At 69.4% G+C, this 90,636-nt stretch carries 99 protein-coding genes and 1 pseudogene (1 of these 100 only partly in view); 38 read left to right on the forward strand and 62 right to left on the reverse strand.

Annotation, left to right across the window (positions count from 1 at the left end):
- On the reverse strand, positions 1-936 hold the 5' portion of the coding sequence (locus H8N03_RS14025) for a DUF4142 domain-containing protein (RefSeq protein ID WP_187076802.1). 249 nt of this gene lie to the left of the window's left edge; only the first 936 of its 1,185 coding nucleotides appear in the window; it begins with the start codon at positions 934-936; its stop codon lies off the left edge, out of view.
- 50 nt (positions 937-986) lie between these two features.
- On the opposite strand from H8N03_RS14025, the gene H8N03_RS14030 reads away from it, so the two are divergent.
- Complete coding sequence (locus H8N03_RS14030) at positions 987-1,454, forward strand: hypothetical protein (RefSeq protein ID WP_187076803.1); 468 nt, start codon at positions 987-989, stop codon at positions 1,452-1,454.
- A gap of 2 nt (positions 1,455-1,456) precedes the next feature.
- Here the strand turns inward: H8N03_RS14030 and H8N03_RS14035 are convergent, their stop codons facing one another.
- The 5 genes from H8N03_RS14035 to H8N03_RS14055 form a co-directional block, all read right to left on the reverse strand.
- Positions 1,457-2,026, reverse strand: coding sequence for a hypothetical protein (locus H8N03_RS14035; RefSeq protein ID WP_187076804.1), 570 nt, complete (start codon positions 2,024-2,026; stop codon positions 1,457-1,459).
- Between the two features lie 230 nt (positions 2,027-2,256).
- Positions 2,257-2,724: a MarR family winged helix-turn-helix transcriptional regulator gene (locus tag H8N03_RS14040; RefSeq protein ID WP_354005126.1), complete on the reverse strand. Its 468-nt coding sequence runs from the start codon at positions 2,722-2,724 to the stop codon at positions 2,257-2,259.
- 168 nt (positions 2,725-2,892) lie between these two features.
- Positions 2,893-3,228 carry a hypothetical protein gene (locus H8N03_RS14045; RefSeq protein ID WP_187076806.1) on the reverse strand — a complete coding sequence of 112 codons (336 nt, stop codon included), beginning with the start codon at positions 3,226-3,228 and terminating at the stop codon, positions 2,893-2,895.
- Positions 3,229-3,389: 161 nt separating this feature from the next.
- Positions 3,390-5,372, reverse strand: coding sequence for an aconitase family protein (locus H8N03_RS14050; RefSeq protein WP_187076807.1), 1,983 nt, complete (start codon positions 5,370-5,372; stop codon positions 3,390-3,392).
- The gene (locus H8N03_RS14055) at positions 5,369-6,271 is read right to left on the reverse strand and encodes a LysR family transcriptional regulator (protein ID WP_187076808.1); all 903 of its coding nucleotides are present in this window, start codon (positions 6,269-6,271) and stop codon (positions 5,369-5,371) included. Before H8N03_RS14055 ends, H8N03_RS14050 begins: the two co-directional genes overlap by 4 nt.
- A 73-nt stretch (positions 6,272-6,344) precedes the next feature.
- Between H8N03_RS14055 and H8N03_RS14060 the strand changes: the two genes are divergently transcribed.
- The 3 genes from H8N03_RS14060 to H8N03_RS14070 are packed head-to-tail and all read left to right on the forward strand — an operon-like array spanning position 6,345 to position 9,490.
- Complete coding sequence (locus H8N03_RS14060; RefSeq protein WP_187076809.1) at positions 6,345-7,304, forward strand: hydroxymethylglutaryl-CoA lyase; 960 nt, start codon at positions 6,345-6,347, stop codon at positions 7,302-7,304.
- Complete coding sequence (locus H8N03_RS14065) at positions 7,297-8,490, forward strand: CaiB/BaiF CoA transferase family protein (protein WP_187076810.1); 1,194 nt, start codon at positions 7,297-7,299, stop codon at positions 8,488-8,490. Before H8N03_RS14060 ends, H8N03_RS14065 begins: the two co-directional genes overlap by 8 nt.
- A gap of 25 nt (positions 8,491-8,515) precedes the next feature.
- The gene (locus tag H8N03_RS14070) at positions 8,516-9,490 is read left to right on the forward strand and encodes a Bug family tripartite tricarboxylate transporter substrate binding protein (RefSeq protein WP_187076811.1); all 975 of its coding nucleotides are present in this window, start codon (positions 8,516-8,518) and stop codon (positions 9,488-9,490) included.
- A 146-nt stretch (positions 9,491-9,636) separates the two neighbouring features.
- Here the strand turns inward: H8N03_RS14070 and H8N03_RS14075 are convergent, their stop codons facing one another.
- The 9 genes from H8N03_RS14075 to rocF form a co-directional block, all read right to left on the reverse strand.
- Positions 9,637-10,038: an OsmC family protein gene (locus tag H8N03_RS14075; protein WP_187076812.1), complete on the reverse strand. Its 402-nt coding sequence runs from the start codon at positions 10,036-10,038 to the stop codon at positions 9,637-9,639.
- Between the two features lie 10 nt (positions 10,039-10,048).
- Positions 10,049-10,339, reverse strand: a complete 291-nt coding sequence (locus H8N03_RS14080) for a hypothetical protein (protein ID WP_187076813.1) — start codon at positions 10,337-10,339, stop codon at positions 10,049-10,051.
- 41 nt (positions 10,340-10,380) lie between these two features.
- Positions 10,381-10,713, reverse strand: coding sequence for a hypothetical protein (locus H8N03_RS14085; RefSeq protein WP_187076814.1), 333 nt, complete (start codon positions 10,711-10,713; stop codon positions 10,381-10,383).
- Positions 10,713-11,219: a hypothetical protein gene (locus tag H8N03_RS14090; protein ID WP_187076815.1), complete on the reverse strand. Its 507-nt coding sequence runs from the start codon at positions 11,217-11,219 to the stop codon at positions 10,713-10,715. Before H8N03_RS14090 ends, H8N03_RS14085 begins: the two co-directional genes overlap by 1 nt.
- A 79-nt stretch (positions 11,220-11,298) precedes the next feature.
- Positions 11,299-11,625 (reverse strand): addiction module antidote protein, encoded by a 327-nt coding sequence (locus H8N03_RS14095; protein ID WP_187076816.1) that lies wholly within the window; start codon positions 11,623-11,625, stop codon positions 11,299-11,301.
- Between the two features lie 2 nt (positions 11,626-11,627).
- Entirely contained in the window at positions 11,628-11,921 is a 294-nt protein-coding gene (locus H8N03_RS14100; RefSeq protein WP_187076817.1) for a type II toxin-antitoxin system RelE/ParE family toxin, read from the reverse strand.
- Positions 11,922-12,152: 231 nt separating this feature from the next.
- Positions 12,153-12,950, reverse strand: coding sequence for a hypothetical protein (locus tag H8N03_RS14105; protein ID WP_222622982.1), 798 nt, complete (start codon positions 12,948-12,950; stop codon positions 12,153-12,155).
- A gap of 406 nt (positions 12,951-13,356) precedes the next feature.
- Entirely contained in the window at positions 13,357-16,509 is a 3,153-nt protein-coding gene (locus tag H8N03_RS14110) for a PAS domain-containing protein (protein WP_187076818.1), read from the reverse strand.
- A 50-nt stretch (positions 16,510-16,559) separates the two neighbouring features.
- Complete coding sequence (gene rocF / locus H8N03_RS14115) at positions 16,560-17,468, reverse strand: arginase (protein ID WP_187076819.1); 909 nt, start codon at positions 17,466-17,468, stop codon at positions 16,560-16,562.
- A 127-nt stretch (positions 17,469-17,595) separates the two neighbouring features.
- On the opposite strand from rocF, the gene H8N03_RS14120 reads away from it, so the two are divergent.
- The 4 genes from H8N03_RS14120 to H8N03_RS14135 are packed head-to-tail and all read left to right on the forward strand — an operon-like array spanning position 17,596 to position 21,340.
- A complete protein-coding gene (locus tag H8N03_RS14120; protein ID WP_187076820.1) occupies positions 17,596-18,774 on the forward strand; it encodes a zinc-dependent alcohol dehydrogenase in 1,179 nt (392 codons plus the stop codon).
- Between the two features lie 11 nt (positions 18,775-18,785).
- Positions 18,786-19,322 (forward strand): hypothetical protein, encoded by a 537-nt coding sequence (locus H8N03_RS14125; protein WP_255428207.1) that lies wholly within the window; start codon positions 18,786-18,788, stop codon positions 19,320-19,322.
- A gap of 24 nt (positions 19,323-19,346) precedes the next feature.
- Entirely contained in the window at positions 19,347-20,150 is an 804-nt protein-coding gene (locus H8N03_RS14130) for a ferritin-like domain-containing protein (protein WP_187076821.1), read from the forward strand.
- An 11-nt stretch (positions 20,151-20,161) separates the two neighbouring features.
- Positions 20,162-21,340, forward strand: coding sequence for a hypothetical protein (locus tag H8N03_RS14135; protein WP_187076822.1), 1,179 nt, complete (start codon positions 20,162-20,164; stop codon positions 21,338-21,340).
- Positions 21,341-21,346: 6 nt separating this feature from the next.
- Here H8N03_RS14135 and H8N03_RS14140 read toward each other — a convergent pair whose 3' ends face one another.
- A complete protein-coding gene (locus H8N03_RS14140; protein ID WP_187076823.1) occupies positions 21,347-22,345 on the reverse strand; it encodes an asparaginase in 999 nt (332 codons plus the stop codon).
- 73 nt (positions 22,346-22,418) lie between these two features.
- On the opposite strand from H8N03_RS14140, the pseudogene H8N03_RS14145 reads away from it, so the two are divergent.
- Both H8N03_RS14145 and cls read left to right on the forward strand, forming a co-directional pair.
- Positions 22,419-24,242: pseudogene (locus tag H8N03_RS14145) on the forward strand (carboxyl transferase domain-containing protein); the annotation flags it as partial.
- Positions 24,243-24,306: 64 nt separating this feature from the next.
- Positions 24,307-25,566 (forward strand): cardiolipin synthase, encoded by a 1,260-nt coding sequence (gene cls, locus H8N03_RS14150; RefSeq protein ID WP_187076825.1) that lies wholly within the window; start codon positions 24,307-24,309, stop codon positions 25,564-25,566.
- Positions 25,567-25,680: 114 nt separating this feature from the next.
- Here the strand turns inward: cls and H8N03_RS14155 are convergent, their stop codons facing one another.
- From H8N03_RS14155 to H8N03_RS14180, 6 genes are all read right to left on the reverse strand, one after another.
- Complete coding sequence (locus H8N03_RS14155; RefSeq protein WP_187076826.1) at positions 25,681-26,436, reverse strand: tetratricopeptide repeat protein; 756 nt, start codon at positions 26,434-26,436, stop codon at positions 25,681-25,683.
- Between the two features lie 15 nt (positions 26,437-26,451).
- Positions 26,452-26,835 carry a hypothetical protein gene (locus tag H8N03_RS14160; protein WP_187076827.1) on the reverse strand — a complete coding sequence of 128 codons (384 nt, stop codon included), beginning with the start codon at positions 26,833-26,835 and terminating at the stop codon, positions 26,452-26,454.
- Positions 26,836-26,839: 4 nt separating this feature from the next.
- Positions 26,840-27,217 (reverse strand): hypothetical protein, encoded by a 378-nt coding sequence (locus H8N03_RS14165; RefSeq protein WP_187076828.1) that lies wholly within the window; start codon positions 27,215-27,217, stop codon positions 26,840-26,842.
- A 22-nt stretch (positions 27,218-27,239) separates the two neighbouring features.
- Entirely contained in the window at positions 27,240-27,656 is a 417-nt protein-coding gene (locus H8N03_RS14170; RefSeq protein ID WP_187076829.1) for a DUF1877 family protein, read from the reverse strand.
- A 160-nt stretch (positions 27,657-27,816) separates the two neighbouring features.
- Positions 27,817-28,107 (reverse strand): hypothetical protein, encoded by a 291-nt coding sequence (locus tag H8N03_RS14175; protein WP_187076830.1) that lies wholly within the window; start codon positions 28,105-28,107, stop codon positions 27,817-27,819.
- A complete protein-coding gene (locus H8N03_RS14180) occupies positions 28,104-29,069 on the reverse strand; it encodes an AEC family transporter (RefSeq protein ID WP_187076831.1) in 966 nt (321 codons plus the stop codon). The genes H8N03_RS14175 and H8N03_RS14180 overlap by 4 nt, the downstream gene beginning before the upstream one ends.
- Positions 29,070-29,194: 125 nt before the next feature.
- Here H8N03_RS14180 and H8N03_RS14185 point away from each other — a divergent pair, with 125 nt between their 5' ends.
- The 4 genes from H8N03_RS14185 (at position 29,195) to H8N03_RS14200 (ending at position 33,720) form a co-directional block, all read left to right on the forward strand.
- Positions 29,195-31,258 carry an ATP-dependent helicase gene (locus H8N03_RS14185; RefSeq protein WP_187076832.1) on the forward strand — a complete coding sequence of 688 codons (2,064 nt, stop codon included), beginning with the start codon at positions 29,195-29,197 and terminating at the stop codon, positions 31,256-31,258.
- Entirely contained in the window at positions 31,255-31,653 is a 399-nt protein-coding gene (locus tag H8N03_RS14190) for a hypothetical protein (protein ID WP_187076833.1), read from the forward strand. The genes H8N03_RS14185 and H8N03_RS14190 overlap by 4 nt, the downstream gene beginning before the upstream one ends.
- 131 nt (positions 31,654-31,784) lie before the next feature.
- Complete coding sequence (locus H8N03_RS14195) at positions 31,785-32,903, forward strand: phospholipase A (protein WP_187076834.1); 1,119 nt, start codon at positions 31,785-31,787, stop codon at positions 32,901-32,903.
- A gap of 22 nt (positions 32,904-32,925) precedes the next feature.
- Positions 32,926-33,720, forward strand: coding sequence for a class I SAM-dependent methyltransferase (locus tag H8N03_RS14200; protein WP_187076835.1), 795 nt, complete (start codon positions 32,926-32,928; stop codon positions 33,718-33,720).
- Here the strand turns inward: H8N03_RS14200 and lnt are convergent.
- The 19 genes from lnt to H8N03_RS14295 form a co-directional block, all read right to left on the reverse strand.
- Positions 33,713-36,094: an apolipoprotein N-acyltransferase gene (gene lnt / locus H8N03_RS14205; protein WP_354005127.1), complete on the reverse strand. Its 2,382-nt coding sequence runs from the start codon at positions 36,092-36,094 to the stop codon at positions 33,713-33,715. The two genes, H8N03_RS14200 and lnt, sit on opposite strands and share 8 nt — an antisense overlap.
- Positions 36,095-36,156: 62 nt before the next feature.
- The gene (locus H8N03_RS14210) at positions 36,157-36,870 is read right to left on the reverse strand and encodes a hypothetical protein (protein ID WP_187076836.1); all 714 of its coding nucleotides are present in this window, start codon (positions 36,868-36,870) and stop codon (positions 36,157-36,159) included.
- Positions 36,871-36,891: 21 nt separating this feature from the next.
- Positions 36,892-38,007: an SGNH/GDSL hydrolase family protein gene (locus tag H8N03_RS14215; protein WP_255428208.1), complete on the reverse strand. Its 1,116-nt coding sequence runs from the start codon at positions 38,005-38,007 to the stop codon at positions 36,892-36,894.
- 96 nt (positions 38,008-38,103) lie between these two features.
- Complete coding sequence (locus H8N03_RS14220) at positions 38,104-39,042, reverse strand: bestrophin family protein (RefSeq protein ID WP_187076837.1); 939 nt, start codon at positions 39,040-39,042, stop codon at positions 38,104-38,106.
- Positions 39,043-39,160: 118 nt separating this feature from the next.
- On the reverse strand, positions 39,161-39,829 hold the full coding sequence (locus tag H8N03_RS14225; RefSeq protein WP_187076838.1) for a tetratricopeptide repeat protein: 669 nt from the start codon (positions 39,827-39,829) through the stop codon (positions 39,161-39,163).
- Positions 39,826-40,188 carry a cytochrome c-type biogenesis protein gene (locus H8N03_RS14230; protein ID WP_187076839.1) on the reverse strand — a complete coding sequence of 121 codons (363 nt, stop codon included), beginning with the start codon at positions 40,186-40,188 and terminating at the stop codon, positions 39,826-39,828. Before H8N03_RS14230 ends, H8N03_RS14225 begins: the two co-directional genes overlap by 4 nt.
- Entirely contained in the window at positions 40,185-40,703 is a 519-nt protein-coding gene (locus H8N03_RS14235; protein WP_187076840.1) for a DsbE family thiol:disulfide interchange protein, read from the reverse strand. The genes H8N03_RS14230 and H8N03_RS14235 overlap by 4 nt, the downstream gene beginning before the upstream one ends.
- Positions 40,700-42,691 carry a heme lyase CcmF/NrfE family subunit gene (locus H8N03_RS14240; protein ID WP_187076841.1) on the reverse strand — a complete coding sequence of 664 codons (1,992 nt, stop codon included), beginning with the start codon at positions 42,689-42,691 and terminating at the stop codon, positions 40,700-40,702. The genes H8N03_RS14235 and H8N03_RS14240 overlap by 4 nt, the downstream gene beginning before the upstream one ends.
- Entirely contained in the window at positions 42,688-43,131 is a 444-nt protein-coding gene (gene ccmE, locus H8N03_RS14245) for a cytochrome c maturation protein CcmE (protein ID WP_187076842.1), read from the reverse strand. The genes H8N03_RS14240 and ccmE overlap by 4 nt, the downstream gene beginning before the upstream one ends.
- Positions 43,128-43,277: a heme exporter protein CcmD gene (gene ccmD / locus H8N03_RS14250; protein WP_187076843.1), complete on the reverse strand. Its 150-nt coding sequence runs from the start codon at positions 43,275-43,277 to the stop codon at positions 43,128-43,130. The genes ccmE and ccmD overlap by 4 nt, the downstream gene beginning before the upstream one ends.
- Positions 43,274-44,068: a heme ABC transporter permease CcmC gene (gene ccmC / locus H8N03_RS14255; protein ID WP_187076844.1), complete on the reverse strand. Its 795-nt coding sequence runs from the start codon at positions 44,066-44,068 to the stop codon at positions 43,274-43,276. Before ccmC ends, ccmD begins: the two co-directional genes overlap by 4 nt.
- Complete coding sequence (locus H8N03_RS14260; protein WP_187076845.1) at positions 44,065-44,805, reverse strand: heme exporter protein CcmB; 741 nt, start codon at positions 44,803-44,805, stop codon at positions 44,065-44,067. The genes ccmC and H8N03_RS14260 overlap by 4 nt, the downstream gene beginning before the upstream one ends.
- Positions 44,760-45,380 (reverse strand): heme ABC exporter ATP-binding protein CcmA, encoded by a 621-nt coding sequence (gene ccmA / locus H8N03_RS14265; protein ID WP_187076846.1) that lies wholly within the window; start codon positions 45,378-45,380, stop codon positions 44,760-44,762. Before ccmA ends, H8N03_RS14260 begins: the two co-directional genes overlap by 46 nt.
- Positions 45,377-45,970: a NapC/NirT family cytochrome c gene (locus H8N03_RS14270; protein WP_187076847.1), complete on the reverse strand. Its 594-nt coding sequence runs from the start codon at positions 45,968-45,970 to the stop codon at positions 45,377-45,379. Before H8N03_RS14270 ends, ccmA begins: the two co-directional genes overlap by 4 nt.
- A 3-nt stretch (positions 45,971-45,973) precedes the next feature.
- Positions 45,974-46,567, reverse strand: a complete 594-nt coding sequence (locus H8N03_RS14275; RefSeq protein WP_435531668.1) for a nitrate reductase cytochrome c-type subunit — start codon at positions 46,565-46,567, stop codon at positions 45,974-45,976.
- Positions 46,564-49,062, reverse strand: coding sequence for a periplasmic nitrate reductase subunit alpha (gene napA / locus H8N03_RS14280; RefSeq protein ID WP_187076848.1), 2,499 nt, complete (start codon positions 49,060-49,062; stop codon positions 46,564-46,566). Before napA ends, H8N03_RS14275 begins: the two co-directional genes overlap by 4 nt.
- Complete coding sequence (locus H8N03_RS14285) at positions 49,059-49,334, reverse strand: chaperone NapD (protein ID WP_187076849.1); 276 nt, start codon at positions 49,332-49,334, stop codon at positions 49,059-49,061. Before H8N03_RS14285 ends, napA begins: the two co-directional genes overlap by 4 nt.
- Entirely contained in the window at positions 49,331-49,495 is a 165-nt protein-coding gene (gene napE, locus H8N03_RS14290; RefSeq protein WP_187076850.1) for a periplasmic nitrate reductase, NapE protein, read from the reverse strand. Before napE ends, H8N03_RS14285 begins: the two co-directional genes overlap by 4 nt.
- Before the next feature lie 159 nt (positions 49,496-49,654).
- Positions 49,655-50,446: an exodeoxyribonuclease III gene (locus H8N03_RS14295; protein ID WP_255428209.1), complete on the reverse strand. Its 792-nt coding sequence runs from the start codon at positions 50,444-50,446 to the stop codon at positions 49,655-49,657.
- A gap of 10 nt (positions 50,447-50,456) precedes the next feature.
- On the opposite strand from H8N03_RS14295, the gene pyrE reads away from it, so the two are divergent.
- Positions 50,457-51,137 (forward strand): orotate phosphoribosyltransferase, encoded by a 681-nt coding sequence (gene pyrE, locus H8N03_RS14300; protein ID WP_187076852.1) that lies wholly within the window; start codon positions 50,457-50,459, stop codon positions 51,135-51,137.
- Between the two features lie 15 nt (positions 51,138-51,152).
- Positions 51,153-51,800 carry a DUF4124 domain-containing protein gene (locus tag H8N03_RS14305; RefSeq protein ID WP_187076853.1) on the forward strand — a complete coding sequence of 216 codons (648 nt, stop codon included), beginning with the start codon at positions 51,153-51,155 and terminating at the stop codon, positions 51,798-51,800.
- 118 nt (positions 51,801-51,918) lie between these two features.
- Here H8N03_RS14305 and gatB read toward each other — a convergent pair whose 3' ends face one another.
- The 3 genes from gatB to gatC are packed head-to-tail and all read right to left on the reverse strand — an operon-like array spanning position 51,919 to position 55,132.
- The gene (gene gatB, locus H8N03_RS14310) at positions 51,919-53,367 is read right to left on the reverse strand and encodes an Asp-tRNA(Asn)/Glu-tRNA(Gln) amidotransferase subunit GatB (protein WP_187076854.1); all 1,449 of its coding nucleotides are present in this window, start codon (positions 53,365-53,367) and stop codon (positions 51,919-51,921) included.
- Positions 53,368-53,369: 2 nt separating this feature from the next.
- Entirely contained in the window at positions 53,370-54,836 is a 1,467-nt protein-coding gene (gene gatA, locus H8N03_RS14315) for an Asp-tRNA(Asn)/Glu-tRNA(Gln) amidotransferase subunit GatA (RefSeq protein ID WP_187076855.1), read from the reverse strand.
- Positions 54,833-55,132, reverse strand: coding sequence for an Asp-tRNA(Asn)/Glu-tRNA(Gln) amidotransferase subunit GatC (gene gatC, locus H8N03_RS14320; protein WP_187076856.1), 300 nt, complete (start codon positions 55,130-55,132; stop codon positions 54,833-54,835). The genes gatA and gatC overlap by 4 nt, the downstream gene beginning before the upstream one ends.
- Before the next feature lie 173 nt (positions 55,133-55,305).
- On the opposite strand from gatC, the gene H8N03_RS14325 reads away from it, so the two are divergent.
- The 5 genes from H8N03_RS14325 to mrdA (H8N03_RS14345) all read left to right on the forward strand — a co-directional run bounded on the left by H8N03_RS14325 (position 55,306) and on the right by mrdA (H8N03_RS14345) (position 62,318).
- The gene (locus H8N03_RS14325; protein ID WP_187076857.1) at positions 55,306-56,349 is read left to right on the forward strand and encodes a rod shape-determining protein; all 1,044 of its coding nucleotides are present in this window, start codon (positions 55,306-55,308) and stop codon (positions 56,347-56,349) included.
- Positions 56,350-56,393: 44 nt separating this feature from the next.
- Positions 56,394-57,320, forward strand: a complete 927-nt coding sequence (gene mreC / locus H8N03_RS14330) for a rod shape-determining protein MreC (RefSeq protein WP_187076858.1) — start codon at positions 56,394-56,396, stop codon at positions 57,318-57,320.
- Positions 57,321-57,333: 13 nt separating this feature from the next.
- Positions 57,334-57,852 carry a rod shape-determining protein MreD gene (mreD, locus tag H8N03_RS14335; RefSeq protein WP_187076859.1) on the forward strand — a complete coding sequence of 173 codons (519 nt, stop codon included), beginning with the start codon at positions 57,334-57,336 and terminating at the stop codon, positions 57,850-57,852.
- A 93-nt stretch (positions 57,853-57,945) separates the two neighbouring features.
- The gene (gene mrdA / locus H8N03_RS14340; RefSeq protein WP_187076860.1) at positions 57,946-60,075 is read left to right on the forward strand and encodes a penicillin-binding protein 2; all 2,130 of its coding nucleotides are present in this window, start codon (positions 57,946-57,948) and stop codon (positions 60,073-60,075) included.
- Between the two features lie 62 nt (positions 60,076-60,137).
- Positions 60,138-62,318 (forward strand): penicillin-binding protein 2, encoded by a 2,181-nt coding sequence (gene mrdA, locus H8N03_RS14345; RefSeq protein ID WP_187076861.1) that lies wholly within the window; start codon positions 60,138-60,140, stop codon positions 62,316-62,318.
- Between the two features lie 104 nt (positions 62,319-62,422).
- On the opposite strand, the gene H8N03_RS14350 is transcribed toward mrdA (H8N03_RS14345), so the two are convergent.
- The 3 genes from H8N03_RS14350 to H8N03_RS14360 are packed head-to-tail and all read right to left on the reverse strand — an operon-like array spanning position 62,423 to position 64,694.
- A complete protein-coding gene (locus H8N03_RS14350) occupies positions 62,423-63,457 on the reverse strand; it encodes a YheT family hydrolase (protein WP_187076862.1) in 1,035 nt (344 codons plus the stop codon).
- A gap of 7 nt (positions 63,458-63,464) precedes the next feature.
- Positions 63,465-63,917 (reverse strand): YybH family protein, encoded by a 453-nt coding sequence (locus H8N03_RS14355; protein WP_187076863.1) that lies wholly within the window; start codon positions 63,915-63,917, stop codon positions 63,465-63,467.
- A 36-nt stretch (positions 63,918-63,953) separates the two neighbouring features.
- Positions 63,954-64,694 (reverse strand): Rossmann-fold NAD(P)-binding domain-containing protein, encoded by a 741-nt coding sequence (locus H8N03_RS14360; protein ID WP_187076864.1) that lies wholly within the window; start codon positions 64,692-64,694, stop codon positions 63,954-63,956.
- A 50-nt stretch (positions 64,695-64,744) separates the two neighbouring features.
- Here H8N03_RS14360 and H8N03_RS14365 point away from each other — a divergent pair, with 50 nt between their 5' ends.
- From H8N03_RS14365 to H8N03_RS14395, 7 genes are all read left to right on the forward strand, one after another.
- Positions 64,745-65,374 carry a LemA family protein gene (locus tag H8N03_RS14365; RefSeq protein ID WP_187076865.1) on the forward strand — a complete coding sequence of 210 codons (630 nt, stop codon included), beginning with the start codon at positions 64,745-64,747 and terminating at the stop codon, positions 65,372-65,374.
- A 4-nt stretch (positions 65,375-65,378) separates the two neighbouring features.
- Positions 65,379-66,278, forward strand: coding sequence for a TPM domain-containing protein (locus H8N03_RS14370; RefSeq protein WP_187076866.1), 900 nt, complete (start codon positions 65,379-65,381; stop codon positions 66,276-66,278).
- The gene (locus H8N03_RS14375; RefSeq protein ID WP_187076867.1) at positions 66,278-66,784 is read left to right on the forward strand and encodes a TPM domain-containing protein; all 507 of its coding nucleotides are present in this window, start codon (positions 66,278-66,280) and stop codon (positions 66,782-66,784) included. The genes H8N03_RS14370 and H8N03_RS14375 overlap by 1 nt, the downstream gene beginning before the upstream one ends.
- A gap of 270 nt (positions 66,785-67,054) precedes the next feature.
- A complete protein-coding gene (locus tag H8N03_RS14380) occupies positions 67,055-67,225 on the forward strand; it encodes a hypothetical protein (RefSeq protein WP_187076868.1) in 171 nt (56 codons plus the stop codon).
- A complete protein-coding gene (locus H8N03_RS14385; protein ID WP_187076869.1) occupies positions 67,225-68,247 on the forward strand; it encodes a TerC family protein in 1,023 nt (340 codons plus the stop codon). Before H8N03_RS14380 ends, H8N03_RS14385 begins: the two co-directional genes overlap by 1 nt.
- A gap of 105 nt (positions 68,248-68,352) precedes the next feature.
- Complete coding sequence (locus H8N03_RS14390) at positions 68,353-69,114, forward strand: histidine phosphatase family protein (protein WP_187076870.1); 762 nt, start codon at positions 68,353-68,355, stop codon at positions 69,112-69,114.
- On the forward strand, positions 69,111-69,989 hold the full coding sequence (locus H8N03_RS14395; protein ID WP_187076871.1) for an NAD(P)H-hydrate dehydratase: 879 nt from the start codon (positions 69,111-69,113) through the stop codon (positions 69,987-69,989). The genes H8N03_RS14390 and H8N03_RS14395 overlap by 4 nt, the downstream gene beginning before the upstream one ends.
- A gap of 124 nt (positions 69,990-70,113) precedes the next feature.
- On the opposite strand, the gene gloA is transcribed toward H8N03_RS14395, so the two are convergent.
- The 11 genes from gloA to H8N03_RS14450 form a co-directional block, all read right to left on the reverse strand.
- Positions 70,114-70,650, reverse strand: a complete 537-nt coding sequence (gene gloA, locus H8N03_RS14400) for a lactoylglutathione lyase (RefSeq protein ID WP_187076872.1) — start codon at positions 70,648-70,650, stop codon at positions 70,114-70,116.
- Between the two features lie 9 nt (positions 70,651-70,659).
- On the reverse strand, positions 70,660-71,088 hold the full coding sequence (locus H8N03_RS14405; protein WP_187076873.1) for a F0F1 ATP synthase subunit epsilon: 429 nt from the start codon (positions 71,086-71,088) through the stop codon (positions 70,660-70,662).
- A gap of 97 nt (positions 71,089-71,185) precedes the next feature.
- A complete protein-coding gene (locus H8N03_RS14410) occupies positions 71,186-71,614 on the reverse strand; it encodes a F0F1 ATP synthase subunit epsilon (protein ID WP_187076874.1) in 429 nt (142 codons plus the stop codon).
- Positions 71,615-71,617: 3 nt separating this feature from the next.
- Complete coding sequence (atpD, locus tag H8N03_RS14415; RefSeq protein WP_187076875.1) at positions 71,618-73,030, reverse strand: F0F1 ATP synthase subunit beta; 1,413 nt, start codon at positions 73,028-73,030, stop codon at positions 71,618-71,620.
- Between the two features lie 21 nt (positions 73,031-73,051).
- A complete protein-coding gene (gene atpG / locus H8N03_RS14420; protein WP_187076876.1) occupies positions 73,052-73,933 on the reverse strand; it encodes a F0F1 ATP synthase subunit gamma in 882 nt (293 codons plus the stop codon).
- A gap of 23 nt (positions 73,934-73,956) precedes the next feature.
- Positions 73,957-75,510, reverse strand: coding sequence for a F0F1 ATP synthase subunit alpha (gene atpA / locus H8N03_RS14425; RefSeq protein ID WP_187076877.1), 1,554 nt, complete (start codon positions 75,508-75,510; stop codon positions 73,957-73,959).
- A gap of 33 nt (positions 75,511-75,543) precedes the next feature.
- Positions 75,544-76,074, reverse strand: coding sequence for a F0F1 ATP synthase subunit delta (locus H8N03_RS14430; RefSeq protein ID WP_187076878.1), 531 nt, complete (start codon positions 76,072-76,074; stop codon positions 75,544-75,546).
- Between the two features lie 9 nt (positions 76,075-76,083).
- Positions 76,084-76,554, reverse strand: coding sequence for a F0F1 ATP synthase subunit B (locus tag H8N03_RS14435; RefSeq protein ID WP_187076879.1), 471 nt, complete (start codon positions 76,552-76,554; stop codon positions 76,084-76,086).
- A 63-nt stretch (positions 76,555-76,617) separates the two neighbouring features.
- Positions 76,618-76,878 carry a F0F1 ATP synthase subunit C gene (gene atpE / locus H8N03_RS14440; protein ID WP_135263075.1) on the reverse strand — a complete coding sequence of 87 codons (261 nt, stop codon included), beginning with the start codon at positions 76,876-76,878 and terminating at the stop codon, positions 76,618-76,620.
- A 69-nt stretch (positions 76,879-76,947) separates the two neighbouring features.
- Entirely contained in the window at positions 76,948-77,820 is an 873-nt protein-coding gene (atpB, locus tag H8N03_RS14445) for a F0F1 ATP synthase subunit A (RefSeq protein WP_187076880.1), read from the reverse strand.
- Between the two features lie 7 nt (positions 77,821-77,827).
- Positions 77,828-78,310 carry an ATP synthase subunit I gene (locus tag H8N03_RS14450; protein WP_187076881.1) on the reverse strand — a complete coding sequence of 161 codons (483 nt, stop codon included), beginning with the start codon at positions 78,308-78,310 and terminating at the stop codon, positions 77,828-77,830.
- Positions 78,311-78,457: 147 nt separating this feature from the next.
- On the opposite strand from H8N03_RS14450, the gene H8N03_RS14455 reads away from it, so the two are divergent.
- The 7 genes from H8N03_RS14455 to H8N03_RS14485 all read left to right on the forward strand — a co-directional run bounded on the left by H8N03_RS14455 (position 78,458) and on the right by H8N03_RS14485 (position 83,984).
- On the forward strand, positions 78,458-78,904 hold the full coding sequence (locus H8N03_RS14455) for a DUF4149 domain-containing protein (RefSeq protein ID WP_187076882.1): 447 nt from the start codon (positions 78,458-78,460) through the stop codon (positions 78,902-78,904).
- 11 nt (positions 78,905-78,915) lie between these two features.
- A complete protein-coding gene (locus H8N03_RS14460; RefSeq protein ID WP_354005128.1) occupies positions 78,916-80,031 on the forward strand; it encodes an MBL fold metallo-hydrolase in 1,116 nt (371 codons plus the stop codon).
- A 2-nt stretch (positions 80,032-80,033) separates the two neighbouring features.
- Entirely contained in the window at positions 80,034-80,927 is an 894-nt protein-coding gene (locus tag H8N03_RS14465) for an aminotransferase class IV (RefSeq protein ID WP_187076884.1), read from the forward strand.
- Positions 80,928-81,233 (forward strand): YbeD family protein, encoded by a 306-nt coding sequence (locus H8N03_RS14470; protein WP_187076885.1) that lies wholly within the window; start codon positions 80,928-80,930, stop codon positions 81,231-81,233.
- A gap of 54 nt (positions 81,234-81,287) precedes the next feature.
- Positions 81,288-81,974: a lipoyl(octanoyl) transferase LipB gene (lipB, locus tag H8N03_RS14475; RefSeq protein ID WP_222623001.1), complete on the forward strand. Its 687-nt coding sequence runs from the start codon at positions 81,288-81,290 to the stop codon at positions 81,972-81,974.
- A 16-nt stretch (positions 81,975-81,990) separates the two neighbouring features.
- On the forward strand, positions 81,991-82,983 hold the full coding sequence (gene lipA / locus H8N03_RS14480) for a lipoyl synthase (RefSeq protein WP_187076887.1): 993 nt from the start codon (positions 81,991-81,993) through the stop codon (positions 82,981-82,983).
- A 179-nt stretch (positions 82,984-83,162) separates the two neighbouring features.
- Positions 83,163-83,984, forward strand: a complete 822-nt coding sequence (locus H8N03_RS14485; RefSeq protein ID WP_187076888.1) for a DMT family transporter — start codon at positions 83,163-83,165, stop codon at positions 83,982-83,984.
- Positions 83,985-84,153: 169 nt separating this feature from the next.
- On the opposite strand, the gene ptsP is transcribed toward H8N03_RS14485, so the two are convergent.
- From ptsP to H8N03_RS14505, 4 genes are read right to left on the reverse strand one after another with little or no spacing between them, the layout of a single operon-like run.
- A complete protein-coding gene (gene ptsP / locus H8N03_RS14490) occupies positions 84,154-85,920 on the reverse strand; it encodes a phosphoenolpyruvate--protein phosphotransferase (protein WP_187076889.1) in 1,767 nt (588 codons plus the stop codon).
- On the reverse strand, positions 85,917-86,186 hold the full coding sequence (locus tag H8N03_RS14495) for an HPr family phosphocarrier protein (protein WP_187076890.1): 270 nt from the start codon (positions 86,184-86,186) through the stop codon (positions 85,917-85,919). Before H8N03_RS14495 ends, ptsP begins: the two co-directional genes overlap by 4 nt.
- Positions 86,155-86,610, reverse strand: a complete 456-nt coding sequence (locus H8N03_RS14500; protein WP_187076891.1) for a PTS sugar transporter subunit IIA — start codon at positions 86,608-86,610, stop codon at positions 86,155-86,157. The genes H8N03_RS14495 and H8N03_RS14500 overlap by 32 nt, the downstream gene beginning before the upstream one ends.
- Positions 86,607-87,827, reverse strand: coding sequence for an MFS transporter (locus H8N03_RS14505; RefSeq protein ID WP_187076892.1), 1,221 nt, complete (start codon positions 87,825-87,827; stop codon positions 86,607-86,609). The genes H8N03_RS14500 and H8N03_RS14505 overlap by 4 nt, the downstream gene beginning before the upstream one ends.
- Positions 87,828-87,894: 67 nt before the next feature.
- Between H8N03_RS14505 and H8N03_RS14510 the strand changes: the two genes are divergently transcribed.
- The 3 genes from H8N03_RS14510 (at position 87,895) to H8N03_RS14520 (ending at position 90,444) form a co-directional block, all read left to right on the forward strand.
- A complete protein-coding gene (locus tag H8N03_RS14510; protein WP_187076893.1) occupies positions 87,895-89,130 on the forward strand; it encodes a CaiB/BaiF CoA transferase family protein in 1,236 nt (411 codons plus the stop codon).
- Complete coding sequence (locus H8N03_RS14515; protein ID WP_187076894.1) at positions 89,130-89,864, forward strand: alpha/beta fold hydrolase; 735 nt, start codon at positions 89,130-89,132, stop codon at positions 89,862-89,864. The genes H8N03_RS14510 and H8N03_RS14515 overlap by 1 nt, the downstream gene beginning before the upstream one ends.
- 70 nt (positions 89,865-89,934) lie before the next feature.
- Positions 89,935-90,444 (forward strand): TlpA family protein disulfide reductase, encoded by a 510-nt coding sequence (locus H8N03_RS14520; protein WP_187076895.1) that lies wholly within the window; start codon positions 89,935-89,937, stop codon positions 90,442-90,444.
- Positions 90,445-90,636: the final 192 nt, after the last annotated feature.

Consider the following 90,636-nt stretch of genomic DNA (forward strand, 5'->3'; position numbering starts at 1 on the left):
GTCGAAGTTGATCGAGAAGCGGCTGTCCGACACGAACTGCTGCACCGCGCGCGGGGTCATCAGCAGCAGCGCGATCTCGCCACTGGCGGCGCCCGCCTGCGGCCCCACGCTGATGCCGGAGAGCCGGTAGAACGCCGGGTTGCCGAAGCGTCCCTCGCTGCGCGTGACGAGCACGCCGCTGCCGCCCTGCACGCCGACGCCCAGCGCGGCGCGCGCGTAGTCCGGGAGGATGAACACGCCGTAGGCGCGCTTCAGCAGGTCGGCAGCGTCGGGATCGCCCTGCATCGCGTGCACCACCTGCACCGCCTCGCGGATCTCGGCCGCCGCGCCGTCAGGTGCGGCGGCGAGCGTGCGCGCGCGTACCTTCTCCATCGCGACGTTGGCGTGGTACAGCGCCTGCGCCTTGCGCAGGTGCTGCTGCAGCGCGGGCAGCCGGTCCTGCGCGAACCGCGCGAGCTCCTCGTCGCGATCGACGGGGATCGCTTCGCGGTGGGCGCGCGCCAGCGCTTCGCGGTGCGCCTCGACGCCCAGCCTCTGCAGGAAGACCTGGTCCAGCTTCTCGCCGGCCAGGCCGCGCAGGGTGGCGACGTCGTAGGCCTGCTGCTGCGTCGGTGTGTCGGGCAGGGCGACACCCTTGCGCTGCGCGATCTCCCCGAGCCGCTGCCGTGCCGCCGCGTGGTCCTCGATCAGCTCGCCCGCGTAGGCGCGGACGTGCGGGTCCACGGAGCGCTGGAGCACGACATGCGCCGCCTGCACCTCGGCGGCCGCGGCATGGGCCGCCGCCAGCATGAACTGGAGGTCGCCGCGCACGAGCGGCACGGCCGCCAGCGGCTGTGCCGCGGGGCGTTCCGCCTCCGCGGACGGCACGGCGGCCGCTGCCGGGCCGGCGAGCGCCGCGCACAGCGCGGCCGCCAGGAGCTTGCGTGGATCGTTCATCTGCTGCCTCTCTTTCTGGTAGATTTGTGCCAAATGCTTCGGGAGACGGAATGCATCGCAGGACCTTGCTCCTCGCGGGCGCCTGCGGCGCCTGCATCCCCGCACTCGGGCGGGCCGCGCCAGCCGGCACGCTCTCCCGGCCGCTGTTCCTGCACGGTCCCGTGACGATCATCATCTGGTCCGATCCGCAGCCGCACCTCGAGATGCTGCACCGCCCGGCGGCGCGCGCCGCGCTGCGCAACCTGGAGCGGCTCGCCGCGCGCGCCGGCGCGCCCGACGAAGCGGTGCGGTTGCTGGCGGCGGCCATCGTGCCGCCGTCGGCCGGCGGGGAGCGCTGGCGCGTCGAGCTGCCCACGCTCGCACAGCTGCAGGTCGCCGACGTGCCCCGGCCGAAGATCGGCGGGACGTTCGACGTGCTCGGCACCTGGACGAGCCCCGTCACCGGGACGCCCACCGTCACCGCACGCGTCCTGTTCTTCGAGGGCAGGGCCTACGTGCTGCCGCCCGCGACCTCCTGAGTTCATCGGCAGGCCCGCATGTCTTCGAGCTGCACGCAGTGCATGGGCGCGGCACCCATCGTCGCGGTGCGTGCGGGGAAGGCAGTCAGGTCATAGGCGTTCGCCATCGCGACCTGCGTGTCCAGCAGCGCGCGGTTGGCGTCACGGATCGCCTGGTTGCGCCGGGCGCCCGCGGGCTGCGCCGCCATCTCCTGGACCGCGCGCCGCAGGCTGTCCGCCGCGGACATGAGCTTCTTCACGGATGCGTCGTAGTCCGCGGTGCTGGACATGGTGCCCACCACCCGGTCCTGCGGAGGCAGGTGCACCATGGCTTCCTGCGTCCGCAGAAGCGCGGAGCGCGCCTGGTCGAGCGCCACGGTGCGCTCCGGCCCGGGCGGTTTCTGCGCGAGCGCCTGGATGGATTCGCGCAGCCTCTGCGCCGACTCCTGCAGGGCCCGCATCGATTGCGTGTAGACAGGCTGGGTGGCGATGACCGTGCCCGTGGGGGTGGCAGGCGTGTTCGTCGCCTGCGCATTCGCCGCGCCGGCGACGACGGCGAGCACCATGCAGCCGATGGCCGTTCTCTTCGACATGTCGATTCTCCTTGCTGGTAGCTGATGGACGGCGACCTGCGCCGGCCACCGGCTGGCAGCCGGCGCGGGCGCCTGCAAGGCAGCTTGGAGCCATGCCCGGAAAATGCATTTGCCGCAAACATGATGCCTGCTGCCGGAACGCGCCGACAGAGGTGCGCACGCGCACGCCACGCCGGCAACGGCGCGCGCCCGGGCTCGCGTACTTTCGACCGCGTGCAGGAAGCCTTGCTCTACTCGTCCGAGCCGATCAGGACGTTGGCCATCGCCGGATCCGCCTTCAGTTCCCGGATGAGTTTCTCGAGATCGCGGTCGAGGCGCTGCAGCGTTGCGTCGTCGAGCCGGCGCAGCGCGTCGGGGAGCAGGCCGGTGAGGGGAGCGGGCGCCTTGTTCAACGCCTTCAGCCCGCGGGCGGTGGCGCGCAGGTGCACGGCGCGGCGGTCGGTCTCGCCTTTCTCGGAGACGACGAGACCCGCGTCGAGCAAGGCGCGCACGAGGTTGCTCGCCGTCGACTGGTGGACGTCCATCTTGCGCGCAAGCTGGCCCACGCCGATGCCGGGATTGGAAGCCACCTGGCTGAGCGCCCAGACCTGCGCGCCGGAAACCCCGACGGTGGTCTCGATGGAACGGAAGTGGCTGCGCACGGCGTTGAACACGGTGCGGAAGCGCCGCAGCACCTGCGACGCGGGGTCTGCGCGCACCGCGCCTGCTTTCCTGGCTGTCGCCGAAGTCGCCATGCCTGCTGCACCCTTCCTGCAGGAATTGTGCGCGCGCACGGCGCGCGGCGGGGGCCGCGCGCTACGCGGCGCCGCGCGAAACGTGCCGCACGCGCCGCCCGCGTTGCATTTGTGCCAAATTCGACGGCGCCGTCAGCGCGCGGACTCGCCCGCGTCTTCCTTCACGGCGACCTTCTCGCCCACCTTCTCCACCTTCGCCTGTTCCTTCGCGGCCTTGATCGCCGGCGATTCGACGACGACCCCGCGGCGGCTGTCCTTGCAGTAGATGCCGAGATCCGAGACGGTCATGGTGCTGCCGGGACCGAACTTCTCCGGGATGGTGTCGCCGATCGGCAGGGCCATGTTCACGGGGCTGGTGGAGCCTTCCTGCAGCACCGTGCCGTCGGCCTTGTACACGGTGTAGCAGGTCGCGTGCGCGAGACCCGTGGCGAGAAATGCGGCCGCGGCCACCCATGCTTTCGCGTTCATGTCTTGTCCTCCTGGAGGACAGGAGCATCCCGGGCGGCGGGGGCAGCGTCAACGAATCGGTCGCGCCGCGGAGACAGCCGGGGCCCCGGGCGGACGAGATGTGCGAAAGGCCGGGACGGGCGGTCGCCGGAGGAAACGGATTGCAACCGCGCGATCGCGTTTCAGTGCCCGGCCGACCGCTCCCGCAGCTCCTGCCACGAACGCAGTTCGCCCGCGAGCGCGCTCGCCATGACCGTGGCCGGGCTGGCCAGCCACACCTGCCCCGGCCCGCTGCGGCCGGGGAAGTTGCGGTTGATCGCGCTCACCGTCACCTGCGACGCGTCCGTCGACGAGCCCGGCCCGCAGTTCGCGCAGGCGCCGCACGAGGGCTGCAGGATGCGTGCGCCCGCGGCAGCGAAGGTGCGGTCGTAGCCTTGCGCGGCGCAGTAGTCCCGCACGGCGGTCGTGCCGTATTGCAGGTACAGCTGCACGTGCTCCGGCACGCGCAGCCCGTGCTCCAGGCCCCAGGCCAGCACCGCGTGGTACTGGTCGAAGTCCTCGCGCTTGCCCGCGGTACAGGAGCCGCCGTAGGCGATGTCGACGCGCACGCGCTCGCCGAGCCCTGCGAGCGGCACCCCGTTGCCCGGATCGCCGGGGCGCGCGACCATCGGCGAGAGCGCGCCGCAGTCCACGCGGATCACGTCGGCGTAAGCAGCGCCCGGGTCGCTGCGCATCCAGTCCTCGATGCGGAAGTCGAGGCCGCGGCGCTCCTTCAGGAAGCGCACCGTTTCTTCGTCCGGCTCCACGATGCCCGTCAGGCCGCCGAGCTCCGCGGTCATGTTGGTGAGCGTCGCACGCTCGTCGGTCGCAAGTGCGCGCAGCACCGGGCCGGCGAATTCGAACACGCGGCCCACGCCGGCACCGGCGCGGATCGCCGGGAGTTGCAGGAGGTGCAGCGCGATGTCCTTGGCTGCGACGCCGGCGGGCAGCGTGCCTTCGAGTTCGATGCGCAGCACCTGCGGCAGGGTGAGCCGCACGGCGCCGGTGACGAAGGCGTTCGCCATGTCGGAGGTTCCCACGCCGAAGGCGACGCACCCCAGTGCACCGCTGTGCGGCGTGTGCGAATCGGTGCCGGCAACCAGCTGGCCCGGCAAGGCGTAGTGCTCCGCCATCATCGCGTGCGAGATGCCCGCGGCGCTGCCGCCGTCGTCATGCCGCGCTTCGGCTTCCGTCAGCGTGCGGTGCTCGCGCAGGCCGTACTCCCGCGCGAACGTGCGCTGCGCCTCGCACATCGCATGCACGTTCGGCAGCAGCGGCGAGCCGGCGTGCGCGGGACTCTCGTCGACATAGGAGGTGTGGTCCTCGAACACGACGATCGATGGCGGCTCGCGCAGGGCGAGCGGTTTTCCGAAGGCCGCATGCAGCATGTGCGCCGCCATGCCGGTGTAGTACTCGTGGATGAAGCGCCAGTCCGCGCGCACGAAGCAGCCTTCGCCGGCCCGCGGCACGTCGGGCGTCACCGGCGTGCGCAGCAAGTGGCGCTGCACGATCTTGCCGAAGAGGGTTTGCGGCGCACCGTTGTCCGCGGCAGCGGCGGGCTCGGCCGCACGCAGGTGCGCCTGGCCGAACGGCAGCAGGCCGCCCGCGCGCAGGATGGCAGCGGCGAGCGCATCGCGCCCCGCCACCAGCTCCTCGATGGGAATGGACTCGCCGCGCTGCAGGCGCTCCACGAGCCCGAAGTCCGTGGACGTGAACAGGCCGATGTTGTCCGCGTTCTGCCGGTAGATGCGCTCGAAGCTCTCCGCGATGACGAGGCGGATGCCCGCGAGCTTCTCCGCCGCGGGGCTGTGCTCGCGCGAGGAGCCTTTGCCGTAGCGGCGTCCGGCCACCGTGACCTGGAAGCCCGCGGCCTGCACGGCGCCCGCCGCGATGGGGCGCGTGCCGTCTTCCGCGGTGAAGCCCGTGTACGGGAAGCGCGCGAGGCTCGCGTCGTAGTGGGACATGATGCGCACCGGCGTGATCTCGTCGGTGGACACGTCGTCGCGCAGCGCGCCCGCTTCGTCGCGGGAGAGCGCGCGGCCGGCGAGCTGCGCACGCACGGCGTCCCCATCGCGGGCGAGGAACAGCAGCCGCGGCTGCGGCCCGAGGGAGAGGGTGTCGTTCATGGCGGTGCCTGGGAGGCGAGGTGGTCGACCAGCAACTGCGCGGCGGGGCTGAGCGCGGGTGGGTCGCGGTAGCAGACGATGAAGCGGCGCTCGGCCCAGGGCTCGGCCAGCGGGACCAGCCGCAGGCCCAGCGCCTCGGCGGGCCCTTGCGCCACTTCGCGCGGCACGAGGCTGATGGCGAGGCCGGCGTTCACCACGCGCAGCGCCGCTTCGAAGTTGGTGACGATGACGCGGTGGTTCACGGTGCGACCGAGCTGCGCCGCGTGCCGCTGCAGCATCAGCTGCACGGCGCTGTTGACGGGCAGGCTCACGTGCTCGTAGTCCAGCGTCTCGGCAAAGCGCAGCTTGCGCCGCGCGGCGAGCGGATGCCCCTGCGGCACGATCACGCACAAGGTGTCGCGGCGGTAGGGCCGGGCGTGCAGCCCGGAGTGATCGGTCGCGTCCCAGCAGACGCCGAGCGAGGCGAGGCCTTCGCGCACGCCGCGCACGATCTCCGGGCTGACGCGCTCCTCCATGTCGACGCGGATCGCGCGATGCGCGGGCCGGCGCAGGAAGGCCGCGACGTCGTCGGCCAGCGACTCCGTCATCGCCGACACCGACGCCAGGATGCGCACCTGCCCGCGGCCGCCGGCGACGTAGTTCTGCATGTCGCGCTCGATCCGCGCTGCGCTATCGAGCATGCCGCGCGCGTGTTCCAGCAGCGTCTGGCCCGCGGCGGTGGGCACGACCCCGTGCCGCTTGCGCACGAGCAAGGGCGTGCCGACCTGGTGCTCCAGCTGCGCCAGCCGCTTGCTGATGGCCGACCCGACGATGTTGGCCTTCTCTCCGGCGCGCGCGATGTTCCCCGCCTCGCAGACGGAGACGAACAGGCGCAGCGTGGTCAGGTCGAAGTCGCGCAAGGTGTTCCAGGCCGGAACGCAGGTGTTCCGAAAATGAGCAGAGCGCTCGTTTTGGAAATTCTAGACTCGCCCCATGCAACCGACACCTCCTTCCGCGACGGCCGCCCTGCCCCGCCGCGTGGTCGTGCGCGAGATGGGCCTGCGCGACGGCCTGCAGAGCGTCGCGACCCTCGTGCCCACCGCCGCCAAGATCGAATGGGTCCGCGCCGCCTACGACGCCGGCGAACGCGAGATCGAAGTGGGCTCCTTCGTGCCGCCGAAGCTGCTGCCGCAGCTGGCGGACACGGCCGAAGTGCTCGCCTTCGCGCAGACGCTGCCCGGCCTGCGCGCCACCGTGCTCGTGCCCAACCTGAAGGGCGCGCAGCGCGCGCTGGAGGCGAAGGCGGAGATGATGCTGCTGCCGCTGTCGGCCAGCCACGCGCACAGCCTCGCCAACCTGCGCAAGACGCCCGACGACGTGGTCGCGGAGATCGCGCGCATCCGCGCCGAGCGCGACGCGAGCGGCGCGAAGACGCGGATCGAGGTGGGCATCAGCACCGCCTTCGGCTGCACGATCCAGGGTGAGGTCGCTCCCGGGGAAGTGGTGCGCCTGGTGCAGGCCGTGCTGGACCTCGGCGTCGACGCGGTGAGCCTTGCCGACACGGTGGGCTATGCGGACCCGGCGATGGTCTCCCGCCTGTTCGAGCGCGTGCTGAAGGTCGCGGGCGACAAGCTCGCGGCCGGCCACTTCCACGACACGCGCGGCCTGGGCCTGGCGAACTGCTACGCGGCGCTGCAGCTGGGCATCGCGCGCCTGGACGCGTGCAGCGCCGGCATCGGCGGCTGCCCGCATGCGCCGGGCGCGAGCGGCAACGTGGCGACCGAAGACCTCACGTACATGCTGCACAGCATGAGCGTGGAGACCGGGCTCGACTTCGACAAGCTGCTCGCCCTGCGCGCGAAGATCGTGCAGTGGCTGGCCGGCGAACCCACGCATGGCACGATCTGGAAGACGGGCCTGCCGAAGACGATGAAGGTGGCAGCCCATGCCTGAGCGCAGCCTCCCCCTCCAGGGACTTCGCGTCGTCGAATTCACCCACATGGTGATGGGCCCCACCTGCGGCATGGTGCTCGCGGACCTCGGTGCCGAAGTGATCAAGGTCGAGCCCATCGACGGCGACCGCACGCGGCGGCTGCTGGGCGCGGGCGCCGGCTTCTTCCCCATGTTCAACCGCAACAAGAAGAGCATCGCGATCGACCTGCACAAGCCGGAAGGCGCGGCACTCGCGCGCAGGCTGTGCGCGAGCGCGGATGTCGTCGCGGAGAACTTCAAGCCCGGCACGATGGAGAAGTACGGGCTGGACCATGCGTCGCTCAGCGCCTCCAATCCGAAGCTGATCTACGCGACCTGCAAGGGCTTCCTGCCGGGCCCGTACGACCACCGCACCGCGCTCGACGAAGTGGTGCAGATGATGGGCGGCCTCGCGTACATGACGGGCCGGCCCGGCGACCCGCTGCGCGCCGGCACGAGCGTGAACGACATCATGGGCGGCCTGTTCGCGGCCGTCGGCGTGCTCGGCGCGCTGATCCAGCGCGGCATCACCGGCAAGGGCATGGAGGTGCAGTCGGCGCTCTACGAGAACAACGTGTTCCTCGTCGGCCAGCACATGCTGCAGTACGCCGTGACGGGCAAGCCGGCCGCGCCGCTGCCCGCGCGCGACAACCCCTGGGCCGTGTACGACGTCTTCAGCGTGAAGGACGGCGAGCAGATCTTCCTCGCGGCCGTGAGCGATGCCCAGTGGAACAAGTTCTGTGACGTGCTCGGCTTCGCCGACCTGAAGGCCGAGCCCGAGCTCGCCACCAACAACCAGCGCGTGCAGCAGCGCCCCCGCCTGCTCGCCACGCTGCGCGAGCGCCTCGAGCACCGCGGTGCCGCGGAACTGGCGACGCTGATGGAGCAGGCCGGGCTGCCTTTCGCACCGATCCGCCGGCCGGAGGACCTGTACGATGACGAGCACCTGCGCGCAACCGGCGGCCTCGCCGACGTGAAGCTGCCCGACGGCCCGCGCGCCGGCGACACGGTCAAGACCGCGCTGCTGCCCTTCACCCTCGCGGGCGAGCGGCTCGGCGTGCGGCTGGACCCGCCGCCGCTCGGTGCGCACAGCCGCGAGCTGCTACGCTCGCTGGGCCTGGGAGACACCGAGATCGACACCCTGAAGCAGCAGGCCGTGGTGGCCTGAGAACCATCCGACAAGGAGACAAGACATGCAAGACCACAACTCGAACTTCTCGCGCCGCAGCGTGCTGCTGGCCATCGCCGCGGCCGCGGCCGCAGGCAACGCCTTCGCGGAAAGCACCGTCAAGTTCATCCTGCCCAACGCCACCGGCTCGGGCGTGGACACGATCACCCGCTCCGCGGCACCGGCGCTCGGCAAGGCGCTGGGCGCCAGCGTGGTCGTCGACAACCAGCCGGGCGCAGGCGGCGTCGTGGGCCTGCAGGCGCTGGCCCGCTCGCCCGCGGACGGCAGCGTGCTGTCGGTGGTGTCGAACAACGTCGTGATCTTCCCGAGCGTGCTGAAGTCGCTGCCCTTCGACATGCCCGGCGACTTCACCCCGATCGCCGTCGTGGGCGCCACGCCGATGGTGCTGGTGGTGAACCCGAACAAGATGCCGGTGGCCAACGCGAAGGAGTTCTTCACCGCGCTGAAGGCCAAGCCGGGCGGCTACAACTTCGGCTCCGGCGGCAACGGCACCATCCTGCACCTCGCGAGCGAGATGGTGCTGGAAGCCGGCGGCGCGAACGCGAAACACATCCCGTACAAGGGCGTGGGACCGATGGTGACCGACCTCATGGGCGGCCAGATCGACTTCGCCACCGCGGCGCTGCCCAGCGTGCAGGGCCAGATCAAGAGCGGCGCGCTGCGTCCCATCGGCCTGCTGACCGCGCAGCGCACGCCGGCCGCGCCCGAGATCCCCACCTTCGCCGAGCAGGGCCTCTCGAACTTCTCCGCCGACGCCTGGTTCGCCGTGATCGGTCCCAAGGGCCTGAGCGCCGCCAACGTGAAGAAGGCGCACGACGCCGTCGTCGCCGCCTTCAATGACCCGGCGGTGAAGGAAGCGATGGCCAAGCAAGGCAACACCATCAACGTCAGCACGACGGAGCAGGCCAACGCGATGTTCCGCAGCGAGCTGCAGCGCTTCGCGACGCTGGTGAAGAAGGTGGGCCTGGAGCCGCAGTAGGAGCTTTGGAAGGGCGGCGGCTGCGCTGCCCGCCCTCAACGCCGCGCTTCGGGTGGCGCGGCGAAACCGGAATTCGTAGGGTGGCGCGGCGAAGCCGCGGAAGGTGAGCGCAAGCGAACCCCACCGCGCGGCGTCTGCGCCCGCGGCTACTCGTTCACCAGCCGCACCCCCACCCCCGCCCGCACCGTGTTGTGCACCTCCGCGACCGCATCCGTCTCCTTCAGGAGCTGCCGGATCTTCTCCTCGCCCGCCGACGACCGCACCCTCGCCCGATACGTGATCTCCGTCGCCGCGAGCCCGATCCCCGGAAACTCCGCCTGCGCCTCCACCTCGACTTCATCGATCGCGATGCCGAGGCGTTGCGCTTCGCGGAAGAGGTCGTTGCAGTAGCAGGTGGCCAGGGCGAGCATCAGGAACTCGCCGCCATTGACGCCGGACCCCGGTCCGGTTGACTTGCGCGCAATCGGGACGGACTGCGTCGTTTCCCCCGTACGCACGGCGGCTGCGTGACCTGCGAGGGAACTCCTGACGGTGGCGGCGATTTGCATGCGCGCTTCCTCACTCCGGCGTGTTCGGGTCGTCGTCGTCCCCACCCGCTTCGAGCGCCTGCCGCTCGATCTCCTCGTCGGACAGCTCGGGCGCGTTCTGCAGGTCGTTCCATCGCTCGAGGAATTCCTCGGTCGGATCCTGGCCCTCGACCAGGACTTGCTCTAGCGTCTGGGGTGGCGCTTCCGAGGGCGCCTCCGCGCTCACGTCGGGGCGGCTGGCCGAAACTTCGGCCGAAGGCTTCTTCCCACCCTCCAGGTAGGAAGCGAAGTCTCCGTCCTTCGGTGTGTCGGAACTCTGCATGGAGTGCTCCCTTGGGCGCCGTGCCCGTGCGGAGACGGAGCTTACTCCGCGTCGCTCGTCCTGTTCGCGTCCCGCGGGTGCCGCTCGCGCGTGAGGACCCAGACCGCCAGGGAGCACACGGCGAAGCAAGTGACGAACGCGAAGGCCATCGAGAGGGCCGTCGACCACCCGGACCTGGCGCCCAGGATCCACGGAAGGGCGATGACGCCGCCGACGAAAGCCGCCTTGCCTCCGACGCGTCCCGAATCGTCCAACGTCAGCACGTACACGAGCAGCGTGAGCGCTGCCGCGCCCGCGAGTGCGATGGCAAGGCGCACCCACAGCGGGATGGTGATCGACTTGCGCGTGGACGAACGCCTGGTCCGGGCTTCCATCAAGCTCGCGCGATACGAGTCTTGCACATGAGGTGCCTGGCGATCCTCACAGCCTGATGAACCGCCACGAGAACCGGCAAGAACAGGATGTAGGCTGCTGGATTGGTCACAGTACCGTAGCCAAGTTGGTGCCACTCCGCGATGAATCGGGCTGAAACGACGATTCCAGCGAACAAGCCCGCGACGATCAGCGTGGCGACGATGGGAAGCCTGGCCCACCACGACGGCGGCACCAGGAGGGCAGTCCACAGTGCCACGACGCCGATGAATGCAGCCGTCAGTTCGATCAGATTCTCCACAGGGGCCGGTTGGGTCGGGATGTGCCCCGTGTACTGCAGCTGATCGATAAGGCCCATGCCAAAGACGCCGAGCAATGACACCGGGAGAATCACCACAGCTTCTGCCAGCGGCACGACAAATCCTGGCTTGCCACGAACAAATGCAACGACCACCGCCACCACGCAAATGGCATCCACGCAAAGGATCACCAGGGTGTCCGTAGGCATCGGTGGCTCTGGCGAGGTCTAGCGTAAAGGTGAGCGGCGCCTTGCCGTGTCCGTGCCGACCGACCTGTTCGACCGCAAGCTACGCGGCCTCGGCATGAAATTTGACGCCGAGAGCCCGGGCGACCTTTAGCACCGTGGCGAAGCTCGGGTTGCCGTTCTCGCTCAGTGCCTTGTACAGACTCTCTCGGCTAAGGCCCGCGTCGCGCGCGACTTGGCTCATCCCCTTCGCGCGAGCAATGTCCCCCAGTGCGCGCGCGATACCCGCTGCGGCCTCGGGAGCTTCGTCGAGCCACGCATCGAGGTACGCCGCCATTTCTTCCGGCGTCCGCAGTTGTTCTGCGATGTCGTAGGGTACCGTCCTGGTACGCGGCGCCGCGGGTTCCGTTGCCTTGACTGCCTTGGCCATAGCTACTCCAGCAAACCTTTCGCAAGCGCCAGCGCGGTCTCGATGTCCTTCTGCTGGGACGACTTGTCGCCGCCAGCGAGAAGAACGATCAGCACGCCCTTGCGCTCGGTGTAATACACACGATACCCAGGTCCGAAGTCGATCTTCAGTTCACTCACGCCGCCAGACAGCACCCGGTACTGGCCGGGATTCCCGTGAACTAGCCGATCCACTCGCACCTGAATCCGCGCGCGGCCAGCCCGATCTCTTAGAGAGTTGATCCAGTCTCGGTAGACCTCGGTCATCTCCACGCGCATGCGCGAATTGTATCCTATGGGCTACAGATCGGTCAAGCCCGAGCACGGGACGGACGCGCGGTCTAACGTCGGAGTTGACCGGCACGCACCGGCAGGGCGCCGCAAGACGTATGCTCCCGCGCACGGCTTGCGGCGCCCTGCCGGTGCGTGTCCGCGTCGAACGACTTGTTAGACCTCAGCGATGAGCACGTTTTGGGGCTACCTCGCAGAAGCTGCGCTCGACGATTCAGTCTAATCATCTATCAACCTTGGATGTCCATCAACGACCGCGTAGCGCCTTCGGTTAATACGGAAGGGCTCGTCAATGAGGGCTTGAACACTAACGATCTGGCTGATATCGGAGATGTCTCCGATGTTGAGCTCTAAGGCGCCCGATTCATTGAGAAGGTGATCCTCGGCGCCGAGCGCGATCCTGAGCTCCCTCTGCCAAGAGTATCGTTCGTCCTTCATGTAAAGGCCCTTCGGCCCTGAGTAGTCGGCCAGGGAGCGGTACTGGACCAGCCCGAATCCATCATGAAAGAACTTTGATCCGAAGATGCCCTTGTTGCCCGCGATCGCCTTGGATATCCTCTCTCCGAAGACCGGGGCGTTAGAAATTAACAGAACGTGAGATCCGAAGTGCAGAAATCTCTCGTCAAAGTAAAGCCTGCCATCAACTTCCCCAGTTATCTTTCCATCCACACCATCCGAAAAGGCACCCATGCAGAAAAGCATGTAGTTCTTTGGGCGCGGGAACGTTGCAGTGATAACAGCCTTCGCACCGAGATCGATCTCCTTTTCGGACTCCCCAATTTTCATCGAGATCTTGGAGAAACCTCGCGCATTGGGACCTGCCCGAAGGACACCGTAGACAGTTTCCAACTCGTCCTTCCGAAGAGGCAGCAGCTCCTCGCCAGGCAGCTTGGAAAAGTAGTCCAAGCTATTCATGTACAAGAGCCCGCTACGCATCTGAGTTAGTCGTTCAAGGCTCGAGACTTTAAACATCAGCCAAAAATCTTTCCTTGGTGGATGGTCGTCAAAGAAGTCCATTGCCTTGATCTCCAGGGGCTTGGCCGGCGCAGCGAACGGGGGTGCGCGGAATCTGAGGTCTAACGTAATTTCGCCCGCACCTCGCCCCCTCTTATCCCGCACTTGCGCGATAAGACCTCAGCGAGTCCGCAAGCAAGTTCCTGATTCATTTCGCTTTTCCCCTCTTCTTGTGCCATAAGCTGGGGCGAAAACCAAGACTTCTTATGGCGCACCGCTCCACGGGGGCGCTTGCGCCGTAAGAATGCGGAGGCAAGGCGGGCACTACCGTTCGTCGAGAACGAGCCCTGGGTTGATTCGACTCGCGTTCGCCCCGGACGGACGAAGCTTCCCTGCTGCATGCCCTGACGCGTTCCAGCGACACGCCATCCAGCACTGATAGCACCAGCGCGGGACTTTCCTTCGCCCCCTACACCGCCATCGCCACGAACAAATCAAACGCCACCTGCAGCTCCTCCACCAGCCGCTGCAGTTCCTCCATCGGCGCCGATTCCGCGCGCTCCTCCAGCGCCGCCGCGATCCCCGCATAACGCTCCGCAGCAATCATCGACCCGCCACCCTTCGCCGAGTGGCCCAACCGGGACAGCTGCTTCCGATCCCCCGCCTCCAGCGCCACCCGGATCTTCGCCAGCAACGAGGGCGTGCTCGAGCGAAACGCCGTCAGCGCCACTTCCTTCAGCTCCTCGTCCCCACCAAACCGCGAGTGCATCGCACTCGCGTCGAACAGCGGCAAGTCCGCCAGCCGCGAAGGCTGCGCCCCGATCCACCGCGCCAGCATGGCCCGCAGCGTCTTCAGGTCCATCGGCTTGGTGAGGTAGTCGTTCATCCCCGCTTCGATGCAGCGCTCGCGATCCCCTTTGATCGCGTTGGCCGTCATCGCCACGATGGGCGCCGTGATCCCCGCTTCGCGCAGGCGCCGCGTGGCTTCGTAGCCATCCATCTCCGGCATCTGGCAGTCCATCAGGATCAGGTCGTAGGTCTCGCGCTGCGCCATCTCGCAGGCTTCCTTGCCGTCGTTGGCGATGCTCACGTCGCCATAACCCAGCTTGCGCAGCATTCCGAACGCGACGACCTGGTTGGTCGTGTTGTCCTCCGCCAGCAGGATGCGCGCCGACGGGGCCGCGGGACTGAGGTCGACCCAGATCGAGGCCGCCGCGGGCTCCTGCGCGGCGATCAAGGGAATCGTGACGGTGAAGCGCGAACCCTTGCCCGGCGTGCTCGTCACGTTCACGGTGCCGCCCATCAGGTCCACCAGCTGCCGCACGATCGACAGCCCCAGCCCCGTGCCGCCGAACTGGCGCGACGTGGAGCTGTCCGCCTGCATGAAGCGCGTGAAGAGCTGCGGCTGCACGTCCGGCGGGATGCCGATGCCCGTGTCCGCGATCGTGAACTCGACGACGTGGGCGGCCTCTTCCGCCGTCGCGCGCACGTCCAGGCCGATCCAGCCCGTCGACGTGAACTTCAGCGCGTTGCCCAGCAGGTTCACCAGCACCTGGCGCAGGCGCGTCGGGTCGGCCACCACGTGCTGTGGCAGGTTCGGATCGATGCGCACGCGGAACAGCAGGCTCTTCTCCGTCGCGCGCAGCCGGTACAGCGTCGCCAGGTCCTGCAGCAGCTCCTGCAGGTCGAAGGTCACGCGCTCGATCTCCATCTGGCCGGCCTCGATCTTGGAGACGTCCAGGATGTCGTTCACCAGCGCCAGCAGCGACTGCGCGCTGCGGTCGATCAGGTCCGCATGGCGGCGCACCTCCGGCGTGAGCTTCTCATCGAGCAGCAGCTTCGTCATGCCGATGATCCCGTTCAGCGGCGTGCGGATCTCGTGGCTCATGGTGGCCAGGAACTGGCTCTTGGCCTTGTTCGCCTGGTCCGCCGCGTCGCGCGCGATGCGCAGCTCCTCTTCGGCCGCGCGCGCCTGGGTGATGTCGCGGTTGGTGCCCACCATGCGCAGCGGCGAGCCTTCGCCGTCGCGTTCCGCCACCCGTCCTTCGCTGTGGATCCACAGCAGCGTGCCGTCGCGCCGCCGCACGCGGTGCTGCACCACGTAGCGCATCGAGGACCCGGCCAGCACGTCCTTCAGCGCCAGCTCGATCGCGGGCAGGTCCTCCGCCGGCACCAGCTCCAGCAACTGCTGCGCCGTGCAGAAGGTTTCCTGCGGCTTGCCGCCCAGCATCACCGACCACTGTTCGGAGAGGTAGATCTCCTCGGCCGCCACGTCCAGGTCCCACAAGGCGAGCGCGGAGCCTTCCAGGGCGCGGTGCAAACGCTCCTGGCTGCGCTCCAGGGCGGCGTGCGCGAGCTGCGTCTCCGTGACGTCCTGCAGCGCGCCGACCAGCGCGTACGGCTTGCCGTCGCGGCGCTCCACCTGTCCGACCGACCGCACCCACACGCGGCGGCCGCGCGCCGTCGTCATCGGCAGCTGCACGTCCCACGGCCGGCCGTTCTCGATGCAGGCCATGGCCGTATCGCGGATCAGCTTCTGCGCCTCGGCATCGAAGTACCGCGCCTGCTCGTCGCCGCGCGGCTGGTAGTCGGGCGGCAGTTCGTAGATGCGGCGCGTCTGGCTGGTCCAGAAGATCTCGCGCGTCACCAGGTTGTAGCGCCAGGCACCGACGCCCGCGATCTGCTCGGCGCGCGCCAGGAACTCGTTGCTCGCGCGCATCTGCTCCTGCGACCGCACCTGCTCGCTCACGTCCTCGATGGAGCCGACGTAGCCGCCGGGGGAACCGTCGGGCAGGCGCACGGCCTGCGAGCGGCCGCGCACGTGCACCACGCTCCCGTCGGGCCGGCGCACGCGGTAGGTGTGGTCGAACACGGTGCCGTCCGCGGCGGCCTGCTGCCACAGGGCGAGCATGGCGTCCTCATCGTCCTCGTGCAGCCACTGGACCCACTGGTCGCCCATGAGCTCGACGAGCGGGCGGCCGAAGATGCGCGCCGCCTCCGGGTTGCCGTAGATCACCTGCCCGCGCGCGTCGGTGTGGAAGATGCCGACCGGGCACGACTCCGACAGCTCGCGGAACATCTGTTCGCTGGAGCCCTGCAGCGACCGGTGCGCTGCCTGGCGCAGCAGCAGCGCCTGGACGACGGTGGCTGCGAGTTCCTGCAGTGCGGCACGCTCGCCCGCCGCGAGGCCGGCCCGCGGCTGGAAGTCGATGACCGCGAGCGCGCCGATCACGTGCCCTTCCGGCGTGGTGAGCGGTGCGCCGGCATAGAAGGCGATGCGGGGCGCGTCGCGCACGCAGCTCTTGTCGGCCACGCGCGCGTCCCGGCGCGTGTCGGGGATTTCCACGAACTCGCCGGACTCCACCACCAGCGGGCAGATCGCCTCTTCCATGGGCGTTTCCAGCGGCCCGGTCCACCCCGCGCGCGCCTTCGTCCACTGCCGGCGGTTGTCGATCAGGTTGATCATCGCCACCGGCGTGCCGCAGGCGGCCGCGGCCGCGCGCGCCAGCCCGTCCAGCAAGGCCTCGGACGGCGTGTCCAGCACGGCCAGGCTGCGCAGGGCGTCGACGCGGCGGCCTTCGCTCGCGCTCTCGGCGCCCGGACGGGAGGGGGTGGGGGTCACGGTGCGACTCTACCGTGTCCGGCGGCCCAGCGGTTCCCGGGCGATCCCTCCTAGCGCACCAGCGTGGAGGCGCCGAACAGGCTCTGGATGAATTCCACGGCGAGTTCCGCGGTGCGGTTGCGGACGTCCAGCGCCGGGTTGATCTCCACCACGTCCAGCGAGCCCAGCCGGCCCGTGTCCGCGATCATCTCCATGCACAGCTGCATCTCGCGGTAGGTGGGGCCGCCGCGCACGCCCGTGCCGACGCCGGGCGCCTCCATCGGGTCGAGGCAGTCCAGGTCGAAGCTCACGTGGATGTGCGTGTCCTCGTCCACGTCCTGCAGCACCTCGGTCATCGTGTTGCGCATGCCGTGCTCGTCGATGTGGCGCATGTCGAAGACCTGCAGGCCCATCTGCTTGATGGCCTGGCGCTCGTCCGCGTCGACGCTGCGGATGCCGATGAAGTCGAGGCTGCCCGCGTCGATGGCCGCGCGCTCGCCGCTCCAGCCGACGAGGTCGGCCGGTCCGTGGCCCAGGAGGCACGCGACCGGCATGCCGTGGATGTTGCCGCTGGGGCTGATCGTCTCGGTGTTGACGTCGGTATGCGCGTCGAGCCAGATCACGCGCAGGTTCTTGCGCTCCTGGCGGCACTGCCGCGCGACCGCGCTGATGGAGCCGATGGCCAGGCAGTGGTCCCCGCCCATGAGCAGCGGCACATGGTTCATCGCGAGCGCCGTCGACACGGCCTCGAACACGGCGCGGTTCCACGCGACCACCTCGGGCAGGTGGCGCACGCCTTGCGCCGGTTGCTGCCACGGATTGGGCGGGCCCGCGAGGTTGCCCCGATCGATGACGTCGAAGCCCTGCGCCTGCAGCGCGGCGGCGAGGCCGGCCACGCGCAGCGCATCCGGCCCCATGCCGGCGCCGCGCACGCTGGCGCCAACGTCGGTGGGCGCGCCGATGAGACTCACAGTGGCCATTGCTTTCCTCATTGTGTGGCACGCGGCAGCACGCGCGTCTGCATTGCTACAGGATGCATCAAAGATAACAAAGGCTGGGTTCGAATTCGCAGAATGGGTCGCCAGCACCTTCAGGGAGAACGATTCAATGCTGGCCATGCAATACCGCGGTCCCTACCGGGTTCGCGCCACCCACAAGCCCGAGCCCCGCATCGAGCACCCGAACGACGCCATCGTGCGCGTCACGCGCTCGTGCATCTGCGGCTCGGACCTGCACCTCTACCACGGCCTCGTGCCGGACACGCGCGTCGGGCACACCTTCGGCCACGAGTTCGTCGGCGTGGTCGAGGAGGTGGGCCCATCCGTGCAGAGCCTCAAGAAGGGCGACCACGTGCTGGTGCCCTTCAACATCTTCTGCGGCAGCTGCTTCTTCTGCCAGAAGGAGCTCTATTCCAACTGCCACAACGTGAACCCCGAGGCCACGGCCATCGGGGGCATCTACGGCTATTCGCACAGCACCGGTGGCTACGACGGCGGCCAGGCGGAGTTCGTCCGCGTGCCGATGGCGGACGTGGGTCCGCACAAGATCCCCGACGACCTGAGCATGGACGACGCCGTGCTGCTCACCGACGCCTGCCCCACCGGCTACCAGGCGGCGGAGATGGGCGAGGTGGCGGAAGGCGACACGGTGGTCGTGTTCGGCGCCGGTCCCGTCGGCCTGTTTGCCGCCAAGTCCGCCTGGCTCATGGGCGCCGGCCGCGTGATCGTGGTGGACCACCTCGAATACCGGCTCGAGTTCGCGCGCAAGTTTGCCCAGTGCGAGACCGTGAACCTCAAGGAGGTGGACGACATGGCCATCCACCTCAAGAAGATGACCGACTGGCTGGGCGCGGACGTGTGCATCGACGCGGTGGGCGCGGAGGCCGTGGGCAGCATGCTGCAGCAACTGACCGGCCGCTACATGAAGCTGCAGGCGGGCGCGGCGACGGTGCTGCACTGGGCGATCAATTCGGCGCGCAAGGGCGGCACGGTCTCGATCGTCGGCGTGTACGGGCCCACGGGCAACATGGTCCCGATCGGCAATGCGCTGAACAAGGGCCTCACGCTGCGCATGAACCAGGCGGCGGTGAAGCGCCACCTGCCGCGGCTGATCGAGCACATCCAGGCCGGCCGCCTCAAGCCAAGCGCGATCATCACCCACCGCTTCGAACTGGAGGACGTCGCGGACGCGTACCACATCTTCTCGAGCAAGCTGGACAACTGCATCAAGCCCGTGATGATCCCGCCGGCCGGCCGCCAGTACGAGCGGCAGATGGCGATGCACTGAACGGAGGCGACATGAGCAACCAACCGGATGACATGACGATCTACGTCGAGAAGACCTCGCCCGAGGAACAGCGCCGCAAGCCGCCCGCCGGCATCGAGGGCTGGGGCGCGGACCTCGACCCGCAGGCGCGGCCCGCCTACCCGAAGGAGCGCACGCCGCCGCGCTTCATCAACAAGCACTGGGACGACCTCGAGCACCAGAAGGCGACGGTGAAGGTGTTCCATTCGACCGAACGCCCCGGACTCACGCCCGTGTTCGGCACCGCCCAGCCGCCCAGCGGCGTCTCCGGAATGATCCGCGGCGCCGCTTTCCGCTGGAGCGAGAACGACCTGCGCCACTGGCTGATGCTGCTCTTCGCGGACCGCGTGAACGTGGTCGAGGGAATCATCGACGACCTGGTCCACGGCCACGTGCCGAACGTCTTCCGCGAGATGGGCGGCCCCGCCGAATGGCGCTACAACCGCGCGGGGTTCTACAAGAAGGCCGCGATCGCCGCCGGCGTGGTCGGCGTGCTGCTCTACATGAACGCGCGGCGCAAGCGCCGCTGATTTTTTCTGGCAAGGAAGTACCCCATGGAAGCAACCACGATCGGGATGAACCGCACCGGCACCGCGATGTCGCCGGTGGACGTGAAGGCGATGACGGACGCCGCGGACGCGCTGAGCCCGGCCATGCCCATCGACACGACGGCGATGGACGCGGAGCGCACGATGTACATCAACGAGTCGGAGACGGTGGGGTCGATCCCGCCGCCCGCGTCGATGAAGGGCGTGCTGAAGGCGGGCATGGCCAAGATGAAGGGCGGCGCGCCGAGCATCTTCATGGACAAGCTCGGCGAGCGCATCGCCTTCGAGCGCGCCGGCACGCGCCTGTACGAGGCGCTGATCACCAAGTACCAGGCGGTGGAGGGGCTGGGGCAGGAAGTGCTGCCGCCCGCGGACCAGCTGCCCCCGCTCGATTCCGGCACCGCGCCGGGGTCGGTCGCCGGCGAGACGCCGCTCGCCACGCTGCAGCGCATCCGCGCCGAGGAGCTGGAGCACTTCCACATGCTGGGGCAGGCCATGATGAAGATGGGCGGCGACCCCACGGCGCAGACGCCGTGCGCCGACGTCACCGCGACGGCCAGCATGGGCATCGTGCAGGTCCTCACCGACCCGCGCACGACGATCGCACAGTGCCTCAACGCGCTCCTCACCGCCGAACTCACCGACAACGCCGGCTGGGAGCTGCTGGTGCAACTCGCGGAAGACGCAGGCGAGACGGAGCTGGCGGGCCGCTTCCTCGGCGCGCTCGCCCAGGAGCAGGAGCACCTGGCCATCGTCAAGGGCTGGCTCACGCAGCTGGTGAAACAAGGTGCCGGCACGCCGGCGGTTTGAGAGGGGAACACATGGCCATCAATCTTCTGCAGGACAAGGGCACGCCCGTCGACCGCCAGCGCCTCAGCTGGAAGGACATGGTCGGCAAGCCGATCAGCAAGCTCGACGACGACGCGTGGACGCGCGTTCGCATCATCTGGATGAACGGCCAGGAGCTCGACTCGCTGCGCACCAAGCAGGTGGCGATCCGCTGCAACCGCGAGGCGCGCGAGCAGCTCGGCAAGCTGATGCGCGTGGAGCAGCACCAGGCCACGTCGATCAACTGGCTGATCGGCGCCGACCATTCGCCGCTGGAAACCACCATCGCCTACGAGCAGGTGGCGATCGAGATCACGGCCTCCGTCGCGCAGCTCGAGCCGGACGCCTACCTCGCGCAGGGCTACCGCTATGCGCTGCTGGAGGACTTCGATCACCTGTACCGCTACTCCGCGCTGCTGGACCGCCTGGAAGGCAAGGACGCGAACAACATCACGCAGGGCTACACGGACATCGTGCCGGGCCGGCCGACGCTGTTCCACCATCGCGCGCCGGAGCACGAACTGCTGCGCCCGTACGAACCCGGTGCGGCGCTCGCGACGAAGATGCATGCGCTGTCCCTCACCGGCGGCGAGTACCAGACGCACGACTACTACATGAACATCGGCCCGACCTTCGCGGACCCGCTGGCGCGCCAGCTGTACGCGGAGATCGCCTCGGTGGAGTCGCAGCACATCCAGCACTACGGCTCGATGCTGAACCCCGAGGAGTCCATCCTGGAGAAGCTGCTGATCTGCGAAGCCACCGAGATCTGGAACTACGCCGGCTGCGCGGCGCAGGAGACGAACCCGCGCATCAAGGCGATGTGGGAACGCTTCCTGGACTACGAGCTGGGCCACTTCCAGGTGGCGCTGCAGCTGTTCAAGGACATCGAGCGGCGCGACCCCGCCGAGGTGCTGGGCGACGGCAGCCTGCCGCCCTTCATCGAGTTCAAGAGCCAGCGCGAGTTCGTGCGCAAGGTCGTCGAGACCGAGGTGCAGCTGCGCAAGGACGGCACGGAATTCGTCGACGAGTCGCAGGAACCGGCGTCCTCGCGCGAATACCGCGAGCAGGTCAACGCGGGCGGCTCGCCGTCGGAGAGCGTGTCGGCGACCTACCAGTGGACGCCGGGCACGGAGCTGATGCGGATGGCGTCGCCGCAGGAAGTGCACTGAGGCGCTTCATGCGGGGAGCGCGAGGCGGAACACCGCCTTGCGTTCGCCGACCGGCGCCCCTTTCACGCTCGCGATCGTCTCGCAGCGCCACGGCCGCAAGGCCTGGCGCTGTTCTTCATCGAGCCACCCCAGCTGGTCCAGCGCCTCCACCGTCGCGGTGAACAGCGCCAGCTTGTTGCCGTCCGCGATCTTGAGCGCCAGCGCCTCGCCTCGGCTGCGGCTCGCAACCACCTGCACGCCGTCGGCGCCGACCTTGGTCACCCAGTCGCCGCGGCCGGCGCGCATGAAGTCCAGGTCGTTGCGTCCCGTGCCGGAGACGAGGTCGGGATGCGCTGTCATGGCATCGGCGAGTGCGGTGAAGCTCTCGCGCTCCCCGGCGGCGAGACGCGCGAAGCCCCGCGCCAGGTTGGCGAGCGGCATGGCGTAGTTCGGCGCCGAGCAGCCGTCGATCCCCATCGCGAGCCGGGCCTCGTCGAGTCCCACCGCCTCGGCGACATGCGCGCGGATGGCCCGCTGCAGCGGATGCGCCGGGTCGAGGTAGCTCTCCAGCGGCAGCCCGTGCTGCACGCAGTACGCGAGGAAGCCGCTGTGCTTGCCGCTGCAGTTGTGGTGGCGCTCGTCGTAGCTCCCCGGCGCCGGCGGCGGGTACGCGCCCAGCTCCGCGAAGACGGGAACGTGGCAGCCGCATTGCAGGCGCTGGTAGCCCACGCCCGCCTTCCCGAGGATCTGCTCCACCTGCTCCACGTGCATGGGCTCGCCGCTGTGGCTCGCGCAGAGCAGCGCGAGGTTGGCCGACGTGAGGCCGAAGTGCCGCACGCCGCCGCCTTCCACGAAAGGCAGCGCCTGCAGCGGCTTGAGCGTGGAGCGCGTGAACGTCATCCAGTGCGGGTCGCCCGCCTGCGCCAGCACGCGGCCTTGCGTGTCCGTGACGGCCAGCGCCCCGAAATGCACGCACTCGCGCGTGCCGCCGCGATACGTCTCCACCAGCGGAACCAGTTCATTCATGCCCGGATTCTGCTCCCTCTCCCCTCTGGGGAGAGGGTGGGGGTGAGGGGCACGCACGGCGGCACAATGCGCCATGACCGAACTCCGCTCCCCCCTGCAGGCCCAGGTCGTCCAGTGGCTCGTCTCCCCCGGCGACACGGTCCGCGCCGGCGACGTCGTCGTGATCCTGGAAGCGATGAAGATGGAGCACGAGGTGCGCAGCCCCGGTACGGGGCGAGTACGCGAGCGGCTGTTCGCGGAAGGGGAGACGGTGGACGAGCGGGAGGTGCTGCTGGTGCTGGAGGAGCTTGGGGAGGCCGCGAGCGCCCCCACCCCGGCTCTCCCCCGGAGGGGGAGGGAGGAAGGCAGGACACGCGAGGACCTCCAGCGCGTCCTCGACCGCCACGCCCTCACCCTCGATGAAGCCCGTCCGCAAGCGGTTGCGAGGCGCCACGCGCTCGGCCTGCGCACGGCCCGCGAGAACATCGCCGATCTCTGCGATGCCAACTCGTTCAACGAATACGGAGCGCTCGCCGTGGCCGCCCAGCGCAGCCGCCGCAGCGAAGACGATCTCGTGCGCAACACGCCGGCCGACGGCATGGTCACCGGCATCGCACGCATCAACGGCGACCTGTTCGCGCCCGAGCGCGCGCAGGCCGCCGTGCTCGCCTACGACGCCACGGTGCTCGCCGGCACGCAAGGCTTCCGCAACCACCAGAAGACCGACCGGCTTCTCGGCGTCGCGCTGAAGAACAAGCTGCCGGTCGTGCTCCTTGCCGAGGGCGGCGGCGGCCGGCCGGGCGACACCGACATGCCCATCGTCGCCGGCCTGCACGTGCCGACCTTCGCCAGCTTCGCGCGGCTCAACGGGCAGGTACCCGTCGTCGGCATCGTCGCGGGGCGCTGCTTCGCCGGCAATGCCGCCCTGCTCGGATGCTGCGACGTCATCATCGCGACGGCGGACAGCAACATCGGCATGGGCGGGCCCGCGATGGTCGAAGGCGGCGGCCTCGGCGCCTACCGCCCCGAAGACATCGGTCCCGCCCGCGTGCAGCACGGCAACGGCGTCATCGACGTCCTCGTGCAGGACGAAGCCGAAGCCGTTGCCACCGCGCGCAAGTACCTGTCCTTCTTCCAGGGCGCCATCGCCACGTTCGAGGCGCCCGAGCCGCAGGCCCTGCGTGAGGTCGTCCCCGAAAACCGGCTGCGCGTCTACGACAGCCGCACCGCGCTGCAGGGCATCGTCGACCGCGGCACGCTGCTGGAACTGCGCACCGGCTTCGGCGTGGGCATCCACACGGCCCTCGGCCGGATTGCCGGGCGCCCCGTCGGCCTCATTGCCAACAACCCGCTGCACCTCGGCGGCGCCATCGATGCGGATGCCGCCGACAAGGCGGCGCGCTTCCTGCAGTTGTGCAACGCCCACGGCCTGCCGGTCGTGAGCCTGGTCGATACCCCCGGCTTCATGGTGGGCCCCGCCATCGAGGAGCAGGCGCAGGTGCGCCACGTGAGCCGCATGTTCGTCGCCGCCGCGCACCTGCGGGTGCCGCTCTTCGCCGTCGTGCTGCGCAAGGGCTACGGCCTGGGCGCCATGGCAATGGCGGCCGGCGGCTTCCACGCGCCGGAGTTCACGGTGTCCTGGCCGAGCGGCGAGTTCGGCGGCATGGGCCTGGAAGGCGCGGTGCGCCTCGGCTACCGCAAGGAGCTGGAGGCGGTGCCGGAAGGCCCGCAGCGCGAAGCCCTGTTCCAGGACCTGGTACGGAAGCACTACGACGCGGGCCAGGCGACGAACATGGCGGCGACGCTCGAGATCGACGCGGTCATCGACCCGGCGCAGACCCGCGACTGGCTGCTGCGGGGCCTGGACGCCGCACGCATCGCGCCCGCGGCCGCGCAGCCATTCATCGACACCTGGTAACGCTCGCCCCCCGACTCGCGCGAGCGCCGCTAGCATCTCGGCTTTTGCACTGCCGAGGCAGCCTTTGTTCGTCGCCCTGGGAATCGCCCTCGCCCTGATCGCCGCACTGCTGTACGTGAACCTCAGTGCGGGGGAGCGTCGCGTCACCTGCGAGATCCCCCACCTCTACCCGGTCGACGACCCGCAGTTCTTCCGCGCCATGGGCATGCTGCTCGGTCCGGGCATCACCAGCGGCAACCGGGTGAAGGCGCTGCACAACGGCGACGAGATCTTCCCGGCGATGCTGGAAGCGATCCGCGGCGCGCGCCGCAACGTGCTGTTCGAGACGTTCATCTACTGGTCGGGCGAGATCGGCGATGCGTTCGCGCAGGCGCTTGCCGAGCGCGCGCGCGCCGGCGTCAAGGTCTACGTGCTGCTGGACTGGGTGGGCAGCCTCAAGGTGGACCAGGGCCTCGTGCAGACCATGCGCGAGGCGGGCGTGCAGGTGCATCGCTTCCATCCGCTGCGCTGGTACAACCTGGGCCGCATCAACAACCGCACGCACCGCAAGCTGCTGATCGTCGACGGCTGCATCGGCTTCACGGGCGGCGTCGGCATCGCGCCGCCCTGGACCGGCCACGCGCAGGACGAGGACCACTGGCGCGATTCGCACTACCGCGTCGAAGGTCCCGTCGTCGCGCAGATGCAGAGTGTCATGCTCGCCAACTGGAGCAAGACCACCGGCCGCATTCTGCACGGCGACGACTACTTCCCGCCCCTGCGCGAAATGGGCGACGAACGCGCGCAGATGTTCCACAGTTCGCCGAGCGGCGGCAGCGAAAGCATGCAGCTGATGTACCTGATCGCGATCACGGCGGCCGTGAAGACCATCGACATCGCGAGCGCCTATTTCGTGCCCGACGAGATGGCGCGCCTGGCGCTCGTCTCCGCGCTGAAGCGTGGCGTCCGCGTGCGGGTGATCACGCCCGGCAAGCACATCGACCAGCAGACGGTGCGCCATGCCTCGCGCGCGCTGTGGGGCGAGCTGCTGGAGGCGGGGCTGGAGATGTACGTCTACCAGCCCACGATGTACCACTGCAAGGCCGTGATCGTCGATGGCCTGCTCGCCTCGGTGGGATCGACGAACTTCGACCCGCGCTCCTTCCACCTCAACGACGAGGCCAACCTGAACGTCTACGACGCCGCATTCGCGCGGGAGCTGACGAAGGTGTTCGAGCAGGACTTGCAGCGGTGCAAGCGGTGCACCTTCGAGGAGTGGCAGCGCCGGCCGTTCATGGAACGGGCGCGCGAGCGCGCCGCGGCGCTGCTGGCGCCGGTGCTGTAATGCTGGGGTTCGCTATCGCGAAACCCAGCCTACATGCGGCCCCGTAGGCTGGGTTGAGCGAAGCTCACCGTAGGCTGGGTTGAGCGAAGCTCACCCCAGCAACACGCAGCCCCCCTAAACCTGCCGCGCCGCCGCCCTCGCCGCCTGCAACCGCCGCATGGCCGGCGCATTCAGCTCGCGCGCCAGGCCATTCCACCGCGACGCGATCCGGTCCGCCTCCGCCTGCAGCCTGGCGCTCGTCGCCCGCTCGCCCACCGCATACGCCCAGATGGCGTATTCCGCCTTCGCCTCGAACGTGCCGAAGCGTTCTTCCGCCGCGGCGAACGCCGCCCGCGCCTCCGCATGCTTGCCGACGCCGGCGAGCGCGCGCGCCGTGAGCAGCGCCACGGGTTCCGGGCGATGCTCCGGGTGTTCGGCACGCACCAGTTCCAGGAACTGCAGCGCGTCCGCGTGGCGCTCGCACTCGAGGAACGCGCGGGCCGCGCCGAAGCGGATCTCGGGATCCTTCGCGAACGGGCCGGCGAGGCATTGTCCGTAGGCTTGCGCGGCGGCGGGTGCGTCGCCCGCATCGAGCAGGGCGGCCGCGAGCCGCATCTGGTTCTGCGCGGTCGGCGTCTCCTCGAACGCCGCGCGTGCCGCGCGCACGTCCCGCTGCGGGTCCAGCACGCGCGCCGCCGCGGACACCACCTTGCGCGCACCGCGCTCCAGGCGCGAGGCCGGCAGGTACACGGCGAGCAGGTACACGACGCTGCCCAGGATGGGAAAGCCGAACAGGATCATCAGCCAGTACAACGGCTGTCCCGTGCGCACGACGTGCACCGCGCAGAAGAGCGCGAGCGCGAAATAGAGTCCGAAGCCGACGATGGGCATGGCCCTTCCCTCCCTTTATTGTGTTTCCGCCCACAGCGGCGAGGAGCGCGGGCCGGGATGCCGCGACTCGCGCAGGATGTTCCCGCCGATGAAGGCGAAGGGCAGCGCCGCCGAAGCACCCACCGCATAAGCCACCACGGCAAACAGGCACAGCGCCGCGCCCGCGCAGACCAGCATGCGGTCGCGCGTGGTCCATGCGGGGACGGAAAGGAACACGGCGAGCGCCAGCGTCGCGAACACCAGCGGAACGCCGACGTGCACGTTGCTCAGAGAGCGCAGTCCCAACAGGGGAATGGGGTGGCCCGCGAGGTGCGGCCACGCCGCCGCGGCCGCATAGGCCGCCACCGCCAGCCACGCCAGGGATGCATTGCCTCTCCAGGACGCGGGCCAGCGGCGCATGGCGTCAGCGGTTGCAGCCCAGGCGGGACCGCCGCGGCAGGAGCAGCACGAGCAGGATCACCAGCAGCGCCAGCGCGATCAGCGTCGGCACGCCGGGCACGCGCGCGAGCCCGCGGTCGTACCAGGCTTCGAAGATGCGGAACAACTGGAAGCAGGCCGCGGCGACGCCGAGCCACCACGCCCAGGCGTAGCGCTTCCAGAGGCCGAAGGTGACGGCGACGACCAGCGCCAGCGCGATCCAAATGGTCGGCTCGGCGAGGGCGCGGCCCAGCGCGCGGAAGCTGCCCGTGCGCTGGAAGTGGTAGACGATGCCGCTCGCGAGCAGCGCGCCGTAGGCGGCCGTGGTCAGGGAAGCGAGGCGGATCTGGGTATGTGCGGACATGGGGACTGCGGGGACGGGAATCTCATGCGACGCGGAACAGCACCGCGTCCTTGTTGGCGGCGGCGCGCTGGTAGAAGGCCTTCAGGCCCTGCACCGCCTGCACCACCTGGTCGGGGGTCGCTTCCATGAGCGCGCTCTCGCAGCGCTTGCGAACTTCGGCATCGGCCAGCGCCGCGAGCTTGGCCGCGGTAGCCTGCACCTGCTGCGAGCTGGAGTAGCCCACCATCGTGGGGATCTTGTCGGTCTGCTCGGCGCCGCAGCCTGCCTCGGCCTGCAGCACCTGGCTCAACTCGTACCAGACGGCGATCGCGTCTCCGTGCGTTTCGCGCGGCTTCTCGCCGGCGGCGGATTGCAGGAACGGCGCGTACGCCAGATCGCCTGCGAGCAACCGCGCAAGCTGGTCGTCGCTCAGCGCGTAGAAGCCACCTTCTGCGCTCATGCTTCCTCCTTGGCCTGAAGGCCCTCCCTGTTTGCGGCGACTCTAGGGGAGAGGAAGCGGGAAGTGAACCCCGTACACGCTGTGCGTGCGCTTGTTGTGGGGCTTACTCGACACCGCGCGCCGTTCGTCGCGCTCGCGCTGCCGCCTGCCCGCGCGTGTTTCAGCTTGTGTGCGCGCAGCGGCCCTGGCGTTCGAGCCAGTACACGAAATTGCCGACCACCACGATGCTGCCGGACACCACCGCGCTCGCGGCGGCGGTCACGCCCGCGGCGGCCAGCAGCACGGCGCAGCCTTCGTTGCTGCAACCGCTGATCCACGCGACCTGCACGGCCTGCAGTTCCATGCTGCGCTCCACGGTGCGGCATTCGGGGTGCGGGCGGTACACGGTCTGCGGCACCACGACGCATCCCGCGAGCGACAGCACCAGCGCCGCCAGGGCGGTGCGCTTCATGCGAGAAGCGCCACCACGCCGGAGAACGTGAGGAACGCCGCCGCCGTCGTGAGCAGGATGATGCGCGCGATGCGCCCCGTGTCCGCCCCGAAGCGCTCCGCGAGGAGCGAGACGTTGCTCGCACTGGGAAGCGCCGCCACCAGCACCAGGACGTGCAGCGTGAAGGGGTCCAGCGGCAGCCCCGCGGCCTGCATGCCCCTCCCCACGAGCCACACGAGCAGCGGGTGCACGAACAGCTTGATCAGTGCCACCGGCACGAAGTCGGCTGCCGGCATCGGCCCGTGCTCGTTCTGCGCCGCGAGGAACTGCGAACGGGCGAGCACCGCGCCGATCGTGAAGAGCGCCACGGGCGAGGCCGCGTCCGCAAGCAGGCCGATGGTGTTCATCACCGGCGCGACCGGCTTCCACTGCAGCGCGGACGACAGCCCTCCCAGCAGGATGGCCCAGGGCATGGGATTCAGCGCCACGCCCTTGAGCGCCTTCTTCGCCGCCTCCGACGCGCCGTGTTCGTCGGCGCTGTCCAGGCGCGACAGCGCGATGCACAGCGAGCTGGTGACCACCAGGTCGATCAGGATGGTGAGGATCGCCGGGCCGGCGGCGGCGGCCCCGAGCAGCGCCACGAGCAGCGGCACGCCCATGAAGCCGGTGTTGGGAAACGCCGCGACGAGCGCGCCGAAGGACGCATCGTTCCAGCGGATGCGCTCGTTCATGCTCCATTTCACGGTGACGGCCACCACGACCAGCGCGCACACCGTCCACGCCAGGATCGTGAGCGGGTCCAGCAGCTGCCCGATCGGCGTGCCGGCCCCGAAGCGGTACAACATCGCCGGGAGCGCGAAAAAAAGCACGAACGTGTTCAGCCCACCGATCGCCTCCAGCGGCAGCATGCGGCGCCGCGCGGCCAGGTAGCCCGCCAGCACCAGCGCGAAGAAGGGGAAGGTGATCGCCAGGATGCTTAACACGTGCGTATTGTCGTGGCAACCCAAGCCGCGCCGCGCGACCGGGTACCGCGCACGCAACACTCGCGGCGGGGGAGCGCCGCTTATCATCTGTCGCTGTTTCCCGTGCTGTCCCCGCTCTCCCCTCGATGTCCGGCCTGAACCTCGCCCAGCAAGAAGCCGTCAACTACCTGCATGGGCCCTGCCTGGTGCTCGCCGGCGCCGGCTCCGGCAAGACGCGCGTCATCACGCACAAGATCGCGCGGCTGATCCAGGCCGGCCTGGAAGGCAAGCGCATCGCCGCCATCACCTTCACCAACAAGGCCGCCGCCGAAATGCGCGAGCGCGCCAAGGCGCTGATCGGCCGCGAGGCCAAGGACCTGCTGATCTGCACCTTCCACGCGCTGGGCGTGCGCATGATGCGGCAGGACGGCCAGGTGCTGGGGCTGAAGCCGCAGTTCTCCATCCTCGATGCGGACGACGTCACCGGCATCCTCAAGGACGCCGGCGGCACCACCGACGCCGCGACCGCGCGTTCGTGGCAATGGACCATCAGCGCATGGAAGAACTCGGGCCTCAACGCCGCCCAGGCGCTGGCCCAGGCGAAGGACGACAACGAGCGCGTCATCGCCACCATCATGCAGCGCTACGAAGAGCGCCTCACCGCCTACCAGAGCGTCGACTTCGACGACCTGATCGGCATGCCGCTGAAGCTGCTGCGCGACTTCCCCGAAGTGCGCGAGAAGTGGCAGAAGCACCTGGGCCACGTGCTCGTGGACGAATACCAGGACACCAACGCCACGCAGTACGAGCTGCTGAAACTGATGGTGGGTGAGCGCGGCCGCTTCACCGCGGTGGGCGACGACGACCAGTCCATCTACGGCTGGCGCGGCGCCACGCTGGACAACCTGCGGAAGCTCCCGCAGGACTTTCCCACGTTGAAGGTGATCAAGCTGGAGCAGAACTACCGCTCCACCAGCGCGATCCTGCGGGCGGCGAACAACGTCATCCAGCCGAATCCGAAGCTGTTCCCCAAGACGCTGTTCTCGGAACTGGGTGAAGGCGAGCCCGTGCGCGTGGTCGACTGCGACAACGAGGAGCACGAGGCCGAACGCGCGGTGGCCCGCATCCAGTCGATCCGCGCCAACGGGCTGGGCAAGGAGTGGAAGGACTTCGCCATCCTGTACCGCGCCAACCACCAGGCGCGCGTGCTGGAGCAGGCGCTGCGCAAGGCGCAGATCCCGTACAAGGTCTCGGGCGGGCAGAGCTTCTTCGACCGCGCCGAGATCCGCGACCTGTGCGCCTGGCTGCGCCTGTGGGTGAACAACGACGACGATCCCGCTTTCCTGCGCGCGGTGACGACGCCCAAGCGCGGCATCGGCCACCAGACGCTGGGTTCGCTCGGCGTGTTCGCGAGCCAGTACAAGCTGTCGCTGTTCGAGGCGCTGTTCTCGTCCTCGCTGCCCAGCGTGCTGAACGCGCGCGCGCTCGGCAGCCTGCAGGAGTTCGGCCGCTTCGTGAACGACCTCGAATACCGGGCGCGCCACACGTCGGGCGCCGAAGACGCGAAGACCTTCCTCGCCGACTGGCTCAAGGACATCGGCTACGAGAAGCATCTCTACGACGGCGAGGAGAACGAGAAGGTCGCCGCCGCGCGCTGGACGAACGTGCTGGAGTTCTGTGACTGGATGGCCGGCCGCTGCGGCGGGCAGATCGACGACGCGGCGGGCGTGGCCACCGCCACCGAGCGCAAGACGCTGCTCGAAGTGGCGCAGACCATCGCGCTGCTCTCGACCATCAGCGAGCGCGAGAAGGACCAGAACGTGGTGACGCTGTCGACGCTGCATGCGTCGAAGGGCCTGGAGTGGCCGCACGTGGTGCTGGCCGGCGTGGTCGAAGGCATGCTGCCGTTCAAGCCCGACGAGGACGCTCCCGCCGATTCGCTGCTGCAACGCATCCAGGAAGAACGCCGCCTGATGTACGTGGGCATCACGCGCGCGCAGCGCTCGCTGGTGGTCAGCTGGAGCAAGAAGCGCAAGAAGGGCCGCGAGATGGTGGCCGCGCAGCCGAGCCGGTTCATCGCCGAGATGGCGCTGGACAAGGCGACGGTCAAGGAAGATCCGCGCGAGAAGCTCAAGGCGCTGCGCGCCGAGTTCGCGAAGAAGAGCGCCGAAGCGGCAGCCGCCGCGGCGGCGGCATCGAACGCGCCATGAAGCGCCGCGTCGCCGTCCTCGCGCTGGCCATCGCCGGCCCCGCGCTGGCGCAAGCGCCCTGCCCGCTGCTCGGCGAGATCACGCCCGAGATGCTGCTGGGCCTGTGGCAGGCGGAGCTGCCCGGCCAGTGGGACACCTCCACGCTGCAACTGGTGAAGCACCCCGAGTACGCGGGCAGCTTCCGCGGCACCCTGCAACGCGGCGACCGCAGCTGGCAGGTCGCGGGCGAATTCACCGACGGCGAGTTCCTGCTCGAGGAGTCCGCCGACGGCAGGCGCATCGCCGCCGCCTGGGCCGGCGAGATCGTCGAAGGCTCCTGCGGCCGCGAGATCCGCGGCACGTGGACGCGCGACGGCGAATCACAAGGTGGCCCGTTCGTCCTGCGCCGGATGTAAACCGGCGGTTGTGAATCACCGGATGTAAACGGGCGGTCATGAACCGCCCGATGTAGGGTGGCGCGGCGAAGCCGCGGTCGGTGAACGAATGTGAACCCCACCGATCGTGCTCAGCCTTTAGCATCCCCCCGATGCACCGCACCCTCACCTCCCTCGCGGCCTTCGCCCTCCCCCTGCTCGCCCACGCGCAAGCCGGCGACGCGTGGCAAGCCTGCACGGCGCTGGCCGACAAGGACCAGCGCCTCGCCTGCTTCGACGCCTGGGCGAAGCAGCAAGCCCCTGCCGCAGCAACTGCCGCTCCCGCGGCCACAACGCCGCCGCCTCCTCCAGAGGAACTCGCGCAACCTCCGCTGCCCGTCGTCCCCCGCCGCGGCTTCACCCTCACGTCCAGCGACGACTGCCACGACCCGCAATACAGCGAACTCACGCGCTTCTGGGAGCTGGCACCCGGCGCCGACTGCGGCACCTTCGGCATCCGCGGCTACCGGCCGATCTCCATCGCGGTGGCGACCGCCAACACCGTGAACCGGCAGCCGACGTCCGAGAACCCGAACAACAACGCCACCGCCGTCACCGACTACCGCACCACCGAGGCGCGGCTGCAGCTGTCCGTGCGCACGAAGGTCGCGCAAGGCCTGTTCTCCTACGGCGAACGCGGCATGGACTCGCTGTGGCTCGCGTACACGCAGCTCTCCTACTGGCAGGTGTTCACGCCCGCGCTGTCGCGCCCCTTCCGCAACACCGACCACGAGCCGGAGATCCTGTACGTCACGCCGATCCAGCGTGCGCAGCCCGGCGAATGGCGCCTGCGCCTCGGAGGCGTCGGCCTCGTGCACCAGTCCAACGGGCAGTCGCTGCCGCTCTCGCGCAGCTGGAACCGCGTGTACCTGATGGCGGGCGCCGAGCGCAACGACGTGCAGGTGCATGCGCGCCTGTGGAACCGCATCGACGAAGGCAACAACGACGACAACCCGCGCATCAGCGACTACGTCGGGCGCGGCGAGGTCGCCGTGCGCTGGAACGCGGACCGCCGCAACCTGTGGGCGCTCACCGGCCGCCACGGCCTCAAGAGCGGCTCGCACGGATCGCTGCGCCTCGAGTGGTTCCACACCCTCGCGGACCCGGGCTTCGGCCTGCCGGGCGGGCTGCGCCTGCACACGCAGCTGTTCAGCGGCTACGGCGACACGCTGATCGACTACAACAAGTCCCGCACCGTGTTCAGCATCGGTTTCAGTCTCGTGGAGTGGTAAACGCGTCCGCAGGAGGATTCGCATGACGCCATCCGACGCCGGCTTCTCCGGCCCGCAGTACTACGCGGAGTTCATCGCGCCCGTCACCTTCGGGCCGTTCGCGGCGGAACTGGTCCGGCGCGTGGCGCAGGTTCCGCGGGGCGCGGTGCTGGAGCTCGCCTGCGGCACGGGCGCCGTCACGCGGCCGCTGCGCCAGCACCTCGACGCGCCGGTGCAACTCGTCGCGACCGACCTGAGCGCCGCGATGCTCGATTACGCGCGCGCCCAGGCCGCGGACCTGGCGAACGTCACCTTCGAGCGCGCGGACATGCTGGCGCTGCCCTTCGCCGGCGGAAGCTTCGCCGCGGCCGTGTGCGGCTTCGGCGTGATGTTCCCGCCCGACCGCCAGGCGGCACTGGCGGAGGCACGACGCGTCCTCGCGCGTGGCGCGCCCTTCCATTTCAGCGTCTGGGATGCGATCGAGCACAACCCGCATGCGCTCGCCGTGGCGGAGGTGATCGAAGGGCTCTTCCCCGGCGACGCCGAACTGCGCTTCCGCACGCCTTACGAAATGGCGGACGCGTCCCGGCTGCGCGCGATGCTCGCGGCCGCCGGTTTCACGGACGTGCAGGTCGAGACCGTACGGCTGCCCATCGCGGACGCGGACCCGCAGCGGATGGCGACCGGCATGATCCTCGGCACACCGCGCTCCGCCGTCATCGCGCAGCGGGGCCTCGATCCGCACGCGGTGGTCGCGCAAGCCGCCGAGGCCCTCGCGCGGCAAGGCGGTGACCCTTACACGGGCTACGGCCAGGCGCTGCTGGTGACCGCTAGGTAAGCAGCAGCAGCCACGCCGGCAAGCCGAGATACAGCGCAGCGAGCGCGAGGCCTTCCGCCCATTGCCGCAGCGGCGCGGCGGCGGCAGGGCGCGCAACGCTCGCCGCCAGCGTCAGCGCCTCCACGATCGCCCGCAACACCGCGGCGCACAGCACCACGCCCATCGCCCACGCAGCCCACCACAGCGCGAAGCCTTTCAGGTAGGCCGCGAAGCCGAAGGACTGGATCTCGCCGAAGGCGCTGCCGTAGGCGATGTGCTGGTGCAGCGTGAAGGCGGGGATGGCCAGCACGAAAGGCAGCAGCACGAACTTCGCCACGGGGTGGTGCAGGCGCCCACGGCGCACCGACAGCCGCGCGAGACGGTATGCGGTCCACGGCGAAGCGGGCGGCGCCCGCAGCGAAGCACCGCCGCCGCCCAGCTCGCGCGCGAGCACGTCCGCATCCGCCCCTGCGATGCCGTAGCCCCAGCGTTGTCCGGAAGCGAGCTGCAACCACGCACCGGCCAGCGGGACGGGCACGCGCCACGGCTCCACTCCCACGATCTCACGCAAGGCGAGTTGCAGGCGCTGGCGACCGCGTGCCAACACGAGCCTGCCGTCCTCGATGGCGACGCCGGCCGTGAACGCGCGCAGCACCAGCCACGCCGCCACCTCCGGCGCGAGGAACAGTGCCACGAAGCTGCGGATCTGCGCCAGCGTGTTCGCATGCCAGTCGCCGTGCCCCAGCACGACCGCCGCGGCCATCCAGAGCAGGTTGCCGCGCGCGAACGTCCGCAGCAATCCGGCGACGAGCCGCGCGGCCGGAGGCAGGACGACCACCTCGCGCGGAAGCGGCTGCGCCGGCGCGACGACAGGACGCGCACGCGGCCGCCCCCACCGGCTCCACGCCGCCCCCGCGCCCAGCAAGGCGAGGAACACCGCGGCGACCGGACCGATCCAGTCCCCCCAGGCGAGCATCAGCGTCCACGGTGCTTCGTGCACGGGCAGGTCCCCCACCACCAGCGTCCGCTCGCCCATGCGCGAGCCCGCGACCACGGAGCCGGTGGCATCGATGACCGCACTGTAGCCATTCGTGGTGACGCGGAACTGCGGCAGCCGCGTCTCGATGCTGCGGAAGGCGGCGGCGTGCAGGTGCAGCTGCGCGCCGAGCGGCTGCGCCGAGAACCAGGAATCGTTGGACAGCGTGAGGATCGCCTGCGCCCCGAGGCGCGCGCCCGCGAGCGCGAGGCCGGTGTCGACGTCGTCGAGGCAGATCAGCGGCAGCACCGGGACCTCGCGGCCGTCCTTCAGGCGCAGCGGCAACACGCGCGGACCCGCTCCCGGCTGCCAGCTCCCGGCCCACGGCAGCCACTGCCGCAAGGCCGGCCCATCGAGCCACGGCGGGACGTATTCGGTCAGAGGGAAGGGCCGCGCCTTGCGATAGAAGCCCACCAGTCCCGCGCCGGGCGCGACGAAGGCGGCCGCGTTGTATTCGCCTTGCGCATCGCGGTCGTAGGTGCCGAACACGAAAGGCACGCCGGCCGCGTCGACGATCTGCAGGATCTCGCGATCGAGCGCGGCGCCCGCCTCGCTCTTCGGATGCCCGAAGGTCGTGGGGTACACCGTCTCCGACCACAGCACCGCGCCCGCATGCTGGCGTTCGACGGCGTCGTAGCTCATCGCGTAATGCGTGTCGAGCACCTCGCGCACCACCGCGCCCGCGCCCTTCTCGCGCCGCAGGCGCTCGTAGTCGACGATGTTCGACTGCACGAGCCCCACGCGCACGCGTTCGCCGGCCGCGGGCAGCGTCGCCAGCACGGCCAGCCCGTAGCCCGCGAGCAGCAGCGGCACGAGCGCGGCGAGTCCCAGCGGGACCGCCACCGTGCGCACGCCCGCGCGCCGGCGCGCCACCGCGGCAGCGACCGCCTCGTTCGCGAGCAGCAACAGCACGGTCAGCCCCGCCACGCCGACGAGGTCCGCCGCCTGCCGCAGCAGCCGCGCCGGGTACAGCACGTAGCCGAAGGTGTCGCCCAGCAGGCGCGGCACGAGCCACTCCGTCGCCGCCCATGCCGCCGCCGCGGCCAAGACGCGCAGCACCGGCCGCTGCGCGCCGACCGCGTGGCGCACCAGCGCGAACGCGAGGAACTGCGGCTGCAGCAAGGGCGCGGCGAGCAGCACGATCGCGGTGCCGGCCACGGTGCCGACCTGCGTGTAGCTGCCGATCGCGCTGCCGAACCACGCGAAGGCCGCTGCGGTATAGGCGACCGCCATGCCCCAGGCGCCGAGCAACGCGCCGGCCACCGAGCGCTGCGCGTCCTGCGTGCGCAGCCAGGGCACGAGCGCCACGAAGGCCAGCAGCCAGGCCACGCCGCCGCGGGCGAGGAGGAACACCAGCACGCCGCTCGCGAGGATCCCGGCCCACCTGCTCTCGCGCAGCCGGGTCGATGGGAAAGCGATCGTCAGCTCCTCGGCTTCGCCGGATCGACCGGCGCGGGGATGGCGATGCGGCGCAGCGGCAGGCCGGGCGGCGCGAGCTCCGGCGGCACCACGCGGCTCTCCGGCACCGTGACGGGGTTGCCGGCGGCGTCGAAGACGGGGCGGTCGGGCGCGAACATCAGGATCGGCTCGATGCGCTGCCCGTCATCGGTGGCCTGGTAGTGGCGCACGTAGCCTTCCGGCAGCGCGAAGTCTTCGGGCACCGCCAGCCCCACGAGCGGCGGCCGCGTGCCGGGCGGCGAGAAAGCGCCGAGGCCGCTGCGCACGCCCGCCTGGTGCAGGCGCTCGATCACCTGCGCCATGGTGGGCAGTTCCCCCGGGTTGACGTAGTCGGACAGGTCGGGCGTCTGGTCGCCGTACGGGTCGCGGTTGCGGACGATGCGCGCTGGTGCGGGCGGCTCGGCCGGCTTCGCGATCGCGGGCGCTGCGGGAGCAGCGGGCGCCGGCGCCGCGGAAGGCGGCTGCGCGGGCGCCGGCACCTGCACGGCGACGGGAACCACCGGCGCCGGCAACGCAGCGACGGCAGCAGCCGGCGCGGAAGCGGCGCTCGCCCACCACGCGAACCCGCCGGCGCAGACCACGACCGCGGCCGCGAGCAGGCCGAGGGACGGCCGCCACGCGCCGTCCCTGCGGACGTCGTCGTCCTTCGGCGTGTCGCTGCGGCGCGGCTTGCCCATGGCCCGGAGGCTCGCTTCCCGTCAGGGCGCTGCCGGATTGGCAGTGGACAGCCCCCAGCCCATGCGCTCGTGCCCGTACTGGTTCCAGATCGGGCTCTTGCCGTTGGTGAAGGAGGTGTAGCGCGCCGCGCCGGTGCCCGTCGTGCCGCCGAACAGCCCGGCGTTCACCGTGCCGCCCGTGTACGTCGGGTGCGTGTCGTCGGACTGGATGTAGTCGTAGCTGCTCGTGGACGACACGAAGTGCGTGTTGGCGTCGCGGATGGTCGAGCGCAGCGTCGTCGTGAGGCGCGTGACATACGCCGACTCGCTTTCCCCGGCCACGTAGCGCAACGCGTCCGAATCGATGCGGCCGTCGCCGTTGCTGTCGTAGTCCGCCCCCATGTACTGCGCGAAGCTGTCCGCGCACTGGAAGCCCTTCTGCCGCGCGAACTCGCACATCCAGTAGTTCATCGTGGCGATCCGGGGCAGGAAGAGCGCCTGCAGGTTCACCGTCGCGCCGGTGCTCGCGTCGCGGCACGAGCTCTGCACGTTGTCCGCTGCATAACCGGGGTAGTGCAGGTTGGAGATGATCTTCAGCTTCGTGCCCGGATACGCGTTGGCGTTGATGTAGTCCATGGCGGCCGCGACGTAGGTCTTGCAGTTGTTGACCGCCGTGTCGAGCTGCGCGTAGTTGCAGGTGCCCGTCTGGCCCTTGAAGTTCGACCGCGCCTGCAGGCCGTCGTTGCCGCACATCTCGAAGGTCACGACGCGCGTGGAGCTCGCCTGCATGTACGAGCGCTCGGCCACGATCTTGTTGTTGTAGATGTCCGAGGCGACCGCGCCCGACTTGGCCCGGCGCACGCTCTCGATGTCGGCGTTCCACAGCGCCGACAGGTACTCGGCATCGACCGTCGGGGCCGCGTACTTGGCGGCGTTGAGCGTGGAACCGTTGTAGCCGGCATAGATGGAGTCGCCGTAGGCCACGACGCGGTACTTGGTCGTGGTGCCGGCCCGGTCGATGGTCCAGGACACGTTCTGCGTCAGCGTGTTCGCCGCCGCGTGCCCGCCGAAGCCGAGGAACGCGAGCAGCGCCAGACATCGCAGCGCGAGACGGTACGGAGACAAGAGGAGTGCCGGAACGCCAGTCTTCGTCTGCATCGCGTGCCCCTGGAGGATGAGGAACGCCACAGTACCACCGGCCTCCCGGCGCGGATTACGGGGAATCCCTCTGGTGCGGGGAGCCCCGTCCCCACATCAGGTGAGGCGGCCGTCCACCGGCTTCAGCCGCGGCGGCAGCTCCTTCACGCCCAGGGCCTCCAGCAGGTTGATCTCGATCTCGCGGCACAGCGCATCGAGCGGCAGGTGGTTGTCGGCCGTGCCGAACGGCTCCTCGATCTCGTCGCCGAGCGCATCCAGCCCGAAGAAGGTGTAGGCGACGATGGCGACCACGAAGGGCGTCATGAAGCCGACGAGGTCCACCAGGCCGAAGGGGAGCAGGAAGCAATACAGCCAGGCGGTGCGGTGCAGCAGCAGCGTGTACGGGAACGGGATCGGCGTGTACTTGATGCGCTCGCAGCCCGCCGCGACGGCGGCGAACGCGGAGATCGTCTGGTCCAGGTCGGCGGCCACCGGGGCGTCGATCCTGCGTGCGCGCAGGAAGGCGCCGAGGTCCTCGCCCTGCTTGCGCAGCAGCCAGTCCGTGCGGAACCGCGCCGCGGCGAAAGCCTCGGCCTCGTCCGGCGAAAGCAGCCGGCGCATGTCCGGCTTCGCGTCCGTGCAGCGCAGTTCGTGGCGCAGCGCCGAAGCGAAGGCGATGGTGCGCATCACCATGCGGTGGCGCGGGTCGTCGCGGTCCTCGGGCCCCGCCGGCGCGTCGAAGTGCAGCAACGTCTGCACCTCGCGCGCGAAGCTGCGCGAGCGATGCAGCAGGTCGGCCCACAGCTTGCGTGCCTCCCAGTAGCGATCGTAGGCCGCGTTGTTGCGGAAGCCGAGGAAGATGGCGAGCGCCAGGCCGATCAGCGTGAACGGCACCGTCGTCAACGTGATCTTCCACTGGTAGACGAAGCCGTGCGTCAGCGTCACCAGCACGGCGACGCCGGTGCACACGGCCAGCTCCCACGCGATGTGCGGCAGCACCGAGCCGCGCAGGATGTAGAAGAGTTGCAGGCCCCGGGGGCGGTCGCGGACGATCACGGGCGGGGCGCCCGGCTGCTGGTGGAGCGCGGGACGAACGGGACAGGGAACGGCATGCGGAGGGAAGCTCGGGACGCGGAGGTCAGGGGCAGGATCATGCCAGCCCCGGGGGCGCACTTCAGCGCAGCGCGCTCGCAGGCAGCGCGGGTGGGGCCAGCTTCTCCAGGCTGTCCCGGGCGATGCGGGCCGCCGGGGACTCGGCCGGCGCGGTCTGCACCACCAGCTGCCAGCGCTCGCGGGCCTGCGCGACGCGGCCTTGCCGGAACTCCGCGGTGGCCAGCAGCAGCTGGGCCTTGGGATGCGCGGGAGCGGCCAGTACGGCGCGCTGCAGCAGCGCGGTGGGTTCGCCGGCCAGCTCGCCCTGCGCCACCACGCCGAGCGCGTCGGCGAGGTCCGCGAGCAGGTCCGCGTCGTCCGGTGCCAGCGCGAGCGCGCGTCGATAGGCCGCCGCCGCCAGCTCCCACTGCTCGAGCACCTGGTGCGACCGCGCCAGCATGAACCAGCCTTCCACGTCGGCGGGGTCGGCCTGCAGGCGCGCCTCCAGGCGCCGGACCATGCCTTGCAGGTCGGCCGGCGTCTGCGGATGCGCCGCCGCCTGGGACTGCGCCTCCAGCACGCGCGGGCTGCCGAGGGTGAGGTACAGCGCCACCGCGGCCAGCGGCAACGCGAGCGCGACCGCATGCGCGGCGCCGCGCCGCGCGTCGCGCAAGGGCCCGAGCACCCATGCGAGCGCACCCGTGCAGAGCAGCAGCGCCAGCGCGGCGAAGGCGGCCTGCATGGCGTTCATGCGGCCTGCTCCTCGCGCCGGCGCAGGCGCAGCCACGCGACGAGGCCGCCGACGGCGAGCAGCAGCGCGGGCGCGCACCACAGCAGCGCCGTGTGCGCCGTCCAGGGCGGGTCGTAGAGGACGTAGTGGCCGTAGCGCTCCACCATGAAGCGGCGGATCTCCTCGTCCTGGCGGCCGGCGGCCACCTGCCGCGCGATCTCGCGCCGCAGGTCCACGGCCAGGTCCGCGTTGGAATCGGCGAGGTTCTGGTTCTGGCACACGGGGCAGCGCAACTCGGTGGCGAGGGCGTGCACGCGGTCCGGCGTGGCGCCTGCCGCGGACACGACCAGCGCCAGCAGCAGGGGCGCGAGCGCCTTCATTGCCGCAACTCCTGCAGTAGCGGCTGCAGCTTGTCGCGCACGAGCTCGGGCGTCAGCGGCCCCGCATGGCGCATGCGCACGCGTCCTTCGCGATCGATGACGAAGGTCTCGGGCACGCCGTACACCCCGAGGTCGATGCCCAGGCGCCCGTCCGCATCCACCAGGCTGGAGCGGAACGGATTGCCCGACGTTCGCAGATAGGTCGCGGCGCGCTGGGGATCGTCCTTGTAGTTCACGCCGTGCAGCAGCAGCCCTTGCTTCGCCATGGCCAGCAGCGTGTCGTGCTCCTCGCGGCAGCCGGTGCACCAGGTCGCCCAGACGTTGAGCAGCCACACCTGGCCCTTCATGGCGGACGCGTCGAAGCGCTGGCCGCCGTCGTGCAGCAGGGGCGCGTCCAGCGGTGGCAGCGGCTTGCCGGCGAGCGCCGAGGGCAGCACCTGCGGCTGCTGGCGCAGGCCGGCGGCGAGCAGCGCCATCAGCGCGCCGAGCAGGAGCAAGGGCAGCAGCCGCTTCATGCGAGGGCTCCCGTGGCGGGCGCGTCGCCGTCGATGCCGGCGACGGGCTCCGCGGCCGGCGCCGTGCGGCGCGTTGGCAGCGCACCCAGCGCCGCGCCCACGCCCGCGAGCAGGAAGCCGATCCAGACCCAGGACATCATCGGCTTGTACTGCAGCCGCACGCCCCAGGTGCCGGGCGCGGTCTCGTTGCCCAGCGCCACGTAGACGTCGCGCCACGGGCCGATGTCCATGGCGGGCACCGAGACCGTCATCTCCTGCGTGCGGTAGCGGCGGCTCTGCGGCTCGAGCACGGACAGCGCGCGGCCCGCGCCGTCGCGCAGGAGGAAGCGCGCGCGCACCGCATCGTGGTTGTGCGCCGCCGCGGCCTGCAGTTCCTGCAGCGTGACCTGGTAGCGGCCGAGCGCCTGCGTCTCCCCGACCGCCATCGCGACTTCCCGTTCGACCTGGCCGCCGCGCAGCAGCGACACGGCGACCACGAACACGCCGATGCCGGCGTGCGCGATCCACAGCGCGGCGCTGCGCCGCGTGAGCGCCCGGCGGCCGTCGCGCCGCACGCGCGCCGCCGCCATGAAGAGCGTGCCGGCGAGCACCCAGGTGCCCACCGCCGCTCCCAGGACGGGCCCGAACCGCCACGCGTCCGCGTGCAGGGCCGCAGCGAGCAAGGCCGCGCCCAGCGCAGCGCCAGCCGCCCACGCGCAGCGGCGCAGCAGGTCGCGCCCCGCGGCCTGGTCCCAGCCCGCCAGCGGTGCGGGCACCATCGCCAGCAGCGCAGGCAGCATCAGCGGCACCAGGACAGCCTCGAAGTACGGCGCGCCCACCGAGATGCGCGGCCCGCCGAAGGCCTCGAGCGCCATCGGGTACACGGTGGCCAGCAGCACGGTCGCCGAAGCCACCGAGAAGAGCAGCGCGTTCACGAGCAGGAAGGTCTGCCGCGACACGAGCCCAAAAGGAGGCCCGGACGCCAGGCGGTGCGCGCGCGCCCCGTGCAGCAGCAAGGCGGTCCCGACGGTCAGCCCGAGCAGCGACAGGATGAACACGCCGCGCCGCGGGTCCGTCGCGAAGGCGTGCACGGAGGTGATGGCGCCGGAGCGCACGAGGAAGGTACCGATGAGGCTGAGCGCGAAGCCGGCGATGGCCAGCAGCACCACCGCGCGCCGGAACGTCCCGCGCGCGATCGCAGCAGGCAGCAGGTGCAACAGGGCGACGCCCGTGAGCCAGGGCAGCAGCGATGCGTTCTCCACCGGATCCCAGAACCACCAGCCGCCCCAGCCCAGCACGCGGTAGGCCCAGTGGCTGCCGAGGACGATGCCCACCGTCAGGGCCGCCCACGCGGCGAGGGCCCACGGCCGCAGCCACGCGAGCCAGGTCGCCGGCATGCGTCCCGCCCAGAGGCACGCGACCACGAACGCGAACGGCACCGCGAAGCCGACGTAGCCGAGGTACAGGGCGGGCGGGTGGAAGGCCATGCCCGGGTCCTGCAGCAGCGGGTTGAGGTCCGCGCCTTCGGCAGCCGACGGGATCAGCCGAGTGAACGGGTTGGACCCGAGCAGCACGAAGAGCAGCAACCCGGCCTGCACGAGCCCGAGCACCGACAACAGGCGGCAGGCCAGGTCCGCCTCGACGCGCCGCGTCGACAGCGCGACCGCGCTCACCCAGCCCGCCAGCGTCAGCACCCACAGCAGCATCGAGCCTTCGTGGCTGCCCCACATCGCGGAGAGCCGGTACAGCAGCGGCAGCGTGGAGTGGCTGTTGGACGCCACGTAGCGGACGGAGAGGTCGTGCGACACGAACGCCCAGACGAGGGCGGCGGTGGCGATCCCGCACAGCACGAGGACCATGGTGGCGGACCGGCGCGCGAGCGCGGCCCACGCGTCGGCACTGCCGGGAGCGACTCCGGCGCGCGCAAGCAGGGGCGTGCCCGCAGCCCCCATCAGCAGGCCGAAGCACAGCGCCAGCACGAGCGCGAAGAGGCCCAGTTCCGGGATCATGGCGCCTTCACCCACGGCGGCCGCGCGGCCGCCCCGTGATCCGGCGCGGGTGCCGCATAGGTTTCCTCGTGCTTGGCCAGCACCTCGTGCGCGACGAACACGCCTTGCGCACCGAGGCGCCCCGAGGTGACGACGCCACGCGACTCGCGGAACAGGTCGGGCAGCAGGCCCTCGTACTCCACCGGGATGCGTGCCTGGCCATCGGCAACGACGAAGCGCACCTTCAGGCCTTGTGCTTCGCGCTGCACCGATCCCGCCTCCACCATGCCGCCCAGCCGCACGACCTGGCGCGTGCCCGAGGGCATCGCCTGCAGTTGCGCGGGCGTGTAGAAGAACAGCAGGTTGTCGCGCAGCGCGGAGAGCACGAGCGCCGCCGCCACGCCCAGCGAGGCGACGATGGCCAGCAGCAGGAGCAGGCGCCGGCGGCGCGCGGGACTCATGCGTCGTCCTCCGGTCCGCCGCTGCGCAACCTGCGCAGGAGCCAGGCAGCCTCCAGCGCCACCAGCACGGCGGCGGCCATGTAACCCGGCCACACGTAGATGCCGTGGCCACCGAGTTGCCAGAAGGCGGTCCAGTCGATGCTCATGTGGGCGAAAGCTCCGAGCCTGCCGTGGCGGGCTGCAGTTGCGCGGCCGGCGCGCCGTCGCGGGAGCGCGCGAACTGCTCTTCGCGGCGCCCTTCCGCGCGCAGGAGGAGGTGCGCTCGCAGCAGCCCCGAGCCGGCGGCATGGCACCAGGCGGCGACGGCCATCGCGAGCAGCGCGTGCAGCATGGCCGGCGCCAACTGTGCGCCTTGCGAAGGCGACAGCGTCGCACCCTGGTGCAAGGTGTTCCACCAGACCACGGAGAAGTAGATGACGGGCAGGTTCACCAGGCCGACCATCGCGAGCAGGCCCGCCGCGCGGCGGCCGCGCTCGCGGTCCTCGAAGCCGTGCTGCAGCACCATCACGCCCGCGTACAGGAGCAGCAGCAGGAGCTCGGACGTGAGGCGCGCATCCCAGACCCACCACGTGCCCCAGGTGGGCTGCCCCCACAGCGAGCCGGTCAGCAGCGCCACCGCGGTGTAGCCGGCACCGACCGGCGCGAGCCCCTGCGCCAGCGCCCAGGAGACGCGCGTGTTCCAGATCCACCCGGCCGCGCAGTGCAGCGCCATCACGAAGTACACGAACATCGACATCCACGCCGTCGGCACGTGCAGGTACAGCAGGCGGTAGACCTCGCCTTGCGCGGCATCGGTCGGTGCGACGAAGAACGCGTTCCACAAGCCCCACGCGGCCGCGATCGCGGCCAGGCACCACAGCCGCAGCCCCCAGCGGCGTGACCACGGCAGGAACACGGGCGGCGACAGCAGGGCGCGCGCGGGACGCAGTGCCTTCATGCGGCGTCCTCCAGCGACAAGGCGGCTGCGATCGCGAACGGCCCCAGCGTGGCCGCGACAAGCGAGCACGCGCACAGCAGCCACAGCGCCCCCGCACCCGCCGCGGGATCCGCGGCGCGCACGCCGAACAGCAACACCGGCACGGCGAGCGGCAGCACGAGCAGCCCCAGCGCGGCCGGCGTCGTGCGGCTGGCGAGCGTGAGCGTGGCCGCGAAGAGCGCGAGCACCACCACCACGGGCAATCCCGCGAGCAGCGACACCGCGAGCGCCACGCCTTGCGCGACGGAGAGCTGGAAGAACAGCGCGATGGCCGGCGTGGCGAGGACGAGCGGGACGACGGTCGCCACCACCTGCGCCGCCAGCAAGCCCGCCACCGGCGCCAGCGCGCCGCCCGGGGCGAGCCGCAGCTGGTCGAGCATCCCCGCCGCCGCCTCTTCGCGCATGCCCTGCTGCTGCGCGAGCAGCGTGGCGAGCAGCGCGCCGACCCAGGCCGCGACGGCGGCGGTGAGCGGCGCGGGCAGGCCCGCGGGCGCGGTCGCGAGCGCCACCAGCGCGCCCACCAGCAGGAAGAAGCCGGCGCTGGTGGCGGCATCTGCCGGCCGGCGCCACGCGAGGCGCAGGCCGCGCGCCAGCATGGCGCGGCCCGCCGCCCAGGGCGAAGGCCCCGGCGCGTCGGTCGGCGCCTGCGGGATCAGGACCAGCGCAGGCGGTGCAACGGCAGCTCGGTCCGGGTCCATGTGTCGGTGTGGCAGCTGAGGACGGCGCATCCGCCGGCGCGCAGGTGGGTGCGCACGCGGTCCACGACGGCGCGCGTGGCATGGTCATCGAGGCCGGCGAGCGGCTCGTCGAGCACCCAGAGGGGGCGACGCGTCACCCAGAAGCGCGCCAGCGCCGCGCGGCGCCGCAACCCGGGCGACAGCGCGCGGCCCCGCACGTGGCGGTACGCAGCGAGGCCCAGCGCGTGCAGGGCCGCATCGATCTCGTCGTCCGTGCACGCTTCGCCGGTGAGCGCCAGCAGGGACCGCACGTTCTCCGGCGGCGCGAGTTCGCCCGAGGTGGCATCCGCATGCCCCAGGTACGCCAGGTTCGCCTGCAGGTCCGCCGTGGCCTGCGGCAAGGCACGGCCGCGCCAGCGCAGCGTGCCCGCCTGCGGCGCGCGCAGGCCGCACAGCGTGCGCAGGAGCGTGCTCTTGCCGCAGCCGTTGCTGCCCTGCACGAGGAGCGCGTGGCCGGGCGCGAGCTCGAAGCCGATGTCCCGCACCAGCCAGCGCCCGCCGCGACCGAGGGCCAGGCCCTCCGCCGCCAGGCTCACGGTTGACGCCCCGCCATGTTCGGCAGGCGGTGGGCGATGCCCTTGTGGCAGTCGATGCAGGTCTTGTCGCCGCTGGCGAGCTGGGTCGAATGCGCATCGACCGCGCGCTTGCTCTGCTTGGTGAAGTCCATGGACTGGAACAGGTGGCAGTTGCGGCACTCGAGCGAGTCGTTGGCCTTCATGCGTTCCCACTCGTGCTCGGCGAGCGTGCGCCGCATGGCCTCGAACTTCTCGGGCGTGTTGATGGTGCCGAAGATCTTGCCCCACACTTCCTTGGACGCCTGCATCTTGCGCGCGATCTTGTCCGTCCAGTTGTGCGGCACGTGGCAGTCCGAACACTTGGCGCGCACGCCGCTGCGGTTGCTGAAGTGGATGGTGCCCTGCAGCTCCTGGTAGACGTTGTCGCGCATCTCGTGGCAGCCGATGCAGAACTTCTCGGTGTTGGTCAGTTCCAGCGCCGTGTTGAAGCCGCCCCAGAACACGATGCCGGCGACGAAGCCCAGGATCGTGAGGAAGCCCAGGCTGAAGTAGCGGCTGGGCCGCCACAGCACCGTCCAGTACCGCTTCGCGAGGCGAACGAGGCCGCGCATGCCTTACTTCCTCTCCGGCGTGCTCGCCGCCGCGCTCGCGGCCGCCTGCGGGTTCAGCATGGCGTCGACGTCGACGAAGCGGTTGGCCACCAGCGGCTGCAGGTCCGCCTGCGGCACGTGGCACTGCATGCAGAAGTAGCGCCGCGGCGAGAGCTCGGCCAGGTGGTTGCCGGAGCGGTCCTGGAAGTGCGTGACGCTGATCATCGGCGCCTGGCTCTCCTGCGTGCGCGTGCGGGCGTGGCAGAACATGCACCGGTTGGCGTTCTTGTCGATCTGGTAGCCCTCGACCTTGTGCGGGATGACGGGCGGCTGCATCGAGTAGTTGCGCACCCGCTTGATGTCGCTGTTGTCGGGGTTGGTGATCGGCGGCGGCTTCGTCGTCTCCGTGATCGGCGCGCCACGCATCACGTCCATGCCGGGCGCCATCTCGCGCGACGCGACCACCGTCGGCGCGGTGGTCGGTTGCTGCGCCTGAGCCTGGGGCTGCGGCTGCTGCTTCGGGGGCTCCGCGGGCGGCGGCTCGGCCTTGTTGCAGCCGGCCAGCACCGCGAAGACGCAGGCCACGGAAGCGAGGAGGAGTCGGCGCGCGGTGCTCATGCCGACACCTTGCGGATCGCGACCGCGCACTTCTTGAAGTCCGTCTGGAAGCTGATCGGGTCGGTCGCGTCGAGCGTCACCTTGTTGATCAACTGGCTGGCGTCGAACCAGGGCACGTACACCAGGCCGCGCGGCGGCTTGTTGCGGCCGCGGGTCTCCACGCGCGTCTGCATGCTGCCGCGGCGCGAGACGATCTCCACCGCGTCGCCGCGCCGCAGGCTCAAGGCAGCGGCGTCCTCGGGGTGCATGTAGGCCACGGCGTTGGGGAACGCGCGGTACAACTCGGGAACGCGGCGCGTCATGGAGCCCGAGTGCCAGTGCTCCAGCACGCGCCCGGTGCACAGCCAGTAGGGGAACTGCTGGTCCGGCTCCTCGGCGGCCGGCTCGTAAGGCAGGGCGTAGATCACGGCCTTGCCGTCCGGGTGGCCGTAGAAGCGGACGCCCTCGCCCTTCTTCACGTACGGGTCCGTCCCTTCACGGTAGCGCCACAGCGTTTCCTTGCCGTCCACGACCGGCCAGCGCAGGCCGCGCACCTGGTGGTAGGTGTCGAAGGGCGCGAGGTCGTGGCCGTGACCGCGGCCGAACTTCGCGTACTCCTCGAACAGGCCCTTCTGCACGTAGAAGTTGAAGGAGCGCGCGTCGTCGTTGTCGTAGCCCGCTTCCATGTGCGTGAGCGGGAAGGCATTGACCTGGCCGTTGGCGAACAGGACGTCGAACAGCGTCTTGTTGCGGTACTCCGGCGCCTTCGCGAGCAGGTCGGCGGGCCACACTTCGTCCATGCGGAAGCGCTTGGAGAACTCCATCAGCTGCCACAGGTCCGAGCGCGCCTCGCCCGGCGGCTTCACCAGCTGGTGCCAGAACTGCGTGCGGCGTTCGGCGTTGCCGTAGGCCCCTTCCTTCTCCACCCACATGGCGGTGGGCAGCACCAGGTCGGCCGCCATGGTGGTCACCGTCGGATACGCGTCCGACACCACGATGAAGTTCGCGGGGTTGCGGTAGCCCGGCATCGCCTCCTGCATGATGTTCGGGGCCGCCTGCATGTTGTTGTTGCACTGGACCCAGTAGGCATTGAGCTTGCCGTCCTTGAGCATGCGGTTCTGCAGGACGGCGTGGTAGCCGGGCTTGTCGGGAATGGTGCCCGCGGGCAGCTTCCAGATCTCCTCCGCCATCGCGCGGTGCTTCGGGTTCGTCACCACCATGTCGGCCGGCAGCCGGTGGCTGAACGTCCCCACCTCGCGCGCCGTGCCGCACGCCGACGGCTGGCCGGTGAGCGAGAACGGGCCACTGCCCGGCGTGGAGATCTTGCCGGTGAGCAGGTGCAGGTTGTAGAGGAGGTTGCTGCACCAGGTGCCGCGCGTGTGCTGGTTGAAGCCCATGGTGAAGAAGGAGACGACCTTCACCTTGGGGTCTGCGTACAGCTCGGCGAGCCGCTCGATGCGCTCCTTCGGCACGCGGGAGAGTTCGGCCACCTTGTCCAGCGTGTACTGGCTCACGAACTTCGCGTACTCGTCGAAGTTGGCGGGGCGGCCGCCGCCGGTGTCGGAGGCGAACTTCGCCTTCATCTGCAACGGGTGCTCCGGCCGCAGGCCGTAGCCGATGTCCGCGTTGCCGATCATGAAGCGCGTGTGCTTGTCGACGAACGCCTGGTCGTACGCCTTCTTCTGGATGATGTAGTTGGCGATGTAGTTCAGGATCGCCAGGTCCGTCTGCGGCCGGAAGGTCAGGGCGATGTCCGCGAGTTCGTACGAGCGGTGCTCGTAGACCGAGAGCACGGCCACCTTGACGTGCGGCGCGGACAGGCGCCGGTCGGTCACCCGCGTCCACAGGATCGGGTGCATCTCCGCCATGTTCGAGCCCCACAGCACGAAGGCGTCGGCCTGCTCGATGTCGTCGTAGCAGCCCATCGGCTCGTCCATGCCGAAGGTGCGCATGAAGCCCGCGACCGCCGACGCCATGCAGTGGCGCGCATTGGGGTCGATGTTGTTCGAGCGGAAGCCGGCCTTGAACAGCTTGGCGGCGGCATAGCCTTCCCAGATCGTCCACTGGCCGGAGCCGAACATCCCGACGCCGGTCGGGCCCTTCTCCTTGAGCACGCGCTTGAACTGCGCGGCCATCGTGTCGAAGGCGACCTCCCACGACACGGGCTGGAACTCGCCGTTCTTGTCGTACTTGCCGTCCTTCATGCGCAGGAGCGGACGCGTGAGGCGGTCCTCCCCGTACATGATCTTGGAGAGGAAGTAGCCCTTGACGCAGTTGATGCCGCGGTTGACCTCCGCCTGGATGTCGCCGTGCGTGGCGACCACGCGGTTGTCCTTCACCGCCACGTTGACGCCGCAGCCCACGCCGCAGAAGCGGCAAGGCGCCTTCGACCATTTCAGTTGCGTGCGGGACGCGTCCGTCACCACGTTCTGGGCGCCGGCCGCGACGGGCAGGCCGGCGGCGAAGGCGGTGGTCGCAGACGCGGTCTGCCGGATGAAATCGCGGCGGCTCGTCATTCCGGGATCTCCTCGTTCATGGCTTCCTCGGGCTCGGCGTGCTGGTAGACCACGGCGACGTTCAGGACGCCGCGGACCGAGCGGATGGCATCGAGCTGCTGCATGACAGCGCGGCTCGTGGCGGCTTCGAGCACCGCGACGACGCGCCCGTCGGCGGCCTCGTGGGTCACTTCGGCGTTCGGCAGGAGGGAGACGGCGACGCAGACGTCGTGCAGGCTCTCGGGCCTGGCGTGGACCAGGACACCGGCCACGTGGATTTCGGCGCCGTTCATCCGGGCAGGTCCCCGGTGACCAGCTGGTACATCCAGACGGCGAAGCCGTAGCCGCCCACGATCGCCACCGCGAGGATCGGGGCCATGGCCACGGTCAGGAACAGGAACGTCCGGAGTTCCTCCCGGAACGTCGACGGCGCTCGTGGATCTTGTTCGCCCATCACCTCTCCTGTCGGAAACCGGTGGCCCGCGGCAGCGGCCGCGAAGCTCCGGTGCACCTTGCAAGTGCGGCGATGCTAGTACAGACCCGGCGGTCTGTGGTCAGGAAAAGGGGAAGGCAGGAAGGGCGGGACGCGCAGGCGCCCCGCCACCGCCCCGGATCAGAGACCTATTTCGTACTGGATGGTCAGCGGCGCGTGGTCGCTGAAGCGCGTGGTCTTCCAGATGGCCGCATCGCGGGCCGACTGCGCCAGGCCGGGCGTCGCGATCTGGTAGTCCAGGCGCCAGCCCACGTTCTTCGCCCAGGCCTGGCCGCGGTTGCTCCACCAGGTGTAACAGTCGTCCGTGGTCTCGGGGTGGAGGTGACGATAAACGTCGACCAGGCCGGTTTCGGATAACAGTTTTGTCATCCAGGCGCGTTCCTCGGGCAGGAAACCGCTGTTCTTGCGGTTGCCCTTCCAGTTCTTGAGGTCCTTCTCGTGGTGGGCGATGTTGACGTCGCCGCACAGGATGAACTCGCGCGACTGCTTCAGGGCGACCAGGTGCGGGTCGAGCGCGTCCAGGAAGCGGTACTTCGCCGCCTGCCGGTCTTCCCCGGAGGAGCCGGAGGGGAAGTAGCAGCTGATGATGGAGAGCTTGCGCTGCGGCGTGTCGAAGCGCAGCTCCACGTAACGGCCCTCCTCGTCGAACTCCGGGCAGCCGAAGCCGACGACGACGTCGCTGGGCTCGTGCTTCGAGAAAGCGCCGACGCCCGAATAACCCTTCTTCCGGGCGAAGTGGAAATGCCCCCTGAGTCCGGCGAGGCTGTCGTGCTTGCCGTGCACGTCCTCCGCCTGGGCCTTCACCTCCTGCACGCAAATACAATCCGGAGAGTTTTGTGCGACCCATGCCTCCACGCCCTTGCTGGCGGCCGAACGGATGCCGTTCAGGTTGAGGCTGGTCAGTTTGAACAAGGAATTTCCCATGATGGCGGTGACGGGCCAGGACCGGCTGGCGCAGGATTTCGTGGCGTTCGCGGTGCGGTCGGGCGTCCTGCGCTTCGGCGAATTCAAGACGAAGGCGGGCCGGCTCTCGCCCTATTTCTTCAACGCGGGCCTGTTCGACGACGGCGAGAAGCTCGGGCAGCTGGCGCAATTTTATGCCCAGCGCATCCTGGCTTCCGGCGTGCAGTTCGACATGCTCTTCGGGCCGGCGTACAAGGGCATTCCCCTCGCCGCCGCCGTCGCCATCGAGCTGGCGCGCCTCGGCCGCAACGTTCCCTATGCCTACAACCGCAAGGAAGCCAAGGACCACGGCGAGGGCGGCACGCTGGTGGGCGCGCCGGTGCGCGGCAAGGTGCTGATCGTCGACGACGTGATGTCGGCCGGCACGGCGGCCCGCGAGTCCATCGCCCTGATCCAGGCGGCCGGCGCGACCCCGCACGCGGTGGCGATCGCCCTGGACCGGCAGGAGAAGGCGACGGAGAATGGCCAGGACGTGCCCTGGAGCGCCGTGCAGTATGTCCGTGAAAAACTGGGGCTGCAGGTCTGTGCCATTGCCAGGCTGGCAGACCTCTTGCTCTACCTGGAGCAGCACGCCGGCGACGACCTGGGGCAATACCACGCGAAAGTGGTGGCCTACCGGGACCGCTACGGCGCCGGCTGAACCAAGGGAGGTCCCATGTCCGGTCCGATCCGCCTTGCCTGCACCTGCCTGCTGGCGGGAGCGCTGACCGGCGCATGGGCCGAGGGCATCTACGTGTGCGTGGATGCCAAGGGCCGCCGGCTCACGTCGGACCGCCCCATCCCGGAATGCGCGGACCGGGAACAGAAGCAGATGAATCCCAGCGGGACCTTGCGCCGCGTGGTGCCGCCCACGCCGACGGCGACCGAGCGCGCCGAGATCGACGCACGCGAAAAGAAGGCAGCGGAGGAACAGCAACGGTCCGCGGAACAGAAGCGCGTGCAGAAGCTGCTGGTGGCCCGCTACCCCAACCAGGCCGCGCATGACGCGGACCGCGCCAAGGCCCTGCAGGCCATCGACGGGGTGATCGCCTCCGCCCGCAAGCGCATCGTGGAACTGGCGGCCGACCGCAAGAAGCTGGATGACGAGAGCGAGTTCTACAAGGCCCCGAAGCCGCTGCCGGCGCAGCTGAAGCGCCAGCTCGAAGACAACGACCAGCAGGTCGCCGCCCAGCAGCGCTTCATCGCCGCCCAGGAAGACGAGAAGAAGCGCATCGCTGCCCGCTACGACGAGGAACTCGCCCGGCTGCGGCAGGTGTGGGCGCAGAACCAGGCCGCGGCGATGCCCGCGGCGGTGACGCGCTGATGCGGTCCTCGAGGCGCTGAAGCGTAGGCTGGGTTTCGCGTCAGCGAACCCCAGCGCTTTTCGCGCATCGCCGGGGTGCGCTTTTCGCGCAACCCGGCCTCCAGGGCTCCGAGCCCCCTTACACCCCCAGCTTCTTCCGCAGCAACTCCCCCACCTGCTGCGGATTCGCCTTGCCCTTGCTCGCCTTCATGGCCTGGCCGACCAGGGCGTTGAACGCCTTGTCCTTGCCGGCGCGGACTTGTTCGACGTTGGCGGGGTTGGCGGCGATGACCTCGTCGACGATCTTCTCCAGGGCGCCGGTGTCGTTCACCTGCTTGAGCCCCCTGGCTTCGATCACCGCATCCACGTCGCTGCCCTCGCCGCTCCACAAGGCATCGAAGACCTGCCGCGCGGCATTGTTCGAGACCGTGCCGTCCGCGATGCGCTGCAGCAGCTTCGCGAGCGTGGCGGCGGGCACCGGCGCCTGCGCGATGCCGATCTCCTCGGCATTCAGCCGGCGCGACACCTCGCCCATGATCCAGTTGCTGGCCAGCTTGGCCTGGCCGCTCGCCTTCGCCGCCTCCTCGAAGTAGGCGCCCATCGCCTTGCTCTGCGTGAGCGTCGTGGCGTCGTACTCCGGCAGCCCGTAGTCCGCCACGAAACGCGCCGCCATCACGCGCGGCAGTTCCGGCATCTCGCCCTTCACGCGCTCGATCCACTCGGAAGCGATCACCAGCGGCGGCAGGTCCGGGTCCGGGAAATAGCGGTAGTCCGCCGCGTCTTCCTTGGTCCGCATCGCGCGGGTCTCGCCGGTGTCCGGGTCGAACAGCACCGTGGCCTGCTGGATCGCGAGGCCGTCTTCCAGCTGCTCGATCTGCCAGCGCACCTCGAAGTCGATCGCCTCCTTCATGAACTTGAAGGAGTTGAGGTTCTTGATCTCGCGACGGGTGCCGAACGGCTGCCCCGGCTTGCGCACCGACACGTTGGCGTCGCAGCGGAAGCTGCCTTCCTGCATGTTGCCGTCGCAGATGCCGATCCAGGTGACGATCTTGTGCAGTTCCTTGGCGTAGGCGACCGCCTCGTCGGACGAACGCATGTCCGGCTTCGTCACGATCTCGAGCAGCGGCGTGCCGGCGCGGTTCAGGTCGATGCCGGACTGGCCGACGAAGTCCTCGTGCAGGGACTTGCCCGCGTCCTCCTCGAGGTGCGCGCGCTCGAGGTTCACCGTCTTCTTCTCCCCGTCCACGAAGAACTCGACGACGCCGCCCTGCACCACCGGGATCTCGTACTGCGAGATCTGGTAGCCCTTGGGCAGGTCCGGATAGAAGTAGTTCTTGCGCGCGAAGATGCTGCGCGGCGCCACGTGCGCGCCGATCGCCAGCCCGAAGCGGATGGCTCGCTCCACCGCGCCGCGGTTCATCACCGGCAGCGTGCCGGGCAGCGCCAGGTCCACCGGGGAGGCCTGCGTGTTGGGCTCGGCGCCGAACCGGGTCGGCGCACGGCTGAAGATCTTGCTTTCGGTGGAAAGCTGCGCGTGCGTCTCGAAGCCGATGACGACTTCGTAGCCGTGGATCAACTTGGCGGTCATGTTCAGAAGCCCTCCGGGGTGCGGAGGTGGAAGTCGGTCGCCTGCTGGAAGCGGTGCGCCGCGTTCAGCAGCTTCCCTTCCTGGAAGTAGTTGCCCAGGAGCTGCAGCCCCACCGGCATGCCGCCTTCGCCGAAGCCCACGGGGATGCTCATGCCGGGCAGGCCTGCCAGGGAACCGGGCAGCGTGAAGATGTCGGCGAGGTAGTCCGCCAGCGGATCGCCGCCGTGGCCGCCCAGCGACCACGCGACGCTGGGCGCCACCGGGCCGGCGATCACGTCGCACTTCCGGAACGCCGCCTGGAAGTCGTCGGCGATCATGCGGCGCACCTTCTGCGCCTGCAGGTAGTAGGCGTCGTAGTAGCCGTGCGAGAGCACGTAGGTGCCGATCATGATGCGGCGCTTCACCTCGTCGCCGAAGCCTTCGGCGCGGGTCTTCTTGTACATGTCCAGCAGGTCCGCGTACTGCTTCGCGCGGTGGCCGAACTTCACGCCGTCGAAGCGCGAGAGGTTGGAGCTCGCTTCGGCCGGGGCGATGATGTAGTAGACGGGGATGGCGAGCTCGGTGCGGGGCAGCGAGATCTCCACGCGCTTCGCGCCCAGCTTCTCGTACTGCTGCAACGCCGACTCGATGGCGGAGCGCACGTCGGCGGTCACGCCTTCGGCGAAGAACTCCTTCGGCACGCCGATGCGCAGGCCTTCCAGCGAGCCGCCCAGGGCTCGCGTGAAATCTTCGGAAGGCACGTCCAGCGAGGTGGAGTCCCGATCCGGGTCCGGCCCGCACATCGCGGACAGGAGCAGCGCGCAGTCTTCCGCCGACCGCGCCATCGGTCCCGCCTGGTCCAGGCTGGACGCGAAGGCGATCATCCCGTAGCGGGAAGCACGCCCGTAGGTCGGCTTGATGCCGGTGATGCCGCAGAAGGATGCCGGCTGGCGGATGGAGCCGCCGGTGTCGGTGCCGGTGACGGACGGCGCCAGCCCCGCGGCCACCGCGACGGCGCTGCCGCCGGAGGAGCCGCCGGGGATGCGGCTGGTGTCCCAGGGGTTCTTCACCGGCGCATAGGCGGAGTTCTCGTTGGACGAGCCCATCGCGAACTCGTCGCAATTGAGCTTGCCGAGGCTCACCATGCCCGCTTCGGCCAGCTTGCGGACCACCGTGGCGTCGAAGGGCGAGCGGTAGCCCTCCAGCATCTTCGAGCCGGCGGTGCTGGGGAAGTCCTTGGTGACGAAGATGTCCTTGTGCGCCACGGGCACGCCGACCAGCGGCCCTGCGTCGCCGCGGGCGAGCCGTGCGTCGGCTTCCTTCGCCTGGGCCAGGGTGACGGTTTCGTCGGTCGCGAGGTACGCGCCCAGCCCGGCGTGCTGCTTGCCGCGGGCCAGGAAATGCTGCGCCACCTCGCTGGCCGAGACTTCCTTCGCCTTCAGCTTCGCGGCCAGGGCGGCGACGCCCAGTCGATGCAGTTCGCCGCTCATTCGATCACCTTCGGCACCAGGAACAGCCCGCGCTCCACCGCGGGGGCGCTTTGCTGGTTCGCCTCGCGGGCGTTCGGCTCGCTCGCGACGTCCTCGCGCAGGCGCAGGTGGACGTCCTGGACGGCCGCCACGGGGTGGGGCAGCGGGTCCACCCCGGAGGTGTCCACGGCGCGCATCTTCTCCACGATCTCGAAGAAGCCGTTGATCTGGGCGAGCATGCGCTCGCTTTCATCGGGTTGCAGTTCCAGCCGCGCCAGGTTGGCGATGCGGGCGATGTCTTGGGGGTTCAGCGACATGGTGAAATTTGTCTTTGCGCCAGCGCCACAGGGACGCGTGGCGAGGGCTCGCGCGCGGGGGTCCGGCACAGGGGATGGGGTATTATCCCGCCTTCGGCGAGCGGAGCTCCGCCGTCGTGTGCAGTGGCCGCGCAACGCGGCCGCTTTCGCAGAAGAAACGAGGATTCCCCCAAATGTTCGGAGCCTTCCGACGCTATCTGTCCACGGACCTGGCCATCGACCTGGGCACGGCCAACACGCTGATCTTCGTCCGCGACAAGGGCATCGTCCTCGATGAGCCGTCGGTCGTCGCCATCCGCCACGAAGGCGGCCCCCAGGGCAAGAAAACGATCCAGGCCGTCGGCCACGAAGCCAAGGCCATGCTGGGCAAGGTGCCGGGCAACATCGAAGCGATCCGCCCGATGAAGGACGGCGTGATCGCCGACTTCACCGTCACCGAGCAGATGCTCAAGCAGTTCATCAAGATGGTCCATCCCCGGTCCGTCCTGAAGCCCAGCCCCCGCATCATCATCTGCGTGCCCTGCGGCTCCACCCAGGTGGAACGCCGGGCCATCCGCGAATCGGCGCTGGGCGCCGGCGCGAGCGAGGTGTACCTGATCGAGGAACCCATGGCCGCGGCCATCGGCGCCGGCCTGCCGGTGTCCGAAGCCTCGGGCTCCATGGTGGTCGACATCGGCGGCGGCACCACCGAGGTGGGCGTCATCTCGCTGGGCGGCATGGTCTACAAGGGCTCGGTGCGCGTGGGCGGCGACAAGTTCGACGAAGCCATCATCAGCTACATCCGCCGCAACTACGGCATGCTGATCGGCGAGCCCACCGCCGAAGGCATCAAGAAGCAGATCGGTTCCGCCTTCCCCGGCAGCGAGGTGAAGGAGATGGAGGTCAAGGGCCGCAACCTCTCCGAGGGCGTGCCGCGCAGCTTCACCATCTCGTCCAACGAGATCCTGGAAGCGCTGACCGACCCCCTGAACAACATCGTCTCCGCCGTGAAGAACGCGCTGGAGCAGACCCCGCCGGAACTGGGTGCCGACATCGCCGAGCGCGGCATGATGCTCACGGGCGGCGGCGCGCTGCTGCGCGACCTGGACCGCCTGCTCGCCGAGGAAACCGGCCTGCCGGTGCTGGTCGCCGAAGACCCGCTCACCTGCGTCGTGCGGGGCTGCGGCATCGCGCTGGAGCGCATGGAACGGCTGGGCTCGATCTTCACGAGCGAGTGATCGTCTGACGCCCCGGCTCAGCGGGGCCGGGGCACAATTCCGCCATGCCCCTCGGCACCCTCGACCGGACGCCTCCGCCCTTCTTCAAGCAAGGACCATCAGCCCTCTCCAAGCTGATGGTCTGCAGCGCGCTGGCGCTGTTCCTCATGGTGGCGGACGTGCGCTTCCGCATCACGCAGCCGATCCGCGCCTCGATCGCGACCGTGCTGTTCCCGGTGCAGTGGCTCGCCATGCGGCCCGTGCTCGCGGTGCGCACCGTGGAGGACTACTTCACCTCCCTGAACGCGGCGCTGAAGAACGAGGAAGCTGCCCGCCGCAAGCTGATCGTGCAGTCCGCGCGCGCCGGCCAGGTGGAGCAGTTGATCAACGAGAACGCGCAGCTGCGCAAGCTGCTGGGCCTGCGCGAACGCCTGAACACCCCGACGCAGACGGCCGAAGTGCTCTATGACGCCGCGGACCCGTACACCCGCAAGGTGATCATCGACAAGGGCCTCGCGCAGGGCGTCGAGGCGGGCTCGCCGGTGATCGACGAATCGGGCGTGCTCGGGCAGGTGACGCGCGTGCACCCGCTCATCAGCGAAGTAACGCTGGTGACCGACAGCGAACAGGCCATCCCCGTGCTGAACACCCGCACCGGCAACCGCGGCATCGCCTACGGCGACGCGGGCCGCCACGGCAGCGGGGGGCTGGAGCTGCGCTACATGGCCGCCAACGCCGACGTGCAGCCCGGCGACCTGCTCACCACCAGCGGCGTCGACGGCGTCTACCCGCCCGGCATCCCGGTGGCGAAGGTCGCCAAGGTGGAGCGCCGGCCCGATTCGGCCTTCGCCCGCATCGTCTGCTACCCGCAGGCGCAGGTGGACGGCGTCCGGCACGTGATGGTGCTGAAGTCGCTGCTGAGCCAGATCCCCCCGCGGCCCGCGCCCGAGGACGCCGCGCAGCCGGTGGCCAAGCGGCCGGCGCGCAAGTGAGGAGCGCCACCGCATGATCATGCGCCCCGGGCAGCCGCTGCTGCTGCCAGCCAACCCCCTGTTCATCTGGTTCACGCTCATCGTGGCCCTGATGTTCAACATGCTGCCCCTGGGCCGCCTGCCGTGGATGCCCGACGTGCTGGCCGTGGTGCTGGTGTTCTGGAGCGTGCACCAGCCGCTGCGCATCGGCGTGATCGTCGCCTTCCTGTTCGGGCTGGCCGTGGACGTGCACCAGACCTCGCTGCTGGGCCAGCACGCGCTCGCCTACACCACCCTCACCTACTTCGCGATCACGATCCACCGCCGCCTGCTGTGGTTCACGGTGCCTTCGCAGGCGGTGCAGGTGCTGCCCCTCTTCGCGGCCGCCCACGCCATCGAGCTGGCGATCCGCATGCTGGCCGGCGGCGCCTGGCCGGGCCCGCTGTTCCTGCTGGCGCCCGTGACGGAAGCCGCGCTCTGGCCGGTCGTCAGTGTCCTGCTGTTACTGCCGCAACGCAGGGCGCCGGATCCGGACGAGAATCGGCCGCTGTAGGCGAGGGGCTAGGGATTAGGGACTAGGGGCTAGGGAACGCCCGGGAGCCTTCGGCCCCTAATCCCTAGCCCCTAGCCCCTAGCCCCTTTTGAAATGACCGAACTCCGCAACCTCGAAGCCGACCTCTCGCGCTTCCGCATCCGCGTGCTGGTGGCCAGCGCCGCGGCGCTCTTCTGCTTCGGCCTCATCGCCGCGCGGCTGGTGTGGCTGCAGGTCGTGCAGCACGACGCGCTCGACGAACAGGCGGAGGCCAACCGCACCGCGATCGTGCCGATCGCGCCGAACCGCGGCCTGGTGGTGGACCGCAACGGCATCGTGCTCGCGACCAACTATTCGGCCTACACGCTGGAGATCACGCCGTCGCGCCTGTTGCGGCCGCTGGAGAGCGTGATCGACGAGCTCGGCGGCATCGTCGAGATCCAGCAACGCGACCGGCGGCGGTTCAGGAAGCTGCTGGAAGAAGGCAAGAGCGTCGACTCGATCCCGATCCGCACGAAGCTGACGGATGACGAGGTCGCGCGCTTCACCGTGCAGCGCTTCCGCTTCCCCGGCGTGGAGATCAAGGCGCGCCTGTTCCGCAACTACCCCTGGGGCGAGCTCGCCAGCCACGCCATCGGCTACATCGGCCGCATCAACCAGCGCGAGAAGGAGCAGATCCAGGAGTGGCCCGAGGAGGAACAGGGCAACTACCGGGGCACCGAATACATCGGCAAGCTCGGGGTCGAACAGAGCTACGAAAAGCAGCTGCACGGCATCACGGGCATCGAGCAGGTGGAGACGTCCGCCGGCGGCCGCGCCGTGCGCAAGCTGGCCAGCTCGCCGGCGACGCCGGGCAACACGGTGATGCTCTCCATCGACATCAAGATGCAGAAGCTCGTCGAGGACCTGTACGGCGACCGCCGCGGCGCGATGGTGGCGATCGACCCGCGCAACGGCGAGATCCTCGCGTTCGTCTCGAAGCCGACCTTCGACCCGAACCTGTTCGTCGACGGCATCGACCAGGAGAACTGGTCCGCGCTGAACGAATCGATCGACAAGCCGCTGCTCAATCGCGCCCTGCGCGGCACCTATCCGCCCGGCTCCACCTACAAGCCCTTCATGGCGCTCGGCGCGCTGGAGACCGGCAAGCGGACGGCGACGCAGGTGATCCAGGACAACGGCTCCTGGAGCTTCGGCGGCCACGTGTTCCGCAGCCACGGCGACCACGGCCTCGGGCCGGTGGACATGCACACCAGCATCGTGAAGTCCAGCAACGTCTACTACTACGCGCTGGCGAACGACATGGGCGTGGACCTGATGCACGACTTCATGAAGCCCCTGGGCTTCGGCCAGCTCACCGGCATCGACATCTTCGGCGAGGTGCGCGGCGTGCTGCCGAGCCAGGAGTGGAAGCGCAACTACTACAAGCGCCCCGAGCAGAAGAAGTGGTACGCGGGCGAGACCATCTCGCTGGGCATCGGCCAAGGCTACAACAACTTCACGATGCTGCAGATCGCGCAGGCCCTGAGCACCGTGGTGAACGGCGGCGTGAAGCACAAGCCGCACCTCGTGATCGCCACGCAGGACGCCACCAGCAAGGAGCTCACGCCGGTGCCCAAGGCGGAAGGCGTGCCGCTGGGCTACAAGCCTGCGCACCTGGAAGTGGTGCGCAAGGCCATGGTCGCCGTCACGCAGCAGGGCACCTCGACGCGCGTGTTCCAGGGCGCCGGCTACCTGTCCGGCGGCAAGACCGGCACGGCGCAGGCCGTCGGCGTCGCGCAAGGCGCGAAGTACAACGCCGCCAAGCTGGAGGAGCACCAGCGCGACCACTCGCTCTACATCGCCTTCGCGCCGGCGGAGGCGCCGACGATCGCGCTGGCGATGATCGTGGAGAACGCCGGCTTCGGCGCGGCTGCCGCGGCGCCGATCGCGCGGCGGGTGTTCGACTACGCGCTCATGAACCAGTACCCGAGCGAGGAAGACCTGGTGGCCGTGCGCGAAGGCAAGGCCGCCAACCCCATCGGCACGCCGCGCCTCGCGACCGAGGCCGCCTGGCCGCCCGCGGTGCCGGCCGCCGCTGCCGCGATGGCCTCGGCGAGCGCGCCGGAAGCGGCGGTGGCCACCGTCCGCTCCGACCTGACCGTGCACACGGCCTTCTCGCCGGTGCACAACGCGCAGTCGGGCACGCCCACCTCCGGCACCGGCGCCGGCTGGGTGCCCCGCCGGCGCCACGGGGCACGGTAACGGGGGAGCCCGCGGCGCACGGGAAAGCGCCACAATCGAGGTTGCCGTCAGCAATTACACCCATGACAGAGCTGCGCAACGTCGAAGCCGACCTTTCCCGTTTCCGCGGCCGCGTGCTTGCCGCCAGCGCGGCCGTGCTGATCTGCTTCCTGCTGCTGGCCGCGCGGCTCGTGTGGCTGCAGGTCGTCCGGCACGTCGAGCTGGACGAGCAGGCCGAAGCCAACCGCACGGCCATCGTCCCCATCGTTCCCAACCGCGGCCTCATCCTGGACCGCAACGGCATCGTGCTGGCGACGAACTACTCCGCGTACACGCTGGAGATCACGCCGTCGCGCCTGGCGCGTCCGCTGGAGGGCGTGATCGACGAGCTGTCGCAGATCATCGACGTGCAGACGCGCGACCGCCGCCGCTTCAAGAAGCTGCTCGAGGAAAGCAAGAGCGTCGATTCGATCCCGATCCGCACCAAGCTGACGGACGAGGAAGTCGCCCGCTTCACCGTGCAGCGCTTCCGCTTCCCGGGCGTGGAGATCAAGGCGCGCCTGTTCCGCAACTATCCCTGGGGCGAGCTCGCCAGCCACGCCATCGGCTACATCGGCCGCATCAACCAGCCGGAGAAGAAGCAGATCGAGGACTGGCCGGAAGAAGAGCAGGCCAACTACCGCGGCACCGAGTACATCGGCAAGCTCGGCGTGGAGCAGAGCTTCGAGAAGCAGCTGCACGGCATCACCGGCGTCGAGCAGGTGGAGACCTCCGCCGGCGGCCGCGCCGTGCGCAAGCTGGCGAGCACGCCTGCCACGCCCGGCAACACGGTCAAGCTCTCCATCGACATCAAGCTGCAGAAGCTGGTGGAAGACCTCTACGGCGACCGCCGCGGCGCCTTCGTCGCGATCGATCCCAGGACGGGCGAGATCCTCGCGTTCGTGTCCAAGCCGACCTTCGACCCCAACCTGTTCGTCGACGGCATCGACCAGGAAAACTGGCAGGCGCTGAACGAGTCGATCGACAAGCCGCTGCTCAATCGCGCCCTGCGCGGCACCTATCCGCCCGGCTCCACGTACAAGCCCTTCATGGCGCTCGCCGCGCTCGAGACCGGCAAGCGCCGCCCCGAGCAGGCGATCTCCGACCCCGGCTACTTCTGGTTCGGCAACCACCAGTTCCGCGACGACAAGCCCGGCGGCCATGGCAGCGTGGACATGTACAAGTCCATCGTCCAGTCCTGCGACACCTACTACTACCTGCTCGCCAACGACATGGGCGTGGACCTGATGCACGAGCAGATGTCGCACTTCGGCTTCGGCGAGATCACGGGCATCGACATCCAGGGCGAGTCCAAGGGCCTGCTGCCGTCCACCGAGTGGAAGCGCAAGGCCTACCGCAAGCCCGAGCAGCAGAAGTGGTACGCGGGCGAGACCATCTCGCTGGGCATCGGCCAGGGCTACAACAACTTCACCATGCTGCAGCTCGCCACGGCGATGTCCACCATCGCCAATCCGCAGGGCGCGCGCATGAAGCCGCACCTCGTGCGGGAGGTGGTGGACGTCACCAGCAAGGAAAGCCAGGTGGTCCAGCCGCAACAGGTGGGCCAGCTCACGGCCAAGCCCGAGAACCTCGCCATCATCCGCAAGGCGATGGTGGGCGTGAACATCGAAGGCACGTCGGCGGCGGCGTTCCGCGGCGCCGGCTACACGAGCGGCGGCAAGACCGGCACCGCGCAGGTGCTCACCATCGCGCAGGGCGCCAAGTACAACGCCGCGCAGCTCGACGAACGCCACCGCGACCACGCGCTGTTCGAAGCGTACGCGCCGGCGGAAGACCCGAAGATCGCGATCGCGATGATCGTGGAGAACGCGGGCTTCGGCGCGTCCAACGCGGCGCCGATCGCGCGGCGGGCGTTCGACTACTACCTGATGGGGCTGTATCCCAGCGAAGAGGACATGGCGCTGGTGAAGCAGGGCAAGGCCACCACGCCGGTCGGTGTGCAGCGTCCGGCGTCCGAGTTCGCGTGGCCGCCGGCGAACGTCGCGGCCGCGGCGGCCACCGGCGCGGCCAGTGCCGCCGTGGCCCTGGCGCCGGTGCCCGCGGGCCAGACCATCGCGGCGGCGTTCTCGCCGGTGGCGACGGCGACGACGGGGATCACGACGCACGGCACGACGTCGGTGCCGCGCTGGCATGAGGTTCCGGTGGCGGTGGCGCCGGCGTCGGCGGTGCGGCCGTCGGCGAAGCCGGCGACGCAGGTGCACTAGCTGTCGCTGGGGTTCGCTGGCGCGAAACCCAGCCTACGAGCTCTGGGTTGCGCGGCGCCGTAGGCTGGGTTGCGCGAAGCGCACCCCAGCAATCCCCCCGCCCCCTACAACGCCGCCGGCACCGTCATCGGATGCTCCGGCCACTCCTCCGGCACCTGCGTGGCAATTCCCGCGGCCCGCAGCAACCACGACGTCACCGCCTCCGGCATCGCCCACACGTACCCCGGCGGCGTACCGGCAGGGAAGCCCACGTGGCCCCCATGTTCCGGCTGCCACAGCGTCACGGACGATGACACCTCCTCCGCGCGCGGCAGGCTCGCCGCCGGCACGAAGGGATCGTTCAGCGCATTGAGCGCCAGTGCCGGGATGCGCACGCGCGACAGGTGCGGCTTGGCCGAGGCGCGCGCCCAGTAGTCCTCGGTGCTCGTGAAGCCGTGCACTGGCGCGGTGAAGATGTTGTCGAACTCGTAGAGGTCGCGCGCCTGCATCAGCGCATCGCGGTCGAACAGGCCCGGGTGCTGCGCCCACTTGGCGAGCGCCTTGGGCTTCATGGTGCGCAGGAACATCGTCGTGTACACCATGCGGTTGAAGCCGCGCCCGATGTTGTGGCCGCCGGCGGCGAGGTCCAGCGGCGAGCACACGGCCGCGACCGCCTGCGCCACCGACGCCGCCGACGCCCCGTTCTCCGCCGCCCACCGCAGCAGCGCATTGCCGCCGAGCGACACGCCCACCGCGACGATGGGGCCCGCATGGCGCGCCCGCAGCCCGCGCAGGATGAAGTCGATCTCCTCGTGGTCGCCCGAGTGGTAGGCGCGCGGCGCGAGGTTCATCTCGCCGCTGCAGCCGCGGAAGTGCGGCACCACGTACGTGAGCTTGCCGCGCCAGGCGACGTCGGCGAACGCTTCCGAATAGTGGCTGCGGGACGATCCCTCCAGGCCGTGGAACAGCACGATCAGCGGCCGGTGCGGCGAGACGTCGGTGTCCAGGAAGTCGAGGTCGACGAAATCGCCGTCCGGGGTGGACCAGCGCTCGCGCCGGTACTCCGGCACCGGCCCGCGCGTGCGCCGCGCGAACAGCGCCGGCCAGATGGTCTGGAGGTTGCCCCCGGGCAGCCACCACGGCGCCCGGTAGTTCCGCATGAATTCGCTAGTGGAGGACCGCAGGCGCATCCGACACTTCCTGGATCTCGCTCGTCGTGCCCGGGCTCGCGTGGTGGGCCACCAGCCGCCACCCTTGCGCGGTGCGGTGGTACACGTTGGTGGCGATCACCCAGGCGACCGAGGGCGTCGTGCCCGCCAGCACTTCCACGCGCTCCAGCACGTTGTGCACGGCGCTGGCGACGGCGACGATCTTGCGGGCCCGCTCCGGCCAGGCGCGGACGGAGCCGCCGTCGGCGAACATGGCCTCGAAGGTGGCGCGGATCGCCGTGGCGCCGACGACGCGCGGACCGCCCGGATGGATGCAGAAGATCTCGTCCTCGTCGGCCCAGCAGGCCATGAGACGGTCGACGTCCCCGCGCTGGAGGGCGTCGTAGAAGGCGGCTTCGATGTCGTCGGCGTCGCCTTCGAGGTTGGCGGCCTGGATCTTGGACTTGCGCATGGGGGGTCCCTGCCGCCCATTGTGCCGCACCCCGCCTCAGCCCAGCCATCGGCGGACCACCTCGGCCGCGTCCTGTTGCGCCGCCTGCCACACCAGGTCCGGCGGAACGACGTGGGTGCCGGGCGGCGCCAGGCGCAGCAGGACGGACACGAGCTCCGCCACCTTGACGGCCCGCACCGGCTGCTCGCTCGAGGGCACCATGTACTGGAAGATGCCCAGCATCCAGTGCGCGAGCCGCGACGGCGCGCTGGCGTGGCGCACCTCCGCGGGCTTCTGCGCCGAGCGCACGACCAGCAGCCGCTCGAAGCCCAGCGCCGCGATCGCCTGTTCGTCCAGGTTGGCCAGGCCGCGCTTGAGCGCCTCCGGCAGGCGGCCGGGCGCGTGGGGCAGCACGATGGCCAGCGTGCGCACGCCGCCCGCGCGCAGCCAGCGGGCGAGCGCGACGAGCTGCTCGGGACGGGGCGTCCACAGCGCACGTTCTCGTTCGTAGAACATGCGCGGCGGGTCGAACAGGACGACCGCCACGTCGGCCGGTGCGAGCGGCCACTCACCCGGATCGTCCCCGGGGACGAGCAGCGTGCGCACGCCGCGCAGGCCTTCAGTGATCGGTTCGCGCGCCAGGACGTGGGCGACGCCGTAGCGGCCGGAGCCCGCCAGCCGCCGCAACACTTCGTTGCCGAGAGCCCCCGTCGCGCCCGCGATGAGCAGACTCTGGCCCTGCGCGGCGGGGGTGGAACGGCTTGCGGCCTGTATGACTTGAATCGGGTCCTGCCGCATCCCATCTATGCTACCGTCCCCGATTCCCGCCGAGACAGGAAGGAACCGACATGAAGAAGTGGCTGCTGATCCTGGCCTTGCTCGCATCCCTCACCGGCTGCGGCTACAACGATTTCCAGCGCCTCGACGAAGAGACCAAGTCGGCCTGGAGCGAGGTGCTGAACCAGTACCAGCGCCGCGCCGACCTCGTGCCGAACCTGGTCGCCACCGTGAAGGGCGAAGCCAACTTCGAGCAGGAGACGCTCACGCGCGTCGTCGAAGCGCGCGCCCGCGCGACCGCCGTGCAGGTGACGCCCGAGACGCTGAACAACCCGGAAGCCATGCAGCGCTTCCAGCAGGCGCAGGGCGAGCTGTCCTCGGCGCTGTCACGGCTGCTGGTGGTGAGCGAGCGCTATCCCGACCTGAAGGCGAACCAGTCCTTCCGCGACCTGCGCGTGCAGCTCGAAGGCACGGAGAACCGCATCACCGTGGCCCGCAACCGCTACATCAAGGCGGTGCAGGAGTACAACGTGCTCGCCCGCAGCTTCCCGTCGAACCTCACCGCGATGGTGTTCGGCTACCAGCCCAAGGCGAACTTCGCCGTGCAGAACGAGGCGCAGATCGCGGTGCCGCCGACGGTGGACTTCAGCAAGCCGGCGGCGCCGGCAGCCGCCCCCGCAGCGTCCGCCGCATCCCGCTGATCCTTTGAAGCGCGTCCTCCTCCTCGCCTTCGCGCTGCTGGCCAGCGTGCTGGCCGCGGCGCAGGACGTGCTGCCCGTCCCCGAGCTCACCGCGCGCGTCATCGACCAGACGGGCACGCTGGACGCGATCCAGCGCAAGGGGCTGGAAGAGAAGCTCGCGAACTTCGAGCAGCAGAAGGGCACGCAGATCGTCGTGCTGCTGGTGCCGACGACGCAGCCCGAGGACATCGCCAGCTACGCCAACCGCGTCGCCAACGCCTGGAAGATCGGCCGCAAGGACGTCGGCGACGGCATCGTCGTGATCGTCGCGAAGAACGACCGCAAGGTGCGCATCGAGGTCGCCAAGACGCTCGAAGGCGCGGTGCCCGACCTGGCGGCGAAGCAGATCATCGACGACGCGATCACGCCGCGCTTTCGCCAGAACGACTTCGCGGGCGGGCTGCAGGCCGGCGTCGACCAGCTCATCGCGCGCATCGGCGGCGAGGCGCTGCCGGCGCCGCAGCAGCGCACCGCGCCGCGCAACGCGGGCAACGGCGGCTTCGACTGGTTCGACCTCGCCATCTTCCTGTTCTTCGCCGTGCCCATCGCCGGTACCGTGCTGCGCGGCATGTTCGGCCGCAAGCTCGGATCGCTCGTCACCGGTGGCGGCGTAGGCTTCCTCGCGATGCTGTTCACCTCGAGCCTCGTCGTGGCGGTGATCGCCGGCGTGGTGGGCCTGTTGTTCTCGCTCGTCTCGGGCAGCCCCTTCGGTGGCCGCCGCGGCAGGGGCTGGGGCGGCCCCGTGATCTTCCCCGGCGGCTTCGGCGGGGGTGGAGGCGGCGGCTGGGGCGGAGGCGGTGGCGGCGGCTTCGGCTCGGGCGGCGGTGGCGATTTCGGCGGCGGCGGCGCCTCGGGAGACTGGTGATGGCGAACCGGCTGCAGCGCATCCTGAAGCACCGGTGGGTGGACGAGGCGGACACGCGCCGCGCCATCCCGCCGGCCCTGGTCGACAAGCTCGCGCAGTACGTGGCGGACAGCGAGCGCCGCCACACGGGCGAGATCCGCATCTACGTCGAGCCCGGCCTGCCCCTGAGCTACCTCTGGCGCGATGCCAGGCCGCGCGAGCGCGCGATCGCCATGTTCGGCAAGCTGGGCGTGTGGGACACGGAGCAGAACAACGGCGTGCTCATCTACCTGCTGCTCGCCGAGCACGCGATCGAGGTGGTGGCCGACCGCGGCCTGGCCCGCCACGTGGCGCCGGAGCAATGGCAGCGGATCGTGCAAGGCATGGGCGAGGCCTTCCGCGCGGGCCGCTACGAGGAAGGCCTGAAGCAGGCCGTCGATGCGGTGACGGCCCACCTCGTGCGGCACTTCCCCGCCGGCGGCCAGCCCAATCCGAACGAGCTGCCCGACGCGCCCGTGCTCGGCTGAGCCACCGCCATCGCGCTCGGCCGCATGCCGGGCGTGCGGAAGATGCGCGGGATCGTGGGGAGGGTCTGGACTTCGCTGCAAGCGAAGCGACCCCGCGCATTTTTCCCCCTTCTTCCGCGCGCGCACCGCTCCTAGATTCACGGCATGCCACGCCCGCGCGTGGCGTGCCAACGAAAGGAGCTGCCATGGACGTCGACCTCCGGACCCCCAGCCTGCGCCTGCCGCACGGCCGCCCCGACCTGGCGGCGGCCAATGCCATCAGGACCCGCGATGCCTGACCTGCACGTGGCGCTGCTGGCCTCGACGCTGGCGCTCGCCTTCCTTGCCGCGGCAGTGCTCGCGCGGCGCCCACGCCATCCCCGGCGCGACCTGCGCCGGGTGCTCGGCTTGGCCGCAGCCTGCGGCGGAGCCGCCATGCTCATCGCTTCCCTCACCCAATGATGACCGAGTTCCTCTTTGCAGATTTCCTCGGCCAGCCAGCGTGGCTCTGGCTGGCCTTCATCGGCATCGTCATGGCGCTGCTCGCCTTCGACCTGGGCGTCCTGCACCGTGACGACCGCGCGATCGACGTCGGCGAAAGCCTGTGGCTGTCCGCGGGCTACGTTGCAGTCGCGACGCTGTTCGGCGGCTGGCTCTGGTGGCACCTCGGCAGCGAAAGCGGCATCGAGTACTTCACCGGCTACCTGATCGAGAAGTCGCTGTCGCTCGACAACGTGTTCGTGATCGCGCTGATCTTCTCCTTCTTCGCCGTGCCCCGCGAGTACCAGCACCGCGTGCTGTTCTGGGGCGTGCTCGGCGTCATCGTGCTGCGCGCCCTGATGATCGGGCTGGGCGCGGCGCTGGTCGCGCAGTTCTCCTGGGTGCTCTACTTCTTCGGCGGCTTCCTCGTGTGGACCGGCATCCGCATGCTGCGCATGCCGGACCACGCGCCCGACCTGGACCGCCATCCCCTGCTGCTCTGGCTGCGGCGGCACATCCGCGTGACGCCGCGCCTGCACGGCAGCGCGTTCGTGGTGCGCGAGCCGCACCCCGTGACGGGCCGGCCGGTGCTGTGGGCGACGCCGCTGCTGCTCGCGCTCGTCATGGTGGAGTTCGCCGACCTGGTGTTCGCCGTCGATTCCGTGCCGGCGATCTTCGCGATCACGACCGACCCGTTCATGGTCTACACCAGCAACATCTTCGCGATCCTCGGCCTGCGCGCGCTGTACTTCGCGCTCGCGGCGATGATCCACCGCTTCGCCTACCTGCAGTACGCGCTCGCGCTCGTGCTCGTGTTCATCGGGACCAAGATCTTCCTCGTCAACATCACCGGCAAGATTCCCGCCGCCGTGAGCCTGGGCGTCACGGGATCGCTGATCGCCGGCGGCGTGCTGCTGTCGCTGTGGAAGACCCGGTCCGCGGGCAAGCGGCCGACGCCCTCGCGCAAGCGCGGCAAGCTCCAGGCGGACCAGGCGAACGGATGAGCCGGTTGCTGCTGGGGCGCTCGCCTACAGGCGCCGCCAAGCTCGTTCCACACACCCGGCGGCCCGGGTGCGTGACACTGGCGGCTGCTTGCACAGGCAGAAAACATGAACGAACAGTGGCCCGCCCTCCTGTGGATCGTCCGGCACGGACAGAGCGCCGGGAACGTCGCGCGCGATGCCGCCGAGGCCGCGGGCCACGTGCTGATCGACGTGGAGTTCCGCGACATCGACACGCCCTTGTCCGAGCTGGGGGTCGAGCAGTCGCGCGCGCTCGGGCGCTGGTTCGCGAAGCTGCCGCTGCATGAGCGGCCGCAGGTGGTGCTCGCCTCGCCTTACGTGCGGGCGCGGGACACCGCGCGTCTGATCCAGGAAGAGGCGGGCTGGCGCACCGGCGACGACATCCGCCTGCGCATCGACGAGCGCCTGCGCGAGAAGGAATTCGGCATCCTGGACCGGCTGACGAAGCACGGCATCCGCGCGAAATACCCCGAGCTGCACGCGCAGCGCAGCCACGTCGGCAAGTTCTACTTCCGCCCGCCGGGAGGCGAGAGCTGGTGCGACGTGATCCTGCGCCTGCGCAGCCTCACCGAGATGATGACGCGCGAGCACGCCGGCGAGCGCGTGCTCGTGGTCGCGCACCAGGTGATCGTGAACTGCATGCGCTACCTGATCGAGAACCTGGACGAGGAGGCGATCCTCGCCATCGACCGCCTCGGCGACGTGCCGAACTGCGCCGTGACGTCCTACCGGCGCGATGCGGTGAGCGGCAGGCTCGGACCGGACCTGGTGAACTTCACGGCGCCGCTGGTGCGCGAGGGCGCGCCGGTGACCGTCGAGCCCGACGCTGCGACCGCGCCGAAGCCATGAACGCGATCACCATCGACGACGAACTGCTGCGCGACTGGGCCTTGCCCCCGGTCGAGGACGAAGGCGACAAGGAAAGCCGCGGCCGCGTGCTCGTGGTCGCGGGCAGCCGCGAAATGCCGGGAGCGGCGGTGCTGGCGGGCATCGCGGCCTTGCGCGCGGGCGCGGGAAAGCTTGCGATCGCGACGCCGCAGTCGGCGGCTGCGGTCGTGGCTGCGGCCGTGCCGGAAGCGCGGGTGATTGCGCTGCCCGAGGGGTCCGACGGGAGCCCGACGCGCTTCGGCCTGCCGCCGCTGCATGCGATCGCGTCGGCCACGGCTTCGCTCGTGATCGGGCCGGGCATGATCGGGCGCGAGGGCACGCTGGCGTTCGTGCTCGAACTGCTGCCGCTTTTCCGCGAGTCGACCGTGCTGCTCGATGCGCTGGCGATGGACATCGTGCGCAGCATGGACCGCTTCTCGCAACCGGTGATCCTCACGCCGCATTGCGGCGAGATGGCGCACCTGACGGGGCACGAGAAAGAGCATTTGCAGGACACGCCCTTGCAGGCGGCCGTGCGGCATGCAGCGATGTGGAACGCGGTCATCGCGCTGAAGGGGGCCACCACCGCCATCGCGACGCCGGACGGCCGTTCTTGGACGCACAGCGCGCAGGTGCCGGGGCTGGGGACGTCGGGGTCGGGTGACGTGCTGGCGGGGATCATCGGTGGGCTCGCGGCGCGCGGCGCCTCGCCCGAGCATGCCGCGGCCTGGGGCGTCGCGCTGCATGCGCGCGCGGGCGCGGCGCTGGCGCAGCGGTATGGGCGCGTGGGGTATCTCGCGCGGGACCTGGCGGCGGAGGTGCCGCCGTTGATGGAGGGGTTGGTGTCGGGGCGGTGATCGGTGGGGTTCGCTGCGCTCACCTTCCGGCGCTGGCGCGCCGCCACCCTACAACGCGGAGTCGCCTCGCCTGTAGGGTGGCGTGGCGAGAGCCACGGAAGGTGAGCGAAGCGAACCCCACCGGTCACCGCCCCAGATTCGCGAGCAGGTCCGCCTGCACGATCTCGATCCAGTACCCGTCCGGATCCTTGATGAATGCCACGTCCTTCATCTTCCCCTGCTCCGGCCGCTTCACGAACGGCACCTGGTTCTCGTCGAACCACTTCACCGCCGCCGCCAGGTCCGGTACCGAGAAGCAGATGTGCCCGAAGCCCTGCGGCTGGGCGTTGCCGTCGTGGTAGCGGAAGTCCGGCTGGTCCTCCGTGCCCCAGTTGTGCGTGAACTCGAGGATGCCCTGCTGGCGGAAAGTCCACTGCGTTCGCTCGCCGACGTCCTGCGGCACCTCGCTGCCTTCCTCGAGCTTCGCCAGGAAATACAGCGAGAACTTCATCTCGGGAAAGTCCAGCTTGCGCAGCACGCGCATGCCGAGCACGTGCGAGTAGAACGCGAGCGAGACCTTCGGGTCCTTCACGCGCAGCATGGAGTGGTTGAACACGAAGCCGCGCGTGGCGGCGGGGGCGTCGGCGACGACGCCGGGGTGGTTTTCGGTGAAGGAGGCCATGCAGCGACGTTACCGCTTCTGGCGGTACTTGCGCAGCGCGGCGATCTCGGCAGCGAGGATCGCGAGCTCCGACTGCGCCTTGGCGATGTCGATCTCGCTCTTCGCGTTGCGCAATGCCTCTTCCGCGGCCTGCCGCGCTTCGTTCGCTTTTTCCTCGTCGAGGTCCTTGCCGCGGATCGCCGTGTCCGAGAGCACGGTGACGCGGTCCGGCTGCACCTCGAGGATGCCGCCGGCGATGAACACGAACTCCTCGTCGCCGTTCGGCTTCTCGATGCGCACCGAGCCCGGCTTGATGCGCGTGATCAGCGGCGTGTGCCGCGGATAGATGCCCAGCTCGCCCGCCTCGCCCGGCAGCACGACGAAGCGCGCCTCGCCCGAGTAGATGGACTCGTGCGCGCTGACGACGTCGACGTGGAAGGTGCGGTCGGTTTCGGCCATAGCCCGCTTTGTAACCCGGAAATGAAAAAGCCCCGTGACTTGCGGCACGGGGCGGGAGTGGGCTGGTTTTTAGCCCGTTCTTGTTTCAGTCCAGAGCTTACTTCTTCTGACGGTACTTCTGCAGGGCAGCAATCTGCGCGGCCATCACGGCCAGCTCGGATTGCGCCTTGGCGATGTCGATGTCGCTCTTCGCGTTCTTCAGGGCTTCCTCGGCGGCGGCGCGCGCCTCGTTGGCCTTCTCCTCGTCCAGGTCCTTGCCGCGGATGGCGGTGTCGGACAGGACGGTGACGCGGTTCGGCTGCACTTCCAGGATGCCGCCGGCGACGAAGACGAACTCCTCGCCACCATCGGCCTTCTCGATGCGCACCGAGCCGGGCTTCACGCGCGTGATCAGCGGCGTGTGGCGCGGGTAGATGCCGAGTTCGCCGGCTTCGCCCGGCAGCGCGACGAAGCGCGCCTCGCCGGAGAAGATCGACTCCTCGGCGCTCACCACGTCGACGTGGATGGTGTGCGTGGAATCAGCCATGGATTACGCAGCCGCCAGCTTCTTGGCCTTCTCGAAGGCCTCGTCGATGGTGCCGACCATGTAGAAGGCCTGCTCGGGCAGGTGGTCGCACTCGCCGGCCGTGATCATCTTGAAGCCACGGATGGTTTCGGACAGCGGCACGTACTTGCCGGGCGAGCCCGTGAACACTTCGGCCACGTGGAAGGGCTGCGACAGGAAACGCTGGATCTTGCGGGCGCGGGCCACGGCCAGCTTGTCTTCCGGCGCGAGTTCGTCCATGCCCAGGATCGCGATGATGTCGCGCAGTTCCTTGTAGCGCTGCAGCGTCTGCTGCACGGCGCGGGTCGTGGCGTAGTGGTCCTCGCCCACGACGTTCGGGTCGACCTGGCGGGACGTGGAGTCCAGCGGGTCCACCGCGGGGTAGATACCCAGGGCGGCGATGTCACGGGACAGCACGACGGTCGCGTCCAGGTGGGCGAAGGTCGTGGCGGGCGACGGGTCGGTCAGGTCGTCCGCGGGCACGTACACGGCCTGGATCGAGGTGATCGAGCCGACCTTGGTGGACGTGATGCGCTCCTGCAGGCGGCCCATTTCCTCGGCCAGCGTCGGCTGGTAGCCCACGGCGGAAGGCATGCGGCCCAGCAACGCGGACACTTCGGTACCGGCCAGCGTGTAGCGGTAGATGTTGTCCACGAAGAACAGCACGTCACGGCCTTCGTCACGGAACGATTCCGCGATCGTCAGGCCCGTCAGCGCCACGCGCAGGCGGTTGCCCGGGGGCTCGTTCATCTGGCCGTACACCATCGCCACCTTGGACTCGCCCAGGTTGTCGAGGTTCACGACGCCGGATTCGGCCATCTCGTGATAGAAGTCGTTGCCTTCGCGGGTGCGCTCACCCACGCCGGCGAACACCGACAGGCCGGAGTGGGCCTTGGCGATGTTGTTGATCAGCTCCATCATGTTCACGGTCTTGCCCACGCCGGCGCCGCCGAACAGGCCGACCTTGCCGCCCTTGGCGAACGGGCAGATCAGGTCGATCACCTTGATGCCGGTCTCGAGCAGTTCCTGCGAGGGAGACAGCTCGTCGTACGCGGGGGCCTTGCGGTGGATGGACGCGGTCAGCGACTGGTCCACGGGGCCGCGCTCGTCGATCGGGTTGCCGAGCACGTCCATGATGCGGCCGAGGGTGGCCTTGCCGACCGGCACCGTGATGGCGGCGCCGGTGTTGTACACGACGAGGCCGCGGCGCAGGCCGTCGGTGGAGCCCAGCGCGATGCAGCGCACGACGCCGTCGCCCAGCTGCTGCTGCACTTCCAGCGTCAGGGCGGAGCCTTCCATCTTCAGCGCGTCGTACACGCGCGGCATCTGGTCACGGGCGAATTCGACGTCCACGACGGCGCCGATGCACTGGACGATCTTTCCTTGGTTCTGAGCCATCTTGTTGCTCTCCGTATTCACTTAAACCGCTGCCGCACCCGACACGATCTCCGAAAGCTCTTTCGTGATCGCGGCCTGGCGCGTCTTGTTGTAGACCAGCTTGAGCTCGGCGATCAGGTTGCCGGCGTTGTCCGTGGCTGCCTTCATGGCGACCATGCGGGCCGACTGCTCGGAGGCCATGTTCTCGGCCACCGCCTGGTACACGAGGGCCTCGACGTAGCGCAGCAGCAGCTCGTCGATCACCGTCTTCGCGTCCGGCTCGTAGATGTAGTCCCAGCCGTGCTCGTGCGAGCCCGACGCCTTGCTGTCCGCTTCCATCTTGGCGGCGGACAGGGGCAGCAGCTGCTCCACCACGGGCTCCTGGCGCATGGTGTTGATGAACTTCGTGTACGACAGGTACACGGCGTTCAGCTTGCCTTCGGCGTACTGGTCCAGCAGCACCTTGACGGGGCCGATCAGGCGCTCGAGGTGCGGGGTGTCACCCAGCTGGGTGACGTGCGACACCACCTGCGCGCCGATGCGGTTCAGGAAGCCCAGGCCCTTGTTGCCGATGGCAACGGTCTGGACGCTGACGCCCTCGCCCTGCAGCTCGCGCAGCTTGGTGGTCACCGCACGAAGGACGTTCGTGTTGAGACCGCCGCACAGGCCCTTGTCCGTGGACACCACGATCACGCCCGCCGCCTTCACGTCGTTGGTCTTCATGAAGGCGTGGGTGTATTCCGGGTTCGCCTTGCCGAGGTTGGAGGCAATGTTGCGAACCTTGTCGCTGTAAGGGCGGGCCGAACGCATCCGGTCCTGCGCCTTGCGCATCTTGGACGCGGCGACCATCTCCATGGCCTTCGTGATCTTCTTGGTGTTCTCCACCGATTTGATCTTGCCGCGAATTTCCTTGCCTGCTGCCATTGCCTCGTTTCCTTGGTTCTGACTTAGGCGAAGGTCTTCTTGAACGCTTCGATCGCGCTGGTCAGCTCGGCTTCGGAATCCTTGTCCATCGCCTTGTTGGTGTCCAGCTTGTTCACGAGCGCCGAGTGCTTGTCCTTCAGCCAGCCGTGCAGGCCGGATTCGAACGCGAGCACGCGCTTGACATCGATGTCGTCGAAGTAGCCCTTGTTCACCGCGAACAGCGACGCAGCCATCAGCGAGATGGGCAGCGGGCTGTACTGCGGCTGCTTGAGCAGTTCCGTCACGCGGGCGCCGCGATCCAGCTGCTTGCGCGTGGCGGCGTCCAGGTCGGACGCGAACTGCGCGAAGGCAGCCAGTTCACGGTACTGCGCCAGGTCGGTACGGATACCGCCGGACAGGCCCTTGATCAGCTTGGTCTGGGCGGCACCACCCACGCGCGACACCGAGATACCCGCGTTGATGGCGGGACGGATGCCGGCGTTGAACAGGTTGGTTTCCAGGAAGATCTGGCCGTCGGTGATCGAGATCACGTTGGTCGGCACGAACGCGGACACGTCGCCGGCCTGCGTCTCGATGATCGGCAGCGCGGTCAGCGAGCCGGTCTTGCCCTTCACTTCGCCCTTGGTGAACGCTTCCACGTAGTCGGCGTTCACGCGCGCGGCGCGCTCCAGCAGGCGGGAGTGGAGATAGAACACGTCGCCGGGGTAGGCTTCGCGGCCCGGGGGACGGCGCAGCAGCAGGGAGACCTGGCGGTACGCAACGGCCTGCTTCGACAGGTCGTCATAGATGATCAGCGCGTCCTGACCGCGGTCGCGGAAGTACTCGCCCATCGTGCAGCCGGAGTACGCGGAGACGTACTGCATGGCGGCGGACTCGGAGGCGGAAGCGGCCACGACGATGGTGTAGTCCATCGCACCGTTCTGCTCCAGCGCGCGCACGATGTTCTTGATCGTGGACGCCTTCTGGCCGATCGCGACGTACACGCAGGTCATGTTCTGACCCTTCTGGTTGATGATCGTGTCGACCGCGACGGCGGACTTGCCGGTCTGGCGGTCGCCGATGATCAGCTCGCGCTGGCCACGGCCGATCGGCACCATGGAGTCGATGGCCTTCAGGCCGGTCTGCACCGGCTGGTCCACCGATTTGCGCGCGATCACGCCGGGAGCGACCTTCTCGATCACGTCCGTCATCTTGGCGTTGATCGGGCCCTTGCCGTCGATCGGCTGGCCCAGGGCGTTCACCACGCGTCCCACGAGTTCCGGGCCGACGGGCACTTCGAGAATGCGGCCCGTGCACTTGACGGTGTCGCCTTCGGAGATGTGCTCGTACTCGCCCAGGATCACCGCGCCGACGGAGTCGCGCTCGAGGTTCAGCGCGAGGCCGAACGTCGGGGTGCCATCGGCGGTGGGCTTGAATTCCAGCATTTCGCCGGCCATCGCATCGGACAGGCCGTGGATGCGGACGATGCCGTCGGTCACCGAGATCACGGTGCCCTGGTTGCGGATGTCGGCGCTGGCGGCCAGGCCTTCGATCCGGCTCTTGATCAGTTCGCTAATTTCTGCGGGATTGAGCTGCATGACTCGTTCCTTGTCCTTTGGAGCGAAGCGGCATTACGCCGTCAGCGCGACTTTCATTTGTTCCAGGCGGGCCTTCACCGAGGTGTCGAGCACCTCGTCGCCGACCACCACGCGGATGCCGCCGATGAGCGACGGGTCTTCCTGCACGGTGACATTGAGCTTACGGCCAAACCGCTTCTCGAGTACCTGAGCAACGCCGGCCAGCTGGTCCGCCGCGATCGGGAACGCGCTGTACACGGTTGCGTCGGAGGCGCCGCTCTGCGCGTTCTTCATTTCGCGGAACTGGCGCGCGACTTCCGGCAGGGCCGGGAGGCGACCGTTGTCGATGACCGTGCGCAGGAAGTTCTGGCCGGGCGGCGGCAGCTGCACGCGCGCGACGTCGGTGACGACGTCGTACACCTGCTGCTTGCCCACCTTGGGGTTGTCCGCGAACTGCAGCAGCTGCTCGTTGCCCGCCACGACGGCGAGCGCATCGAGCCACTGCGACGCGCCGTTCAGGTCGTTGCGGGACGACTGGAACAGGGCTTCGGCGTACGGGCGGGCGATGGTGGCGAGTTCGGCCATGGAGTCCTCTTACAGCTCGGTCGCCAGGCGCTTGAGCAGGTCGGAGTGCACGGAGGGGTTCACTTCCTTGCGCAGGATCTGCTCGGCACCCTTCACGGCCAGGGCGGCGACCTGCTCGCGCAGGACTTCGCGGGCCTTCACCGTCTGCTGCTCGGCCTCGGCACGGGCGGCGGCGATGATCTTGTTGGCCTCTTCCGTGGCACGGCCCTTGGCTTCCTCGACGATCGCCTGGGCGCGGCGCTCGGCGTCGGCCAGCAGGGAGGCGGTCTCGGTGCGCGTCTTGGCCAGTTCCTGCTCCACCTTCTTGTCGGCGGCGCTCAGCTCGGCCTTCGCCTTGTCGGCGGCGGCCAGGCCTTCGGCGATCTTGCGCGCGCGCTCGTCGAGCGCTGCCGCGATCGGCGGCCACACGAACTTCATCGTGAACCCGACCAGGATCAGGAAGACGATGATCTGAATGATGAGGGTACCGGTGATGCTCACTTTTTCATCCTTCTAGCCCGCGCGCCGATTGCACGCGGGGACGGGTTGGCGAAGGGATGCGGATCAGCGGGCGGCCAGCTGGCCCAGGAACGGGTTGGCGGTGGCGAACCACAGTGCGATACCGGTGCCGATAATGAAAGCGGCGTCGATCAGGCCGGCCAGCAGGAACATCTTGGTCTGCAGCTCGTTCATCAGTTCGGGCTGACGCGCAGCAGATTCGAGGTACTTGCTGCCCATGACGCCGATGCCGATGCAGGCGCCGATGGCACCCAGACCGATGATCAGGCCGGCGGCGAGCGCGACGAAGCTGATGACTTGTTCCATTGTTTCTACTCCTAAGGACTTTTGGTTGACGAGAAAAGGAAAAGGAAAACTGCGGGAGACCGACGCCGCTCAGTGAGCGTCGTGCGCTTGGCCCACGTAGACGAGGGTCAGCATCATGAACACGAACGCCTGCAGCGTGATGATCAGGATGTGGAAGATCGCCCAGGCGGAGCCCGCGATGATGTGGCCGATGGCCAGGCCGATGCCGGTGGCGGACAGCGAGAACGCGCCGCCCATGAGGGCGATCAGCAGGAAGATCAGTTCGCCGGCGTACATGTTGCCGAACAGTCGCATGCCGTGCGAGACGGTCTTGGCGACGAACTCGATGATCTGCATCAGGAAGTTGAACGGCCACAGCAGCGGGTGCGAGCCGAAGGGAGCGGTGAACAGCTCGTGGATCCAGCCGCCCAGGCCCTTGATCTTCACGTTGTAGAACAGGCAGACCAGCAGCACGGAGATCGACAGGCCCATCGTGATCGACAGGTCGGCGGTCGGCACGACGCGCATGTAGGCGTGGTGCGGGTCGTGGCCGGCGGCGCCGTAGGCCCACTGCCACAGCACCGGCAGCAGGTCGACCGGCAGCAGGTCCATCGCGTTCATCATGAAGATCCAGACGAACACGGTGAGCGCCAGCGGGGCGACGAACTTGCGGCTCTGCGCGTTGTGCACGATGCCGCGGGCCTGCGAGTCGACCATCTCCACCAGGATTTCCACCGCGGCCTGGAAGCGCCCCGGCACCCCGGAAGTCGCCTTGCGCGCGGCCTTCCACAGGAAGAAGCAGGTCACCACGCCCAGCAGGATCGCCCAGAACAGCGAGTCCCAGTTGAAGACGGAGAAATCGACGACGTTGCCGGGCTTCTTGTTCTGCCAGAACGTCAGGTGGTGAACGATGTATTCACCCGCGGTCGGACCGTGCCCCGCGGCAGCGCTTTCAGCAGCCATGTTTCTTTCAGCTCGATTTCGTCTTGGGCCGCGGCGCGAACGCCAGGGCGACCCAGTAAACCTTCATCGCGAGGACCAGGCCCACCAGCAATGCCGGCCAGCTCAATCCCGCCACCAGCCTCGGCGCCGCGAACAGCATCGCGAGCGTCAAGGCGATCTTCACCATCTCCCAGACGAGGAAGCCGGCCGCAGCCGTTCCCGCGTTGAGCGACGAAAACCTGCCGGTCAGCCCCCGTGCGAACACGGCCGCGGGGAGCAGCACAGCCAACGCCCCATACCCCACGGACCAACCGACGTTCTGCTTTCCGGTGAACCCCCAGGCGAGCAGCGCTGCAAGCAGCCCCACTCCGGCCTGCCCCGCCACGACCCGCCACGGAGAAAGCGGCGGGTTCTGATCGCGCACGCGGCGCGCCTCTTCGGCGCTCAGCGGCTGGACGGGGGAGGCCTCCTCCGGCTCATCAGGCAGCGGGGCGATTCTTCTTGTTGGCATGGCTGCCGCTGTTGGCCCTGAGAAATTTAGGAAAGCCTCCCATTATAAGTAGAAACGCGCAGGCTCCCGCCACCCCCCGGACCCGCGCGCGTCCTACGCGGTCTCACGGACCCCCGCACAATGGGCGCTTCGCATCCGATCCGCCCCATGCGCAACCTGCTTGTCTTCCTGCATCTCGCCGCCGCCGTCTTCTGGATGGGAGGCATGGCCTTCGTCGTCATCGCGCTGCGGCCCGCGCTGCACGCGCAGCTGCAGCCGCCGCAGCGCCTTCCGCTGATGGTGCAGGTGCTGCGGCGGTTCTTCGTGGTCGTCATCGCCAGCATCGCGGTGCTGCTCGCGACGGGCATGCCGCTGTTGATGCAGGTGCCCGGTGCGGAGGCTCCACGCGGATGGCATGCGATGGCAGGACTGGGCGTCGTGATGATGCTGGTGTTCGGCCACATCTTCTTCGCGCCATGGAGGCGTGCGCAGCGCGCGGTCGCGGCGCAGGACTGGCCCGAGGGCGGCAGGCGCATGAACCAGATCGCGCTGCTGGTGAAGGTGAACCTCGGACTCGGCTGGATCGCGATCGCGGCGGTGCTCCTGTGGCGGTGAGGCACGCATGCGTGGCTGCGGCGCTGCTGGCGTGCGCGCTGGCCGCGCAGGCGAACCACGGCGACGAGGCCGCGAAACCGCACCACACGGCGGAGGGCTTCCGCAACCCGAACGGTGCGCAGACCACCAAGCCCCTGTCGGCGCTGCTGCGCTGGAAGCTGGACGCCTGGCGCGACGACCTGCCGCCGCCGGCGCAGGAAGCCACGCCGGTGGTGACCCCGCAGCTCGGGGCGTTGCGGGCGAACACGGACCCGGTGCGCCGCGTGGGCACGCGAGCCGCGCATCCGTCCCTGCCCTCGGCCACCTGGATCGGCCACGCCACGGTGCTCATGCAGAGCGGCGGTCTCAACGTCCTGACCGACCCGGTCTTCAGCGAGCGGGCTTCGCCCGTCTCCTTTGCCGGACCCACGCGCGCCCAGCCGCCGGGGATCGCGTTGGCGGACCTGCCCGCCATCGATGTCGTGCTCATCTCCCACAACCACTACGACCACCTGGATGAAGACAGCGTGCGCCGGCTCGACGCACGCGCGCAGGGCCGCACGCTGTTCCTGGTGCCGCTGGGGCTGAAGGAATGGTTCGCCGGCGTGGGGATCCGCAACGTCCTCGAACTCGACTGGTGGGACGTGCACCGCCACGAAGGCGTGGACTTCCAGCTCGTGCCGGTGCAGCACTGGTCCGCGCGCGGCCTGGGCGACCGCAACCACACGCTCTGGGGCGGCTGGGCGGTGTTCGCGCCCGACCTGCGCTGGTACTTCTCGGGCGACACAGGCTACAGCAACTCCTTCCGCGAGACGCGCGAGAAGCTCGCCGGGCGCGTGCGCGATGGCGCCTTGTTCGACCTGGCCCTGCTCGCCATCGGTGCCTACGAGCCGCGCTGGTTCATGGCGGCCCAGCACATGAACCCGGCCGAAGCGGTGCAGGCGCACAAGGACCTTGGCGCCCGGCGCAGCCTCGGCATCCACTGGGGCACCTTCTCCCTGACGGACGAAGCGCTGGACCAGCCGCCGCGCGACCTGGCCGCCGCCCGCATGCAGCAGGGCGTGACCGCGGAAGACTTCTTCCTGCTGCCCATCGGCGGCACCTGGTGGCCCGCCGGGCCGCCCGCCACGGGCGCGGCGAAGCAGTGACAATGCATGCCATGAGCGACATCCCAGCCCTGCCCTGCTACCTCGACGGCGAATTCGGCAACACGCGCGACATGAAGGTCAGCGTGCTCGACCGCGGCTTCATCTTCGGCGACGGCGTCTACGAAGTGGTGCCGGCCTACGAAGGCCGGCCCTTCCGCTTCCAGGAACACATGGACCGGCTGGACCGCAGCCTGCGCGAGATGCGCATCCCGAACCCCATGGACCGCACGGCGTGGCGCAAGCTGGTCGACGAGCTCGTGGCGCGGTACGCGCAGCACGTCGGCAAGCAGCCCGCGGAGACCAACCAGCTCGTATACATCCAGGTGACGCGCGGCGTGGCCTGGCGCGACCACGTGATGCCGCCGGACCTGCAGCCCACGGTGTTCGCCATGGTGAACCGCCTCTATATCTACACGGCCGAAGAGCGCGGCAAGGGCGTGATGTGCGTGACGGCGGACGACTTCCGCTGGAAGAAGGCGCACATCAAGAGCACCAGCCTGGCGGGCGCCGTGCTGTCGCGCCAGATGAGCGCGGACGCGGGCGGCAACGAGACCATCATGTTCCGCGACGGCTTCCTGAGCGAAGCCGCGGCATCGAACGTGTGGGTGGTGAAGGACGGCGTCGTCCTCGGCCCGCCCAAGGACAACCTGGTCTTGGAAGGCATCCGCTACGGCCTGCTGGAAGAGCTGTGCCGCATGCAGGGCATCCCGTTCGAGCTGCGCCGGGTCTCGCGCGACGAGGTGCTGGCCGCGGACGAAATCCTGCTGTCCTCCGCGACCAAGGAGATCCTGGCCTGCACGGTGCTGGACGGAAAGCCAGTTGGAAACGGCCGGCCCGGCCCTATCTACGACAGGCTGTTCTCCGGCTACCAGCAAGCCAAACGACAAAGCGCCTGAATGTCCGCCTCCATCCACCCGCCCAAGACCCTCACCACCGACCCGCGCAAGGAGTCGCTGATCGAGTACCCGTCGCAGTTCCCCATCAAGGTGATGGGCGCGAAGGTGGATGGCTTCGTCCATGCGGTGACCGAGATCGCGAAGCGCTTCGACCCCAGCTTCGACGCGTCCACCGTGGAGCTGCGCAACAGCAGCCAGGGCAACTACCTCGGCATCACCATCACGGTGACCGCGACCAGCCGCGAGCAGCTGGACGACCTCTATCGGGCGCTCACGTCGCACCCGATGGTGAAGGTCGTCCTCTAAGCCGTGTTGGTGAAGGTGCTGGGGCGGGTCGACTACCTGCCCACGTACCAGGCCATGGCGGCTTTCACCGAAAGCCGCGGCCCCGGCGCCGAAGACGAACTCTGGCTGTGTGAACACCCGCCGGTGTTCACGCAAGGGCTGGCCGGCAAGGCCGACCACGTGCTGGACCCGGGTGCGATCCCCGTCGTCTCCACGAACCGCGGTGGCCAGGTCACGTACCACGGGCCCGGGCAGGTCGTCGCGTATCCGCTGCTGGACCTCCAGAGGGCGGGCTACTTCGTCAAGGAATACGTCTACCGGCTCGAGGAGGCGGTGATCCGCACGCTGGGCGACTACGGGGTGACGGGGCATCGCGTCCGCAGCGCCCCGGGTATCTACGTTCGCCTGGACGACCCGTTCTCGCATGCGCGCCTGCCCTCACCCCAACCCTCTCCCGCAAGCGGGAGAGGGAGCGGGGCCGGACTCCCTCTCCCGCTTGCGGGAGAGGGCGGGGGTGAGGGTGGCCCCGACTTCACCAACCTCGGCAAGATCGCCGCCCTCGGCATCAAGGTCTCCCGCCACAGGACGTACCACGGCCTCGCCTTCAACGTCGCCATGGACCTGCAACCCTTCCATCGGATCAACCCTTGCGGCTACGCAGGGCTCGCGACCGTCGACCTTTCTACAATCGGGGTTTCCACCACATGGAACGAGGCCGCCGACCGCCTGGGCCACAAGCTCCAGGCACTGCTGGCCTCCTGACCGCCGCAAGGACCCCATGAGCTCCAATCCCGTCGTGCGCGAGGCGCAATCCGTCGAGACCTACCAGGCCACGGCCAAGCAGAAGGCTGCCGCCAAGCTCTCGCGCATCCCGGTGAAGGTGGAGCAGGGCGAGATCCTGAAGAAGCCGGAGTGGATCCGCGTCAAGGCGGGCTCCGCCACGTCTCGCTTCTACGAGATCAAGCAGATCCTGCGCGAGCACAAGCTGCACACGGTCTGCGAGGAAGCCAGCTGCCCCAACATCGGCGAGTGCTTCGGCAAGGGCACGGCGACCTTCATGATCATGGGCGACAAGTGCACGCGCCGCTGCCCGTTCTGCGACGTGGGCCACGGCCGCCCCGACCCGCTGGACGTGAACGAGCCGGAGAACCTGGCGAAGACGATCGCCGCGCTGAAGCTCAAGTACGTGGTGATCACCAGCGTGGACCGCGACGACCTGCGCGACGGCGGTGCCGGCCACTTCGTGGAGTGCATCCGCAAGACGCGCGAGCTCTCGCCGCAGACCACCATCGAGGTGCTGGTGCCCGACTTCCGCGGCCGCGACGACCGCGCGCTGGAAATCCTCAAGGCCGCGCCGCCGGACGTGATGAACCACAACCTGGAGACCATCCCGCGCCTGTACAAGGAAGCGCGGCCCGGCTCCGACTACCGGTTCAGCCTCAACCTGCTGAAGAAGTTCAAGGCCCTGCACCCGGACGTGCCGACCAAGAGCGGCATCATGGTGGGCCTGGGCGAGACCGACGAAGAGATCCTCGAGGTCATGCGGGACATGCGCGCGCACGACATCGACATGCTCACGATCGGCCAGTACCTCGCGCCTTCGACCTCGCACCTGCCCGTGCGCCGCTACGTGCACCCGGACACCTTCAAGATGTTCGAGCAGAAGGCGTACGAGATGGGCTTCACGCACGCCGCCGTCGGCGCGATGGTGCGCAGCTCCTACCACGCCGACCAGCAGGCGCACGCGGCCGGCGTCTCCATCGGCGCGTAACCCGTCATTCCCGCCAAGCCGGGTGTATCCAGGGCCTTCACGGAGAAGCAGGTCGTAGGCTGGGTTTCGCGCCAGCGAACCCCAGCGCTCCTGCCCACCGCTGGGGTGCGCGTACGCGCAACCCAGCCTCCATGCCCGTATCTCCGGACACGCATCGGCAACGCGTATCCTCCGGCGCCATGCATCCCAACGTCTACGCCCTCGGCGCGATCGCGCTGTGGGCCTCGCTCGCATCGCTCGGGGTGGCGCTCAGGCACGTGCCGCCTTTCCTGCTCACCGGCCTCGCGCTGGTGATCGGCAGCATCCCGGCGTGGCCGCTCGTGCGGCAATGGCGCGTGCCGCCGCGCACCCTGGCGCTCGGCATCTACGGCCTGTTCGGCTACCACTTCCTGCTGTTCATCGCGCTGCGCGTCGCGCCCGCCGTCGAAGCCAACCTGGTGAACTACCTCTGGCCGCTGCTGATCGTGGTGCTCGCGCCCGTGTTCCTCCCGGGCCTGCAGCTCAAGGCCGCCCACGTGCTCGCGGCGCTCGTGGCCTTCGCCGGCGCGGCCATCGCCATCCTCGGCGGGGGCGGTGCCAGCGGCGCCTGGTCCTGGGGCTACCTGCCCGCGCTGGGTGCGGCCGTCATGTGGTCCACCTACTCGCTGTGGACGCGCCGCGTGGACACCTTCCCCACCGCGGCGATCGGCCTGTTCGGGCTCGTCTCCGGCCTGCTGTCGCTGGCGTGCCACTGGCTGCTGGAAACGACGCCGGACCTCTCGGCAAAGGACTGGCTGCTGGTCGCCGTCATGGGCCTCGGCCCGCTGGGCGCCGCCTTCTTCCTCTGGGACAAGGCGCTCAAGGGCGGCGACGCGCGCCAGATCGGCATCCTCAGCTACATCACGCCGCTGCTGTCCACGACGCTGCTGGTGCTGGTGACCGGCCGCACGCTGACGGCGAGCATCGCGCTGTCCGCGGCGCTGATCATCGGCGCCGCGGTGGTGGGAACGCGGGCGCGCTAGCAGCGGGCTGCATGCGAATCCTGTAGGGTGGCCGCCGGCACGGCGGGAAGGTGAGCGACAGCGAACCCCACCGAAGGGTGTCGCCATCGAAGCCGCACGGTGGGGTTCGCTGTCGCTCACCGTCCGCGGCTTCGCCGCGCCACCCTACAGGTCGCGAGGCGGAGGTGCCCTACGCGCCCAAGGCCACCGACGGATCTTCCGAATCGACGACCTCGCGCGCCCACGCTTCCAGCCGGCCCGCGTCCGCCCGCAGCACCTCCTGCTTCACCGCGAGGATCTGCGCCGGATGCATGGAGAAGCTGCGCAGGCCGAGGCCGAGCAGCAGGCGCGTGAACTGCGTGTCGCCGGCCATCTCGCCGCAGACGCTGACCGGCTTGCCCTGGCGGCGGCACTCCGAGATGGTGTCGGCCACGAGCCGCAGCACCGCCGGGTGGCAGGGGTCGTACAGGTGCGCCACCGACTCGTCGGCGCGGTCGATCGCCAGCGTGTACTGGATCAGGTCGTTGGTGCCGATCGAGAGGAAGTCGAAGTACTTGAGGAAGGTGCGCAGCGACAGCGCGGCGGCCGGGATCTCGATCATCGCGCCCACCGGCACCTCGCCGTAGGCGATGCCGCGGTTGTCCAGCTCGGCGCGCGCGAAGTCGATCAGCGACAGCGTCTGCCGGATCTCGGTGGCGTGCGCGATCATGGGGATCAGCATGTTCACGCGCCCGTGCGCGGCCGCGCGCAGGATCGCGCGCAGCTGGGTGCGGAACATCTCCGGCTCCGCCAGGCTCCAGCGGATCGCCCGCAGGCCCAGCGCGGGGTTCAGGTGGGCTTCGTCGCGGTGGCCCTCGTCCAGCGGCTTGTCGGCGCCGACGTCGAGCGTGCGGACGGTGACCGGCAGGCCCTGCATGCCTTCCACCGCCCGGCGGTACGCGAGGTACTGCTCCTCCTCGTCCGGCATGTTGCCCTGCCGGCCCATGAACAGGAATTCGCTGCGGAACAGCCCCACGCCCACGGCGCCGGCGCGCAAGGCGGCCTCCGCATCGTCCGGCAATTCGATGTTCGCGAGCAGCTCCACCTTCTGGCCGTCGAGCGTGACGGCAGGCGTGTGGCGCAGGCGCGAAAGGCGGCCGCGCTCCAGCTCCACCTGCCGCTGCTTGTAGCCGTACTCCGCCAGGATGATGGGCGACGGGTCGACGATCATCACGCCGGCGTCGCCGTCGATGATCACCCAGTCGTCCTGCCGCACCAGGTTGCTCGAACCGCGCGCGCCCACCACGGCGGGGATGTCGAGGCTGCGTGCCACGATCGCCGTGTGCGAGGTCTTGCCGCCGACGTCGGTGACGAAGCCGGCGAACACGCTCTGCTTGAACTGCAGCATGTCCGCGGGGGACAGGTCGTGGGCGACGAGCACCAGCGGCACGTCGACGCTGTCGTCCAGCAGCAGGTCCTGCTGCGTCTTGCGCTTGGGAGCGGGCGGCTGCGCGACCGGCGAGGCCATGCCCTTCATGTAGCGCAGGATGCGCTCGGCGACCTGCTCGAGGTCGGCCTTGCGTTCGCGCAGGTAGTCGTCCTCCATGTCGTCGAACTGGCGCGACAGCACTTCCAGCTGCGTGGTGAGCGCCCATTCGGCGTTGTAGAGGCGGTCGGTGATCCAGTGCTTGATGCCGGTGATCAGGTCTTCGTCCTGCAGCAGCATCAGGTGCACGTCCAGCAGCGCCGAGAGCTCGTGCGGCGCTTCCTTCGGGCCCATCGCGGCGATGGTCTGCTGCAGCCGATGGATCTCGTCGATCACCGCATTGCGGCCGTTGCGGATGCGCTCGATCTCCGCGGGCACCTGCTCCGGCGTGACGAAGTAGTGGGCGACGTCGGCGCGCCCGGAGCCCATGACGACCGCCCGCCCGATGGCGATGCCCCGGGCGACGGCGATGCCATGAACGCTGAAGGTCACTCACCCTCTCCGAACTTGTCGTTGATCAGCGCGAGCAGCGCGTCCATCGCCTCCTGCTCGCGGTCGCCATTGGTCTCGACCGTGATCTCCGTGCCGACGCCGGCCGCGAGCATCATGACGCCCATGATGCTCTTGGCGTTGACGCGGCGCTCGCCGCGGCTCAGCCAGACTTCGCAGGGATAGCTGCCGGCGAGCTTGGTGAGCTTGGCCGAGGCGCGTGCGTGCAGGCCCAGCTTATTGCTGATGGTCGTGTTTTTCTTGATCATGGTTCCGTCGGGCCTGGTTCTGCGGCGCGGTGATGGCCACCTGCATCACGCCCTGCGTGCCGCCCACCATCGCGCGCGAGACGAGCGTCTCGAGCGGTTCGTGCTTGTACGTCACGGCCCGCAGCAGCATGGGCAGGTTCACGCCGGTGATGAGGCGCGAGCTCACGCCGTCGACCAGTTTCTGGGCCACGTTGCTGGGCGTGGCGCCGAAGATGTCGGTGAGCACCAGGACGCCGTCCACCTGCGGCACGCGCGAGAGCTGGTCCAGCGCGATGCGCGCCGAGCCCAGGGTCTCGTCGGGCGAGAGATTGGGCTGGACGTCGATCGCCATCACCGTCGCCCCGCAGTCCGGGAACACGTGCAGCGCGCATTGCCGCAAGGCATTGGCCAGCGGCGCGTGGGCGATCAGCAGGATGGCGTTCATGGGCTTGTCGGCCGATTATGGCTTCTGCTCCACAGGAACCATGCGTAGGACAGGACACTCGTGGCGAGGAAGACACCGAAGGCGCCACGGAAGGCATCCACCTCGGTCCAGCCGCCGTGCCGGAAGGCGTCCACCAGCAGGCCGATGCCCCATTGCACGACGAACACGCCGACGAAGATCACGAGGTTGTACGCCGAGAGGGCGCGGCCGGCCAGGGACGCCGGAAACATCATGCCGACGGCCGGCTGCGCCAGCGAGACGAAGGTGCTGGTGGTGCAGAACAGGGCCAGCACGACCGGGCCGGCCGAAGGCCCCAGGACGATCAGCGCGGCGAGCGACACGAAGCTCAGGGGCAGGCCCCAGGCGATCAGCCGGTCGGTGACGATGCCGCGGCGCTGCAGCCACGGGTTGACCAGCCCCCAGCACCAGAAGGTGCCGAGCATGGAGACGTTGATGGTGAACAGCCCGACCGCCGCCGCGTCCGGCGTGAAGCCGGCCACGCGCGACAGCCAGGGGCCGGCCCACAGCGACTGCACGGCGATCATGCCGCCGTAGCTGAAGAAACCGATGGGCGCCATCTGCCAGAAATACGGGTGGCGCCAGACCGGGCCGTAGCTGCCCCGCGGGCCTTTCGTGGCGTCCTCGGTGGACCATTCCGGCACCTTCCAGCTGATGAGGGCCATCGACAGCGCCATCAGCACGGCCAGCCCCCAGAACAGCGGCCTCCAGCCCACGACCGGCAGCAGCCACTGCACCGGCAAGGTGGAAGCCACCATGCCCAGCGAGCCGGTCATCAGCATCCACGAGTTCGTGCGCAGCTGCACGCCGGGCGTGAACCAGCGCCGGAAGCCGGTGAGCGGCGCCATCAGGCACGAGGCGACGCCCAGCCCGCACAGCACGCGGGCGGCGAGCAGCCAGCCGAAGCTGCTCGCCAGCGCGAAGGCGGCGCAGCCCGCCACGGCGAGGCCCACGAAGGGCACGTTCACCTTGCGCGGGCCATGCCGGTCGAGCCAGCTGCCCAGCGGCAGCTGGATGATCGCGAAGCCGAGGAAGTAGCCGCCGGCCAGCAGGCCGAGGTCGCCGGCGTCGAGGCTGAACTCCTGGGTGAGGACGGGGGACAGCGTGGCCGTGATCGCACGCAGCACGGCGGCGAAGAAATAGGCGAACGCGAAAGCGAGGAAAACCACCACCGCCTGGCGGCGATCGAGCAGGGACATCGGGATCTTTGGATGGAAGGCTGCCGCGCTGTGGGGCGCGCTGCATGCATTATCGATAATGCCCTCCATGAATGCTCTCGACGGAATCCGCGTTCTCGACCTCTCGCGCGTGCTCGCGGGCCCCTGGTGCACGCAGACGCTGGCCGACCTGGGCGCGGACGTGATCAAGATCGAGCGTCCGGGCACCGGCGACGACACGCGCACCTGGGGCCCGCCCTTCCTGAAGGGCCGCGACGGGCAGGACACGGCGGAAGCCGCGTACTACCTCGGTACGAACCGCAACAAGCGCTCGGTCACCTGCGACATCGCGCAGCCCGAAGGCCAGGCGCTCGTGCGCGAGCTGGCGAAGCACTGCGACGTGTTCGTGGAGAACTTCAAGGTCGGCGACATGGCGCGCTACGGCCTCGACTACGGCAGCATCCGCGCGATCAACCCGCGCATCGTCTACTGCAGCGTGACGGGCTTCGGCCAGACCGGTCCCTACCGCGAACGCGCCGGCTACGACTATGCGATCCAGGGCATGGGCGGGCTCATGAGCATCACCGGCGAGCGCGACGACCTCGGCGGCGGCCCGCAGAAGGTGGGCGTGGCGGTGGCCGACCTCTTCACCGGCATGTATTCGACCGTGGGCATCCTCGCGGCGCTGCGCCACGCGGAGCGGACGGGCGAAGGACAGTACCTGGACATGGCGCTGCTCGACGTGCAGACGGCGATGCTCGCGAACCTCGGCGCGAACTACCTCGTGAGCGGCAAGGTGCCGGGCCGCGCCGGCAACGCGCACCAGAACATCGTGCCCTACCAGGTGTTTGAGGTGGCGCCGGCCGAGGACGGCAGCAAGGACCACATCATCCTGGCGGTCGGCAACGACGGGCAGTTCGCGAAGTTCTGCCAGGTGGCGGGGCGGCCCGAACTGGCGAGCGATGCGCGCTTCGCGAAGAACCAGGACCGCGTGCGCAACCGCGCCGTGCTGGTGCCGATGCTCGAAGACGTGATGAAGACGCGGCGCAAGCACGAATGGCTGCCCGCGCTGGAAGCCGCCAAGGTGCCGTGCGGCGCGATCAACAACCTGGCGGAAGTGTTCGCAGACCCGCACGTGCAGTCGCGCGGCATGGTGCACCAGTGGCGGCATCCGCTCGCGGATTCGCTGAACCTGGTGGCCAGCCCGCTCAAGCTGGGAGGCACGCCGGTGCGCACGGACCTGCCGCCGCCGCTGCTGGGGCAGCACACCGAACAGGTGCTGGGCGAGGTGCTCGGATGGGATGCGGCGCGCATCGCGGCGCTGCGCGCGAAGGAGGTGATCTGATGGCGAACTTCGTCCTGGTGCATGGGGCGTGGCATGGCGGCTGGTGCTGGCGCCGCGTGGTGGAACGGCTGCAGGCGCAGGGACACCGTGCGTACGCGGTGACGCTCACGGGCGTGGGCGAACGCGCCCACCTGATGTCCTCGCTCATCACGCTGGAGACGCATATCGCCGACGTGGCGAACGTGATCGAGGCGGAGGAGCTGCAGGACGTCGTGCTGGCCGTGCATTCGTACGCGGGGATGATCGGCACGGCGATCGCCGACCGCATGACGGACCGCCTGAAGCACCTCGTGTACGTCGACGCCGTCGTGCCCAAGCCGGGCGAGAGCTGGAGCAGCACGCATGCGAGCGCCACGCGCGAGGCGCGGCTGGCGGCCGCGCAGGGCTCGCCCGACTTCAGCTTCCCGGCGCCGGACCCGGCGGTGTTCGGCCTCGCGGCCGAAGACCACGCCTGGGTGCAGCGCCGGCAGACGCCGCACCCCGGCCACACCTACCAGGCCCCGCTGCAGTTCGACCCGAGGCGCGTGGCGTCGGTGGCGCGCACCTTCGTCGATTGCGTGAAGCCGAAGTTGGGGACCATCGATTCGATCCGTCCGCGGGTGCGCGACGCCAACTTCTGGGACGGCGCCTGGATGGGCGGAGCGGGCGCTCGCATCGTGGAGCTGCAGACCGGGCACGACCCCATGGTCAGCGCGCCGGAGGACCTCACCCGGACGCTCCTGGCCTGCGTTTGAGCCGGAGCCTGCCCTGGACTTGATCCAGGGTCAGGCGGGAACCCGCGCATTGCGCGACAATCCCAGCATCATGGCGAACCCGTCCCACCCCTCCCCCGGCCGCCGGGCGCTCCTGGCCGCCGCCCTGGCAGCCACGGCCGTCCTCGCGGGCTGCGCCCGGGATGCGGCCCCCGACACCACCTTCGTGCTGCTGGACGGCTCGAAGCAGACGACGACCGACCTGAAGGGCAAGGTCGCGCTGGTCAACTTCTGGGCGACGAGCTGCACCACCTGCGTGGCGGAGATGCCCAAGATGGTGTCCACCTACGACAAGTACCACGCCAAGGGCTACGAGCACGTCGCGGTGGCGATGGCCTACGACCCTCCGAGCTACGTCGTGAACTACGCGCAGACCCGCAAGCTGCCGTTCAAGGTGGCGATCGACAACACCGGCGCGGTGGCGAAGGCCTGGGGCGAGGTGCAGCTGACGCCGACCTCGTACCTGGTGAACAAGAAGGGCGAGATCGTGAAGCGCTACGTGGGCGAGCCGAACTTCGCGGAACTGCACCAGTTGATCGAGAAGCTGCTGGCGGAGTCCTAGTCGTCATCCCCGCGAAGGCGGGGAACCAGAGAAAAAGCGGCCACTGGCCGCTTTTTGCTTTTGGGAGCCCTGGGTCCCGGCGGTCTCAACCGGTCAATGCAACATCATGGATGTTGAGAGAGAGAGGACCGGAATGACAGCAAAGAAGGATCGAGGACTCGCGCCGGAGCACGCCGCGGAAATGTGGCGTCG

It is taken from the genome of Ramlibacter cellulosilyticus (genome assembly GCF_014297465.1).
Taxonomy (GTDB): domain Bacteria; phylum Pseudomonadota; class Gammaproteobacteria; order Burkholderiales; family Burkholderiaceae_C; genus Ramlibacter; species Ramlibacter cellulosilyticus.

What these genes read in the sequence shown, in the direction of transcription:
- H8N03_RS14030 (WP_187076803.1), top strand. Translation starts at nt 987, where the DNA reads ATGCATCGCAGGACCTTGCTCCTCGCGGGCGCCTGCGGCGCCTGCATC.
- H8N03_RS14035 (WP_187076804.1), bottom strand. Translation starts at nt 2,026, where the DNA reads ATGTCGAAGAGAACGGCCATCGGCTGCATGGTGCTCGCCGTCGTCGCC.
- H8N03_RS14045 (WP_187076806.1), bottom strand. Translation starts at nt 3,228, where the DNA reads ATGAACGCGAAAGCATGGGTGGCCGCGGCCGCATTTCTCGCCACGGGT.
- H8N03_RS14050 (WP_187076807.1), bottom strand. Translation starts at nt 5,372, where the DNA reads ATGAACGACACCCTCTCCCTCGGGCCGCAGCCGCGGCTGCTGTTCCTC.
- H8N03_RS14060 (WP_187076809.1), top strand. Translation starts at nt 6,345, where the DNA reads ATGCAACCGACACCTCCTTCCGCGACGGCCGCCCTGCCCCGCCGCGTG.
- H8N03_RS14065 (WP_187076810.1), top strand. Translation starts at nt 7,297, where the DNA reads ATGCCTGAGCGCAGCCTCCCCCTCCAGGGACTTCGCGTCGTCGAATTC.
- H8N03_RS14070 (WP_187076811.1), top strand. Translation starts at nt 8,516, where the DNA reads ATGCAAGACCACAACTCGAACTTCTCGCGCCGCAGCGTGCTGCTGGCC.
- H8N03_RS14075 (WP_187076812.1), bottom strand. Translation starts at nt 10,038, where the DNA reads ATGCAAATCGCCGCCACCGTCAGGAGTTCCCTCGCAGGTCACGCAGCC.
- H8N03_RS14080 (WP_187076813.1), bottom strand. Translation starts at nt 10,339, where the DNA reads ATGCAGAGTTCCGACACACCGAAGGACGGAGACTTCGCTTCCTACCTG.
- H8N03_RS14085 (WP_187076814.1), bottom strand. Translation starts at nt 10,713, where the DNA reads ATGGAAGCCCGGACCAGGCGTTCGTCCACGCGCAAGTCGATCACCATC.
- H8N03_RS14090 (WP_187076815.1), bottom strand. Translation starts at nt 11,219, where the DNA reads ATGCCTACGGACACCCTGGTGATCCTTTGCGTGGATGCCATTTGCGTG.
- H8N03_RS14095 (WP_187076816.1), bottom strand. Translation starts at nt 11,625, where the DNA reads ATGGCCAAGGCAGTCAAGGCAACGGAACCCGCGGCGCCGCGTACCAGG.
- H8N03_RS14100 (WP_187076817.1), bottom strand. Translation starts at nt 11,921, where the DNA reads ATGCGCGTGGAGATGACCGAGGTCTACCGAGACTGGATCAACTCTCTA.
- H8N03_RS14105 (WP_222622982.1), bottom strand. Translation starts at nt 12,950, where the DNA reads ATGGACTTCTTTGACGACCATCCACCAAGGAAAGATTTTTGGCTGATG.
- rocF (WP_187076819.1), bottom strand. Translation starts at nt 17,468, where the DNA reads ATGGCCACTGTGAGTCTCATCGGCGCGCCCACCGACGTTGGCGCCAGC.
- H8N03_RS14120 (WP_187076820.1), top strand. Translation starts at nt 17,596, where the DNA reads ATGCTGGCCATGCAATACCGCGGTCCCTACCGGGTTCGCGCCACCCAC.
- H8N03_RS14125 (WP_255428207.1), top strand. Translation starts at nt 18,786, where the DNA reads ATGAGCAACCAACCGGATGACATGACGATCTACGTCGAGAAGACCTCG.
- H8N03_RS14130 (WP_187076821.1), top strand. Translation starts at nt 19,347, where the DNA reads ATGGAAGCAACCACGATCGGGATGAACCGCACCGGCACCGCGATGTCG.
- H8N03_RS14135 (WP_187076822.1), top strand. Translation starts at nt 20,162, where the DNA reads ATGGCCATCAATCTTCTGCAGGACAAGGGCACGCCCGTCGACCGCCAG.
- H8N03_RS14140 (WP_187076823.1), bottom strand. Translation starts at nt 22,345, where the DNA reads ATGAATGAACTGGTTCCGCTGGTGGAGACGTATCGCGGCGGCACGCGC.
- H8N03_RS14155 (WP_187076826.1), bottom strand. Translation starts at nt 26,436, where the DNA reads ATGCCCATCGTCGGCTTCGGACTCTATTTCGCGCTCGCGCTCTTCTGC.
- H8N03_RS14160 (WP_187076827.1), bottom strand. Translation starts at nt 26,835, where the DNA reads ATGCGCCGCTGGCCCGCGTCCTGGAGAGGCAATGCATCCCTGGCGTGG.
- H8N03_RS14165 (WP_187076828.1), bottom strand. Translation starts at nt 27,217, where the DNA reads ATGTCCGCACATACCCAGATCCGCCTCGCTTCCCTGACCACGGCCGCC.
- H8N03_RS14170 (WP_187076829.1), bottom strand. Translation starts at nt 27,656, where the DNA reads ATGAGCGCAGAAGGTGGCTTCTACGCGCTGAGCGACGACCAGCTTGCG.
- H8N03_RS14175 (WP_187076830.1), bottom strand. Translation starts at nt 28,107, where the DNA reads ATGAAGCGCACCGCCCTGGCGGCGCTGGTGCTGTCGCTCGCGGGATGC.
- H8N03_RS14185 (WP_187076832.1), top strand. Translation starts at nt 29,195, where the DNA reads ATGTCCGGCCTGAACCTCGCCCAGCAAGAAGCCGTCAACTACCTGCAT.
- H8N03_RS14190 (WP_187076833.1), top strand. Translation starts at nt 31,255, where the DNA reads ATGAAGCGCCGCGTCGCCGTCCTCGCGCTGGCCATCGCCGGCCCCGCG.
- H8N03_RS14195 (WP_187076834.1), top strand. Translation starts at nt 31,785, where the DNA reads ATGCACCGCACCCTCACCTCCCTCGCGGCCTTCGCCCTCCCCCTGCTC.
- H8N03_RS14200 (WP_187076835.1), top strand. Translation starts at nt 32,926, where the DNA reads ATGACGCCATCCGACGCCGGCTTCTCCGGCCCGCAGTACTACGCGGAG.
- H8N03_RS14210 (WP_187076836.1), bottom strand. Translation starts at nt 36,870, where the DNA reads ATGGGCAAGCCGCGCCGCAGCGACACGCCGAAGGACGACGACGTCCGC.
- H8N03_RS14215 (WP_255428208.1), bottom strand. Translation starts at nt 38,007, where the DNA reads ATGCAGACGAAGACTGGCGTTCCGGCACTCCTCTTGTCTCCGTACCGT.
- H8N03_RS14225 (WP_187076838.1), bottom strand. Translation starts at nt 39,829, where the DNA reads ATGAACGCCATGCAGGCCGCCTTCGCCGCGCTGGCGCTGCTGCTCTGC.
- H8N03_RS14230 (WP_187076839.1), bottom strand. Translation starts at nt 40,188, where the DNA reads ATGAAGGCGCTCGCGCCCCTGCTGCTGGCGCTGGTCGTGTCCGCGGCA.
- H8N03_RS14235 (WP_187076840.1), bottom strand. Translation starts at nt 40,703, where the DNA reads ATGAAGCGGCTGCTGCCCTTGCTCCTGCTCGGCGCGCTGATGGCGCTG.
- H8N03_RS14240 (WP_187076841.1), bottom strand. Translation starts at nt 42,691, where the DNA reads ATGATCCCGGAACTGGGCCTCTTCGCGCTCGTGCTGGCGCTGTGCTTC.
- ccmE (WP_187076842.1), bottom strand. Translation starts at nt 43,131, where the DNA reads ATGAGTCCCGCGCGCCGCCGGCGCCTGCTCCTGCTGCTGGCCATCGTC.
- ccmD (WP_187076843.1), bottom strand. Translation starts at nt 43,277, where the DNA reads ATGAGCATCGACTGGACCGCCTTCTGGCAACTCGGTGGCCACGGCATC.
- ccmC (WP_187076844.1), bottom strand. Translation starts at nt 44,068, where the DNA reads ATGAAGGCACTGCGTCCCGCGCGCGCCCTGCTGTCGCCGCCCGTGTTC.
- H8N03_RS14260 (WP_187076845.1), bottom strand. Translation starts at nt 44,805, where the DNA reads ATGGACCCGGACCGAGCTGCCGTTGCACCGCCTGCGCTGGTCCTGATC.
- H8N03_RS14270 (WP_187076847.1), bottom strand. Translation starts at nt 45,970, where the DNA reads ATGCGCGGCCTCGTTCGCCTCGCGAAGCGGTACTGGACGGTGCTGTGG.
- H8N03_RS14275 (WP_435531668.1), bottom strand. Translation starts at nt 46,567, where the DNA reads ATGAGCACCGCGCGCCGACTCCTCCTCGCTTCCGTGGCCTGCGTCTTC.
- napA (WP_187076848.1), bottom strand. Translation starts at nt 49,062, where the DNA reads ATGACGAGCCGCCGCGATTTCATCCGGCAGACCGCGTCTGCGACCACC.
- H8N03_RS14285 (WP_187076849.1), bottom strand. Translation starts at nt 49,334, where the DNA reads ATGAACGGCGCCGAAATCCACGTGGCCGGTGTCCTGGTCCACGCCAGG.
- napE (WP_187076850.1), bottom strand. Translation starts at nt 49,495, where the DNA reads ATGGGCGAACAAGATCCACGAGCGCCGTCGACGTTCCGGGAGGAACTC.
- pyrE (WP_187076852.1), top strand. Translation starts at nt 50,457, where the DNA reads ATGATGGCGGTGACGGGCCAGGACCGGCTGGCGCAGGATTTCGTGGCG.
- H8N03_RS14305 (WP_187076853.1), top strand. Translation starts at nt 51,153, where the DNA reads ATGTCCGGTCCGATCCGCCTTGCCTGCACCTGCCTGCTGGCGGGAGCG.
- gatB (WP_187076854.1), bottom strand. Translation starts at nt 53,367, where the DNA reads ATGACCGCCAAGTTGATCCACGGCTACGAAGTCGTCATCGGCTTCGAG.
- gatA (WP_187076855.1), bottom strand. Translation starts at nt 54,836, where the DNA reads ATGAGCGGCGAACTGCATCGACTGGGCGTCGCCGCCCTGGCCGCGAAG.
- gatC (WP_187076856.1), bottom strand. Translation starts at nt 55,132, where the DNA reads ATGTCGCTGAACCCCCAAGACATCGCCCGCATCGCCAACCTGGCGCGG.
- H8N03_RS14325 (WP_187076857.1), top strand. Translation starts at nt 55,306, where the DNA reads ATGTTCGGAGCCTTCCGACGCTATCTGTCCACGGACCTGGCCATCGAC.
- mreC (WP_187076858.1), top strand. Translation starts at nt 56,394, where the DNA reads ATGCCCCTCGGCACCCTCGACCGGACGCCTCCGCCCTTCTTCAAGCAA.
- mreD (WP_187076859.1), top strand. Translation starts at nt 57,334, where the DNA reads ATGATCATGCGCCCCGGGCAGCCGCTGCTGCTGCCAGCCAACCCCCTG.
- mrdA (WP_187076860.1), top strand. Translation starts at nt 57,946, where the DNA reads ATGACCGAACTCCGCAACCTCGAAGCCGACCTCTCGCGCTTCCGCATC.
- mrdA (WP_187076861.1), top strand. Translation starts at nt 60,138, where the DNA reads ATGACAGAGCTGCGCAACGTCGAAGCCGACCTTTCCCGTTTCCGCGGC.
- H8N03_RS14350 (WP_187076862.1), bottom strand. Translation starts at nt 63,457, where the DNA reads ATGCGGAACTACCGGGCGCCGTGGTGGCTGCCCGGGGGCAACCTCCAG.
- H8N03_RS14355 (WP_187076863.1), bottom strand. Translation starts at nt 63,917, where the DNA reads ATGCGCAAGTCCAAGATCCAGGCCGCCAACCTCGAAGGCGACGCCGAC.
- H8N03_RS14360 (WP_187076864.1), bottom strand. Translation starts at nt 64,694, where the DNA reads ATGCGGCAGGACCCGATTCAAGTCATACAGGCCGCAAGCCGTTCCACC.
- H8N03_RS14365 (WP_187076865.1), top strand. Translation starts at nt 64,745, where the DNA reads ATGAAGAAGTGGCTGCTGATCCTGGCCTTGCTCGCATCCCTCACCGGC.
- H8N03_RS14375 (WP_187076867.1), top strand. Translation starts at nt 66,278, where the DNA reads ATGGCGAACCGGCTGCAGCGCATCCTGAAGCACCGGTGGGTGGACGAG.
- H8N03_RS14380 (WP_187076868.1), top strand. Translation starts at nt 67,055, where the DNA reads ATGCCTGACCTGCACGTGGCGCTGCTGGCCTCGACGCTGGCGCTCGCC.
- H8N03_RS14385 (WP_187076869.1), top strand. Translation starts at nt 67,225, where the DNA reads ATGACCGAGTTCCTCTTTGCAGATTTCCTCGGCCAGCCAGCGTGGCTC.
- H8N03_RS14390 (WP_187076870.1), top strand. Translation starts at nt 68,353, where the DNA reads ATGAACGAACAGTGGCCCGCCCTCCTGTGGATCGTCCGGCACGGACAG.
- H8N03_RS14395 (WP_187076871.1), top strand. Translation starts at nt 69,111, where the DNA reads ATGAACGCGATCACCATCGACGACGAACTGCTGCGCGACTGGGCCTTG.
- gloA (WP_187076872.1), bottom strand. Translation starts at nt 70,650, where the DNA reads ATGGCCTCCTTCACCGAAAACCACCCCGGCGTCGTCGCCGACGCCCCC.
- H8N03_RS14405 (WP_187076873.1), bottom strand. Translation starts at nt 71,088, where the DNA reads ATGGCCGAAACCGACCGCACCTTCCACGTCGACGTCGTCAGCGCGCAC.
- H8N03_RS14410 (WP_187076874.1), bottom strand. Translation starts at nt 71,614, where the DNA reads ATGGCTGATTCCACGCACACCATCCACGTCGACGTGGTGAGCGCCGAG.
- atpD (WP_187076875.1), bottom strand. Translation starts at nt 73,030, where the DNA reads ATGGCTCAGAACCAAGGAAAGATCGTCCAGTGCATCGGCGCCGTCGTG.
- atpG (WP_187076876.1), bottom strand. Translation starts at nt 73,933, where the DNA reads ATGGCAGCAGGCAAGGAAATTCGCGGCAAGATCAAATCGGTGGAGAAC.
- atpA (WP_187076877.1), bottom strand. Translation starts at nt 75,510, where the DNA reads ATGCAGCTCAATCCCGCAGAAATTAGCGAACTGATCAAGAGCCGGATC.
- H8N03_RS14430 (WP_187076878.1), bottom strand. Translation starts at nt 76,074, where the DNA reads ATGGCCGAACTCGCCACCATCGCCCGCCCGTACGCCGAAGCCCTGTTC.
- atpE (WP_135263075.1), bottom strand. Translation starts at nt 76,878, where the DNA reads ATGGAACAAGTCATCAGCTTCGTCGCGCTCGCCGCCGGCCTGATCATC.
- atpB (WP_187076880.1), bottom strand. Translation starts at nt 77,820, where the DNA reads ATGGCTGCTGAAAGCGCTGCCGCGGGGCACGGTCCGACCGCGGGTGAA.
- H8N03_RS14450 (WP_187076881.1), bottom strand. Translation starts at nt 78,310, where the DNA reads ATGCCAACAAGAAGAATCGCCCCGCTGCCTGATGAGCCGGAGGAGGCC.
- H8N03_RS14455 (WP_187076882.1), top strand. Translation starts at nt 78,458, where the DNA reads ATGCGCAACCTGCTTGTCTTCCTGCATCTCGCCGCCGCCGTCTTCTGG.
- H8N03_RS14465 (WP_187076884.1), top strand. Translation starts at nt 80,034, where the DNA reads ATGCATGCCATGAGCGACATCCCAGCCCTGCCCTGCTACCTCGACGGC.
- H8N03_RS14470 (WP_187076885.1), top strand. Translation starts at nt 80,928, where the DNA reads ATGTCCGCCTCCATCCACCCGCCCAAGACCCTCACCACCGACCCGCGC.
- lipB (WP_222623001.1), top strand. Translation starts at nt 81,288, where the DNA reads ATGGCGGCTTTCACCGAAAGCCGCGGCCCCGGCGCCGAAGACGAACTC.
- lipA (WP_187076887.1), top strand. Translation starts at nt 81,991, where the DNA reads ATGAGCTCCAATCCCGTCGTGCGCGAGGCGCAATCCGTCGAGACCTAC.
- H8N03_RS14485 (WP_187076888.1), top strand. Translation starts at nt 83,163, where the DNA reads ATGCATCCCAACGTCTACGCCCTCGGCGCGATCGCGCTGTGGGCCTCG.
- H8N03_RS14495 (WP_187076890.1), bottom strand. Translation starts at nt 86,186, where the DNA reads ATGATCAAGAAAAACACGACCATCAGCAATAAGCTGGGCCTGCACGCA.
- H8N03_RS14500 (WP_187076891.1), bottom strand. Translation starts at nt 86,610, where the DNA reads ATGAACGCCATCCTGCTGATCGCCCACGCGCCGCTGGCCAATGCCTTG.
- H8N03_RS14505 (WP_187076892.1), bottom strand. Translation starts at nt 87,827, where the DNA reads ATGTCCCTGCTCGATCGCCGCCAGGCGGTGGTGGTTTTCCTCGCTTTC.
- H8N03_RS14510 (WP_187076893.1), top strand. Translation starts at nt 87,895, where the DNA reads ATGAATGCTCTCGACGGAATCCGCGTTCTCGACCTCTCGCGCGTGCTC.
- H8N03_RS14515 (WP_187076894.1), top strand. Translation starts at nt 89,130, where the DNA reads ATGGCGAACTTCGTCCTGGTGCATGGGGCGTGGCATGGCGGCTGGTGC.
- H8N03_RS14520 (WP_187076895.1), top strand. Translation starts at nt 89,935, where the DNA reads ATGGCGAACCCGTCCCACCCCTCCCCCGGCCGCCGGGCGCTCCTGGCC.